The organism is Hymenobacter mellowenesis, assembly GCF_030581005.1.
Classification (GTDB): Bacteria; Bacteroidota; Bacteroidia; order Cytophagales; family Hymenobacteraceae; genus Hymenobacter; species Hymenobacter mellowenesis.
In genome coordinates this window covers 1-112,022 of record NZ_JAUQSX010000009.1, presented here as the reverse complement: position 1 = coordinate 112,022, position 112,022 = coordinate 1, and the positions used below count along the sequence as shown (strand labels likewise).

Sequence of the window (112,022 nt, the reverse complement as noted above, 5' to 3'; positions counted from 1 at the left end):
GCCTGGAGCAACTGCACGGCCTGGCTCACGGCTTCGGCCGTGCCGATGACCTGCACGGGGTCGGGCTGGCGGGCCAGCATATCGGCCAGGCGGCGGGCGGCGAGAGGTTCGTCTTCGACGATGAGGGCGCTTAATTTCATTTAACAATTATCATTTAACATTTAACAGTTGTTCTGCGGGCGCTTTAGTGGCAGTTGTGATTTTGGGACAATGGCCCGGCAAATAAGACATCTGCGTGTTAAATGATAAATGTTAATTGTTAAATGACTAAAAGCGGCAGCGTCACCACGAACTCGCCCGCTTCCTCCCCTATTGCCACCGGCTTATCGGTGAGGAAAGCGTAGCGGGCGGACAGGTTTTTCAGGCCCTGGCCCGACGACTCGCCCGGCGCGAGGCGGCGCGGGCGGCGGGTGTTGCGCACGGTGAGGGTGTGGGCAGCGGCGTCCAGCGTCACGGCCACGCGCAGCGGGTCGGCCTGGAAGGCGGTGTTGTGCTTGATGACGTTTTCGAGCAGCAGTTGCAGGGCCAATGGAGGCACGAAAAAGGCGTGCAGCGCGGCGGGGGGCAGCTGCATGTCCACGGCCAGGGCGTCGCCGAGGCGGGTTTTCTGCAGGGCCAGGTAGTTTTCGGCGAAGCGCACTTCGTCGGCCAGCGGCACCAGCTCCTGGCTTTCGCTGTCGAGCACGTAGCGATACACCTGCGAGAGCTGGCGGATGAAGCGCACGGCGCGCGGCGGGTCGTTTTCCTCCACCAGGCTGGTCAGGGCGTTCAGCGAATTGAACAGAAAATGCGGGTCCACCTGCCGGCGCAGGGAGTCGAGACGGGCCACGGCGGTTTCCTTTTCGAGGCGCTCGGCGCGCACGGCGGCCTCGCGCCACTGCAGAAAAAAGGCCCGGCTGTGGTTGAAGAGCGAGATGATGACGGTGATAATCAGCGGCACCAGAATCTGCCAGTACACATCGGCCGACCACAGCTGGGCCAGCGGCTTGTTCAGCAGCAGCAGCAGCACGGCGTTCATGAGCACAATCACCAGCACCGAGCCGCCCAGCGACACGGCCAGCGTGAGCAGCAGGCGGCGCAGGGGCTGCGTGGTCCAGGCGTAGCGGCGGTTCAGCCACTCCACCACGTAGCCGTTGGTGAGCCACAGGCCCGTGCTGTACATCACGGTGTAGGCATAGGTGATGGCAAACGCCTGGACGCTGTGCAGCGCCTGTGGGTTCACCAGCAGGCTGATGACCACGGCCATGAGCAGAATAATCCGCATGGCCCGGCCCAGCGAACGCAGCGTGTTGGGCGCGCGAAACACGGGAGCCATCGAAGGCAAAGGAGACTCGGGAACGGCCACGGCAGCAGGCAGGGAAGTTTGCATCAAAGTAAAGGCGAATAAGGCGGTAATTAATGGCAGAACGTCATGCCGTGGGGCGCGCTAGCCGTAGCGCGGACTTTGTAGTCCGCGTCCCCACGCCGTTTGCCCGATTGTGAAATGCGCGGGGGGCGCGGACTACAAAGTCCGCGCTACGGCTCTACTTGGCCGCCGTAGCGGCCGACGTGGCCGCCGCGTACTGTTTCAAACGGCCTTGCAACTGGCGCTGGCCCCAGTTAGGCAGCAGCGGGCTGGCAGGCGTGAAGGCGGCGTAGCGCACCTGGGCTTCTTCGTAAAGAGGCTTGGCCACGTCGGGGCCGCCGCCGAACATTTTGGGCGTGAAGTTCACGTTGTTGGCGCCCACCAGGTAGGCGCGGGGGTTGGCGGGGTTCAGCTTTTTGGCCTGGGCCACGGCCTCGTTCACCATGCCCGAGTATTTCATGGAGCGCAGCATGGGCGCGATGCCCAGGCGGGCCTGGTAGATGTAGGCCTGCAGCGTGAGCAGCTCCGATTCGTCGCCGTGCAGCTTGCGGGCCTGGGCCAGGGCGGCCTCGGCCTGGTCGAGGGTGCGGTCCTTGGCGTCGCCGTCTTCCTTGCTCTGGAACACGTTGATGAGCAGAGCGTAGGACTGGTAGTAGCGGGGCAGCCAGTCGGCGGGGCGGGCACTGGCGGCGCGTTCCAGCTTGGCGGCCACGGCCTGCAGGGCGGCGGGGTCGCCGGTGCTCATCAGGTCGTTGATGGTGGCCGTCATCATGGCGGTGTAGGCATCGGCCGGCGCGGCGGCAGCGACGGGCGCGGCGGCAGCGGGCTGCGACTGAGCGGCGGCGGCAAACGAAGCGGCGGCCAGGGCGAGGGTGAGCAGGGCGGTTTTCATGGAATTGGACGGGGGTTGAAGTGGCGCGGCGGGGTTGCCGTGGTTGATGATTCAAAGGTGGCCGCGCCTTGGGCCGGCCTTCAACTCCCCGTTGCCGAAGCGTCGGATGAGGCGGATGAACCGTCGGCTGGGGCGATGGCCCGTTTGGCCGGGCCCGGCAATATTCTGCGGCCCAATCCAGTTAGGCTAGGCCATCCGGCGCTTTGCTCCGATATTTAAATCATCTTTCCATCCCTTACCTCCTTTCCGTATGCTGCTGCCCTACCCCCACCTTACCGTTGGCGCCCTGCTGCTGGCCCTGCCCTTGCGGAGTTTCGCCCAGGAACCAACGGCCGCCCCCGCACCGGCCGGCCGCTTTTACGTAGGCCTGGCCGCCTTTCATAGCAACTACCAGAACGTGTGGGTGTGGCAGCCGAACTACACCGGCTTCCGGGTGCCGGTGCAGCTCACGGCCGGCTACCAGCTGCGCCCGCGCCTGGCCCTGGAGCTGGGCGTGGCCTACCGGGGCTTCACCTCGGACTATGACATTGACGAATACTACACGCACTCCGTGACTGGCATGCTCACTCATTACCAGTACCATAGTGCGGCCACGAACCGCACGGCCACGGTGACGGCCCTGGCCCGCTATGCCCTCAAGCGCCAGCCCACGCAGCGCTTTCAGGTTGATGTGTTGGGCGGGGCCACGCTGGTGCGCAGCAGCCATTCCTCCCACGGGTACCAGACCAACCTCGCGGCGGGCCCCGACCAGACCATCCCCTTTTCCAACCGCGTCGCCAGCAACTACCTGCTCCTGACGGCCGGCCTGGGCCTGCGCTACCACCTGACTCCCCGTCTCACACTCAATTTCGACGTCGCCACCAATCGCAACGTGACCTTTCCGGCCTACTACGGCAACTTCACCGGCAGTTCGGCGCTGGGGGTGCGCTACCGCCTCGGCCAGCCCTAGCGCAGTGGGCTAAAAAAAGTGTCTGGACCCCTCCTGGCGGCATTTCCAGCTGGGTTTTTGAAGGCGGTGGGCAGGGCCGGCGACGGGAATCTCGGTGGTCCGTGCAACGCATTCCGGGGCGAAGGCATCATCGATGCAAATCCTTCACTTCACCACTTCCTATCCTCATGCGTTACCCCCGCCTTGCCCTTGGCGCCCTGCTCGTGGCCGCCCCCCTGCTCAGCCCCGCCCAAACCGCCCCTTCTGCCCCCGACCCTGCCCCGACGCCCCGTTTCTACGTGGGCCTGGGCGCCTACAGCAGCTACTACCAGCGGCTCGGCCGAGAGTATATCGGGACTTCGGCTGAAAACGTGCGCGTGCCTTTGCAGCTCACGGCCGGCTACCAGCTACGCCCCCGGCTGGCCGTGCAGGTGGGCGTGGCCTACAGCGGCATTTCGCAGAACTACGCTTCGGCCTACTACGTGTACTACAGCCCCAATAACCCGGCGTCCTACGCCGAAGCCAGCGGCACTTACACCAACCGCCGGGCATCGGTTTCGGCCCTGGCCCGTTACACCCTCACGCGCAACCTGGCCCATCGCCTGCAGTTCGACGCGCTGGGCGGGCTAAGCCTGGAGCACAGCAGCAGCCGCAGCAAAGGCATTCGCTCCGACAGCCTGCAAAACACCTTCACCACTGCACCTTACGACTACCGCAGCTCCTTCAATAACCTGGTGCTCAGCGTGGGCGCCGGGGTGCGCTACCGCATTGCCCCGCGCTTCGAGTTGACCTACGACCTGCTGCTGAACGGTGGCGTCTGGTCCGACCAATCCTACCTCTACAAGGGCCTCAGCACCAGCAACGCGCTGGGCCTGCGCTACCGGTTCGGGGCCCGGTAGGCACGCCGCCGGGGCTGGCACCGCCGGCCCCGGCAGCCGCTTTAGCGGCTTTCAGGAAAAGCAGCGGGGCCGGGAGGGAACCCGCCGGTTTGGGCCGGCAACTTTGTGTCCGATTCCTCCGAATACTGACCAGCCGGGGCACGCCGCCGAGCAGCTGCCCGGCGCATATCTTCGGTTTCCCGGCCTGCTTTCCTTCTGAATGCCTGACTCTTTCTCTGCTGCCCCCCCGGCTGGCTTGCCGGCTTCCGACGGCCTGCTGCGCACCGTGCTCGATGTTTCGCTTTCGGCCATCACCCTGCTGCACCCCATCTACGCGGCCGATGGCGGCGAAATTGTCGACTTCGGGCTGGACTACCTCAGCCCCGCCGCCCAGCGCCTGATGGGCTTGTCCGAGCAGCCCGGCGGCTCCCTACGGACGCGCTTTCCCGACACGTTTGCCAACGGCGTATTTGGCATGTATCGGCAGGCGTTCGAAACCAAGGAGCCCGGCCAGCTGACCTTGCACTACCAGGCCGACGGCCTCGACAACTTTTTTCAGGTGGCCGCCCGGCGGCACGGCGCGCAGCTGGTGGTGAGTTTTCTCGACGCGGCCGAAGGACCCCGCACGGCCATGGAGGACATCCTGCGCGAAAGCCAGGCCCGCGAGCGGGACGCCCGCGCCGAGGCCGAGCGCCAGCGCGGCGAGCTGGAGCGGGTGTTTGAGCAGGCCCCGCTGGCCATTGCCGTGTACCGCGGCCCCGATTACGTCATCGAGCTGGCCAACTCTACCGTGGCCCGGCTTTGGGGCCGCACCCGGGCGCAGCTCATGGGCAAGGGCCTGTTCGAGGCGCTGCCCGAGGTGGCCGGCATGGGCTACGAAGAGCTGCTGGATGGTGTGATGGCCACCGGCGTGCCCCACGTGGCCCACGCCATGGAGGCCCAGCACGACCGCAACGGCCAGCGCGAAACCGTGTACTGGGACTTCGTGTACGTGCCCATGTACGAGGCCGACGGCAGCATCTACGGCGCCATGGTGGTGGCCACCGAAGTCACCGAGCAGGTGCGGGCCCGCCAGCAGATGCAACGCCTGAACGAGGAGCTGGAGCTGCGCGTGACGGCCCGCTCGGCCGAGGCCCGGGCCGCCCAGCACGAGGCCGAAGAGCAGCGCGAGCAGGCCCGGATGCAGCAGGCCCTGCTGGGCCAGATTCTGGGCCAGGTGCCGGCCGCCATTGCCACGCTCCACGGCCCCCGGCACCGGTTTTCGTTCATCAACGAGCGGTACCAGGCGCTTGTGGACGGCCGTGCCCAGCTGGGCCAGCCGGTGGCCGAGGTGCTGCCGGAAGTGGTGGCGCAGGGCTTCACCGACCTGCTCGACGGCGTGTATGCCACCGGCCAGCCCCACATCGGCCTCGAAACCCCGCTCGACCTGCTCCACCCTGCCACCCGCCAGCCCGAGCGCCGCTACCTGGATTTCATGTACCAGCCCCTGGCCGACGGCAAGGCCCAGGCGCAGGGCATCCTCGTGTTTGCCCACGACGTGACCGACAAGGTGCTGGCCCGCCAGGAGCGCGAAGCCCGGCAGGCCGAGCTGCAACGCATTTTTGAGCAGGCCCCGGTGGCCATTTTTGTGCTGCGCGGGCCCACCTACATTGTCGATGTGGTGAACTCCGCCATGAGCGAGCTGCTGGGCCCGTCGCTGGCCGAGCTGCTGGACCGGCCCTATTTTGAGGTGATGCCCGAGCTGGCCAGCCAGGGCTTCCCCGAGTTTTTGGCCGAGGTGTGGCGCACGGGCCGGCCCTACCGGGCGCTGGAGCAGCCCGCCCGCCTCCGGCGCCACCAGCCCCACGAAACCGGCTACTTCACCTTTGTGTACCAGCCGATGCGCGACGCGCGGGGCCGCATCACGGGCGTCATGTGCGTGGCCGTGGACGTGACCGAGCAGGTGCGCGCCCGCCAGCAGGTGCAGGACCTGAACGAGGAGCTGGCCGCCATCAACGCGGGGGTGAAGGCCACCAACGAGGAGCTGCAGGACACCAACACCCGCCTCACCCGCACCAACGCCGACCTCGACACCTTCGTGTACACGGCCTCGCACGACCTCAAAGCCCCCATTGCCAACATTGAGGGCTTGCTGCTGGCTCTGCGCTACGACTTGCCCCCCGCCGTGCTGCACGGCGGCCTGGTGCCCCGCCTGCTCGATATGATGCAGGGCTCGGTGACGCGCTTCCAGCAAACCATTGGCCACCTCACCAACATTTCGCAGCTGCAGCGCGCCGAAGCCACCGAAACCGTGGACCTGCCCGACCTCATCGGTGGCGTGCAGCTCGACCTGAACCCGCTCATCGAGGCCGCCGCGGCCACCCTCACCGTGGACGTAGCCGACTGCCACACCGTGCGCGTGGCTCCCAAAACCCTGCGCTCGGTGGTGTACAACCTGCTCTCGAACGCCCTCAAGTACCGCGCCCCCGACCGGCCCGCCCAGGTGGCGCTGCGCGCCCGCTGCACCCCCGGCCAGCTCGTGCTCGAAGTACAGGACAACGGCCTGGGCCTGAGCGAAGTCCAGCAGGGCCAGTTGTTTGGCATGTTTCGCCGCCTGCACACCCACGTCGAGGGCTCGGGCGTGGGCCTGTTCATGGTGAAGCGCCTGATTGAAAACGCCGGTGGCACCATTGAGGTGCAAAGTGTACCGGACGTGGGCAGCACCTTCCGGGTGGTGCTGCCGGCGTAGGGGCGGCAGTCTGCTCTTCAACAAGTTACATGTCACTGACTGAATTCGCTTTTTGGGGGTGGGCGCTGCTCCTAGGTGGCGCCGGGCAATCGGGCGGCCAAGCCCCGCCAACGCCGGCAGGCCAGCCCCGCCACCTATTAGCCGAGCCACCGCTGGGACGGCTGGACGCGGCCGAACAGGCCAGCCTGCTGGCGGCCGTGCAGGTGGCCATTTTGCTGCCCTGGGGCACACCCGTGCCCGCCGACACCAGCCACTTGGTGGTGCAGTTTGTGCCCGATAGGTCGGGTTACATAACCGAAGCCCGCGTGGTGCGCGGGCTGGGGCCGGCCGCAAACGAGGCCGTGCTGTCGGCCCTGCGCCAGCAACACCTCGCCCCCGAGCTGCGCAACGGCCGCTATGTTCGTGTGGCCTACCGGCTCGCCATTCGGGCGCCCGGGGTAGGCACGGCCGCCCAGCGCCGCGAGGCCATCACCCGCTGGCACCGCATGGCCACCCGCCGGCCGGGCGAGCCCGATTCGGCCTTCGTGCGGCGCGTGCTGCCGGTTGCTTACGCCGGGCACGACGGCCACCTGCTGGCCCATGCCTGGCGGCCCAGCCCCTACGGCCGGCAGCTGTTTTTCAGCCGCCGGAGCGAGGATGGAGACGGCACCGACGTGTTCGTGCTCGACCCCTACCGGCCCGCCACCTACGCCGTGCAGGTGCTGCCGCTGAACAACCGCGGCAGCCTGCCCAACTACCTGGCGGCCGTCTTCTTTGTCGATGCCACCGCCGATGGCCGCCCGGAGCTGCTGGCGCTGTTGAACAACTACGTGTACGAGCGCGACAAGGAAAGCGGCGCAGGCGGCCATGCCACCCACTATTATACCGATGTCTGGCAATACATTTCTCCCGGCCCCGACGGGCGGCCCCGCTACCGGCACGGTACCGCGCCGCGCTACCTCAAGGAGCTGCCCACAGCCGCCGCGGTGCGCCGGGCGCTGGCCCGGCACCAGCGGCATAAAGCAGCGTTGCGGAAGTAAGCAGGTCGGCACGCGTGTAGCCCCTCACCCCTGGTCCCTTTTCGGAGAGGGGCCAGGGGTGAGGGGCTCGCGTCAACGGAAGGACTCAGTCCGGCCGCTCGTTCAAATCCACCTTCGTCTTCTTATTAATGGAGATGAACACGCCCACGAACAGCATGCGCGGGGCGCCGGGCGTCACGGCGGCACTGCGGAGCTGGCCGCTGGCGTCGGGCTGGGCGGCGAAGGTATAGCCGTACACATTCTGGCGGCCCAGCACGTTGGAGGCCGACACGTAGACGATGGTGAACTGTCCGAACCAGTGCGTGAGGTAGCTCGCGTTCAAACTCAAATCCTGGTAGGCGGGCAGGCGGCTCTGGTTGTAGCCGGGTAAGTTGGGGTCGTTGTAAGCGCGGGGCGAGCCGTAGGCGTAGGTGAAGCCCAGCTGGGTGTGCAGCTGCTGAATCCAGTACTTGCCCACCACGCTCAGGTTGTGCCGGGCCACGAAGGTGGGCACGGCCACCACCGGGTCGGTGCGGAACTGGCGGCGCGTGTCCACAAAGCCGTAGCTCACCCAGTAATCGGCCTTTTTGAAGGTGGTGCGGTCCCGAAATATCACGTCCAGGCCCCGGGCGTAGCCGCTGCCGGCGTTTTGGTAGGTGGCGGGGTTGAAAGGCTGGGCGGCGCTGAAGGTGGTGAGCTGGGCGTAGTTCTTCTGGTAGATTTCGGCGCGCAGGGTGCGGTCCTGCACCTGTCGCTGGTAGGTGAGCATATAATGCTCGGCCCGCTCAAACTGCAGGGCGTGGCTGATGCGGAGCAGGTCGGTGGTGGGCGTTTGGTAGAAGTAGCCCCACGCGGCGGAGAGCTGGCTATTGGCGCCGGTTTTGTAGGCCAGCCCCAGGCGCGGCGCGGCATTGAAACGCCCCAGCAGCGCCGAATACTCGGTGCGCAGGCCGGCGCGGGCGGCCAGGTGGCGGCTCAGCACCAAGTCGCTTTCGGCGAAGGCGGCGCCGCGCTGCTCGTTCACGGCCAGTTCGCGGGTGGGCGCTTCGGCCGAGGCCTGGTACTGCTGGCGGTAGCGCTGGGCGTAGCCCTCGAAGCCCACTTTCAGGTTGAACCAGGTGCTGGCCGAGTCGTTGGTGAGCACCAGCCGGGCCACGGCGGAGCGGTCGAGGTCGCGCACGGTCTGCACGTCGGGCCGGATGCGGTTGTCGTCCTGCGTGAGGGCCAGTCCGGTGTTCAGGCTCCAGCCGCGGCGCAGCGGGGCGCGGTAGCTGGTGTTGAGGTAGAAGTTGTCGTTGGCCAGGTCCACGGGATGGCCGGCTTCGAAGCCGGGGTTGGCGTCGGGCTGGCGCAGGGCCAGGCGTTGGCTAGCGTAGGTGCCGTACACTTTCAGCATGCCGGCCTCCCCTACTTGGTGGGCCACTTTAAGGGTGCCGCCCAGGCTCTGCGGGGCCTTTTCCCAGCCAAAGGTTTGGGGCACGAGGTTGAAGTACGGGGCCAGGTTGGTGTAGTCGGCGCTCACGGCCAGGCTGGTGCGGTCCCAACGCCGGGTGCGGGCCAGGCTGCCGCCCACGCTCATCACCGACACGCTGGTCATGGTTTCGGGGGCCAGGTCGGTCGAATTCAGGGCCACCACGGCGCTCAGGGCCTGCCCGTACTCGGCCGAGTAGCCGCCGGTGGTGAACACGGTGCCTTTGAAGAGGAAGGGCGAAAACCGGCCCCGCGAGGCCACGTTGGGCACGGCGCTGCCGTAGGGCGTTTGCACGGGCAGGCCGTCGAGGTAAGTTTTGGTTTCCGAAGCGGCCCCGCCGCGCACGAAGAGCTGGCCGGTTTCGCCCACCCGCGTGGTGCCGGGCAGCGCGTTCAGGGCCCCGGCAATGTCGCCGAGCGCGCCGGCCGTCGTCACGATGTCCAGGGGCTTGAGCACGGCGCTGCGCTTCTCGTCGCTGGCTTCGAAGGCGCCGGCCGTCACCACCACGTCGCCGAGGGCGGCGCGGCTGGCTTTCAGCCGCAGGCTGGGCAGGCTCAAGGGGCCGGCGCCCAGCGTCACGGGCAGTTCCAGCGGCTCGTAGCCGATGAAGGTGGCCACCAGCACGGCAGGCCCGGCGGCGCGGTCGGTGCCGAAGGCGAAGCGGCCCAGCGAGTCGGTGCTGGCCCCGTCGAAGGTCGTTTTCAGAAATACGTTCACACCGGGCAGGGGCTGGCCGTCGGCGTCGCGGACCACGCCAGTGAGGTGGGTTGCCGGATTGGTGGGTTGGTGGGTTTCGGCGGGTGCGGTTTGGGCCTGCACGGCGGCGGAGGCGGTGCTCAGCAGCAAGAGCAACGGGAGGAGCGAAGTTTTCATGGGAGCCAGCGGCTAGTTGATGGCTCAAAGGTGCCGGGCCGGGCGGCGGGGCGAAAATGCCTGTTGCCGAAGCGTCGGATGCGGCGGATGAACCGTCGATGAGGCCGACGGAACGGGTGGGCCACTATATTTATAAGCAGGCACGCAACCAAATGCCCATGTCCGGCCTCTTCGCTACCGACCCTTCCCTGCCCTACCTCGCCATGCGCTTTCGAACCTTGCTCACCTACCTCAGCCTGCTCCCGCTGAGCGCCTGCACCAAGTCGTGCAACGACTACGACAACAACGAAGAATTTGCTCGCGCCCAACTGCCGGCCTACACCGAAACCGGGGCCAATACGCTGGGCTGCGTGCTGGGCGCGCAGAAGTGGACCGTGCTGGGCAGCCAAAACTCACCTAGCCCCCTCGGGAGTGGCTGGCGGCCCAACGTGCTGCAAGTATATGGGGGCTCCTCGGTGCCGCCGCTGCTCGAAGTACGCGGGACGATGAGCGGCGTGCGCAACAGCGAGGTGTTTTACGACCGTGAAATCGCCCTCACGTTTCTGCTTTCCGATACCCTGGGCGGCCTGCGCCTGCTGGGAGAAGACACCGTGCGAACCCGCCCCGGCCACTACCGCGAGTACATGGAAGCCCTCGACCTGATTCCGTACGTGGGCTACCACAGCAGCGCCCGCCGCCCAGTGCGCCTGCTCATCCGCAAGCTCGACCGGCAGCGACGCACCGTGAGCGGCACATTTGCCGGAATGCTCTACGGCGGCAGCCTCAGCGGCCACGATTCGCTGGCCGTCACCGACGGCCGGTTCGACGTGAAATATTAGCCACTGGCCCAGTTTATGCCCATGCCGGCACCTGCCCGTTGGCCGCACCGTGCCTTTCCTCCGTACTACTGTCCGGGTAACTCTGGCTTTGTTGCTGCGTTGCCCGTATTTGTTCGCTTCACACTCACCTCATTCGCCCGCTGCGTAGTTTACGGCACCCCGATACCTGCTTCATGACTGATTCTTCTGCGCCCATCGATTACCAGTCGCTATTCCGCCATTTGCCCGGCTCCTACCTGCTGCTGGCGCCCGATGGCACCGTGCTCGACAACTCCGACGAGCACGTGACTGTGTCGATGCTGCCGCGCGAGCAGGCCGTGGGCCGCAACCTCTTCGAAGCTTTTCCGTCGGCTCCCGAGAGCCAGCGCGACCTGGCCGCCTCGCACGAGCAGGTGCGCCGCACCCTGCGCCCCGACACCATGCCCCTGCTGCGCTACGACTTGGAGCGCCCTGCCGAACTGGGCGGCGGCACCGAGGAACGGTACTGGCAGCTCACCCACTACCCCATTCTTGATGCCAACGGCCAGTTGCAGTTCATCCTGCAGATTCCGCAGGACGTGACCGACCAGCACCGGGCCACCACCCAGGCCGCCGAGGCCCGGCAGGCCCTCGACGAATCACGCAACCGCACCCAGTTCATTCTCGAAAGCCTGCCCGTGCTGGTGTGGACCAACCGCCCCGACGGCACCCCCGACTACTTCAACCCCCGCTGGCTGGAATTCACGGGCAAGACCCAGGCCGAGATGCTGGCCGTCGACTGGAACTCCCTCACCCACCCCGACGACCGCCCCGGCCTGGTGGCAGGCTGGCAAAAAGCCCTGGCCGACGGCACGCTCTTTCAATACGAGTACCGCCTGCGCCGCCACGACGGCCAGTACCGCTGGCTGCTCATCCGCAGCTCGCCCCGGCGCGACGCCAGCGGCCGCATCACCATGTGGGTGGGCGCCGCCAACGACATCCACGAGCAGCGCCAGATGGTGCAGGAACTGCTGGGCGCCAACGAAACCCAGGCCGCCTTGGCCGAGCAGGCCTACCAAACCTACCAGCGGGCCGAAACCCAGCGCGCCACCTACCAGAACCTGTTCATGCAGGCGCCGGCCATGATTTGCATCCTGCGCGGCCCCGAGCACACCTACGAATTCGTGAACCCGCTCTACCAGCAGGTGTTTCCGCACCGCGAGCTGCTGGGCCGCACCGTGGCCGAGGCCTTGCCCGAAGTAAAAGACCAGGGCATCATCGAGCTGCTCGACAAGGTGTACCAGACCGGCGAAACTTTCCACGCCCACGAGCTGCCCCTGCAGCTGGAACGCGACGCCAGCCAGCAGCTTACCACTTCGTACTTTAACTTTACTTACCAGCAGTTTCAGGAGCAGGGCCAGCCGGCCGGCATCATGGTGTTTGCCTACGAAGTCACCGACTTCGTGCGCGCCCGCCAGGCCTTGGAACGGCTGCGCGAACAGGGTCCCGACTCCGGCGGGCTGCCGCTGGCGTAGCCGACCTATTTTTCCCTTTTGCTGGTTTCTACTTCGAATTTTTCTCTCTTCTAATGGCTCTTACTTCCTTCGACTTTCAGCAGGCCCGCGTAAAGCTGGTGTTGTTTAAGTCGCGGCTGCGCTCGGTGCTCTACGGGGTGCGCGAGGCCGAGCCAAGTCTTTTTTCGGTGGCCGACAACCCTGTGGGCCAGTGGGTGCGCACCTCGCTCCGCCCCGAGCTGGGCACCCGCCCCGAAGTGCGCGAGCTGGAGGTGGTGCTCCAGCACATGCTGAGCACCGGCGAAACCCTGGCCAACCGCTACCAGCGCGGCCAGATTGAGGAGGCCCGCGCCGGCCTCGACCAGGTGAACGCCTACGCCGACCAGATGGAGGCCCTACTCCAGGCCCTGGAGCGCGGCTACTCCGCCGCTGCTTAACTGCCCGGCGCCTTCGGACGGCGCTCCTTACTTTTACGCTTCGACCCGGTTTTGCTAACCGCTACTCTGCTTTATGCCTGCTTCGACTGCTTCCGATTCTTCCGTTGATTATCAGCGCCTGTTCCGCTCCCTACCGGACAATTTTCTGCTGATGAAGCCCGATGCCACCATCGTCGACAATACCGACGGCCACGTGGCCGTGTCGCTGAAATCGCGCGAGGAAGCCGTGGGCCGGTCCATGTTCGACGCCTACCCGTCCGTCGACCAGAACCAGGGCGACATCATTGCCGCCTCGCACGAGCACGTGCGCCAGCACCTGCAACCCCACGCCATGCCCGTCATCCGCTACGACCTGGCCCGGCCCGCTGAGCAGGGCGGCGGCTTCGAGGAATTGTACTGGCAGGCCACGCACTACCCCCTGCTCGACGAGCAGGGTCACCTCGAATACATCCTGCAGCGCACCCAGAACATCACGGAGCAATACCGCGCCGCTCAGGCCGCCGAGCGCGCCCAGGCCGCCCTGGCCGAGTCGCAGGACCGTACCCGCTTCGTGCTCGAAAACCTGCCCGTCCTTATCTGGACCGCCACGGCCGATGGCAACCGTGACTTCTTCAACTCGCGCTGGCTGGCCTTCACCGGCCGCACCGCCGAGGAGCAAACGGGCGAGCAGTGGAGCACCAGCATCCACCCCGACGACCGGGAGCGGGTGATGGCCACCTGGAGAAAATCCGTGGAAACCGGTGAGCTGTACCAGGTAGAATACCGCCTGCGCCGCCACGACGGCCAGTACCGCTGGATATTGGTGCGGGCCACGCCCCGGCGCGACGCCCAAGGCGCCATCAACCTGTGGGTGGGCGGGGCCACCGACATCCACGAGCAGCGCCAGATGGTGCAGGAGCTGCTGGAGGCCAACGAAACCCAGGCCGTGCTGGCCGAGCAGGCCTACCAGCTCTACCAAAAAGCCGAAGGCCAGCGCGAAACCTACTACCAGCTGTTCATGCAGGCGCCGGCCATGATTTGCATCCTGCGCGGTCCCGAGCACCGCTACGAGTTCGTGAACCCCAACTACCAACTGCTGTTTCCGCACCGCGAGCTGCTGGGCCACACCGTGGCCGAAGTGCTGCCCGAAGTAAAAGACCAGGGCATCATCGACATCCTCGACAACGTATACCAAACCGGCGAAACCTTCCGCGGCAACGAGATGCTGATGCAGCTCGAGCGCGACGCCAGCAAGGCCCTCAAAGACACCTACTTCAACTTCATCTACCAGCAGTTCCGCGAGAACGACCAGCCCGCTGGCATCCTGGTATTTGCCTACGAAGTCACGGATTTGGTACTGGCCCGGCAGGCCCTCGAGCGCCTCAGCGGCAGCATCGGCCACTAGGCCGGCGCTGCATTGTGGCCCAATTATGGCTTAGCCCGCCTGCTTCTCTCTTCCAGTTCTGCTTACCCCTCCCCGCATGGCCCTCACCTCATTCGACTTTCAGCAAGCCCGCGTCAAGCAGGTGTTGTTTAAGTCGCGGCTGCGCTCGGTGCTCTACGGGGTGCGTGAGGCCGAGCCGGCCCTCTTTTCGCTGCGCGAAAACCCGCTGGGCCAGTGGCTGCAAACCTCGGTGAAGCCCACCCTGGGCAGCCAGCCCGAAGTGCGCGAAATTGAGCGCGTGCTCCAGCAAATGCTTACCACCGGCCAGGATTTGGTGACGCGCTACACCCGCGGCCACATCGAAGAGTCGCGCGCCGGCCTCGACCAAATCAACACCTTCGCCGACCATATTGAAGTCCTGCTGACTCGTCTGGAAACGGGCGCGGCGCTGGCATAGCCGGTCATTTTTTCAGGTTTGCCAGCAAGAACTTCAGCCCCCAGCCAATTACGACGGTCATGCAGAGCGCAGCGAAGCATCTTTACCGCCGCCACTAATCATTTTTTGATTGCGTTGCGCGGTAAAGATGCTTCGCTGCGCTCTGCATGACGGGCCATTTGCTCCTGCTTCCCTTCTGTGCGTTCCTACAAATTGAACAGCGTCGCCGCGTTGCGCGTGGTGGCTTCTGCTACTTCGGCCACGTCCTTGCCCAGCAGCTCGGCCACGCGGCGCAGCACCAGCGGCAGGTAGGCGGGCTCGTTGCGCTTGCCGCGGTGCGGCACTGGCGCCAGGTAGGGGCAGTCGGTTTCCAGCAGCAGGTGTTCCATGCCAATGCCCGGCAGCACCTTATCGGCCCCGCCATTCTTGAACGTGGCCACGCCCCCAATGCCCAGCATGAAGCCTAACTTGATGGCCTGCTCGGCCTCGGCGGGCGTGCCCGAGAAGCAGTGAAACACGCCGCGCAGGGTGCCGTCCTGCGCCGCTTCCACCAGGGCCACGGTTTCGGCAAAGGCCTCGCGGGTGTGCAGCACGATGGGCAGCTTGTGCTTCTTGGCCATTTCGAGTTGGATTTTCAGCGCTTCCTGCTGCTCGGCCAGCAGCGTTTTATCCCAGTACAAATCGAGGCCGCACTCGCCCACAGCCGCGAAAGGCCGGCGCCCTAGCCAGGTTTCCACTTCGTACAGGTCCTGCTCGAAGCTGCGCGTGACGGAGCACGGGTGCAGGCCCATCATGGCGAAGCAGGTTTCGGGCGCCTGGGCTTCGAGCTCCATCATGGCGTCGATGCTGCTGTGGTCCACGTTGGGCATCACGATGGTGCGCACGCCGGCTTCCTGGGCCCGGCGCAGGGCGTCGAGACGGTCTGGCTTGAACTGTTCGGAGTAGAGATGGGCGTGCGAGTCGGTGATGTGCATTTCGTTGAGTTATCAGGAATCTGAAAATAGAGCACAAAAGAACGTCATGCTGAGCGCAGCCGAAGCATCTCTACCGCGCAACTAATCCAATCGACAGGAATTACTGCTGCGGTAGAGATGTCTCGGCTGCGCTCGACATGACGTTCTTTCTATTTCTTCATTTCACTCATACCGCCGCCCCTTCCACACCACCGCCCCGCCAAAAACCTGGAAGCCGATGATGCTAAAAGTGAGCGCCAGCGTGTAAAATTCGAACAGCGGCAGCAGCCACCAATGCAGCCGCAGCCCCGCCCGGCGGTGCCCCAGATACGCCAGCGTACCCTGCACCAGCACTTTGCCAGCCCAAACGGCTAGCGCTGGCCCCACTCCGGCCACCCACGCCAGCCCCACCAGTGCCGGCCAGAAACCGCTGAAGACCAGCAGTTGCAAACGCAGCCGCAGCGGCAGGGCCTCTACTCCGCGCAGCCAGCGGCGACGCTGCTTCAGCAAAGCGGCCCAGCTCGGCATGGGGAGGGAATCGGCCCGCGCTTCGGCGCTGAATACGTGCCGGAAGCCAAAACCGCGCGCCACGGCCGCCTGGAATAGGGCGAAATCCTCGGTCACGGAGAAGGGCAGCGCCTCGTAGCCGCCAGTGGCCTCGTAGGCGGCGCGGGTCACGAGCATATTGTTGCCCATGGCCGTTACGGGCCGGCCCTGCTCGCTCACCACCTGCACCAGACTCAGCGACAGTAGCCAGTCGATGCCCTGCAGCTGATGAAACAGCCGCGGCCCGCGCACCGCTGTGATGCCCGTGACGGTGCCCACGCCCGGCGCCGCATGCTCCAGCAACGCCTCTATCCAGCTGGCCGGCAGGTGGATGTCGGCGTCGGTGATGAAGAAATACTCCGTAGTGGCGTGGCGCGCCAAGTGGGCCAGCACGTTGGCTTTGCCCCGGGCCTCGCCTAGGTTGTCGGTGATGGGAATTACCCGAAAACTGCTCACAAAGCCCTGCATGGCGGCCTCGGCCACGGCGGCGGTGCGGTCGGTGCTGGCGTCGTCGCCCACTAGAATTTCGAGCAGCTCGGCGGGATAATTCAACTGCCGAAGGCTGGCCAGGCAGCGCGGCAGGGCCAGTTCCTCATCGCGAGCCGCAATGAGAATGCTCACGCGGGGCAACGGCTGGGGCAGCAGGCCGGCCAGCTGGGCGCCGCGCCGCGTGGCAAAGCGCCAGGTAGCATAGGCCAGACTGCCCAGCCACAGCAGCAAAAAAGCCAGCAGCAACCCACTCACGGCGCCAGAAACTGAAAGCCCCGCTCGGCAAAGTGGGCCAGCACCCGCGGCAGCACGAAGCGCAGCCGGGCACTGGCCTTGCGGCTGTCGTGAAACACGATTACATCGCCGGGCTGCACGGCCGCCAGCGTGTAGCGCAGGCAGTCCTCGGGGTGCAGGGTGGGGTCGTAATCGCGGGTGAGCACCGACCACATTATTACCCGGTAATCCTTTTGCAGCCGTGGCAAAAGGGGCCACGTCAGCCGGCCGTGGGGCGGGCGGAAGAGTGGCGCAACAGCCGCCTCCGATACTTTTGAAGTGGCAGGCAGCAACTGACCAAGGGTGTGCTGGCACTCGGCCACGTCCGCCAGGTAGTCGGCGCGCGACTGGCTCCAGGCGCTGCGGTGGCGCTGGGTGTGGTTGCCGAGGCGGTGGCCGGCAGCCAAGGCGGCTCGGGCAATGTCGGGGTGGCGGCCCAGGTTCTCGCCCACGCAGAAAAAGGCCGCCTGGGCGTTGTATTGCGCCAGTTGTTCCAGCACCCAGGGCGTTTCTTCGGGAATGGGGCCGTCGTCGAAGGTCAGGTACAGCGTGGTGGCGCCGGCGGGCGTGGCGGCCGGGCCGGTCCACTCGCAGCCGGGCAGCAGGGCGTGCAGCAGTTTAGGCGGCCGGGTCAGCAAAGCCGCTTCGAGCTGGGAACCCAGCCGCATCAGGAACGCACGATGTGCATGAAGGGCACTTCCGTATCGGGCAACGGGCCCAGCACGGCGGCCAGCACCGCCAGGAAAGCGGCGGCCGTATCGGACTGGCCGGCAGCCGGGCCGCGGCCCAGGTGGCGGTGCGTTTCGCCGGCCCACTCGCCTATCTGAGTGGGGGCACCGGCGGGGCAGCTCAGGCCCAGCGTGGCTTCCAGGGTGAAGTAACGGGGGCGTTTTTCCTCGGCTTCGGTTTCGGGCTCGTCATCTTCCTCGTACACCAGGGCCGAAAAATAAGCTTCCATCGTGGCCTGGGGCGCCGGCAGATGGAACAAAGCCGTGGCGCGGCCGGCCACTTCGTGCCAGCTCAGGCGCAGGCCTTTGGGCGCAATTTTATCGGCGGCCGGCAGGTTTTCGGCCGCTTTTTCCCACACGTATTGCAGCAGCTCCCGCGCCAGGTAAGGGTCGCTCAGCTCGCGGCGCACCGAAGCAGGGCGGCGCCAGGCCAGCTGCGGCAGCAGCACGTGGGTGAAGTTGTAGGAATGCAGACGCGCCATAAAGAGCTACAAAAGTAACCACGACGCTTCGCTTAATGAAGTCTTGTCATTGCTTCAGCTCCGCTCGCAATGGCAAGACTTTATTTGCCCCCAATCGCCTTTTCCACTGCCTCCCACAGCACCTCCGCGCTGCGGGCCCACGAGAAGCGCGCCAAGTTCTGCTGCCCCTGAACCACCAGCTGCTGGCGCACGCCGGCATTTTCCCACAGGCGGGCCAGCCCGACGGCAATGCTTTCCGGCGCGTGCGGGTCGACCAGTTCGGCACCGCCCTCTCCGGCCACTTCGGGCATGGAGCTTACCTGGGACGTAAGCACCGGACAGCCGCTGGCCTGCGCCTCCACAATAGGAATACCAAAACCCTCAAAATAAGGCACGTACACCGCAGCCAGCGCCGCTGCATACAGCCCTGCCAGCTCGGCATCGGCCACGCGGCCGGTGAAGTGCACGGCATTCTGGTGGCGCATTTGCTGATAGGCCTCCAGAATGGGACCAGCTTTCCAGGCCTTGCGACCTACGATGAGCAACTGCGCCGCCGAGGCTTCCGGGCCGCCCTGGGCTTTGAACAAGTCGAAGGCGCGCAACAGGTTGCCGAGGTTTTTACGCGGTTGAAGGGCGCCTACAAACAAAAAATATGGCTGCCCGTGGCTGAACCGGCGCCGGATTTCGCGCTGCGCTTCCTCGGACTGGGGCTGAAACAGCTCGGCGGGCGCATTGTAGGCCACGCTGATTTTATCGGGTTTGATGCTGTACGTCTGCACGATATCTGCCTTGGTGGCTTCCGACACCGCCACCAGTTGCGCCGAGGCCCGGGCGAAGCGGGGCATAAACCAGTGGTAGTATTTGCGTTGCAACAAACCCACATCGAGCGGAAAATGCTCGAACGCCAGGTCGTGAATGACCGTGACGCGCGGCACGCTGGTGGCCAGCGTGGTGAAGCCATCTAGGCTCAGAAACGCCGCTGGGCGGTGCCGGGCCAGCCACAGCGCTACGGCGCCCTCAAACCACGCCACGAACAGAAATGGGTGCCGCGCCGGCGGCAGCAGCACGTGCGGCACCACGTTGGGCCCGAACAAGTAACGCTTATCAAAAGCCCGGTCGAAGAGGAAGTGAAACGTCACGTCCGGGTGCTGGGCTATCAGCCGGCTCAGCGTTTCGTAGCTAAAGCGGCCGATGCCCTCCAGGTGCGCGCCCGGCAGCAGAAAACGGGTATTGACGGCGATGTGCAGCGGGGCGGTTGAGGTCATATTTTGGAATTACAAGAACGTCATGTCGAGCGCAGCCGAGACATCTCGCGTGCCGAAGTAATCAAATTGATGAAAAGAATTAGTGCTGGCACGCGAGATGTCTCGGCTGCGCTCGACATGACGTTCTTATCCCTCTAACTCTTTCCCGTCAAGCTCATAATTTCCTTCCTTCGCACCAGCCCCGTGCCCAGCACAATCAGCCCAAACACCACGGCCATCACGCCCGCTTCCAGCCACCAGCTGAGATAGAGGCCGTATTGCAGGCCGGCCCAGGCGCCGCAGAGCAGCCCAAACGCCAGCAGCAGCCGGGCCAGCAGCCGCCCGGGCACGCCCACGCCGGTGCGCCGCGCCACCAGCACCAGGTAGCCCACCGACACGGCCAAGGCGCACAGCAGCGTGTCGAGCGAGGCGGCAATGGCGCCGTAGCGCGGCAGCAAAAACAGGTTCAGGCCGATGTTGAGGAAGATGCTCAGGGCCACCAGCCAGCTCACGGCGCGCTCGTGGGTGGTGCTGGTGAGCAACGTGCTATAGATGGCAAAGAAGGCGTGCACCAGCACATTGACGAATAGAATTTTCAAACACAAGGTCATCCGGGCTACCTCGGCCGGGGTGCTGTGGCTGAACTGCCAGAACACTACTTCACCCCGAAACAGCACGAAGGCGACGATGAAAAGCATAGGCAGCGTGACGATGCGCTGCCCGAACATGAGTAGTTGGCGCTGGGCACTGGCATCCTTCGGCACGCTGGCGAATTTGGCAAAAAACAGCGGCAGCACCGTCCAGGCGTACATCATCACGGCATCGACCCAGCGGTAGGCACCGGCGTAGTAGCCGGCCTCGGTGGGCGAGGCCAAGCGTTCGAGCATCACCATGTCGATACGCTCATTCACGCCGTACAGCAGCGTCATGAGGGCGAAGGGCAGGCTGGCGCGCAGGGCCGTGCGGGCCACGGGGCCCTGCCAGCGGTAGCGCACGCGGCCAAACAGGCGCGTCATCAGCCCATAAGTGAGCACGGCGGTGAAGGCCGCCGCAGCCAGCCGGGCACCCACGTAGTTGGGCAGCGTGAGGCCGATGGGCAGCAGCACGAGCACGGCCCCCAGAAGCACAAATTTTTCGAGCACCGAGAGCACAGCGTCGGTGTTGAATTTCTGGTGGGCCTGCAGGGTGCCGCGCAAAAACTGCCCGTACTGGGCCAGCAGCAGGGCCCCGCCCACGGCTCCGAGCAGCAGCAGCTCGTTGCCGCGGTAGCCCAGCACCCAGCCCACGGCCAGCATGGCGGCCAGCGCCACAAAGTTGAGCGCCCCGCGCAGGGGCAGCAGCGTGGGAAAGGTTTCGGCCATGAAGCGGGGCTCGGCGGCCACGCGCTGCACGGCGTAGGGCGTGAGGCCGAGGTCGGACAGCGCGGCCACCACCAGCGTGAGCGCCGACAGGGCCGTGACCAGCCCGAACGTGGCGTGCCCGAGCCGGTCCTGCACCAGGTTTTCGACCACCACCCAGCCGGGTTTCACCAGCAGGTTGAGCAGGACGACGAAGCTAATATTACCAAAAAACCGTTTGATGCCGACGAGGTAACTAAGGGCGGGAAAGGATAACCGACGCGTTGCGCCGGGTTTGCAAATCTACGCAACGCACCGGCCCAACCGCATGGCGTGCCGGACGGGGCCATTTTCCGGCTATCTTTGCCTGCCGCCTTCCCGCCCCTTCCCTCCCATTTAAAAGAACGAGCGCAGGCGCCTTCTTTTCTGTATGTCTGCACCTTCTTTCTCGCTGGTGGGCCTGGGGCCCATTATCAACCGCTGGAAAAACCTCGTGGCCGGGGCCGTGGTCCTGGCCGCCGTCGTGAGCATTGTGGTGGCGCTGCTGCTGCCCAACATCTACCGCTCCACCGCCATTTTCATCCCCACCAACCCGCAAACGGCTGACCCTGACCGCCTGCTGGAAGAAAACGGCCAGTCGCGCAACAAGCTGGAGCTCGGCGGCCGGGCCGAAGACCTGGACCGCGCCATCACCATCGGCGAGTCGCAGCCGGTGGCCGAACTGCTCATCAAAAAATTTGGCCTCTACAAGCACTACGAGGCCGGCGCGCCCGGCGACGACGTGGCCGACAACTACGTGCTCAAGGAATTTACCGATAACCTGTCCATCGTGCACAACGAGCGCGACGCCATCGAGCTCACGTTCATGGACAAGGACAAAAACCTGGCCGCCCAGATTGCCAACACCCTAGTGCAGGTCATCGACTCGGTGAACCAGCAGCTCACCCTGGAAAACCGCCAGAAAGTGCGCGACCTCTACCGTAGCCGCTACGAATACCTGAGCACCAGCTTCGAGCGCAGCCGCCAGGAACTGGTGGGCGCCCGCAAGCACTACGGCATCTTCGGCCTCGAAATGCAGGGCCGCTACATGGTGAAGCAGCTCATCGAAACCGAGGCGGCCCTGCGCAAGGCCGAAGCCAGCGGCGGCGACGTGGCCGGCCTCCGGCGCGCCCTGCGCGGCCTCACCAAGGCCGACGGCGGCAACCTCATCAACCTGGAGCGCTACGTGCAGGGTACCGACTCGCTGAGCATGTTCACCACCCGCGTGGCCGATTTGCAGGCCCGCCTCATCTCGGCCCGCTCGGCTTTTGAAACGGCTGAGCTGAGCTTGAAAGGGCATCTTTCGAGCGTCTACCTGGTGCAGAAGGCCTACCCGGCCACCAAGAAAATCAAGCCCGTGCGCTGGCTTATTGTGGTGGGCTCGGTGGCGCTGACGTTTGTGCTGTCGGTGATTTTCATTGCCCTGCTGGAATTGTACCGCCGCAACCGGCCCAGTGCCGCCCGCCCGGCGTGAACCCGTCCGTAACCAACCTCTGGCAACGGCTCCGGCAGTCTTTCGACGGTCCGCAGCTGCTGTTTATGGCCTTTGTGGGCCTGCTGCTGGTGGGCGGCGCGGCGGCGGCGCTCACGCGCCTGCCGGCCCTGCTGCTGCCGGCGGCCCTGGCCGTGGCCCTGCTGGTGGTGCTGGTGGAATGGCGCTGGATTTATTACCTGCTGTTTTTCCTGCTGCCGTTTTCGGAAGAAATCAGCCTGTTTGGCGGCCTGAGCATGGACGTGCCTTCCGAGCCACTTATGCTGGCCCTCACGGGGTGCGTGGGGGCGGCGCTGCTGCTGGGCACCGGCCACATTCCGCGCCGCGAGTGGCTCCATCCGCTGCTCATCATCCTGGGCCTGATGCTGCTCTGGACGGCCGTCGATGCGTTTTTCTCGGTCGATACGCTCAAATCCTTTAAGTACCTGCTGGCCAAGGTGTGGTACCTCACGCCGTTTGTGCTGGGCACGCTGCTCATTGTGCGCCGACCGGCCGATTCCTGGCGTTTCGCGGCCTTTTACGCCACCGGGGCTTGCCTGAGCGTGGTGTACGTGGTGACCCGGCACGCCACCAAGGGCTTTGATTTCGAGCACATTAACTGGGCACTGCGGCCTTTTTTCCGCAACCACGTCATTTATGCCACCATGCTGGCGCTGCTTGTTCCGTTTTGCTGGTTTGCGATGCGGGCCGCCACCAAGGCCGGCCCCCGGCTGGCCTGGCGGGTGGCGTTGGGCCTGCTGCTGTTTGGGCTGGTCACGTCCTACACGCGGGCCTCGATGCTGTCGCTGCCCATTGCGGCCCTCTACTACGTGGTGATGCGCCTACGTTTCACCAAGGTGGTGCTGTTGGTCGTGGCCGTGGTCACGGCTTTTGGCGTGGTCCACATCACCACCGGCGACAACTACATGGAATTCGCGCCCAACTTCGAGCGCACCATTTTCAACGGCAAGAACTTCGAGAAACACCTCGAAGCCACCTACAAAATGCAGGACGTATCGGGCATGGAACGGGTGTACCGCTGGGTGGCCGCCGCTCGCATGATTGCCGATAAGCCCATTGTGGGCAGTGGTGCGGCCACGTTCTACCCCGAATACAAGCGCTACACTATCAAGAGCTTCCGTACGTACGTGAGCGATAATCCCGAGAAATCGACCACCCACAACTACTTCCTGCTGCAGCTGGCCGAGCAAGGCATTCCCGGCTTTTTGCTTTTCCTGGTCTTCATCGCCTCGGCACTTCTCAAGGCCGAAAGCCTCTACCACCGTTCCCGCCACCACCCCGAAGTGCGCCGCGTGATACTCGGGGCCACCATGTCGTTCGTCGTCATCGTCTTCCACCTCACCCTAAACGAGTTGGTGGAAGCCGACAAGATTGGGCCGGTGTTTTTCATCTGCCTAGCCTTGCTCATTCGCTGCGAAAGCTGGCTGGCGGACGCTTCGCTTAATGAGAGATAAGGGATAAGAAAAAGGGATTACCGGGCATTTACCTTATCCCCTACTTAAATCGGCAACTGAGAATCGTCACGTCGTCGGCAAACTGGGCATTGTGGGCGCTGAAGGCGTTGATGCTACGCAACAGTTCCTGGTGCAGCTTATGCAGGGGCAGGTAGCGGCTGCGGTGCAGCACCTGCAGCACACCCTCTTCGCCAAACTCATTGCCGGCGGCATCGAACACTTCGGTCAGGCCATCGGTGTAGAGCAGCAGAAGGGACTGACGCGGAATTTCGATTTCGCCCACGCGTATCATCGGCAGCTCTTCCATGATGCCGAGCATGACGGTGCCGTGTTTCAGCGGCTCCACGGTGCCGTTGTCGCGCAACAGCAGCGGGTCGTTGTGGCCGGCGTTCACGTACTGCAGACGGCGGGTGCGGCGGTCGTAGATGCCGAGGAAGGCCGTAATAAATTTCTCGCCGCCTGAGTTGCGGAATAGCAAGTGGTTGAGCTCGGGCACGATGGTGGCCAGCTCCACGCCCTGGCGCAGCAGCGTGCGCAGCCCGGCCTGGAAGTTCGACATCAGCAGCGAAGCTGGCACGCCCTTGCCGCTCACGTCGGCCACGCACAGCAGCAAGCGGTGCGGGTCGATTTCGACCACGTCGTAGTAGTCGCCGCCGATTTCGGTGTGGGGCACGTAGCTGCGCTCAATGGCCAGGTGCGCGTCGTTGGGCAGGCTGCGCGGGAAAAGCATGGCCTGCACTTCCTGGGCAATTTCGATTTCCTTGCGCACGGCGGCATCGGCCACGCGCTGGGCCTGCAGGCGGCGGTTTTCCACGGCTCCAATCAGGGTGTTGGCCAATGAGCCGAGGAAGGGAATGAGCTGCTGGCGGTCGAAATCGGTGCGCAGACCGCCCACAAACACATAGGCCGCCACCTGCTTCTGGCGCAGCACGGGTATCACCAGTTCGTACCGGTCCCAGGCCGGGCCGAGGTGCAGGTCTTCCACGGCTTGCAACTGCGTGACGCCACCCTCGCGCAGGTGTTGGCTGAGCACCAGCTTTTCGGCCTCGGCCAGGTCGCAGCCCAGGGCCACGCGGGCCTGAAAGCCGTGGTCTTCGCGGGCCAGCAGCAGCAGCTGCACCACGTTGCGCTGGCCTTGCAGGGTGAGGCGCAGCATATGGTAGAGCTCGTCGACGGTGTGGTCGCGGGCCGTCATGTCGTGGGCCACGCCGAGCACCGTATCCAGCTCGAACTGCTTGAGCAGCAGCTGGCGGCGCAGCTGTTTTATCTGGTCGTCGCGGTGCGCGACCTGGGCGGCGAGCGCATCGGCCAAGGGCTCAGCGGGAGAAAGTGGAACAGAAGCCATGCAGCAAGGTAAGCAGCCCGTATGAATCGCGCATGAAATGCGAACGGGGCTACAAACTTAAGCAGCCACCGGCGTTTTGGGGTCGTAGGCGTCGCGCAAGCCATTGCCCAGCAAATTAAAGCTGAGCACGAGCAGCGAAATGGCCGTTCCGGGCAGCAGCGTGAGCCACAGGCCGGCCTCGGTGCCCAGCAGGTCGTAGCCCTCCTTCACCATGAGTCCCCAGCTGGGCGCCGGCGGCTGCACGCCCAACCCGAGGAAGCTCAGGCCGGCTTCGAGCAGAATGGCCGCCGCAAAATTACTGGTGGCCAGCACAATGAGCGGCCCGCGCATATTGGGCAACAGATGTTTGGCAATGAGCCGCCAGGTGGGCAGCCCTAGCACCCGGCCGGCCTCCACAAAGGTGGCCGAGCGCAGGCTCAGCATCTGGCCGCGCACCACGCGGGCCACGTCCACCCACATGGTGAGGCCCACGGCCACGAAGCTGACCCACACGCCTTTGCTATCGAGCGCCAGCGAAATGGCAATAACCAGCATAATGCCCGGAATGCTCCACACCACCGTCATCAGCCCCAACAGCAGCGAATCGACCCAGCCGCCGAAGTAGCCGGCCACGGCGCCCACGGCCATGCCCAGCGCCAGCGAAATAAGCACCGCTACCAGCCCGATGCCCAGCGAAATGCGCGTGCCCAGCAGCAGCCGGCTCAGCTCGTCGCGCCCGGCTTTGTCGGTCCCCAGCACGTAGCTGCGCACAATGACGTGCTTGTCCTTTATTTCCTGCCGCAGCACGCCGGGCTCACCGGCGTGGCCCGTCACGGCTGAGAGCGCCAGGCGGCGCGGGCGGCCCGCTTCGGCGGAGTGCTGGCCCAAGGGTTTGAGGATGATGGAATCGCCTGAGAATTCGTAGCCGCCGATAGGGGTTTCCTGCACGTCAGGCTCGCGGCCGTGCAGCCAGGTGGCGAAGAGGTTATCGGCGCGCTCGTTGTTGCGGGCCGAATCGGGCAGGGGCTGGCGCAGCAGCTGCACGCGCAGGCCGGGCCGCTCCTTTTGGATTTGCACGAAGCCGTGGCTGGCGTTGGGCGAGTTGTCGGGCAGCACCCAGTAGCCCAGCAGCGCCACCAGCGTGCACAGCGCAATAAAGGCCAGGCCGGCCACGGCGGGCCGGTTTTGCCACAGGCGCTGGCGCACGTAATAGCCCGGCGGCCGGGCGGCGGCCGTCGTGACAGGAGGAGCTGCGGAAACTGCCGTGGCCACGGCTAGCGGGTATTGTGCTGCAGCAGGCCTTCCTTCGAGGCCAGGTAGGACGCATCGCGGGCAATGGCGCCGAAGGACGTGGTTTCGTAGGCCAGCTCGGTATCCACGTCGGGCCAGTAGCTGCGGATGAGGCCCTGCTCCAGCAGGCTGCGGAGCTGCTCTTCGAGTTCGGCGGCGGGCAGACCGGTTTTCTGGAGCAAGGTGCGGAACGGGGTGACGAAGTACAGCTCGTCGAGCAGGTCGAATTCGGGGTCAGTCACGGGCGGGCAATCAGGCGGGATGGGTTTGGGACAAATGTAAGCCCCGCAAAGGCTCTGCGCTCAGCCGGGGCGGACGGCCTTGGCGCCCACCCCGCCACGGCCGCCCCGCCCGCAAATTTAATCCGGCAGACGATGATTGAGCCCGTTGACGCGCGTAGCTTGCCGCCGAACAGCCGCTTGGGAATTCCCCTTTTTCACCGTCCATCATGCAACATTATCAGGCAAAATCGCTCGACACGAAACACTTCGAGCTAACGCAGGCCGACGCCCCCGTGGGCGCGCTGGAATACGAAAGCTGGTTTTCCTTCAAGGCCGAAATCATGTTGGCCAACCACCGCCACTACGCCGTGCGCCCCAAGGGCTTCTGGGGCACCACCATCGAAGTCAAAGACCAGCAGAAACAAGTGCTGCTCGATTTTAAGATGAACTGGAAAGGCCAAATCCTGATTCGCACCCACTTCGGAGGCACGGAGGATTTTTACATCCTCAAGCACAAAGGCTTGCTGAATAGCTCCTTCATTCTGCTGCACGGCGAAGAAACGGAGCTGCTGAGCATTGTGCCCGACTACAAATGGACCAAGCTCAGCATTGATTACCAGCTCGGGGCCTCGGAGGCGTTTGAGCGGCTGGCCCACAAAGAGCTACTGCTGCTGACAACCATTCATTGCGCCAACTACTACCTCACCATGTTGACCGCCGCCGCCGCTTAGCCGGAGGCGCGGGCGTTTGCGGCCGGCCGGGGCAGCGCCCCGTCGGCTTTTTTCTGCTTTGCCATGCGCAATTTCAAGGTTATCCTGCCTGCTGTTTTTCTACTGGTACTGCTCGGGCTGCTCCTGCCCCTGGCCCGCCAGTGGGCCGAGGGCGGGCCCTTCATCAGCTACCGCGCCGACTTGCGCCGGACGCCCCTCCGGCTGTACTGGAAAGATGACCACAACCAGCGGTTCAAAAGCCTGGAAGGCCTGAAAAAATGGCTGGATGCCCGCGGCCAAAAGCTGGTTTTTGCCATGAATGCGGGCATGTTCGACCCCGGCTTTGCGCCGCAGGGACTATACATCGAAGCCCGGAAAACCCTGGTGCCGCTGGACACCACTTCCGGCCCGGGCAACTTTTACCTGAAACCCAACGGCGTGTTTTACCTCACCGCCGACAGCAGCGCCCACATCTGCCAAACGGCCGATTTCCGCAACGATGGCCGCGTGACCTACGCCACCCAATCGGGCCCGATGCTGGTGATTGACGGCCGCCTGCCCCCCGCTTTCCGCGCTGGCTCGGCCAACGTGCAAATCCGCAACGGGGTGGGCATCCTGCCCGATGGCCGCGTGCTGCTGGCCATGTCGCGGAAGAAAATTAGCTTCTACGACTTCGCCAGCTACTTCAAAAAAGCCGGCTGCCGGCAGGCCCTCTACCTCGACGGCTTCGTATCGCGCAGCTACGAACCAGCCGCTGGCCGGCCTCAAACCGACGGCGATTTCGGCGTAATAATCGGCGTTACTGCGCCGAAGCAATAGCGTCAGCCGGCGGCATGGGCTCTGAACGCCCTTCCTCTGACTTGATGTAGGCCACGATGGCGGCAATTTCCTTATCCGAGAGCGAAAAGGACGGCATCTGCTGCTTGTTAAATTTATTGAACAGGGCCACGGCGTAGTCGTCGCCGCTGGCTACCACCTTGCTGGAGTTTTTCACCCAGGGCAGCAGCCAACTCAGGGGCCGGCGCTTGCTGATGCCGGCCAGGGCCGGGCCCACCACCTGCTCGTTCACGGCGTGGCACTGGGCGCAGTTGCCTTTGAAGAGGGCATCGCCGGCGGCAATGGCGGCGGCTTCTTCGGGCGAGGCGGCGGGGCTGGGTACGCTGGTTCTGGTGGCGGAAACCTGATGCGTCTTAGGTGCCTCGGGCTCATTGGCCCGGGCCACGTCCTCGGCCGCAAAGCCGGCCAGGCCGGCGGCACTAAGCAGGGTGAAACCAATCAGCACGACTATCAACGCCATGCCCACCGAAAGGGCGAAACCAACCGAATTGAACCGCATGAGTACCGGGGGTTGAGATGGAATATATATGCGGCAAATTTACCATCCAAGCCCGCCGAAGCGGTTTTTTGGATGGATTTTCGCCGTTCTGTTTTCCCTGTGGCCCTGTGCATTGCGCCGCCGCTTCGATTCAAAACCCGCCCGTTTGCGAGATGCCATTTCGCCCTACAATTTGCCCATCATGAGCCTGCTGCACGCCCTGCTCCTCATTCTGCCCACAGGATACATCCTGAGCTCCCTGCTGCTGCTCGTCGGCCTGGCCCTGCCGGCTTACCGCGCCACCTTCCAGCGGCAGCTCTGGGTAGCAAATCTGGTGATGCTATTGGTTTCGGTAGGCGTGGTGATGTCTACGGCCGCCGTCATTTTTTCCTCACTATCCACGCGCTCGGAAGCGGATAGTTTATTCCTGCTGAATCGGATGGCAGGGCCGTATTGGTTTTTCTATTGGGGGTCCTTTTTCTGCAAGGGCGTATTGCCTCAGCTGTTCTGGTTCGGCCGCCTCCGCCGCAGCCCGTTCGTCACCACACTGGTAGCCACCGGGCTGATGCTTGATTTCTGCTCCTTTCTTTTCCTGAACATCGGCCGTGACTACCTTCCTTCCAGCTGGTCGATGCGACCAAATTATCTGGCCTTGCTGACATGCGCCCTCGCGTATACGGGCCTGCTGGCCGCTATTGCCGCACTGCGATACTGGCGCACCAAAGCTGCAACAATGTTTTAAGCTGCGTTGCCCTTCACCGCACCGCCCGCCCTTTCCACTGGTACCCGCCGCGCAGGCCGGCCAGCCCCACGCCCAGCGCATACGGCGCATACAACACCTGCAGCAACGGCAGCAGCCCCAGCCACTTCCGCCGCCCCAGAAACCCCAGCACCGGCGCCATAAACCAGGCATCGGCGCCCAGCTTGAGCACCCAGGCCGCCAGCACCCAGGGCCAGAGGTCGGGCCACACCAGCCCCGCTCCTACCCCGGCGGCCAGCGCTACGTTGGCCCCCAGCACCAGCAGGGCCAGGCGGCGCGAGGCCGGGCTTTGGTAATGCCGCCACTTGCTGGCCCAGCGCACCCGTTGGCGCAGTAGCGCCAGCAGCGTGGGCGGCGCGGCCGTGCGCACAATGGCGTCGGCATGGGCCAGGAAATGGGTGGTACCGGGAAAGGCCGCGTGGATTTTGTGCAGCAGAAACTCGTCGTCGCCGCTGGCCAGGTGGGCGTTGTCGACAAAGCCGCCCACGGCCTCGAAGGCAGCGCGGCGGTAGGCCAGGTTGGCGCCGTTGCACATGGTGGGCTGCTGCCGGGCCAGGCAGGCGCCACCTACGCCCACCAGCCCGGCAAACTCCAGCCCCATGAGCTGGGCAAACAGAGTATCGGAGCCTGTGAGCAACACCGGGCCGCTGATGAAATTGGCCGCCAGCTTTTGGGCGATGAGCGTGGCGTAGGCCGCCAGCCAGCCGGGACCAAGGCGGCAGTCAGCATCGGTGCACACCAGCCAGGGAGCGCGGGCAACCTGCAGGGCGGCGTGCAAGGTGGCTTTCTTGCCGGTTTCGGCGGCGGGCAGCGTGATGAGCCGTAGCGAGAACAGTGTTTCCAGGGCGGCCTCCGCCACGATGGCGGCGGTGGCATCAGTGGAGTGGTCGTCGGCAATGAGAACTTCAAAATGGGCCGATGGCAGCGTCTGGGCCGCCAGGTCGCTGAGTAACTGGGGCAGGGTTTCTGCTTCGTTGCGGGCGGCAATGAGGATGGAGAAGGTTGGCGCTTCGCTTAATGAAGAACGAGGAATGAGGAATGAGGAATTACTGGATGTAGACCTCAATTCTTCATTCTTCATTCTTAATTCTTCATTCAGCGAAGCGGTACGCGAAGCGTGAAGCCCCGCACGCAGCCACACCATGAGCCCCGCGTACAGCGCCGGCAGCACCAGCAACGCCGCGCCCGCGCCCATCACCGGGCGTCGCGCTTCTCGCGCAGCACGCGCAGGCCCGGCACCAGCAGCAGGCCGGCCGCGCTGGGCAGGGCAATATTGATGACCCACAAGCTCAGGCTGGCCGAAAGCACCGGCAGCGCCGGCTGGCCCAGCAGCCCAAACAAGTGCGTGGCCGACAGCTCCCGCACGCCCACATCGGCCAGCGCATTAAGCGAGGGCACCAGCGACTTCAATAAAAAAGTGCCCGCCACCGCCGCCAGCCCAGGCCCCAGCGGGCTGCCCACGCCATAGGCCCCCAGCAGTAGCAGAAACTGCGCGCAAAACACCCCGTAGCGCAGTCCCGAAATGGCCAGCACCGCCGTGAGCGCCCGGGCCGGGTAGGTGGGCATGATGGCCAGCGCCGGCCGAAACCGCCGCAACGGCCGCCACAGCCCCAGCGCCGCCAGCAGCAGCCGCGACCGGTACAGCGGCACCAGCACCAAGGCGCTAATAAGCACCGCCGATACGCTCACGCCCAGCCCGGCCGCCGGGTAGCCATTCAAATAAAATTTCAGTAGGAAATAAAGCAGGCCCGCCACGCCGGCTAGCACCGTGGCCACCAGCTGGCAGTAGCGCCCCAGAAACACAGCCCCCAGCGCACTCACGCGGCGGCTTTTCAGCTCGATGATGCGGCCGGCGTAGTCGCCCACCCGATTAGGAGTGGCGAAGCCCAGCGTGAGGCCCACCAGCACCGCCCGGAAGCTGCGCCCAAACGTGACGGGCTCCAGGTGGCGGGCCAGGCGGTACCACTTCCAGGCCTCCAGGCCCCAGTTGAGGGGCACCAGGGCCAGGGCCAGCAGCACCGGCCCGCGCCCGGCTCCGCTGAGGGTAGTGGCTAGCAGCTGCCGCCAGGCCGCCGCCGTATCGGGCGCCGCGAAGATGCTGTTATAGAGCAGCCCCAGCGTGAGCAGCGTCACCCCGATTTTGCCCCAGAACACCACCCGGCGCCACTGCCGGGCGCGGCGGGTTTCGGGCTCGTTTGGCTTCGGGGCGGGCCCTGAGCAGGAAGAATCGGACGCCCTGGCTGCCCAAGCCGCGGCGGTTTCTGGTGCGGCGGGCTGGTTCGGGTCGTAACTTTGGGTGAGATGCCCGCCACCCAACGCCCCCGCCCCGCTCCCGCCGTCGAGCTGCTGCCCAAAATTATTCTGGGCGTCGACCCCGGCACCCAGATTATGGGCTACGCCCTGATTGAGGTGCGCGGCCAGCGCGTCGACGTGCTGTGCTACGACGTCATCAACATGAAAGCCCTGGGGTCGAACCATGCCGTAAAGCTAAAGCGGATTTTCGACCGCATGCTGGAGCTCATCGACGAGTACCTGCCCGACGAGCTGGCCATCGAAGCCCCTTTTTTTGGCGTCAACGTACAAAGTATGTTGAAGTTGGGCCGGGCCCAGGGCGTGGCCATTGCCGCCGCCCTCTCCCGCCAGATTCCCTACGTGGAGTACGCTCCCACCAAGGTGAAACAGTCCGTCACCGGCTCGGGCTCGGCCACCAAGGAGCAGGTGGCCCACATGCTGCGCCAGACGCTCACGCTGCCGCCCATCGCCGAAGCCAGCAAGTTCCTCGACGCCACCGACGCCCTGGCCGTGGCCCTCTGCCACCACTACATGAAGGGCAACAACACCACCGTGAGCGGCGGCAAAAGCTGGGGCAAGTTCCTGGCCGAGAACCCCGAGCGGCTGGGCGCTAGCACCGGCACGGGCAAGAAAAAGGCGCCGGCGAAATCGTAGCCGCAGGTAACGGAATTCCGATAAGTTTCTCGACAACTGCCACCCCATGGTCGCAGGACTGCCCGCTCTATTTGCTACTATCTATTACTAGTTCAGTAATGATTCCTTTCTCGAATTTAATGTCGTAGGAAAAACCGTAGCCCGAGCCAGATGCCATTCCGATATCGGCCGGCTGACCCAGCCCCTGACCAGTTAGTCCCGGAAGCTGACTTTCAAGGTCTGATATTTTATCCCCTACTTTATACTTGCCCATAACATAAAATATTGCTTTTTCTTTGATACTATCACCAAAGTACTTGTAAGCCAAAGTAGGAGTGATGTAAGGAAATAGCTGAAATAAAAAGACAAGAAATAAAGCCGGCGAAATAATTATTAGCGACTTTCTTAACCAAGTACTCGTGCTATCAAATGGCCAGAAAATTTGAAACATGGCATAAAACACGCCAAATACACACCCAATAATTCCTGCGTATCCAAAATAAAACCAACTAATTTCAAATGGCCGCAAATCAGTGAACGGCAGAAGCAAGAGAGCCAAAACCAGCTGTGAAGCCGCACCTGTAACTAGTGGAAACAATTTTGTCTGTCGGGTCAGAAACGTTTTATTGTAGCCTTTAATAATAATTGGAACGAAGACAAAGGCGCTAATGAGTGTGAATATGCCAGTCCAAGAAAGTATAAACGTAAAATCAGTTACATAGCCCCAATTACTGAAATGCACCATGTAAATGGCGAAGTAGATGTAGCCCGCAAACCAAGCAATAAACATGGCAATGAATGATTGCAGCTTATTGTAGACTAATTTCGTTCTCATCTGCTTGCTGATTTATCAAGCTGTCATATCCTAATAATCTAAGCGCAACTCCCCCGCCGCATACGTCACCGCGTAGCCGCTGATGTCCACCCTATCGCCGCGCAGGCGGCACCACAGGTCGCCGCCGCGCGGCGAAACCTGACGAGCGCGCAGTTCGGTTTTGCCCAGCTTTTCGGCCCAATAGGGAATGAGTGTGCTGTGGGCTGAGCCCGTTACGGGGTCTTCGGGCACGCCCACGCGGGGGGCGAAGAAGCGCGACACGAAATCGATGCCGTCGCGGCCGGGCGCGGTGGCGATGACGCCCACGTACTCCAGCGCCGCGATGCGGGCCATATCTGGCTTGAGGGCTCGCACTTCGGCTTCGGTGTTGAAGACGACCAACAGGTCGCGGGCGGCCAGCACGTGCAGCGGGGTGGCGCGCAGGCCGTCGGCCAGGCCGGTGGGGTGCGCGGGTAGCTCCTGTGGCGGGCGCGAAGGGAAGTCGAGCGTGAGGCGGCCGTCGGCTTCGCGGGCCACGCGCAACGGGCCGCTCTGGCTGTGGAAGGTGACCTGCGTTTCCGGGAAGCCCAGGTGCGTGAACAGCACGTGGGACGCGGCCAGCGTGGCGTGCCCGCACAAGTCAATTTCCACGGCGGGCGTGAACCAGCGGATGTCGTATTCGGCCGGGGTGCCGGCGCGGGGCACGATGAAGGCGGTTTCGGCTAGGTTGTTTTCGGCCGCGATTTGCTGCATGAGCGCGGCGGGCGGCCAGGTTTCGAGCGGGCACACGCCGGCGGGATTGCCAGTGAAGGGCGTTTGGGCGAAGGCGTCGACGTGGAAATAGCGCATTGGGAAGGAGTTTGGGCGGGACGGTGGGCTTCGCTGGAGCAAGAATACGACTTATGCAGCAACGACAACGCGTCGAAATAACGTCATGCAGAGCGCAGCGAAGCATCTTGCCTGCGCAACGCAATTCAATTGACAGAATCAGTGGTAGCGGGCAAGATGCTTCGCTGCGCTCTGCATGACCGCCTTGTGACGCTCTTTGTGCACCAGCCATCGGCCGCTGATTTCAAATTATCTTCGATACGAATGCAACCGCGCCGGCCGGCTGCCGGTCAAGCCCCCACAAAGCAGGTCCTGTACAGCCGGCTTTGCCATCTACTTTCTACATGCCGCCTTCCATTGTTCCCGTCGATGAAGCGCTGCTGGCAGCGTGCCGGCGCGGCGAATCGGCGGCGCAATACCTGCTATATAAGAAACTGTCATACAACCTAATGGGCGTATGCCTGCGCTACTGCCCCAACCGGGCCGAGGCGGAGGACGCGCTGCAAAACACGTTCGTCAAAATATTCACTCGCCTCGACCAGTACCGCGGCCAGGGCCCGTTTGAAGGCTGGGCGCGCCGCATTGCCGTCACCACGTCGCTGCACGCCGTGGAGCAGTACCGCCTGCGCCACCCCGGCCCCAGCGGCGACGCCCTCGACGAGCTGGCTGACGGACTGCCCTCGGCCGAACCCTCGGCCGTGGACCAGCTGGCCGCCGACGACCTGGTGGCGCTGCTGGCCACCCTACCGCCCGGCTACCGCACCGTGCTCAACCTCTACGCCGTTGAGGGCTACTCCCACCAAGAAATCGGCGAGCTGCTGGGCATTGCCGAAGGCACCAGCAAATCGCAGCTGGCCCGGGCCCGGCGGCTTCTCGAAACCCGCCTGGCGGGCCTAAAAACACCGAATTATCATGTCTGACCCCACACCCGAAGATTTGTACGAAGCCCTGCGCAAGCGCTTGGCCGACTACGGCCAGGAGCCGCCGCCCGACCTGTGGGCCGGTATCCGGCAGCAACTGCCGCCGCCGGTGGCCGTGCCGCGTCGGCGGCGCTGGCGGGCGGGCGTGGTGCTTTCGCTGGTGCTGGTGGTGGCTTCGCTGGCCACCTGGCAATGGCAGCGGGCGGGTACCGTGACCGGGCAATCGGACACGGTGGCGCAACGGACGGTGGCGAAAAAACAGGTGGCCGCTTCTGCAAATACCGCTTCGGAACACAGCGCTAACGAGCAAGGAGTGCGCATCGCCAGCGCTCCAGGAGCCGCGCCGGCCGGGCCGGGCCTGGGCGAGGCGGCGGGGAAGCAGGGCGCTTCGGGTTCCGCCTCGTCCGGCACTGCGCCGAATGCGACAACTCAGCACGAATCAGCTAACATAAATTTGAATGTCAGAGAATTAGCGTCATCCAATCCGGTAACCAAGCCCCAAAAGCTGGGTACAATTAATGGGGGCTCAACGGCTAAACCGGTTTCGCCAGCGGTGGCGCTGGCGACGAAACCAACCGGCCGCCCGACGCGACTCAAGCGTGCGCTGGCCCTGGCCGGCATCGAACGGAATGCCTCCGAGGCGCGGCAGCAGCGCCTGCTGCGCTCAACGCGAGGTGCGCGCTTCGGGCAGTCCGCCACGTCGCTGGCACAGCCAAGCCACGAATCGACTTTGAAATCAGCCGCTTCTCAGCACACAGCAGCAGCGCCCCGCTCGCAAGCAGCTTCAACTGCTGCTTCGGCAGCAAAGGTGGCAGAGGCAGCAGGAGTTGCATCATCAAGGGCGGCTGAAGCGCCGAAGGGTGCGCCAACTGCTGGGGTTTCGTCTTCATATTCTTCAGCTTCGCGCCGCATGGCTGGCACGGCCAACCAACCGGCCGAAGCGCGCCCGACAGCTCCTGTTTCAGCGCAAAGCCTTGTGGCGGTGCAGCCTGGCGCCGCACGGCCCGATGTGGCCCAACCCGGCGGCTGGGACTGGCTGGCCCTGCGGGTAGCGGGCCTGCAGCTGCCGGCCGCATTGGCCCCACCAACCGCGCCGCAGCCGGTGGCAGTGGCGTCCCTGCCGTCGGTGGTGCCCGCCGTGGTAGCACGCTGGGCGGTGCAGCTGGTGGCCGGGCCGGGCCTGACGTACCGGCACCTGGGCACTGCTTCCGGGCTCTCCTACTCGGCAACCAATTCGTTATCAACGCCATCGGCGGCGCCCGTTTTTTCGGCTGCCAACCCCATCCGCATTCCTACCACTAATACCACGACTACCAGCTCCGTGGCCGAGCTGGAACGCCCGGCCCTGGGCTACGGCGCGCAGCTGAGCATTCGCCGTACCCTCACGCCGCACTGGACGGTGAGCTCCGGCCTGGGCTACGCCGAATACGCCACCGCGCTGGCCCTGCGGCAGGTGAGCGCCGCCCAAATCACGCGGGCCAATTACAATTTCAACTTCCTCGACAGCTTGAGCCGGACCAGCGGCACCACCATTCGCCAGCGCGACACTTACCGTTTTCTGACGGTGCCGGTGCGGGCCGGCTACGTCTGGACCACCGGGCCGCGCTGGCAGGTAGGCCTGCTCGGGGGCGTCGATGCGGCGATTTATCTTGGGGGCACCAGCACCGAGGGCTCGGCCTGCGGCTGCCAGCCCCAAACCTGGGGCGCTTCGGGCAGCCCCTACCGCTCGCTGAGCCTGGCCGCCAGCCTGGGCGCGGAGGTGCGCTACCGCCTGGCCGGGCCCTGGCAGCTATTGGCCCAGCCCACGGCCAGCTATATGCTCACGCCGCTGGCCAAGCCTGTGAGCGGCTATTCGAGTCGCCACCTGCTCGGGGGCACGGCCCTGCTGGGCGTGTCGTACGACTTGCCGTAAGGGATTAGCAACCATTTATTTACTGGATTACGCAGGTGCTGAGCAATCGGCGCCCAGGGATTCCTTATGCCTGATTTTACCCGTTTTCTGATGAAAAGAATTAGCCTGTTAAGCGTTGCCACAGTCTTGCTGGCCAGCAGCTGCCGCCAGGAAGACCTGGTGATATATACCCCAACGGCTACGTCGCTGGCCGCCGCCAACGGCCGCTACGCCCCGCCGGTGCAGACGTTCACGCTGAATCTGGGCCAGGCCCAGACCCTCCGCACCAACGGCGGTGCTACTATTTCCTTTAAAGCCAATTCGCTGGTGCTGCCCAACAACGCGCTGGCGACGGGCACCGCCACGCTACGGGTGCGGGAGTTGCATTCGGTAGGCGACCTGCTGCTGGCCGGCATGCACACCGATGTTGCTTATTTCAACAATCAGCTGTTGGTTTCGGCGGGCGAATACAACGTGCAGGCCTGGCAGGGCAGCACCCGCCTGCGCTGGAGCAGCCAGTTTGTGGGCACCGCTGCTCCTGCTGCCGGGCTGACCACGCTCAGCGCCCCCGTGCCGACGGCCGGCCTCGATACCACCCGCATGTTTTTGTGGGCGCTGCCGCTGGCGCCCAATGCCGGCGTGCGGGCCGCGGCCGACTCCGTGGGCTGGCAGCCGGCCCTGCAGGGCGGCCAGAGCCAATGGGCGGCGGTGCGGGCCAACGGCGGCTACTACAACGTGAACTTTCCACTCGACACCATTAGCTGGCTGAATTTCGACCAGTACTGGCGTCCGGCAAACAACTCGAACTGGACCTGGGCCCAGGTGCGCGTGCCCGTCGGCGCCACCGAAACGCGGGTGTACCTTCGGCCCGTGGGCTACACCAGCCTCAGTCGCACCTTCGCCACCGCCGACCCCACGCTCTGGCGCAACCACCTGCCCGAAGGCACCGATACGCAAGTCATTGTGCAACAGCTGCGCGACGGCCAACTATACTTCGGCACGGCGCGCTACGTCTGGCGACAGAATTCCATTTACACGCCAGACCTGCAACTCCGCACAGCCGCCGAAATTGCGCAGCTGATGCAGCAGCTTTGACTTGGGGCAGGAAAGTTGTGCCTCCCAGAACGTGTCACGCTGAGCGCAGTCGAAGCATCTCTACCACGCAAGTAATTGGTTTTACTACTGCAGTAGAGATGCTTCGACTGCGCTCAGCATGACAGACGTAATTAATCCAAGCAAATACTACTCCCTCACTCAAACCTCTTCGCCGCCAATCACCACGTCGCGCACCGGGTTTTCGCCCAGCCAGTAGGGGATTTCAGCCACGCTGCCCAGGTTGAGCACCAAGAGGTCGGCGCGCTTGCCGGGGGCCAGGCTGCCGCAGTCGGCGGCGTGGCCGATGGCCCAAGCGGCGTTGAGGGTGGCGGCGGCCACGGCTTCCTTGGGCGTGAAGCCCATTTTGAGGCAGGCCACCGACAGGGCCAGCCACAGGTTTTTGCTGGGGCACGAGCCGGGGTTGAAATCGGTACTCAAAGCCACGGGCAGGCCATTATCGATGAATTCGCGGCCCGGCGCATACTTCTCCTGCCGCAGAAACAGCGGCACCAGCGGCAGCAGCACGGCCACGGTCTGGCCCTGGGTTTGCTGCGCGATGCGGGCGGCGGCGGCGGGCGTGAGGTAGTCGCAGTGGTCGATGCTGGTGGCGCCCAGCGCCGCGGCCATCTCGCAGCCGCCGAGGTCGTGCAGCTGCTCGGCGTGGATTTTCAGGCCGAAGCCCATTTTGTGGGCCTGCTCCAGGAAGTACCGCGCCACCTCCAGCGGAAACGCCCCCTGCTCGCAGAAAATATCCACGAAGGCCGCCTCCCCTTTCAGGTCCGACAGCACCTCGCGCAAAATGAAATCGACGTAGGCGCGCGGGCCAGCTTCCTTGAATTCGGGCGGCACCACGTGGGCACCCAGGAAGGTGGGCACCACGCGCACCGGCTGCCGACGCCCAGCCGCCCGCGCCACCCCCACGAGGCGCAGCTCGGTGTCGCGGTCGAGACCATAGCCGCTCTTGGCTTCCAGCGTGGTGATGCCGTAGCGGCGGAAGCCTTCCAAATGGTGCAGGGCGTTTTCCAGCAGCTCTTGCTCCGAGGCGGCGCGGGTGGCGCGCACAGTGCTCAGGATGCCGCCGCCGCTGGCCAGAATGTCGAGGTAGCTTTCGCCGCGCAGCTTGCGCTCGAACTCGTGGGCACGGTTGCCACCGAACACGAGGTGGGTGTGGCACTCCACCAGGCCCGGCATCACCACGCGGCCAGTGGCGTCAATCAGGCGGGTTTCGGGGGAAATGCGGGCCGGGTCCAGCTCGGCCATGGGGCCGACGGCTGCAATTTTATCGCCCTGGCAAGCCACGTAGCCGTTTTCGATGATGGTCCAGCTGCTGAGGTCGGGGCCGGCGAGCGGGCGGGCGGTGGGGCCGCCGGCCAGGGTGAGTACCTGCGCGGCGTGTTGGATGACGAGGGTGTAGGGAAACATGCGGCAAAGTAAGGCTTTGTCTTGGGGTAAGAACGAAGAACTGTCATTGCGAGGCCGCAGGCCGTGGCAATCCGTCCTGTCAACGCCACACATTTTCTTTTACCAGAACCAAATGTCAGCGAAGCCAAAGCCCCGGCACTGCGCAGTGCCGGGGCTTTGTCACATTAGTAGGTTGGTCGCTGAGAACAGGACGGATTGCTTCGCTGCGCTCGCAATGACAGAGCCGCCGCTTACGTCCAGTACTGCACGGGCGCGTGGGGGAAGCGGCGCTGCCACTCGGCGTAGAACCAGGCCTTCATCGCCTTCATCTGCTCGGGCTGGTACACGTATTTGAGGCCGCCGAACTTGTTGCGCTTCACGGCGCGGCCGTCCTCGGCTAGGTCGAGGCTGGTATTGGGGTACCATTGCAGCAGCACGTCTTTGGAGCCGGGCGTGAAGCGGTGGGTGATGAATTCTACGGTCAGGTCGCAGTCGAAATCTAGCGCCTGCCGCAGGCGGTCAAGGAGCTCGGTGTAGTGCTGCCAGTCGGGAATGGGCATGATGGGGGCCAGCACCACCCCCACCGGGTAGCCCCCGCCGCCCGCGCTGGCCGGCAGCGCCAGCCGGCGCAGGGCCTGTATCCGCGCCTCAACGGACGCGGTGCCGCCTTCGAGGCGGCGCACCACGGGCTCGGCATTGAGGGAAAAGCGGGCGCGGGTGCGGCCGTGGTGCGGCAGGCCGAGGAGCGGGCCAATGTGGTCGTACTTGCTCACGAAGCGCAATTGCGCACCTTCGCGCGGACCGAAGTAACGCACGGCCTCAGCCAAGCTGCCGGTGAGGTGCTCGATGCCCAGCACGTCGGTGTAGCAGCTGGCTTCGAAGCTGATGACGCGGCCGGGCTGCTCGTAGGCGGCGGTGTTGGCCAGCAGCTGGGGCAGGTTGGCGAAGGCTTTGACGACGGGCGGGCCGCTGAGCGAGCCGGCCAGGTAGCAGTACTGGCAGTGGGCGGGGCAGCCTTCGGCCAAGTTCAGCTGCCAGTCGGCCGAGGGCGGGGTGGGCTGCAGGCGCAGGGCCCCGGCGGGGGCCTTCACCACGGCCAGGGTGTTTTTGGCGGTGCGGTAGGTGGCGCGCACGTCGCCGCCGGGGTCGCGCAGGCCGGTGAGGCGGTTGCTTTTCAGCAGCTCCACTTCCAGGTTTTGAGCCGAGACGCGGGCCAGGATTTGCTGGCCGAACTCTTCGTCCAAGGCATCGGGCGTGAACACCACGCGCTGCGGCAGCCACAGCTTGGCCGAGTGCGTGCGCGGCGCCAGGGCGGGCGCGGGCACGTCGGTGAGCAAGGTATCGGAAAGGGCAACGAGCGAGCCAGAAGTCAGCATAAAACCGGGTTGGTGACGGATAACAGCTCAACGTTTTTGGCCGGGAATAAAGTCCGACAAAAGACCTTAAAACAGGTTTAAATCGGCCTTTTTACCTGGAATATTTCCCTGAAAAATTCACCCAAACAAGCCCATAACCCGGCGCCCGGCAGCGGCTTTGCGTAACCGTCGTGGCCTTCTCCTCAACCTTCACCGATGTCCCTCCCCGACGACGCCCCGCTCATCCTCACGCTCGCGCTTGACGACGCCGCGCAAACCTATTTCAACGACTTGCGGCGCCAGCATTTCCCCCCGAAAATCAACTACCTGGCGGCCCACCTCACGCTCTTCCACCACCTGCCCGGCCCGGAGCTGGCCGCCATGAGCGAGCAGCTGCGCCACCTCAGCCACGCGCAGAAACCGTTGCCGCTGCGCGTGGCGGGGCTGCGCTCCCTGGGCCGGGGCGTGGCCTTCACCCTCGAAAACGATGAGCTCCGCGCCCTGCACCGCCGCCTGCAAACGGCTTTTGCGCCCTACCTCACGCCCCAGGACCAGCAGAAGCTCCAGCCCCACGTCACCATTCAAAACAAGGTAGACCCCGCCGCCGCCCGGCAGCTGCTGGCCGAGTTGCAAGCCCCTTTCGCACCCTTCGAAGCCGTGGGCACCGGGCTCCACCTGTGGGCCTACCGCAACGGGCCCTGGGAAAGCCTGGCCGAATTCCTGTTCCAAGGCTAGCGCCGTGCCGAAACCAGTAATTTAGTTGATTTTTAAATTACTACACGTTTTGAACAATCGTTGGCCCGGTGGAAGCGGCAAGCGGCCCATTCCTTATTTCTCCTCCTGCCCCGGCTCGTAAGGAAATGGCAGGCTCACGCGGATTTCGTGGTCTTGCCCCGCCTCGTTTCGGTAGCGGGCCGCGCGCATGACGCGCAGGGCCTCCTCGTCGCAGCCGTAGCCGAGGCCGCGCACCACCGCCACGTCCTGCGGAACGCCGGCCGGGTCTATCCGCATTTGCAGCGTCACCTTGCCCCGCACCTGCCGGGCCTGCGCGGCGGCCGGGTACCGTAGCTGGGCCTTGAGCGCCTCGTAGTCCCCGATTAGTTCCACCGACGGCCGCTCGCTGGCCGCCGCAACCGGTGGAGCGGCCGACGGGGCGTAAAGCGTGGGCGCGTTGGGGTTGTGCGTGGCGGTGGGCACCTGGTAGGCAATGCCCCAGCGCTGCAAATACTCCTCCAGCGGGTCCAAGCCTACCCTGGCCCGGCGCACGTTCACGTTGGGCTCGTCTTCGATGGGTTGGAGCTGGTAGTGCCCGTCGACCTCGCCCTGGAACTGCGAGCCGTAGACCTGCGGCTCGCCCCGGCCTTTCTTGATGCGGTCGACGAAAATGGCCACCGACGACCACGCCAGCTCTTTTTTATCGGCGGCCGCCGTGAGCAAGGGCAGGTATTTTTCGTCGGGGTCGTGCTGGAGCACGAGGAACGCCGCGCTCTTTTGGTACTCGCCCACCAACGACCGGCCCGGGTACCCGTACCGGGTAATCAGGCTGTCGACCTGCCGGCCCAGCCGGACGTCTATGGGCGACTGCCGCCGCATTGCTTCGGCTATCTGTGGGGCGTTTATGCCGTATTTGCGCTCGGCTACCTCGGCCTCTAGTCGGTATTGCTGGTCCTGGAATTGAATCTTTCTCAGCAAGGCCACCAGGGCCGGGTCGAAGGGGGCCTCGTGCTGCTGCTGCCGGGTGCGGGCCTGGGCCAGCAGGCGCGGCCAGGCCGGCTGGGAAGCCAACGAAGCAAAATCCTCCTCGGCCTGCAGCTGCTCGGCGGAGAAATACCCTTTGGCGACGGCCTGGGTTAGCCAGGCCAGAGCGCGTTGCGGCTCGCGGTTGCGGGCAGCCGCCTGCGCCGCCTGGTAGTAGTCGCGCGGCTTGCCGCCGGCTTGCTTCAGGCCCTGCTGGTAGCCGGCGCTGGCCGCGGCGTATTCCTGGTGCAGCAGGTGGCGCCGGGCGGGCGCCAGCGCATCGGGGCCCGCCTGGGCGGCGGCGGCGGGCGGGTTGGTGTGACCAATGACCAGCGCCAGCAAGGTGGCGACAAGAGGGTGGCGCATACGAAGCAGATGGTTGCGGAAAGGAACGTCAGGCAGTTTTGAAGGGGAAAAATACCACCGCCCGTCAATAAATACCGCACTGTTCACCCCGGCCCGACCTAAACGACTACTTCGGTGCAGGCCCTTCCCAGGCGCTCAGCTCCGTCTGCCGCTCGCGCCGCACCAGGGCCAGCACCGCGCTGTCGGGCCGCAGGCCGATGATGATGGCTGTGCCCCGCTCGCGGGCGTAGGGGTCCGTGATGGCGGCGAAGCGGCGGTAAGAGGCGAAGCGCGGGGCCAGCTCGGGGTGCAGCCCGTCGTCGACGATGAGGACGGCCTGGCAGGAATCGAGCGGCGGGTACCAGTAGATGAAGCTGCCGTTGAGGCTGTTGGCAGCGGGCAGGCCCCGGCCCCGGTTGAAGTAGTTGATGGCGCTGGCCTGGCCGTAGTTGGCGCAGTGGATGAGGGTGTGGGCGCGAACGGGAGCCGGCAGGCTTTGGTAGGCGGCCCGGGTTTTGTCGGCCAGCTCGCGCCAGCCGCGCATGTCGGCGTAGTCCTGGGGCAGGGCGTGGTCCTGGCCGTCTTCCCAGCGGTAGAGGCCCAGCGGGGCGTATTTGGGGCGCAGAGCGGCCATGGTGGCCGGGCTGCGCAGGGGGTAAATGAAGGGCAGGATGGGCAGCATCAGCAACAAGGGCAGCGCTATCAGAAAGGACGCCAGCGCGGTTTTCCAGTCGAAACCGCGCTGTTCATCCGAACGCTCGATTCTACCAAAACGCTTGAGTCGCCCCAAACGCTTGAGTCGCGTTTCCCACCAAACCGCGCCGAAGCTGAACAGCACCGGGTAGTAGCCCAGGGCGTAGTAATCCTTGCCGTGCAGCCCGAATAGCAGCCCCACGCCCAGCACCGCCACCCAGCCCACGGCGCGGTAGGGCCGAAACGCCCGCCCCAGCAGCAGCGCCAGCAGCCCCGGCACCCACACCCACAGCGCCGTGACGCACATCAGCAGCTGCGGCCGCCAGAAATCCAGGACCGAAACGTGGACCAGTTGGCTTTCCTTGAGCAGGGCCATGTGGTGCCGAAACGGGATGCCGTGCCCGATTTGCCAGGCCAGATTGGGCCCCCACAGCAGCAAGGCCAGCCCCGCCGCGCCCCAGAAATGCCGGTGCAGCAGCAGCCGACGCCAGTTGGTGAGCAGCAGCGCCCCGCCCAGCGCGGCGATGAAAAACAGCGTGGTGTACTTGTTCAGCAAGCCCAGCCCCAGCGCCGCGCCCAGCAGGTAGAGGTGGCGCGGCCGCCGTTCCTGCTCGAAGCAGACCAGCGCGTACAGCGCCAGCACAAACCCGAAAACCTCGAAGGAATTGGGCTGAAACAGCAGGTTGAGCCGCGCAAACGCCGTGCCCAGGTAGCAGCTGCCCGCCAGCGCCTGCCCAAACCAGCCGCCGCCCAGCCGCCCAGCCAGCCGCACCACCAGGTAAATAGTGGCCGCCCCCCACAAAAACGGCCAGAAATGCACCCAGCCCGCGCCCCCGCCCAGCGCCAGCGTGACCCAGCCCTGCGCCGCCAGCAGGGGCGGCACCTCCAGGTAGCCCCAGGCCAGGTGCTGGCCCTGGTTGAGGTAGAGGTACTCGTCGCGCTGCAAGTCGTACTGTGGGCTGATGAGCAGGTAGCCCGACACGAACTTGACCAGGGCGAAGGCGAACGGCAGGAGGCGTTTCATGCGCGGCAAGGTAGCAAGAGGAGCCGTAGCGCGAACTTAACTTTACCCGCTCACCGCAAGCTACTTCATCCGCCGCTGGTCAAACCGCTACCCTTTCATGATTTTCTACGGAACCAACGGCACGCACGTCCGCACCGTGCCCCTGCCCGGCGTGGCCTGCCCTTTTTGCACCGCTTCCGACACGCTGCAGGTGAGCCTGTTCTGCCGCTACGCGCATATTTACTACGTTCCGCTGTTGCCATTCAGCAAACCGGTGGTAGCCACCTGCACCAATTGCAGCCTGAGTTGGGACAATAAGGCGTTGCCCCCGGCCCTGCGCGGGCCCATTCGCACCCTGAAACAGGACACCCGAACGCCCCTGTGGACCTGGTCGGGCACGGCGCTATTGGCCGTGGGCCTGGGCTGGGCCGCTGTAGCCGGCGCGCGCGACGACCGCGAAAACCAGGCTTACCTCGCGGCCCCGCGCGTGGGCGACATCTATACGGTGCGCGCCAACGAAGCCGACAACAACTACTCGCTGCTGAAAGTGGTGGGCGTGAAAGGCACCACCGTGGACGTGGTGGCCAACGAGTACGTCATCGACAACAGCCACCCCATCGACCAGCTCAACGCGCCCGCCAAATACAGCAAGGAGCCGTTCTCGCTGGGCCAGTTCGAGCTGAAAATCATGCAGAACAAGGGCCAGCTCACCGACGTTGACCGGCTGGGGGAATAGTCTCCGGCCACAGGCCCGCCCAGCGCAGAAAGTCCTCGCCCACCTGCTCCCAATAGAAGTCGTCGTAGTTGACTTGCCCGTTTTTCATGCCGAAGAAGTTGTGCTCGCGGCCGGGGTACTCGCGGAAGGTGAAATTGGTGCGGTGCTGCCGGATGGTTTCGAGGCGCAGGTGGTCGTCGCCGGCCACGCCGCTGTCGAGGGTGCCGAAGCCGATGAACATGGGCACTTTCGTGCGCAGCAGCGCGGGCATTTCGGAAGCGACGAAGCCGTAGGTGTTGCGCGGGTCGTCGCCCTTGCAGTCGGCAATAGTGGGGTCGGCCACCACCTGCTGCCAGCGGCGGAAAATCCAGCCCGCCGCCGCCGTGTCGGCCTCCTGCCGGGCCTGGGCCAGCATCGACATGAGGCGGCCCAGCGGGTTGCCGCTCAGGTACACGGCCCGGCTCACGAGGCCCGGCACGGCGGCCAGGTGCGCCACCACCGAGGTGCCCTGCGAATGCCCGCCGATAACGACGTGCGCCGCATCAACCCAGGACTGCTTTTTGAGGTAGCGCAGCACGACCTCGTCGCGCCGCACGTAGTAGTCGAGGTAGTTGCGGGCGCAGTAGTAGGCCGGCGGCTGGCGCTGCTGGAAAATAACGTTGGGGTTCTGGCCCGTCACGTCGAAGGAGAGCGGCAGGCCGGGCTTGCTGATGATGGCCAGGTGGCAGGTTTCGAGCACCTTTTTGGGCCGAAAGGGAAACACCGGGAAGGCCCCGCGCTCGTCGTAGAGCACCAGCGGCGTGGGCAGCGAGCCCTCTACCCAGAGGAGCAGCGGCTTCTTCCGCTGCTCCTCGCCGGGCTTCGACATGAGCAGCACCTGCACGCTGTCGCGCCCGAACATAACCGTAAGGCGGCGGTAGCCGAAGGCTTCGGGCGAGCGCGGGGCGGCGGGCGCGGCAGTTGCGGCGGCGGGCGCCGTTTGGGCGCGACTGGAGTGGCTCAGGCCCACCAGCAACACCAGAATCAACAACAGAAAGGGTTGGCGCATGCAGCCGCTTTTTCGCCGGACGGCGGGGTTGCCGGGGCGGCGCAAGGACTTTAAAGGCCGGCGGGCGGTTGCACCTTTAACAAAGCGCAACCGCCCGCCATGACGCAGCAGGAATTATTCCACCAGAAAATCCTGAATGAATTGGGTGTACGCCTCGCGCACGGGAAGCTCAAAATCGGTGTGCAGCTCCCGCCTCAGCGTTTGGGTTGCTTGTTGCGTCAGCGGATTGAAGCCCTCGCGCCCGGCCATTTGCCAATACAAGCCAAAGCCCCGCTTCTGCCAGGCGGGCAGGTCGTTGAAGTTGATGCCGCGCTCAAAAAGCAGCTCGTGCTTGTCGGCGGTGCGCAGGCCGCTTACGCGGCTGGTCGCCTCACGCTCCGTGGCGCCTTCCGTACGCAACAGCCAGTAGCAGTGGGCATTCAGGGAATTGCGCAAAGCATCTTCGGCGCGCCAGCGGAAGTAATCTACCACATCGGCAGGGCGCGGTAACTGCGCAATGCGGCAATCGAAAGTACCCAGGCTGCCCAGCAGCAGCGAAAACTTGGCCGACGCCTCGCCGGCCAGAATGCTCTGGTACTTGCGCAGCTTGCGGCCGAAGGTATTTTCGGCGGGGTCTAGCAGCAGGGATATTTCGTCGCTTTCGGAGTAGCCGTAGCGCACCCGGAAGCCGCACTGCATGAGGTGATGCACAGTGCCCACCATCAGGTCGCGAAACCGCTCGTCAAACGGGCGCTCAAAGGCGTGCGTTTCCTTGGTCAGACGGGTAAAATTGCGCCCGTCGAGCCGCGCCACCAGGTAGATGCCGGGCAGGGCGCAGTGGTCGTGGGCAGTTTCAAAAACCCGTAGGCGGGCGTCCAGTTCATCAAATCTCATAGCTGCCAGGGCTCGACGATAAATTGGCCGTCGTGGCCGATGCGCACAAAGTACAGCTCGTCGAAGCCTTCGGCGTAGCTGGGCAGTTCCAGTCGGGCCCGCGTGCCACGGACGCCCCGTTCCGGCACTTGTTCCACCGCGGGCCGCTGCTGGTTGCGCAGCAGCGCGGCTTCGGTGGCGGAGTTAAAGTAATAGCCGATAATCGCATAGCCAGCCGCTTTGGCGGGGCCAATGTAGCGTTGGCGCTCTGCGGCCGTGGGGTTGGTGTTGTCGACCGCAAAACGGGCTTGCGTATCGAGGCAAAGCTGGAGAAATAAGGCTTCGCGGTGGCGGGTGCGCAGCAAATCCATGCTGATGCGCACGTGCGAGTTCAAAAACCTCTGGCAGTAAAACGTGCTTTTCCCGCTGGCCTGAATGCCGCAGAAGATGATGGCCTGCATGGACTGATGATGACGAGAACGGACCCGACGTGCCCGTTTGCGCGACAAATTACGGCTCTATCCCAGTTCGTGCGGTTGTACTAGCCGCCCCCGACGCTCAGCGCCGCGTGCCCGCCATCCGGACGAAAATGCCCAGGCCCGCCTCAACATAGTAGACGCCACCCGCGGTGGGTGGCCCTTGCTGGGCTTGGGCCTGGCGCCAGCCGCTGCGTAGCCGCAGGGTCCAATTCGAATCGGAAAGCGGGCCGCGGCCGAAGCGGTGCTCCCGGTCCTTGTCCAGCTTTATTTCCAGGTTCAGGCCGGCGGTGAGCGGGCGCGCAAACCACAGCCGGTAATCGGCTTCGGGCCTGACGGGTTGGTTGTTCACTGTAGCGGGAGCAAACCAGAGCAAACTGGCCCCGGCGAAGGGCGTGAGGCGCAACCACTTATTTTCCAGCACGCAGTAGCCCGCCGAAAGCTCTACCTGCGAGTAATTCAGGCTTTGCTCGGGCTCCCACACGGCCTGGCCAAACGTGTAAGTGGCCCGGGGGCGGAGGTCGCCCGTCGTCAGGCGCGCGTACAGCAGATAGCGCTGCCAGCTGGCCTCGCCGCCCATGCCCAGGCGCACGGTATTGGTGAAGGCCTCGCTCAACTCGCCTTGAAAAAAGGTGCCGCCCAGAAAGAATTCGCCGCCCACCGTGAACGGCGACGGCACAAATTCATAGCGCACGTACCACTTGGCCACGCCCGCTAAGGGAGAAGCCGGATAACGCTGCACAAAGCGGCGCAGGCCGGCATCAAGCGAGTCGGAAACCTCTTCGCGGCCATTGGCCAACACGCGCAGGTAAAGCGGCAGAAAAGCCGAATCGGCCGCCGGCTGGCGCACGCGCCGGGCCGCTACCCGAATAAGGCTGTCGGCGCGGCGCGCCACAAACGCCTGGGCGGCCTCGGCCAGGCCGTCGGCGGGAAAGGTCCGGAAAGGCACCCGGCAGTCCCGGCCGAAATAGGCCCGGGCCGGCACTGCCTGCTTCAGCAAGGCCGCAAACCGGCCGGCGGCCGCCAGCAGCAGCGCCCGCTCATTCACGGAAAGCCGGGCCGAGGAATCGACTGCGGGCAGTTGCTGCAGGAGGTAGTCGAGCAGGCCCGGCAGCCGGCCGGCCCGGTTATGACGCAATTCCGCTACCAGCGCCTCACGGGCCTGCACCACGCGCAGCAACGGGCTCACTTCCAGCCGGCGCAGCTGGGCGTCGAGCTGGCGGCCGGCCGTGTCGGCCGGCGTCTGGGCGCAGGCGGGCCGGGCCGCACTCAATACGAGCCCTAAACATCCCATCCAGAACCAAAAGCTGCGCGGCGACACAAGGCGAATTTAGAGGTAGAAAGCGCCGCTAAGTTGCACAAAAATCGTTGTTTTATGGGCCGCACTGGTCGCCCAGGTAGCCGGGCAGCTGCACCAGCCGCAGGTAGTCGCCCAGGCCGGCGGGCTTCTGAAAAACGTGGATGAATAGGATGGAATCCTCGCCGCGGCTGCGCCAGATTTCGGCGTAGAAGCCCGCCACGGCATACAGCGTCAGGTCGAAGCTGTCTTCCTGGCGCTCGGCCAAGCGGGTGCCGTGCCGGGCGAGGTGCTCGGCCTGCAGGCGCTGGTGCAGGGCTTTGAAATCAACAACGTTCATGCGGGAAAACAGGCGGCGGTAGCAGCGGCGGAAGGCGGGCCGGTTGTCAGTTTTTCTGGTTAGGTTGCGCCAAAATACGACCCACCTAGCTTACCGTCCCATGGGCCTCTTCGACTTTATCCGCAACGAGCTGATTGAAATCATCGATTGGGTTGACAACTCAACCGATACCGTCATCTGGAAATTTCCGGACCACGAGAATAATATCAAAAACGGCGCGCAGCTCACCGTGCGCGAGTCGCAGGTGGCCATTCTGCTCGACCAGGGCCGCCTGGCCGACGTGTACGGCCCCGGCCGGCACGTGCTCACCACCGCCAACATGCCCGTGCTCACCACCCTGCGCGGCTGGAAATACGGCTTTGACTCGCCCTTCAAAGTCGACGTTTATTTCGTATCGACCAAGCAGTTCACCAACCTGAAGTGGGGCACGCCTAACCCGGTCATCCTGCGCGACCCGGAGTTCAAGCAGGTGCGGGTGCGGGCCTTCGGCACCTTCGCCCTGCGCGTGAGCGAGCCGGCCAAGTTCCTGACCGAATTTGCCGGCACCAACTCCGAAGTGCGCATCGCCGACGTGGAAGGGCAGCTGCGCTCGGCCATCGTCAACAAATTCTCCGATACTCTGGCCGAGGCCAACGTGTCGGTGCTCGACCTGGCCCGCAACTACCAGGAACTAGGCGAGCGGCTGCGCCCGCTGCTACAAGACGATTTCGGCGCCTACGGCTTGGAGCTCACGCGCTTCTACCTCGAAAACGCCAGCCTGCCGGCCGAAGTTGAAGCCTTCCTCGATAAGACCTCGCAAATGAACATGGCCGGCGACATGGCCCGCTTCCAGCAGTTCCAGGCCGGCCTGGCCGTCGAAAAAGCCGCCGGTCAGGAAGGCGGCATCGGCGGGGCCGCCGTGCTGCTGGGTGGCTTGGGCAACATGCTGGGCAACGCCACCGCGCCCGCCGCCCAACCCGCCCCCAGCCCAGCCGCCGCCCCCGCGCCCGACCGCGAGCAAGTGATGCAGCTGCTGCGCGACCTCGGCCAGCTGAAGGCCGACGGCATTCTGACCGAGGAGGAGTTCAACGCCAAAAAAGCGGAGTTGCTGGCGCGATTGTAACCGGTATTTTGAACATAACCAGAACGTCATGCAGAGCGCAGCGAAGCATCTCGCGTGCTTCGTCTGGCTCCCCTCTCCTTTGGGAGAGGGGCCGGGGGTGAGGCGCCACATTAGCGCCGCAACGAAGCGGTAGAGATGCTTCGACTTCGCTCAGCATGACGTTCTATTACCCACAATAAAAACACCCGCCCCCGCCCCCGCATGGACCCGGCCACCGAAAACGCCCTGCGCCAGCTGCGTGAAAACGACCTACTGCGCGCGCCCTGCCCCGGCTGCGGCTCCCAGCTGGCGTTCCGGGCCGATACCCAGCAGCTGGGCTGCGACCACTGCGGGGCCACCGAAGCACTGACCTTCAGCCACAACAAGCTCCGCGAGCACCCGCTCGACGGCCTGCTCATCAACCAGGAGCTGAACCCGGCCGTGCTGGTGGAGCAGCAGCTGTTCAGTTGCCCCAGCTGCGGCGCTCGCACCCGCGTGGCGGCCGATAACCCCACGCTGAACTGCGGCTTCTGCGGCAGCCGGGCCATCAACCCCGAAGCCCAGCGCACCCGCCTGATTGAGCCCGCCGGGGTACTGCCCTTTCGCCTCAGCCGGGCGGCGGCCACCGAGCGGTTTCGCGGCTGGATTGGCACCAGTTGGCTGGCCCCCAACGACTTGGCCAAAGCCGCCAACCTTGACAACCTACACGGCATGTATCTGCCGTTCTGGACGTTTGATGCGCAGGCGCACTCCGACTGGGACGGCGAGCGGGGCGACTATTATTACGTGACGGTGACCGACACCGATAGCAAGGGACGCACCGTGACCCGCCAGGAGCAGCGCACCCGCTGGACCTACCGCAGCGGCGACCACGACCATTTCTACGACGATGTGCTGACGCTGGCCTCGCGCAGCCTGACCAAGCAGCAAAAGCACGTGGACGAGGTGCTGAACTACGACCTCACCCAAGTGGTGGACTACGACCCGCGCGTGCTGCTGGGCTGGGAAGCCGAAGTCTACGGCATCGACTTGGCTGAGGGGCTGGCGCAGGGCCGCACCACCATCCGGGAGCACGAGGAAGCGGCCTGCTCCGAGCTGCTGGGCGGCGACACCCAGCGCGGCCTCAGCGTGAATACCCGCCTCAGCGACGAGTCGTTCAAGCACCTGCTGCTGCCGCTGTGGCTCTGCGCCTACACCTACCGCGGCAAGCTCTACCACTTTCTGGTGAACGGGCAAACCGGCAAGGTGAGCGGCTCGCGCCCGCTCTCGTTCTGGAAAGTGTTGCTATTGGTGCTGTTTGGCCTGCTGCTGGCGGGCGCGGCGTTCTATTTCTGGAACGAGGCGCAACATTCGCGCACGACTTCGACGAGTTATTTGGATTATTAGAGCCACCCGAACGACGTAGGGGCGGGGCTTGCCCCCGCCCGCCGTTGAACGGACTTGCTCGCAACGCAAACCCGCCGACGGGCGTGAACCGCGGGCGGGGGCAAGCCCCGCCCCTACGTCGTTCGGGTGAAAGCGGCCCTGGCCGCACGCACTACTTTTGCCAACGCTGACTGTCCCTTCTGTTTGTGGGGAGGGGGGCAAAAATCGGCTTCCTATTTAACCGCTAATCGATTTGAATACCTTTCGCTTTCCTCACCCGCTCGTCTTGCTGGTGGGTTTTATCATCTTGGCCGCGGCCTTGAGCTACGTGCTGCCCGCCGGCCAGTTTGCCCGCCAGAAAAACGAGGCCACCGGCCGCGAGGTCGTCGTGCCCGGCTCCTACCAGCGCGTGCCGGCCACGCCCGTGGGCCCGCTCGATATGCTCGTCGACATCCCCAAGGGCATGGCCGATGCGGCCGGTGTCATCTTCCTGATTTTCCTGGCCGGCGGGGCCTTCACCGTGCTCGACCAGACCGGCGCCCTGCGTCACGGCGTCGATTGGTTGCTGGCCCGCGCCTACGGCCGCGAGGTGCTCGTCATTCCCGTCGTGAGCCTGCTCTTCGCCACCATGGGTGCTCTGGAAAACATGGGCGAAGAAATCGTACCCCTCATTCCGGTGCTGCTGGTGCTGATGCGGCGGCTGGGCTACCCCGTGATGACGGCGGTAGCGGCCAGCATCGGTGCGGCCATCGTGGGCGCCGCGTTCAGCCCGATAAACCCGTTTCAGGTCGGCATTGCCCAGAAGCTGGCGCAACTGCCGCTGCTCTCGGGCGGGGGCTACCGGCTGGCGCTGCTGCTGCCCGCCGTGGCGCTGTGGATTGCGGGCACCATGCGCCACGCCATCCGCCACCGCGTGGCCCCCGACGTGACGGCCGAGGAAGTGGCCGCCGATGCCCGCGGCGCCGGCCGCCACGGCCTGGTATTGCTGTTGCTGCTGCTGTGCTTCAGCATCTTCGGCTACGGAGTGGTGAGTCTGGGCTGGGATTTCGACCAGATGGGCGCGCTGTTTTTCGTGCTGGGCGTGGGTGCCGGCCTGCTGGGCGGCTTGGGCCTCTCAGGCACGGCCGAGGGCTTCGTGACGGGCTTCCGCGACATTGCTTTTTCAGCGCTGCTCATTGGCTTTGCCCGCGCCATTTTCGTGGTGCTGGAGCAGGGCCACATCGTCGATACCATCGTGCAAGGGATGTCGGCGCCGCTGGCGCATTTGCCCGTCACGCTCTCGGCGCTGGGCATGATGGTGGTGCAAACCGCGCTGCACCTGCCCGTGCCCAGCGTGAGCGGACAGGCAACGCTCACCATGCCACTCTTCGCCCCGCTGGCCGATATTATCGGCCTGTCGCGCCAGGTGGTGGTGCTGTGCTTTCAATACGCCGCCGGCCTTTGCGAACTCATCACGCCCACCAACGGCTCGCTGCTGGCCATCCTGGCCATTTGCGGCATCCGGTTCGACCAGTGGCTACGCTTCGTGGCACCGCTCTACGGGCTGCTGCTGGCGCTGGGCGTGGCCGGCGTGGTGTCGGCCATCGCGCTGGGTGTGTGAGGCTTTGCGTATGTCATTGCGAGGAAGCACGACGAAGCAGTCCGTCCTCTTAAAACAGATAGGCCCTTTTACCAGAAAGCCCCGGCACTAAATAGCGTCGGGGCTTTTCACATTTTAGGGCCTTATTACATTTTAAGGCTTTGTCACCTTATCAGGCTAGTCGCCGAGAACAGTACGGATTGCCACGTCCTGCGGCCTCGCAATGACAGGCATTAGTCCGCGTTTAATCAGCCCGCAGCTCACTGGCCTGAAACACGCGCGGCAGCTTGCGCTTGCGCTCCACAATCTGGTAGGTCGCGGTGTCGGTGGCCTCGTTCCAGAACACGTCCGACACGTGGCCGAAGTGGCGGTACTGGCCCGGCTGGGGCGTGGTTTCCTCCACCGAGTCGCCGAAGCTGAACTTGGGCTTGTGATAGATTTCCTTGAAAAGCTCGGGGCGCACCAGAAACTGCTGCTCGTCGTAGCGAATGGTAATCCACTCGCCTTCTTCATCTTCGCTGATTTTTTCGAAGAGTTTGCCCACGGGCTCCAGCAGCTCGAAGGCGCGGCGGTTGGCGGGGTGAATGTAGCGGAAGCCATAATCGGGCGACCAGCCGTAGAGGCCAAAAATGACGGGTTTGGGACGTGGCATAGCAGGGAAAACGCGGGGCAAAGATTACCTCCAAAACCCCAAATAGCTCTCCGAAGTTGCCAAGGGCCGCCGCTTAATCCATCGGGGCGGGCGTGGCTAAATGCCCGGCTGCGTGTGCCAGCAGGCGGTCGCGGTGGGCGGCGCCGTCGTGGGTATTGGCAAACGAAATTTGTAGCTTCCGGCCATCGGCCCGGTGCACCAGCACATCGGCCGGGCCCACGGGCTCCAGGGCGGCTACTTCGGCCCAGGTCAGTTCGTGGGCCGGGCCCAGGCGGTGGGTGCGCACGGCAAAACCATCGGCGTGCAGGTGCAGGAACTGCCGGTCGGTCAGCTTATTGAGGCGGAAGGCCAGCACCACGTACATCAGGGCCACGGCGGCGTACAGCCAGGGCAGCACGTGCAGGCGATGCGGGGCGCCGGCCAGCTCGGCGGCGTGGTGGCGGTGCCAGATGTGGTAGCTTTCGAGGGCCAGAATGCCGGCCGCCGCCAGCTCCAGCCACGCCACGGGCTCGCGGTGAAAGGGGTTGTGGCGCAGGTGCCGCAGCTCGCGCACCATGAGGGCGAGGTAGGCGGCGCCCACGGCAATTTCCAGGGCGCCCAGGAAGGTAAAATGCTCTTCCCCCGTGAGAATGGGCACCACGCCGAAGAACAGCACCAGGGCCGGCGCGATGTGGCCCAGCGTTTTGGCCGCCTGCTGCTTGGCGTGGCGGCGATGATAGAGGGTGGTGCGGCCCTCGGCGGCAGGCGTGGCGACGTTCATGCCGGAAAAGGTCGGGAGAATATAGCAAAGCCGCAACTATCGGCTGCCGGGCTATGGCCCTGACCAGCAGCCCAAACAAGCCACCTTCCCGCTTGAGCTGGCCGAAAGTTGCTCAGATGCGTATTGCCCACCTACCTCTTGTTCCGCACCGGCCGCATTTTCGGCTTCCCGGGCAGAGGGCTTCGCTCTTTTCAATGCCAACCGTTTCCGACTCCAAACCCGCGCCCCGCGCCAAAACCCCTTCCAAAACCACCTCTACCAAGCCCGCCGCCCCAGCCAGCGCCCAGCCCACCGGGCCCGCGCCGCAGCCTGGCATGGGCGCCGTGCCCCACGAGGGCGGCACCACCTTCCGAGTGTGGGCGCCCCACGCCGACGCCGTTTCCGTGGTGGGCACCTTCAATGAGTGGAACGCCGAAACCAACCCACTGACCCACGAAACCGACGGCTACTGGGCCATCGACGTGCCCGGCGCCAAGCCCGGCGACGAGTACAAATACCACCTTACCAACGGCAAGCAGCAGTTCGACCGCAACGACCCCTACGCCCGCCAGGTCACCAATTCGGCCGGCTCGTCGGTGGTGCACGACCCGAATTTCGACTGGGCCGAGGACAACTTCCAGATGCCGGCCTGGAACGAGCTGGTGATTTACGAGTTGCACGTGGGCACCTTCAACGCCCCCGATGCCGACAAGGTGGGCACCTTCGCCGAAGTGGCCGAAAAGCTGCCTTACCTGCGCGATTTGGGCATCAACTGCATCGAGTTGCTGCCGGCCACCGAGTTTCCGGGCAGCCGCTCGTGGGGCTATAATCCCTCGAATCCGTTTGCGCTGGAAAGCGACTACGGTGGGCCCGTGGCCTTCAAGCAACTGGTGAAAGCGGCCCACCAGCACGGCATTGCCGTGGTGCTCGATGTGGTGTACAACCATTTCGGCCCCGGTGACCTCGACCTGTGGCAGTTCGATGGCTGGAGCGAAAACGACGGCGGCGGCATCTACTTCTACAACGACTGGAAGGCCGAAACGCCCTGGGGCCACAACCGCCCCGACTACGGCCGCCCCGAGGTGCGCCAGTACATCCGCGACAACGCCCTGATGTGGCTGCAGGAATACCGCGTCGACGGCCTGCGGGCCGATGCCATCGCCTTCATCCGCAACGTGAAGGGCGAGGACAACCCCGGCGACGACCTGCCCGAGGGCTGGAGCCTGATGCGCTGGATTAACGAGGAAATCGACCAGACCATGCCCTGGAAAATCACCATCGCCGAGGACATGCGCGGCAACGCCGGCATCACCGAGAGCGTGGCCAAGGGCGGGCAGGGCTTTGATTCGCAGTGGGACAGCTCGTTTGTGTACCCTATTGTAGAGGCCCTCACCACGCCCTTCGACGCCGACCGCAACATGCAGGCCGTGGCCAACGCCCTCTCGGAGAGCTACAACGACGACGCCTTCCGCCGCGTCATCTACACCGAAAGCCACGACGAGGTGGCCAACGGCAAGCACCGCGTGGCCGACGAAATCATGCCCGGCGCGGCCGACCATTATTTCGCCAAAAAGCGCACCACGCTGGGCGCCGCGCTGGTGCTCACGGCGCCGGGCATCCCGATGCTTTTTCAGGGGCAGGAATTCCTGGCCGATGGCGAGTTCAACGACGCTGAGCCGCTGGTGTGGGCCCACGCCACGGCCCGCGGCGGCCTGGTGCACCTCTACCGCGACCTGATTGCGCTGCGCCGCAACTTCCGGGGCTCGACGCGCGGCCTGGGCGGGCAGCATACCCACGTTTTCCATGTGAATAACACGGAAAAGCTGGTGGCTTACGCCCGCTGGGCCGAGGGTGAAAACAACCCTGGCGACACCACGGTGGTGCTGGCCAACTTCGCCAACCAGGCCCGCGAAAACTACACCATCGGCCTGCCCGGCCCCGGCCGCTGGACGGTGCGCTTCAACAGCGACTGGAGCGGCTATGACGGCGAGTTTGGTGATTTCAACAGCTTTGGCCTGGAGGCCGAGGCCGGCGAATACGACGGCTACGCCTGGCACGGCAGCATCGGGGTGGCGCCGTACGCGGTGCTCATTTTGTCGCAGGAAGGGTAACAATTGGCCCGCTTCCCGTATAGCAGAACGTCATGTGGCCCGCGCCGCATGGCGTTCTTGCATTTTGTACCACCCACGTTCTGAGGTTTCGTGCCTCTCCGCCCCTCCTGCTTATGACCCCAACTGACTCCCCTGCCGTTCAACTCAACAACGTCCCCAACTCCGAACTAAAAAACGCGCTGTTCATCATCATCGGCGTGATTTCGGCCGCGTTCGGGCTCAAATCCTTCCTGCTTTCCAGCCACTTCATCGACGGCGGCGTAACCGGCGTTTCGATGCTGCTGGCGGCGGCCTTCCGGCTGCCGCTCTCCATCCTGATTCTGGTTATCAACCTGCCATTCATTGCCTTGGGCTATAACCAGTTGGGCCGACGCTTTGCCTTACGCAGCGCCCTGGGCATTGGCGGGCTGGCGCTGGTGCTGGCCTTGGTGCCCTTCCCCGACGTCACGCACGACCTGCTGCTCACCGCCGTGTTCGGGGGCGTGTTCATCGGCGCCGGCATCGGCCTGGCCATGCGCGGCGGGGCCGTGCTCGACGGCACCGAAATTGCCGCCCTGCTCGTGAGCCGCTACCTGGTGCTGCTCAAAGTCAGCGACTTAATTCTGATTCTCAACGTCGTCATCTTCGGCGTGGCGGTGCTGGTGCTGGGTACCGAGCCGGCCCTCTATTCCATGCTCACCTACTTCGCCGCCGCCCGCGTGCTGGAATTCGTGCTCAACGGTATCGAGCAATACACGGGCGTCACCATCGTGTCGGAATACAGCGACGCCATCCGCAAGGTCATCACCGAAAAGCTGGGCCGGGGCGTCACGATGTACCAGGGAAAATCGGGCTACGGCAAGCGCGGCGAAATGGGCATCGAGCGCGACATCGTCTTCACCGTGGTAACGCGCCTGGAGCTGCCGGGCCTGCGCACGGCCGTGCAGGAAGTCGACCCCAAAGCCTTCATCGTCCAATACCGCATTGATGACGCGCAGGGCGGCATCATCAAGAAGCGGGCATTGCACTAGGGTAGCTTTTTGAGCAAAAAGAACGTCATCAGAGCGCAGCGAAGCATCTTGCTCGCAATAGTAATCCTGTTGATTGGATTGCGTTGCGCGGTAAAGATGCTTCGCTACGCTCTGCATGACGTTCTTGTTTTTCCCTACATCTATCCCAATTCCCAGGTTCTCCTCCTTGCTTCCCGCCCCCCACTTCACCGCCTCCCACTTCACCGCCCCCGCCGGCACCATCATCGGCCGGGCCGACGGGCCGGTGCTGCGCGCCACGGGCATCCGCTACGCCCGCGCCGCGCGCTTTCATCCACCCACCCCGGAGCCGCCCGCCACAGAGCCCATTGAGGCCACGGCGCCCGCCCCCGCCTGCCCGCAGTTGGCCGACCCGCGCGTGGACCAGGTGATGGGCGACCTGTTTGCCGCTCTCAGCTTTGACGAAGACTGCCTGCGCCTGTCCATTACCCTGCCCGCCGATTTTCGGACCGCTGAGGGCTTGCCCGTCATCGTGTGGGTGCACGGCGGCTCTTATGTATCTGGCGCGGGCGACTTGGCCATTTACGACCCCGCCACCTGGGTGGCCGAGCAGCGCGTGGTGTTCGTGGCCGTGACGTACCGGCTGGGCTTGTTTGGGTTTCTGGGCAGCGGCAGCACCCCGCCGAACCTGGGCTTGCTCGATTTGCTGGAAGCCTTGCGCTGGGTGCAGCGCAACATTACCGCCTTTGGCGGCGACCCGGCTTTGGTGACGATGTTCGGCCACTCATCGGGCGCCGATGCCATTGCCCAGCTGATGCTGACGGCAGGCGCGGCCAGCCTGTTCCGGCGTGTGATGCTGCACAGCGCGCCGCTGGGCCTCACCCGAGGCCGCCAGCGAATGCTGCGCGCCATGAGCCGGGCCGTGGGTCCGCTCTCACCTACCGCATCGGTGGCTGAGGTGCTGGCCCGCGAAGGCGCCGTGGTCAAAGCCGCCCGCTGGCAGGGCCTGAAAGGCGGGATGCCCTTCGGCCCGCAGTACGGCGCCGCGCCCCTTCCGCCCGAAACCGAAATTGACGCCACCTGGGCCGCCGTGGCCCCGCACATCGACGTGCTCATCGGCGCCACGGCCGAGGAAACCCGCTTTTTCGCCGTCATCGACCCAACGTTTAATTGGCTGCAACGCCTGCCGCTGGCGGGCGGCCGCGTGGTACGCTTGCTTACGGAGGTTACGTCGCGCCGCATTTACCTGGCGCCGGCGCGGGCATTTGCCGCGCGGCAGGCCCGGGCGGGCGGCCGCGCCTGGCGGTTCGTGCTCACCTACCAGCCACCCGGCAGCCCGTTCGGAGCCGCGCACGTGGTCGATTTGCCGCTGCTGCTGGGCAACCGTGCCGGCTGGGCCGCCACGCCGCTGCTGGGCACGGCCGATTGGGAAGAATTCGACGCCGTCGGCCGGCAGGTGCGGCAGCTCTGGGCCGATTTTGCCCGCACCGGCACGCTGCCGGACAAGGTAACTATTCCGGGCGTGCTGGAGGTGGAAAAGGCATAACGTCTGTCATCCTGAGCGTAGCGAAGGACCTTATAACCGCAGAACGACCGGTTCTAGCGCGATAAGGTCCTTCGCTGCGCTCAGGATGACAGGGGGCCTCCACTGTAAAAAATTGGCCAAAACCTCCAAAAAAAAGCCTCCTACAGTTGGCAGGAGCGGCTTAAATCGGCTTACCTTTCGCCACGTTCTTTCTCACGCTCTTCGCCGCTCAATTCCCGCCCTCCCCCATGCAGACCACTGCCCACGCCCCCGAAGCCCTGTTTCCCGATTCGCTGCTCGTTGAGGTAGCGTGGGAAGTCTGCAACCAGGTGGGCGGCATCTACACCGTTATTCGCTCGAAGGTGCCGGCCACCATGCCCGTGTGGGGCGACCGGTACTGCCTGCTCGGCCCCTACTTCCCCAACATGGCCCAGGGCGAGTTCGAGCCCTACGACGACCTCGAAATCCACACCGCCGCCGACCCATTCGGCGCGGCCGTGCGGACCATGCGCGCCCAGGGCTACGACGTGCAGATTGGTACCTGGCTGGTGACGGGCCGGCCCCGCGTGGTGCTCATCAACCCGTTTCAGGCCTACGGCCGGCTGGGCCAGCTGAAGTCGGACCTGTGGGCCCGCCACGGCATTCCAGCGCCGGACAACGACGATTTGCTGCACCAGGTCATTGCTTTCGGGCATCTCACCACGGTTTTCTTCCAGCACGTAGCAGCCCAGGTGAAGCCCGAGCAGCGCCTGCTGTGCCACTTCCACGAGTGGATGACCGGCGTGGCCATTCCGGAGCTGCGCCGCCTGCAAGTGCCCGCGCACTTCCTCTTCACCACCCACGCCACGCTGCTGGGCCGCTACCTGGCCATGAACGACCCGGCCTTCTACGACCACCTCATGTGGGTGAACTGGGAGGCCGAGGCCAAGCATTTCAACATCGAGTCGGCGGTGAAGATGGAGCGCGCCGCCGCCCACGGCAGCCACGTTTTCACCACCGTAAGCGAGCTGACGGTGCGCGAATGCATTTACTTGCTGGACCGGATTCCGGACGCGGTGCTGCCCAACGGCCTCAACATCGAGCGGTTCGTGGCCTTGCACGAGTTTCAGAACCTGCACCAGCAATACAAGGCCAAGATTCACGAATTCGTGATGGCGCACTTCTTCCAGTCGTACGCCTTCGACCTGGACAAGACGCTGTATTTCTTCACCTCGGGCCGCTACGAGTACCACAACAAGGGCTTCGACCTGACCCTGGAAGCCCTGGCGCGCCTCAATCACCGCCTGCAGCACAGCGGCCTGGAAGGCCAGGTGGTGATGTTTTTCATCACTAAACGCCCCTACACCAGCATCAACCCGCAGGTGCTGGAGCGTCGCGCCTTGCTGGATGAGGTGCACGAAACCTGCCAGGCCATTGAGCGGCAGGTAGGCGAGCGCCTGTTCTACGCCGCCGCCGCCAGCCAGGACCACAAGCTGCCCGACCTCAGCGCCATGGTGGACGACTACTGGAAGCTGCGCTACCGCCGCACCCTCCAAACCTGGAAGACCAACACCCTGCCGCCCGTCATCACCCACAACCTGGTGAACGACCAGGACGACGACATCCTGAACTTCATGCGCCGGGCCAACCTGCTCAACCACAAGCACGACCGGGTGAAAATGGTGTACCACCCCGACTTCGTGTCGCCGGCCTCGCCGCTGCTGGGGATGGAGTACGGGCAGTTTGTGCGCGGCTGCCACATGGGCGTGTTTCCGAGCTACTACGAGCCCTGGGGCTATACCCCGCTCGAATGCGTGGCCCGCGGCGTGCCCGCCATCACCTCCGACCTGTCGGGCTTCGGCGACTACGCCCTGCAAAACGTGCCCGACCCCGAAAGCAAAGGCATCTTCGTGGTGCATCGCCAGGAAAAATCCTTCGACGAATCGGCCGAGGAGCTCTGCAACATGCTCTGGGACTTCGTGCTGCTCAGCCGCCGCGAGCGCATCATGCAGCGCAACGCCGTGGAAAGCTCCGCCGAACTCTTCGACTGGAAAAACCTGCGCGTGTACTACGACCGGGCCTACGCGCTGGCGCTGGAACGGCGGTAGGCTAAGGCACTGGTTATGAAGCTACCCTTTGGCGATAAGCTCGAAATAATGTTGCGGGATGGCCGCCTTCCAATAGGCATCGGCATGTCACTCATAGCATCGGTAGGCCTAATAGACAAGCTGTCCGATTCAGACTATTCGCTACTGGAGATATTGCTCGCAGTCGCATTCATTATTTCTGGACTATTTCTAATCTACCAAAGCATAAACAAGCATAAGGCGCTTTGGGCACTTGCTGCCGACGCCAGCCGTGTTACCGGAAGCTTTGAACCATCCCGCACAACGAGCCAAGAGCTTGATGGAACGACTTATTATCGCGTGGTTTACAGTTACCCGTTTGATGGGCTAACTTATACTCACTCCGTGGAGACAAACTATTTAGAAAAATACAGCAGTCAAGAACTCATTTTCATTCAGCGCTCACGGCCAGCAAATGCTGTTTTTGCCGCCGACTTACCGGGCGTAGTACGAGAAAAACTACTGACCATAACATCCATCTGATTTTATGCGCAACAGCGTGAATACGTTGGCGGTAGTCAGCATTGCATCAATAACCACTGCCGCACTCGCCCACGAGTTCTGGCTCGAAGCCCCGCGCTTCCGCCTTTCGCCGGGCGCCACAGTTAATGTGCATACCTTCATCGGGGCCGACTTCAAGGGCGAACCCTGGACCACCAAAGCCACCAAAGTGCTGCGCCTGGTGCGCTACGGCCCCACCCCCGCCGATAGCACCAACCTCACGCCCCAAAACGCCACCGATACCGATACTTTCCGCACCAGCTTCACCTTTGCGCAGCCCGGCACCCACGTGGTGCTCATGCGCTCCACCAATTCCTTCATCGAATTGCCCGCCGCCGAGTTCACCGCCTACCTGCGCGAGGAAGGCCTCGACTACGCCCTGAAGCTGCGCCAGGAAAACGACGAAATGACCAAGCCCGGCCGCGAAACCTACCGCCGCTGCGCCAAAGCCCTGGTGCAGGTAGGCGAAGCCGCCGCCACCGCGCCCGCCACCGACAGCGCCTGCCGCCAAATCTACGGCCTGCCCCTGGAGCTGGTGCCCGAGCAAAACCCCTACCGCGTGACCTTGGATAAATCATTGACCGTTCGCGTATTGCGCAATGGCAAACCGGCTTTTGGGGCGGCCGTGCAGGTGTGGCAGCGCCAGCCGGGCGGGCTGCCCACCACTCATTTTACCATGCGCGCCAACCAAAACGGCCGGATTTTGTTACGGTTGTCAGGCCCTGGTCCCTACCTACTGGCGGCCGTGGATATGACGGCCGCGCCCGCCCGGCTGCGCGACCGCGCCGACTGGCAATCTACCTGGGCTTCGCTTACTTTTGCGGGGCCGGCCGGTGGGGCGTCGCGGCCCGGCACAAAATAGTAGTTGCTTCACCCACAATTTTGGGTTTTTTATTTACCTTCGCCGTTCCCTTACTCCCCTCGCTTACGCTGTATGAAGTACACGATTGATAAAAAAGATAGCTACACCATCATCACCATTGAGGAGAAGAAGCTCGACACCACCGTTGCGCCCGACCTCAAATCGGAGTTTGTGAAGCTGAACGCTGAAGGCATCAACAACCTGATTCTGGACCTCACCAATGTGAAGTATACGGATTCGTCGGGCCTGAGCTCCATCCTGATTGCCAACCGTTTGTGCAACTCCACGGGCGGCCTGTTGGTCCTCACCGGCCTGCAAGACCACGTGCTCAAGCTCATCACCATCAGCAAACTGGAGTCGGTGCTACACATCCTGCCCACCGTGGAAGAAGGCATCGACCGCGTGTTTCTGCACGCCATCGAGCGCGACCTGACGGACAAGGAGTAATTCTTCTAGCCGCAGGCTATAAGCTGCAAGCCGCAAGCTGCTGTTCTGCTTTTAGCCAGGACAATAGCTTGCGGCTTGCAGCTTATAGCCTGCGGCTTTCTCATACGTATGACTTTCGAGCTGAAGATATTAGGGTCGGCCTCGGCCACGCCCGTGGTGGGGCGCCACCCCACGGCCCAGGTGCTCACGGTAGGCGCGTGCACCTATCTGATTGACTGTGGCGAAGGCGCGCAGTGGCAGATGCTGGAGCACCGCGTGCGCCCCCACCACCTGCGCGCCATCTTCATCTCGCACCTGCACGGCGACCATTATTTCGGGCTCTTCGGCCTGCTGGGCACCATGCACCTGCAGGGCCGCACGCAGCCGTTGCGCATCATCGGCCCGCCGGGCCTCGATGAAGTGCTGGTGACCCAGGCCCGCGTCTCGAACATGCACCTGGCCTTCGTCATGGAGTTCACGGCCGTGGATACGGAAACCCACGCCGTGGTGTATGAGGACGAGCTGATTACGGTGGCCTCTTTGCCCATGCGCCACCGCATTCCGTGCGCGGGCTACCTGTTTGTGGAAAAGCCGCGCCGGGCCAACCTGCTGAAGGAAAAGCTGCCGCCCGGCCTGCGCCCCGAGCAGCTGGCCCGCTTGGCGCAGGGCGAAGACCTGCCCGCCGACGACCAGCACCCCGCCCTGCGCCACGCCGATGTTTCGGCGCCCGCACCGCCGCCGCGCCGCTACGCCTTCTTCTCCGATACGCTCTACACCCCGGCCCTGGCCCCCCTCATCCAGGGTGTCGACCTGCTCTACCACGAGGCCACCTTCCTGGAAGAACTGCGGGAGCGCGCCGCCCAAACCCACCACAGCACCGCCCGCCAGGCCGCCATGATGGCGGAGACTGCCGCGGTGAAGCGCTTGCTTATCGGCCACTTTTCCAGCCGCTACAAGGGCCTCGAACCGTTGCTGGAAGAAGCCCAGGCCGTGTACCCCGAGGCCGAGCTGGCCACAGAAGGGCTGACGGTGAGCTTGTAAGAACAATCCTCCTGTCATCCTGAGCATTCTGCGATTAAAGCAGAGACGAAGGACCTTATCAAGGTTGAATAGTTCGTTCGCCCGCGATAAGGTCCTTCGCTACGCTCAGGATGACAAAATTTTATATTCATGACTCCTTTCGCGCACAAGAAGCAGCAGCTTTACCTCGTACTCAGCGGCATTTTTCTGGTGAATGCGCTGCTGGCCGAAATCATCGGCGTCAAGATATTTTCGGCCGATAAGCTGATGGGCCTGCCCGGCAATCTTACGGCCGGCGTGCTCATCTGGCCGGTGGTGTTCGTGACGACGGATATCATCAACGAGTATTTCGGCAAGGCCGGGGTGCTGCGCATCAGCTACCTGACGGTGGTGCTTATCCTGTTTGCCTTTGGTGTTATCTACCTCACCACCAAGCTGCCACCGGCCGATTTCTGGCTCGATGTAAATAAGACCGATAACTTGGGCCGGCCGTTCAACATCGATTTTGCCTACCAGAGTATTTTCCGGCAGGGGCTGGGCATTATCACAGGCTCCATTGTGGCGTTTGGCGTGGGACAGGTAATGGATGCGACCATTTTTGCGGCCATTCGCAAGGCTACGGGCGGGCGCTTCGTGTGGCTGCGGGCCACGGGCTCGACACTGGTTTCGCAGCTGGTCGATTCGTTTGTGGTGCTGTACGTGGCGTTTTATGTGTTCGGTAACTGGTCGATGGACCAGGTGCTGAGCGTGGCCAATACCAATTACTGGTACAAGTTCGCGGCGGCCATTTTGCTCACGCCGGTGCTGTATCTGGCGCATTTCCTGATTGACCGCTACCTGGGCCCGGACGAAACAGCCGAGTTGCAGGAAGAAGCCGTGGTAAATGCGAGCGTGTAACTTTTTTCGGCTCGCCGGCCTTTCATCGCCATGCGACTTTCCTACTTCCTGCTGGCGGCCGGGGCCCTGCTGCCCGCCGCGGCCCGCGCCCAATACAACTTTGCGCCGGGCACTTACCAATTAGCCAACGGCTCGAAAGGAGAAGCCTCGCTGAAGCTGCAACTGGCCGAAAACGGCAGCCCGACCATGATGGTGGGCGTAAAAAACGGCAAGGAGCGCCGGTTTCGCGCCGCTGAAATCACGGCTTTCACGGTGGAAAGCCACCGGTTTGTGCGGGTGAATGACTTCCGTTTTCTGAGCGGCACCGATGCGGATTTCAAAGACCCTGCGTTGCTTGAAATCCTGGAAACCGGGCCGGTGGAGCTGTTTTGCTACCACTACCAGGTGGAAATGGGCCCCAACTTTAAGGCCCATGTGAAGCTGCCGGTGCTGCGCAAAGCCGGCACGAGTACGTTCTTTGCATACTGTCCCGGCCGCACGCCGGGGTTCGACCAAAAATTGGCGCCGGGCGGCTTCGTCGCGGCCCTGTTTCCGGCCGACCCCGTATTGCAACGCCAATTTGCCACCAACGCCGTCAGTCGGGCCCAGCTCGCTGCCGCCGTGCATGCCTACAACCAAGGCGTGCGCTTACCTTAATCTGGTTGTTAGTTGCTCGTTGTCAGTTGTTAGCCAAATGGCTGGCCTGACAACAAACAACTAACAACCGACAACTAAAACCCACGCATGTCCCGCATTCTTACTGGCATTCAAAGCACCGGCCGCCCGCACTTGGGCAACCTGCTCGGAGCCATCCTGCCCGCCATCGAGCTGTCGAAAAACCCGCAGAACGACACCCTCTACTTCATTGCCGACCTGCACTCGCTCACGACCGTGCGCGACCCGGCCGTGCTGCGCGCTAATACTTACGCCGTGGCCGCCGCGTGGTTGGCCTGCGGCTTCGACACCGAGAAAAACCTGTTTTACCGGCAGTCCGACGTGCCGCAGGTGACCGAGCTGACCTGGTACCTGAGCTGCTTCACGCCCTATCCGATGCTGGCCAACGCGCACTCGTTCAAGGATAAGAGTGACCGGTTATCGGACGTGAATGCGGGCCTCTTCACCTACCCGGTGCTCATGGCGGCTGATATTCTGCTCTACGACGCCGAGTTTGTGCCCGTGGGCAAAGACCAGATTCAGCACCTGGAAATTGCCCGCGACATTGCCCACGCTTTTAACTCCCGCTACGGCGACACGCTGGTGCCCCCGCAGGCCCGCGTCGATGCCGAGTTGATGACCATTCCCGGCACAGACGGCGCCAAAATGAGCAAAAGTTACGGCAACATCATCGACGTATTCGCACCCGAAAAAGAGCTGCTGAAGGCCGTGAAGAGCATCATTTCGGATAGTACGCCGCTGGAAGAGCCGAAGAATCCAGACACAGACGTGACGTTTAAGCTCTACTCGTTGCTGGCCTCGCCGGCTGAGGTTGAGACGATGCGCGCCAATTACCTGGCCGGCGGCTACGGCTACGGCCACGCCAAAAAAGAGCTTTACGAATTGATTCTGCGCCGTTTTGCCACGGAGCGCGAGCGGTTCGATTTCTACATGAATAACCTACCCGAATTGGATGCGGCTTTAGCCATTGGGGCGAAACGCGCGCAGGAATACGGCGCGGGCGTGTTGGCCAAAGTGCGCCAGAAGGTTGGCTACGGCCCGGCGTAGCGGCGCCGCTTGTCATTGCGAGGAGGCACGACGAAGCAATCCGTCCTGTTCTCAGCGACCAACCTGATAATGTGACGAGGCCTTTTTCTATTAAAAAGTCCCGGTACTGCATGGTGCCGGGGCTTTCTGGTTTAAAAACATGTCTGGTCTTGACAGGACGGATTGCCACGGCCTACGGCCTCGCAATGACAGACGGCGCTCCTACCCTTCGTGCTGCTGCTGGTGCGAGAAGCTGAAACCCACCTTGCTGCCACGGCTTACCTGCTGGTTTTCACTCTTCTGCTTCACGCTGATTTTCTGGATTTCGGGGAGTAGCGGGGCCACCAAGTCGTTGTTGACGGCGGCAATCATGGCGCTTTCCACGAAGAGGCGCATGGTTTCGGGCTTGATGAGGTTGTCGGACATGTCGTTGTCGGGCAGTTCCAACTGCTGCACGCCTTCGAGGAAATAATGGTATTCGATGTTGACCAGCAGGCGGCCTACCAGGTAGCCGGGGTCGTTGAGGCGCTGGTACTTGATGCTATCGGCCATGAAGTTATAGGCCATGATGTGGCCAAAGAAGCGCCGCCGAAAATCGGCTTCGACGTACTTACTGGGCATGGGGCCGTAATCGTCGGGGAAGGTGACGACGTTGGAGTGCATAACGAAGACCAGCAAATCGCCCGAAAACTTGATGTGAAACTCCATGTCGTTGATGGGGCGGTATTCGATGACGACGCTGGAATCAAGGGGCGTGAGCTTGCGGGTGAGCTCCACCACCAACTCCTGCGACACGAGGCGCAGGCAGTCGAACGCCGCCAACGTGTTGCGGTAGATGGCCTGCTTGGCCACGGATTTCTGCTTGAGGCCCTCGAAAATCTGGTCGAGGCGGTCGGCAGGCGCTTCGGTGGGCGAGCCCGCTTCGGCAGTGGGCTGGTTGTTGGTGGCGGTGGCACCGGTGTGAGCGGTTTCGGGCGCCGGGCCGGTGGCGGCGTCGCGGGCCGGGGTTTTGCGCGGGCGAGCGGGCTTTTTGCGGGGCGGCACGGCAGGCGGCAGCCCGGCGGGGACCGGCGGCACATCGGTGGAAAACAACTCGGGGGCGACGGATTTTTTGGTGGGTTTGGCCATGCGCGGAAAGGAAAAGCCCCCAGAAATGGCGGCGGAAGGAAAATAACGGCTCGGGCACCGGCACCGGCCGGCCCGGCAGCTCACTCAGGCTACAGGGGGGGTACGCAAGGAAGCCCGGCCGTAGTTGCATCATCGGCGGACAAGGGTTCAGAAAAACCTGCGTCGCCGGCTGTTGTCAAAGTTGGCGGCGCGCTGAGGGCAGCCGCAGCCGGCCACTGCGGGCTGCGAAAAGCCACCGTGCGCAGACCCAACCGCAGGCCGCCCGCCCCCGGCAGCAGCATGGGCTGCGCCGACGGCTGGGCCAGGGCCTCTCCCACGCTGCGCACGGCGCCGGCCGGCACGGCGCGGCGCTCCAGCTCGGCCAGCAGCTTCGTGCCCGATACTTCGGCAATGCGCTGCGTCAGCAGTTGCTCCAGCTCGGCGCGATGGGCCACGCGAGCGGAGTTGGTTTGATAGTCTGCATCAATAGACCAAGCCGAACGGGCCAGGGCAAAGCAGAGCTGCCGGAATTGCCCGTCGGTCCCCACGGCCAGCACCAGGCGCTGCCCGTCGGCGGCCTGGTACACGGTGCCGTAGGGCACAATGCTGGGGTGGCCCGAGCCCAAAGGCTGCGGGTCGTGGCCCGTGACCAGGTAGGTGGCGGCCTGATTGGCGAGGGCCGACAACGCGCTTTCCAGCAAACTCACCTGCACCAGCGTGCCACGCCCGGTGCGCTCGCGCTGAAATAGCGCCGTGAGCAAGCCTTCTTTCAATTGGTGCGCGGCCAGCAAATCAACCATGGCCACAGGCATTTTCTGGGGCGGCTGGCCGGGGCCAGCGGCGTTGAGATACATGAAGCCGGCTTCGGCTTGCAGCACGGCATCGTAGCCGGCACGGGCGTTGTCGGGACCGTAGCCGGTGAGGTGGCCGTAGATGAGGCGCGGATTTTCGGCGGAGAGTGTAGCGTAGTCAGCCCGCAATTTTTCTGCGTCGCCCGGCTTGTAGCTGGTGAGGATGATATCGGCATGCGCGGCCAGCTGGTGCAGACGGGCCTGGCCGGCGGGCGTAGTCAGGTCCAGCACCGTGGACTGCTTGCCCCAGTTGGAAGCGGCGAAATAGGCCGAAACGGAGGCATCGCCAGTTGCCGGGGCATCGGTTGTGGCAGACGTTTCGGCGCTGGTTTTCCAGGTGCGGGTAACGTCGCCGGCCGGGCTTTCTACCTTCAGCACTTCCGCGCCTAATTCGGCAAAAAACTGGCCCACCTGCGGGCCGGCCAGCACAGAGGCAAGTTCGAGGACGCGGAGGTGGGCGAAAGGCAGCTGTGATGACATACCGGGCAGGATGGAAAGCCGGCAAGCTACGCGCCACCGCCAACAATTGCCTCAGTTGGCCAGATAGCCGTAGTCGCGCAGCTGCTCGCGCACGTCGCCGTCAAGCCGCAGCAGCCGGCCCTGGTGCAGCAGGTACACCACGTCGCAGATGGGCAGCACCTCGGCGTAGCGGTGGTCGGTAATGAGCAGGCCTTTGCGTGATTTTAGGCGCTGCATTTCCTCGGCCAGGGTTTCGACGTGTACCGGCATCACGCCCGAAAACGGCTCATCGAACAGCGAAAACGCCGTGGGCTGATGCAGCAACAGCAGCGCCTGCACCAGCCGAGCCGACCCGCCCGACAGCTCGCCGATGCGCAAACCAAACTGCGAGCGCAGCTCCGGGAAGCGAGCCGTGGCTTTTTCAAGGTCGACGCCCAACATGCGGGCCGACCGGGCCAGCGACAGCGACGGCGGCAACAGCGGCTCCTGCGGCAGGTAATTCATCAGCCCCGGCTCCCGAAACGCGGGCACCACGCGCCGGCCATCCACCCGCACCGAGGCATCGGCCACGGCGCGGGCCCCGAAAATGGTTTGGAGCAGCACGGATTTGCCACTGCCGTTGCGGCCCAGCAGGCCCACAATCTGGCCGGTTTGCACGCGCAGGTAAATGTTGCCCAGCACCTGCCGCTCGCCAAATACGATGCGAATACCATCGGCTTCTAACACCTGCAATTTGGCTTGGTTATCAAAATATTGACTCATGACAGCAAGGCCCGCATGAGCAAAGCGCCGCCCAGAAACAGCAGCGCATCAAGCGCCACCACCCCGGCCCACAGCCGTCGCCGCGACACGTTCAGGTTGAAGTAAAACCAGTACTGGCCCGGCCGCAGCTGTTCCGAGAGGTACCACACCACCGGCGCGGTGGTCAGCTTGGTAAGCACCAACGCCGGCAACATACCCCCGCTCCAACCTTCCTGAATGGCCGGCAGCAGCACCGCCAGCAGTATCAGCGCCGACACGCCGAGCATAAACGGCGCAACGCTGCGGTAGAACAGGCCCACGGCCCGCAGTTGAGTAGCCAGAATGGTCATTGAAGTTGCTTGGTTCGGCGGGTGAACGCCGCGGCTGGTTGATTATTCTACCCGCCCGGTGCGGACGAAAACCGGGAACGTGGCCGGGCGCGCCTCCGGCCCCCACAGTTGCCGCAGCTCATCGGCTACCAGGGCCACCATGTCGGCCCCGGCGTGCTGCCGGGCGTAGTTGGCCGTGGCCGACCAGGTGCGCAGATAGTTCAGCATATCCCCTGCCGTCCAGTGCTTTACCACGGCGAAGCGGGCGTGCCGCACGTCGGCAAACGGGAAGGGCAGGTTGGCGTACTCGTTTTCGATGTGGCGGCGGTTGGCGTCCCAGTATGGGGCCGAGGTCACATCGTGAAACTCATCGAGCACGCGGTTCAACTCAGGCGTTTCGAGGCGGCACAGGTTGTAGCCCCACTCAGCCAGCACCGCGCCGGGGCGGGCCACGCGGCGCACTTCGCGGTGGTAGGCTTCGCTGTCGAACCAGTGCACGGCCTGGGCCACGGTAATGAGGTCGAAGCGCTGATTGGGGAAGGGCGTGTGCTCGGCCGTGGCGCGCTGGTACTGGATATTGGGCCGCGCGGGCGCCTGGGCCAGCTGGTTTTGGCTGAGGTCGGTAGCATCGACGCGCACGAAGGAATCGGCAAGTACGGCCGCCACCTGGCCGTTGCCGGTGGCGCAGTCCCAGGCCCGTTCGCGGCTTTCTACCTGCGGCAGCAGCCAATCGTAGAGCTCGGCGGGGTAGGCAATACGGTAGCGGGAATAATCGGCGGCCTGGGTGGAGAAACGGTCGAGGGTGGGCATGGGAGTGGTGGGGTTGTTAGGTTGGTGGACAGGTGGGCCAAAGGAACGTCATGCAGAGCGCAGTGAAGCATCTTGCCCGCCACCACTAATCCTATCTGTTGGTTTACTTGCTACGGGCAAGATGCTTCGCTGCGCTCTGCATGACGTTCTTTTTGCGCAGTTCCGTCCGTTGCCGCCTCAACCGCTGCCCGCCGTATCTTTACCTCAAATCAAGCGGTTTGCTGACCACGGCATCAAGGTCAGCCTTTTACAACTCTTACCAAGCTGAACCTTGACGTTTCACGAATTTAGCCTCCATGACGACCTGCTGGCCGGCATCGACGCCATGAATTACCAGCAGGCCACCCCCGTGCAGGAGCAGGCCATCCCCAAAATCCTCGAAGGCAAAGACCTGATTGCCTGCGCCCAAACCGGCACCGGCAAAACCGCCGCCTATTTGCTGCCGCTCCTCGACAAGATTTCGCACGCCAAGCACGGCCACACCACCACCCTCATTCTGGTGCCCACCCGCGAGCTGGCCACCCAGATTGACGAGCAGGTGATGGGCTTTGGCTACTACGTGGAAGCCAGCTCCATCGCCATCTACGGCGGCGGCAAATCGGAGAACTGGGAGCAGCAGAAACGCGCCCTCACCTCCGGCGCCGACATCATCATCGCCACGCCCGGCCGCCTCATCGCCCACCTGCAAATGGGCTACGTGAAGTTCGACCAAATCAAGTACCTGGTATTGGATGAGGCCGACAAGATGATGGACATGGGTTTCTCCGACGACATCTTCAACATCGTGCGCCAGCTGCCCAAGGAGCGCCAGACGCTGCTGTTCTCGGCCACCATGCCACAGAAAATCCGCGACTTCTCGCAGCAGATTCTCAAGAACCCGGATGAAATCCGGCTGGCCGTGTCCAAACCGGCCGCCGGCATCGACCAGCAGTTCTACATGGCGTACGACCGCCAGAAAATCTACATCCTCGAGCATCTTATCAAGACGCAGGATGTGCAGAGCATGGTACTCTTCACCAGCCAGAAAGCGGCCGTGGGCGGCATCGTGAAGGCCGTGAACAAGCTCGGCATCGAGGCCCGCGGCATCAGCTCCGACCGCACTCAGGAGGAGCGCGAGGAAATCATGCGCGCCTTCAAAAACAAGCAGTTCCCCATCCTGGTGGCCACCGACGTGCTCAGCCGCGGCATCGACATCGACTCGCTGAGCCACGTGGTGAACTACGACATCCCGCGCGCCGCCGAGGACTATGTGCACCGCATCGGCCGCACCGCCCGCGCCGCCACCAAAGGCACCGCCATCACCTTCATTTCCGACCAGGACCAGGACCGGGTAGTGAAAATCGAGCGCCTCATCGAGCGCGACATCGAGAAGCAGAAAATCACCGAAGCACTGGGCCTGGGCGAGGCGCCCGAGTTCGACCCCAAGCGCTTCGCCGGCCTGGGAGGTAAAATTGGTGGCCGCCCAACCCGTGGCGGCCACGGCGGCGGACATGGCGGCGGAGGCCGCGACCGTGGCCCCCGCTCTGAAGGTGACCGCGGCCCGCGCCGCGAAGGTGGCGGTGGTGGCCGCGATGGCGGCCGTGACGGCGGTAAACCCCGCCGCGACGCCCCCGACCCCAAAGACCCCAAGCACTTGGAGCGCCTCGCCGCCGCTAAAAACGCCTTGGCCGCCCTCGATGCCGGCCACGCGCCCGCCGTGCCCTACCAGCGCCCGCCCCGCCCCGAAGGCGAAGAGCGCCGCGACCGGGGCCCCCGCCCCGAGCGCGCCCCGCGCCCGGAAGGCGAAGCCCGGCCGCCGCGCGAGCCCCGAGCCCCACAGCCCGAGGGTGAGGCCCGCCCACCCCGTGAGCCCCGGCCCGAAGGCGAAGCCCGCGAGCCTCGGGCTGATGGCGAGCGCCGCCGCAGCCGTGGGGGCCGCAACCGCAAGCGCGGGCCCAAACCGGAGGGGACTGGCGAAACCAGTACACCCGTAGCCCCAGTGGCAGAGTAACGCAAAGACACAAAAAAGCCCCGCACTCGTAAGTAGCGGGGCTTTTTTTTGCTTGGCATTTGCGGGCTGCTCACGGATACACGCAGCCGTTGTTCATCACAGCCCACTCTCCAAATTTGTCCTTATAAACGGCCGCAGTCATAATTCGGCGCACGTCGTTGTTGCTGTTTGTGTAGTGCGTGGTAGCGGTGAAGTCAATTTTAGCCGCTGTAACCAAGGCGTCCCGCGGAATGCCGTTCACGATATCGGCCCCGTTGGCTTCTTCCGAATCACCGATGAGAATGTCATTTATGGCTACCGTGACGGCCGGGCTCATGTTGTTTCCCGGTACAACCCACACTTTTTTTAACGCCGCCGCGATGTCTTCCTTGGTCGGCTTGGCCCCAGAGCCAGATGAGCAAGCCGACAACAAGGCCAGCATAACGATAATGAAGACAGAGCCGCGCATTGGATTGGGAATTGGTTGAAAGCAAATATAAATAGCTGCTCAGCAGTATTTGATTTACTCCCAATAAATTCCTTTTGCACTGTCGAATTTCTCACACCACCGCCGAATTTCTGCCAAACCCGGCCTTAAAATCAAACATTATCTGTCTGGCTTACGCCACATTACCCCACCACTTGCCCCACCCCAAACAGCAGCGTGAAGACCAGCGTGCTCAGCGCCATCTGCTTCAGCAGCGGGTCAATCTGCATCGATTCCTGCCGCTGCCACACCTGAATGGCATTAAAGGCGAACAGCGGCACCGCCAGCGCAAACAGCCACTGCCACGGCGAATGGTAGGTGAGGGCCACGAACACCGTGGCGCAGCCTAGCCCGATGATGAGCAGCAGCCAGTGGTAGCGCCGCGCGTGCACCGCTCCCAGCCGCACCGGGATGGTGATTTTGCCGGCCAGCACGTCGGAATTGATGTCGCGGATGTTGTTCACGTTCAGCACGGCCGTGGCGAAGCAGCCGAGTGCGGCGGCCGGCAGTAGCACCTGCAACGGCAGGCTGCGGGCCTGCAGGAAGTAGGTGCCGCACACCCCCACCAGCCCGAAAAACAGGAACACCGAAATGTCGCCCAAACCTGCGTAGCCATACGGGTTCGAGCCCGCCGTGTAGTTCACCGCCGCCCAGATGGCCGCCAGCCCCAGCGCCAGAAACCCCAGGAACAAGCCCAGCCCGGCCGCGCCCAGCGCCACCCAGAGCAGCGCCAGCCCGCTGCCCAGCGCCAGCAGCCCGCAAATCCACATGCCGCGCTTCATCTGGGCCGGGGTGATGGCGCCGCTTTGCACAGCGCGCTGCGGGCCCTGGCGGTGCACGCTGTCGGCGCCGTTCTGGGAGTCGCCGTAGTCGTTGGCCAGGTTGCTGAGGATTTGGAGCAGGATGGTGGTCAGGGCCGCCAGGCCTACCACGAGGCCGTTGAACTGGCCATTGGCTTTGGCTAAAAACCCGCCCGTGAGGATGCTGGCCAGGGCCAGTGGCAGGGTGCGGGGGCGGAAAGCAGAAATCCAGGGCGACATGGGCAACGGGAGCAGCAACGGGAAACGAACAACACACAAAGAACGTCATGCTGAGCGCAGCCGAAGCATCTCTACCGCAGTAGTAATCCCTTTAATTGGATTGCTTTGTGCGGTAGAGATGCTTCGGCTGCGCTCAGCATGACGTTCTACGAAATCGAAAACGGCAAAAACTACTTCGTGATATCAGCCACCAGCTCGGGGCTCAGCGGCGTCACTTTGGAGTTGTAGAACTTCACAACGTGGCCCTTTTCGTCGACCAGATACTTGCAGAAATTCCAGGAAGGCGCGTCACTCACGGCACCGTTCACGGTTTTGTCCGACAAATATTTGTAAAGCGGAGCCGCGTCATCGCCCTTTACCGACACGGTTTCAAACAGCGGGAATGTCACGCCGTAGTTCTTCTCGCAGAAGGACGCTACTTCGAGGTTCGAGGCCAGCTCCTGCTTGAAGCTGTTGGACGGAAAACCGAGCACCACCACCTTGTTGCCGTATTTCTTCGAAAGCTCCTCCAGCTCCTTATACTGCGGAGTGAAGCCGCACTTGGAAGCCGTATTCACGATGAGCAGCTTCTTGCCCTTGTACTTGCTCAGCTTCACGTCTTTACCATCAATTGATTTCACCTTGAAATCATAAACGGAAGGCGCAGTTTTGGCGGTTTCGACGGGCGTGGTCATGGCGGTGGAGGCGGCGGGCTTGGCGGCGATGAAAACCACGGCCGTAGCGGCAGTGGCCAGTGTGAGAAACAGGGAATTTTTCATGAATGGGGTGATGCGGAGTTAATTAATTGAGTGCCTAACCATACGAGGGCCGGCAGGGTTTCGGACCTTGGCCTCCTGGTTATTTGCAGGGAAGCAGGCGCAAGTTATTTAAGCAGCCAGAAATGAGGTGATTTCACCTGAATACGTAAGCGTGAGCCGGTGCATGGCGCGCGTGCAGGCCACGTAAAGCATGCTCCGGTCCACGTCCGTTTGGTAATTGCGGGCCGACGCAAAGGGCACAATGACTTCATCAAACTCCAGACCCTTGGCCAGATGGGCCGTGGTGATGATGACGCCTTCTTTGAATAGTGTGGAGTCCTCCGTGAGCAGCTGAGCGCCTTGGTTTTCAAGCGCTTCGGCCACCTGCGCAGCTTGCCGGGACGTTTTGCAGATAATGCCCAACGAGTTGCTGCCGGAGCTTTTGAAAGCCGCGGCTAGCTGCTGAAGGGATTTCAACTCTTCGTCGGGGCTATTGTAACGCACGATGGCGGGCTCCTGGCCGTGCCGTTCCAGCGGAATGATGTTGGGGTTGGGCGTGATGCGCTGCGCGAAGGCCGTGATTTCCATCGTGGAGCGGTAGCTGCGGTAGAGCCGCACGATGTCGGCCTGCGGGAAGACGCGCTCAATGGTTTCGGCCGACGAGGCGCTGTAGGGGTTCACCGTCTGGTTGACATCGCCCAGAATGGTTTTGCGGCAGTTGAACACCCGCGACAGCACGGCATACTGCACCGGCGTGTAATCCTGCATCTCGTCCACTAGCAGGTGCTTCACGTGGTCGTAAGCCGAGATGCCTTCCAGGCGGATGCGCAGGTAAATCAGGGCGAAAACGTCGGCGTATTCCAGGGTCTGGCCGGGCTCGAAGCGGAACAGTTCGGGCCGGCCCAGCCAGCGGTAGAAGTCGCGGTAGAAATCCAGCACGTTATTGAACCGGAACATGCGCGTGAGCGCCTCGCCAATCGTGCTTTTCTCCCCGTTGGTCAGCTTGCGGTTGGCGGCGGTGCGCACGTAGGCGCGCACGTCATCGCTCACCAGCGGGAAGCGTTTGAGCAGCGGCACCCGGTGGTAGCCTTTGAATTTATCAAGCAGCAATTGGCGCGGCACCACGGTGCGGCCCACCCGCAGCTCACTCGCTGCGAAATAGTTATTCTCGACGTGCAGCAGGTATTTGTTGAGCTGGCTGAGGAAGTCGAATGAGGATTTGAACCGAATGCGCTCGATAAACGCGGGATTGTGCTGCTCCAGCAGCGCCGACACCTGCTCGAAAAAGGTCTGAAATTGGAATTGGTTGCCGAGCAAATCGGCGGCCAGCTCCTCCATCACGGTTTCGGGAATATGCTCTTCGCCTAACTCAGGCAGCACGTTCGAGATGTAGTCAGCAAAGACTTTGTTGGGCGAAAGAATGAGGATGTCTTTGGCCCCGATAGTGTCGCGGAAGCGGTAGAGCAGAAACGCAATGCGGTGCAGGGCAATGGACGTTTTGCCCGAGCCGGCCACCCCCTGAATCACCATCACTGTGGCCTCCTCGTTGCGGATAACGGCGTTCTGGTCGCGCTGAATGGTGGCGACGATGTTCTTCATCTTATCGTCCGAGGACTTGGCCAGCTCGCGCTGCAGCACCTCGTCGTGGATGTTCACGCCGTTTTCAATCATAAAATCCAGCCGCCCATCCTGGATTTTGTACTGCCGCTTCAGGTCGATGCGGCCGTGAATGAGACCGGACGGAGTGTTATACGATGCTTCGCCCAGCTCAAAATCGTAGAACATGGACGAGACGGGCGCCCGCCAGTCGTAGATGAGGCCGCGGCGCTGCCGCTCATCCACGAAGGAATGCACGCCGATGTACACCGGCATGGTGCCCCCCTTCGCGGTGGTGAAGTCGATGCGGCCGAAGTAGGGCGACTGCGCCAGCTTGATGAGCTTGCGCTTGCGGGCCACGGCGCCGGCGCCGGTGTAGGCCATGCGGTCGATGGACTGACCGGCGGCCACCATATCGGCCTCATCCATGCCCGACTGGTTTTCGTGAATGTACTCTTTCTTCTCCCGCAATTCGCTGGAAAACTGCCGCACGGAATCATCCACCCGCCGCACCGCCAGCGCCAGCTGCTCCTTAATTTCTTCGAGGTATTCCCGCTCTTCTTGTTCCGTTGCGTTCATCGCGGGCATTTCTTTAGTCTGCTGTAGCGTGGACTCTGCGAGTCCGCGCATCGTCCGGTTCACGCGCGGACTCGCAGAGTCCACGCAACAAATCAGGTTGTCGGCGGCGTTAGCCACTTCTCCAGCTGCACCGGCTGGTAGGTTGCCATTTGCTTCAACAACTCTTCCGGGTTAGCCGATTGCAGGAGCTGGGCGCGGTTTTCAGCGCGCAGCAACTGGTCGTCGCGCATGCGGTCGAGGGATTGCAGAAGCAGGTCGTAGTAGCCGTCCACGTTGAGCAAGGCCACGGGCTTGCGATGCAGGCCGAGCTGGCCCCAGGTCAGCACTTCGAACAGCTCTTCGAGGGTGCCGTAGCCGCCGGGCATGGCAATGAAGCCATCGGCGCGGTCGGCCATCATGAGCTTGCGCTCGTGCATGGACTTCACGACGTGCAATTCCGTGCATCCCTTGTGGGCCAGCTCTTTGGCATCCAGAAAATCGGGAATGACGCCAATGACCTGGCCGCCCTCCGCCAGCACGGCATCGGCAATGGTGCCCATGAGTCCCACGCGGCCGCCGCCGTATACCAGCGTGATGTTTTGGGCCACCATGGCGGCGGCCAGGGCCTGCGCCTGGGTGATGTAGTTCGGGTTGGTTCCGGCACTGGAACCGCAGTAAACGGCAATGCTTTTCATGACAATTCTATTTCGAGGAATAACAAGGAACGTCATGCCGAGCGCAGCGAAGCATCTCGCGTGCTGTCACTAAATCATTTTTCAACGATTGTGAATTACTACCACACGCGAGATGCTTCGCTGCGCTCGGCATGACGTTCCTTGTTATTCCGTTTTATACTACATGCGCTCGGGCACCTGCATCCCCAACAGCTTCAGCGACTGCTTAAGCTGCTCGCCTACGCGGGCCGACAGGGCCACCCGCAGGCTGCGCTTGGCCACGTCGGTTTCCTGAAAAATGGAGACTTCGGCGTAGAACCGATTGTAAGCCTTCGCCAAATCGTAGGCGTACTGCGCGATGACAGCGGGCGAGAGGTTGCGGGCCGCTTCAGCCACCACGGAATCGTAGCGGGCCAGCTCCTGCATCAGCTCGCGCTCGGTGCCTTCGAGGCTGGCAATCTGGCTCCAATCCGCCGATTCATCAATACCCAGCTCGGCGGCTTTGCGGCGGATGGCGGCAATGCGGGCGTGCGAATACTGAATGAACGGGCCGGTGTGGCCTTCGAGGCTGACGGACTCTTCGGGATTGAATAGCATGCGCTTCTTCGGGTCCACCTTCAGGAGGTAATATTTCAGTGCGCCCAAGCCCAGCATGTGGTAGAGCTCTTCCAGCTCATCGTCGCTGAGGCCTTCGGTTTTGCCTTTTTCGAGGGTGGCGGCTTTGGCGGCGGCCACCACGTCGCGCACCAGCTCGTCAGCATCCACTACGGTGCCTTCGCGCGATTTCATTTTGCCGGAGGGCAAATCCACCATGCCGTAGCTGAGGTGGTGGATGGCGTCGGCGTAGGGCTTGCCCAGCTTTTTGAGCGTGGCTTGCAGCACCTGCATGTGGTAGTTCTGCTCGTCGGCGATGACGTAGATGCTGCTGTCGTAGCCGAAATCCTGGTACTTGAGCTCGGCCGTGCCCAGGTCCTGGGTGATGTAGACGCTGGTGCCGTCGGCGCGGAGCAGGAGCTTTTCGTCGAGGCCTTCGGCTTGCAAATCGACCCAGACGGAGCCGTTTTCCTTTTTGAAGAAGACGCCTTTTTCGAGGCCTTCTTCCACCCGCTCCTTACCCAGCAGGTAGGTTTCGGACTCGTAGTAGTACTGGTCGAAATCGACGCCGATGTTCTTATAAGTCTCGTCGAAGCCTTCGTACACCCAGCCGTTCATCTGGCTCCAGAGGGCTTTCACCTCCGGGTCGCCGGCTTCCCAGGCTTGCAGCATTAGCTGGGCCTCGGTCATGAGCGGGGCGCTTTTCTTGGCGATGTCGGTGGCCACGCCTTCGGCTTCGAGCTGCCGGATTTCTTCACGGTAGTGCTTCTCAAACAGCACGTAGTACTTGCCGGCGAGGTGGTCGCCCTTCATGCCGGCCTGCTCGGGGGTTTCGCCGTGGCCGAAGTGCTGGTAGGCAATCATCGACTTGCAGATGTGGATGCCCCGGTCGTTCACCAGGTTGGCTTTGGTGACGGTGGCACCGGTGGCTTTCAGAATCTCGGCTACCGAGTAGCCCAGGAAGTTGTTGCGCAGGTGGCCCAGGTGCAGGGGCTTGTTGGTGTTGGGCGAGGAGTATTCGACCACCACGTTTTGCGGGCCGCCGGCCGTGCCCACGGGCGCAGTGGCGGGCTGGGCGCGCAGCTGATTGAACACGGCCAGCCACTCGGCATCGGCGATTTCGAGATTCAGAAAGCCTTTCACCACGTTGTAGCCGCTCACGCGGGGCTCGTGGGCTTTCAGCCACTCGCCCAGGGCCTGGCCGATTTGCTCCGGCCCCTTGCCAAAGGCCTTGGTGAGCGGGAACGTGACGAGGGTGAAGCTGCCGGCAAACTCCTTGCGCGTGGGCTGGAGCGTGAGGCTGGCGGCGGGGATTTCAAGGCCAAAAACTGCCTGGGCGGCGGTTTGCAGGGCGGTTTTGAGGGAGGATTCTAACTGTTGCACGGGGCAAAGGTACGGGCCGTTGCAGGTAGCACGAAGCTAAAGTTCGCGCTACTGCCCAGCGGCGTACCATCGTCACACCAATTACGTACAGTTACCAACCAGCTGCCCGGCGCACTCATCCGGTCAGCCGGCCCTGCCATGAAAGTTCTGCTTGTTCTCAGCTTGTTGGCCCTGAGCATCCCAAGGGCTCAGGCGCAGGTCGACCCCGCCGCGGTGGCCCAGGGCCAGGTGCTCTCCGGCATGATGCGCGGCCACGCCGAGCGCGACCGCAAAGCCCAGCTCTCCGGTAAACGCCCCATCAAGAAGCCCCTCACGCCCGCCGAGCAGCGGGCCGCCCATCGGCGTGAGGTGGAAGAAGCCATGCGCCGCCCGCCGGCCCGGCCGGGCTCCGTACGGTAAGCCGGCGACGCTTGCCCCCAAGCCAACCTGGCGCTGCTGAAAAGCGGCCCACTGCCTCCCGGCCCCGCCGACCGAATAACCTACCGAAGCCGGCAGCAACAGAAAGCCCCGTCAGTGTCTGGCGGGGCTTTCTGTTGTTTCCAAATGAAGTTCACGAAACTCATGCTCGAATACCGTTTCTTAAACTTTGATAAGTAGACGAGTTTCTCAAACTCGGCCTCATCTGTTAAGGTCCGTTTCTGCCCTTGTGAGTTTGGTTAACACTTTAGATTAAGGGTTTGCTGAAAGGAGGGTTACTTTGAGCGTAGCTAGGTATCAAGGAATTATCGCCCAAAGTATTGGTCAGGGATGCTTGCATGGTAGTGCGTCGGGTGGCATCGGCCGGAGAGGGCGACGACGCTTCGCCTCTTCATCCAACAGCGATAACATGAAAAATCAATGGCTGGTGCAAGCGGGCATCTTCTTCGTCTTAGCCGGCCTCGTGGTCTTGCCTGGTTGTACGCCCTCCGATAGCGGGTGGGACAAGTTGGAATGGGTCGTGGCCAACCACACGGCGGATACGGTGCGGGTGCAGGTGCGCTTTGCGCTGGACTCCGTGCGGCTCTCCGAGGAGGAGCAGGTCGCTTTCACGCAGGAACACTTAGTTAGCGATACCGTCGACGCCGAGCCCCGCGGTCCATTAACGTCGCCCTTGGACCGAATAGCGTGGCACCGCAACCACTGGTACCGCGTGTTTACGGCCGGCGGCTTTGTGAACGCCTATTTGGATGGCGATACGCGCCGCCAGGCGCAAGTGGTCAACCTGCCCGCCGGCGTGCTCCTTTACCCAGTGCCTCCGCACGGGACGCAGCGCTTATTCATGACCTTAACCAACAGCAGCGACCGCAGGTGGTGGCAGGCGGTGCCGGTGCCGCCGGTTGCCCCTGTCTCGGGTCTATGGCTCCAAGAGGGCACCCGCCACCGCACGGTGCAGCCGGGCCCTGACCTGCTCAATCTTTTTCGACCCGAACGGACGGGCCGGGAGTATGACTATTCAGCCCGTGCCCGACGGACCCTGACCGTGAGGCCGGGACTGGTGTTCAGTCCATGGGAGGGCCTAAAACGCACACTATCTGAGTAGCGCTTATTTTGGTAAAACCTGCAAAGCCGGTTCAGCCAAAGGGTCGAAATCTTCTGCCCACCCTTGCCAGGCGGCGGGGTGTGCTAGCTTTGCTTCATGCGTTTTTTTGAAACTGGTGACGGGATGGAGAAGGTGCCGGGCGTGGTGTGGGTAGTGGCCATCGGCGTGGTGACGTGCGTGGTGGTCGCGGTGGGCGTGGCCATCGTGGCGGGCGGCTGCTGGCTGGCCGACTGGCTCAGCAGCGGGACGTAAATGATTTCACCGAACCGGTGGCAAGGTAAACGAAGATTACCCTGTAGGAGGTGGCTTTCAGCCGGCGCTTCGACGGGCACGCTGACGTAACAGCACCGCTGTGCCCCCGGTAGAAGTGATGCCAACGCGGTAGCTGAGCGGGGCCCTTTCATCGAAAAAAATGCGCAGACTCGCGTGGGCCCGGTCGGTCGGGTAAACATACGAGCCCACCGTGACCATGCGGCCGCTCGCCCCATCGTAGCGGCGCACGACTAGCCGTTCGCGAAAGAGCCATTGGACGGTTGCCGGGGTCCGCGTGCCGGTTGTGTCTTTCGCCACCTGCAAGGCTAAGCGCTGCCCCAGCGGCAAGGCGCCGTATTCGCTGGCCGCCACGAGCCACGTGGTGGTAGGCAGCCGGTCAAAAAACAAGGTCTGAGCGACTCCTGGCAGAACGAAAAACAGCAGCAAGGCCAGAGGTGCCCCTGTTTTTATCAAGAACTTGACCATCGTGGTGAGCGGGATATGGCGCTCAGTAAAAAGGTGGAATTTATTGGTCTGTTAACTCTTCACAAGGTAGTTTGCCTAACGAAACCACCCACCAAAAAAGCCCCGCCAGCTATTGGCGGGGCTTTCTGTTTCTGCAGCGGCGGGGGCTTACGGCTTGGACGGGGTGGCTGCAACCCAAACCCTGCGCTAAAAGCCGCGCCAACCGGTTCGCGAACCGCGCCAACCGCTTCCCAGGCGCGGGCCTACTGGCTCCACCCCATCTCCGTCGGCCATAGTTGGCGTGCAATGGCATCGGTGGCTTTTTCCGGGATGCTGAGGGCCCGGGGACGCCGTCAGCCCGCAGCCCGCACCCGCTCCAGCTGGGCCTTGCGGCGCAGAAAGGGCCGTTCCAACCCATAGTACGAAGCCATAGCCAGCCCTACCGACAGCACCAGCGTGGCCAGCAGCGTGAGCAGCCAGCGCGGCGCGGCCGCCTGCGCGTCGAGCCACGGCCCCAGCTGCCGCAGCACCAGCGCTGCCGCTAGGTAGTGCAACATGTAAAGCCCGTATGACAGCTTGCCCAAGTAATTCAGCCAGCCCGCTTCCAGGCTGATAACTGGTTTTTCGGCGGCGGCCAAGTTCAGAATCAGCACCGCGAACAAGCTGGCGTACACCTCTTCATGCAACGGAAACCGCTGGCCCCAGGCCAACAGGCCGATTATGGCCGCCAGCGTCAGCCACTGCGTGGCCGGCGCCATCAGCCCGCGCAGCACGACGGTGCGCCGCTGAAACAGCAGCACGGCCGGCACCGCCCCCAGCACCAAGCAATCGAGCCGAAAATAGTATAGGAAATTGAAGGTAAAATTCAGCCAGGGCGCCGGCGTGGGCTGGGCCGCTTGAAACGCAACAACGATGCCCCGCTGCAACCCCAGCAACAGCAGGAATACACCCAGCACCACCGGCAGCACGTGCCCGCCCGCCCGCCGCAGCACCCACGGCCACAGCAAATAAAACTGCTCCTCGGTGCCAATAGACCAGGCCTGCGACAGGAACGGGATGCCGCCGAAAAGCACAAGCGCCACGTTGGGCAGCAGCAGGGCGTGCAACAAGGCCTGGCCGGGTAGCTGCGCGATGTCGGCGCTGAAGCCGTCGGTGCGCAGGTATTCCCAATGGGGCAGCACCAGCAGGGCCAGCCCCACCACCGCATAGTACAGCGGCCAGATGCGCAGCGCCCGCCGCCGGTAGAACCGGCCCACTGCAATCTGGCCAAATTGCTCCTGCTCCAGCAACAATAGATAGGTAATGAGAAACCCGCTGAGCACGAAAAACAGCGTCACCCCCTCGTCGCCGATGCGCTGCACCACCGGCACCGCGCTCCACGAGGGCCGCCCATGGAACAACCGCTGCTGCTCCACGTGGTTGACAATGACCAGCAAGGCTGCCACAAAGCGCAGCCCGTTGAGGTTGGGAAAGTACACCGGGCTGCCGGGACGGCGGTAGAAGGATGGAGCCGACATGGCGGCAAAGCTAGCGGCCGGGGATTTCGTGCAGCCGTAATGGATTGGCCGCATTGGGGCTTGTGCCCGTCCCGTTTCCGCCAGCCATATACCGCGCCGAAACCGGAGCAACGAACAGTCCCGTTAGTAGCTGGCGGGGCTTGCTGTTTCTGCAGCGGCTTAGGCAACGGACTGGGGGTTAGGGCGCCCTACCGGCTTACCACCTCTTCCAGCCGCAGCCGTTTTTCGATGGCATCGGTGGCCTTTTCCAGGATGTTGAAAGCATTCTTGGCCATTGTGTTGCCGTTGTCCAGCGTGGGGTTTATTTCGACCATCTCGAAGCACACAACCCGCTCGTTTTCCAGTAAATCCTGGCACAGGTTTTCGGCTTCGGAGAGGTAGAGGCCGTCCTCCACGGGCGTGCCCGTGCCGATGCTGAAGCTCGAATCGAGGCTGTCGACATCGAAGGAAATGTAGACCAGGTCGCAGAAGCGCAGGTGCTCGTAAATCTCGCGGGTGAGACGGCGCGAGCCCTTGGCCTTGATTTCGGGCAGCCGTATCCACTTGATGCCCAGCTCTTCGATGAGGGCATCTTCCTCCGCCTCGGTGTCGCGCACCACCACGTACACCAGGTGCTCGGGCTTGAGTTTGGGGCCGGGCTCGCCCAGGTTCTGGAGGCGGCGCCAGAAAAAGATGGTTTCGGCGTCGGGGATATTGCGCTGGTGCTTGAGGTTGTCGACGCCGAGCGAGGCGGCCAGGGGCATGCCGTGCACGTTGCCGCTGGGCGTGGTGTAGGGCGAGTGGATGTCGGCGTGGGCATCAATCCAGATGACGCCCAGCGTTTTGGCCGGGTAGGCGGCCTTGATGCCGGCAATGGTGGCGTTGGCCGAGCTGTGGTCGCCGGCCAGCACCAGCGGGAACTCGCCGAAGCGCAGCGTCTGCTCCACGGCGTTGGCAATGCCCTTTTGCACGGTGTAGATGCTGTCGATGTGCTTGGCGAAGGGGAAGTGGTTTTTCTCGAACAGCACGTGGTTCAAGTCGGGCAGCACCACGGAATTGAACCGGCGGAAATAATCGGAGCCTTTATTCAGGCAGGCCACGCGCAGGGCGTCGATGCCCATGCTGGAGCCGCGGGTGCCGGCCCCGAGCTCGGAGCGGACTTCCAGTAATTTGATGCGTTTCATCGGAGGGTGGGATTTGGGGATAGCAGGATGGCGGCATCGTTCCAAGGGGTTTCATTTAACAATTATCATTTAACAGCCATTAAACGGGCCCAAAGGCGCAGCTTGAACGACTGTTAAATGTTAAATGATAATTGTTAAATGAAAACGCTTCGAGCGCTGCCTTGCGGCAGAAGAATCTGCCGTAGCCAAGTCGCTAATATTCCATCGTCACGATGCGGGGCGTGCTAACGCAAGAACAACAAACGGTTCCCGGCCGTTAACCCGACCCCGGCGGTACTTTTGTACCACCCGCCGCAAAGGTCGGGCTTTTTCGCCGTTTTCAAAACCCGAATGGATACGTACCACGACCTCATTTCCCAAACTTTCGACTTCCCCACGGCCGATTTTACCGTGCAGGACCACGAGCTGCAATTCCACGGCATCGACCTTATGGGGCTCGTCGAGAAGTACGGCACCCCGTTGCGCCTCACCTACCTGCCCAAAATCAGTTCCCAGATTCAGCGGGCCAAGAAATGGTTTGCCGAAGGCATCGAAAAAACCGGCTACACCGGCTCGTATTCCTATGCCTACTGCACCAAGTCGTCGCACTTCCGCTTCGTGCTGGAGGAGGCGCTGAAAAACGACATCCACCTCGAAACCTCGTCGTGGTTCGACATCAGCATTATCCGTAACCTGCACGCCCAGGGCAAGGTCGACAAGCAGAAGCACATCATCTGCAACGGCTTCAAGCCCGAGGCCTACAAGAAGGAAATTGCCGACCTGATTAACGACGGGTTTGTGAACTGCATGCCCATCATCGATTCGCCCAACGAAATCGAGTACTACCACGACCACGTGCGCGAAAACGTGAACATGGGCATGCGCCTGGCCTCCGATGAGGAGCCGCGCTTCCAGTTCTACACCTCGCGGCTGGGCGTGCGCTACGCCGACGTGATTCCGCTCTACGAGCAGCGCATCAAGGACGACCCGCGCTTCACGCTCACCATGCTGCACTACTTCATCAACACCGGCATCAAGGACACGTCCTATTACTGGTCGGAGCTGAGCCGCTTCGTGCACAAGTACTGCGAGCTGCGCAAGGTGTGCCCCACCCTCACCACCATCGACATCGGCGGCGGCTTCCCCATCCAAACCAGCATCCAGCCCGAGTACGACTACCCTTACATGGTGTCGGAAATTCTGCGCACCATCCAGCGCATCTGCAAAGAGGAAGGCGTGCCCGAGCCCAACATTTTCACCGAGTTCGGCATCTTCACGGTGGGCGAAAGCGGCGCCATCATCTACAGCATTCTCGACGAGAAGCTGCAGAACGACAAGGAGCTCTGGTACATGATTGACGGCTCGTTTATCACCAATCTGCCCGACACCTGGGCCCTCAACCAGCGCTTTATTCTGCTGGCCGTCAACGGTTGGCAAAAAAGCTACAAGCGCCTGCAGCTCGGCGGCCTCACCTGCGACTCGCAGGACTACTACAACGCCGAGAAGCACATCTATCAGGTGTTCTTGCCCGAGCGCAAGCCCACCGATGCGCAGCCGCTCTACGTGGGCTTCTTCCACACCGGCGCCTACCAGGAGAGCCTGAGCGGCTACGGCGGCATCAAGCACTGCCTCATTCCCGCCCCGCAGCACGTCATTCTGGACCGCGCCGCCGACGGCACCCTCACCGATACCGTGTTTGCGCCCCAGCAGGAAGCCGGCAGCATGATGAAGATTCTTGGGTACGAATAATTCAATTTCGGCGTTGGCGGGTTGTGCCAAAATATTAGGCTCTTTGCTTATCTTTGAAGCCCAACCCCGCAACCCCTCACCCGTTTTTTATATAATTATGAAAAAGTTCGTATTGCTCGCCGCCGGCTTCGCGGCCCTCTCCCTGGGCGCCTGCAACCGCCAGAAGTGCCCCGCCTACAGCAGCACCAAGGAAGCCAACCGCGTGTCCTCGCCCATCATGGCCAGCACCGCTACGCCGGTTGCCCACCAGTAAGTTTATTGGTTTTGAAATAAAAAGGCCGGCTTCCCACGTGGGAGGCCGGCCTTTTTCTGAGGCATTGATTTTCGCTGATTTTAAAAAACCAGCAGGCGCCGGCAATCCGGCTACTCGGCGGTGATTTTCCGAATGCGGTCCCCGTATTCGGTGAGGTAAAGCACGCCCCTGGGGCCAGCGGCGATGCCCGACGGCGACTGGAACTGCGCCGTGCCGGCGGCGCCATCGACAAAACCCATCGCGCGGGTGCCGGCCACGGTGGTGACCACACCAGCCGGCGTCACTTTGCGGATGCAGTGATTACCGATTTCGGCCACGAGCAAGTCACCATGGGCGTCGATGGTGATGCCGGTGGGCGCGAAGAATTGCGCCATGTTTCCTGGGCCATCTGCAAAGCCTTTCGTGCCCGTGCCGGCCAGCGTGCTCACGGTGCCGTTGGGGGTGATTTTGCGGATGCGATGCCCGCCAAATTCGGACACGTATAGGTTGCCCTGGCCATCGAGGGCTAAGCCTTCCGGGTTAGCAATCTGGGCGCTGCTGCCCGGGCCATCGACCGAGCCGCGCCCGCCCGTGCCGGCCAGCGTGCTCACGGTGCCGTTGGGCAGCACCTTGCGTATCCGGTTGTTCTCGAAATCGGACACGTACACCACGCCCTGGCCATCCACGGCCAAGCCGTAGGGGCCATTGAAGTGCGCGGACGTGCCCGGGCCGTCGGCAAAACCGGTGGTGCCAGAGCCAGCCAACGTGCTCACGATACCACCGGGCGTGATTTTACGGATGCGCTGGTTGTCGTAATCTGCCACATAGAGGTTGCCCTGGCCATCGAAAGCCACATCACCGGGGCCGTAGAAACGCGCGGCAGCGAGCGGGCCATCGGCAAAGCCGCTGGTCCCGTTGCCGGCCAGGGTGGTCACCACGCCGGTGGGGGTAATCTTGCGAATGCTGGAGTTCGCATTGTCGGCCACGTACACGTTGCCTTGCCCGTCCACAGCCACGCCATCGGGGCCATTGAACTGCGCGGCGGTCCCGGCACCATCAACAAAGCCGAAAGTTCCGTTGCCGGCCAGGGTGCTGACTTTGGTGTACACGATTTCGGGGTCGGCGGGGGTTTCCTTTTCTTTTTTGCAGGCGTTGAGCCCAAGCAGAAGGAGTGCGCCAACGGCCAGCGCGGAAAGCTTTGTCATGTGCGTAGATAATTGGCTGTATTCAGGAAAAGAAGCGAGTCGAAATTACAGCGCCAAAGCTTGGGAATGCTTATTGGCCGGGCTTTCCCACGTAGGAGGCGAGCTTTTTTATGGCTTTTTGATTTGGTAGCGCCTGATGAGCCCGGTGTATTCGGCGGCTCCGGGCTTCTCAAGGCGCCCCGGACCGAAAACCGATACCTCCGTGTAGGCTGGAAAGGAGCGATAAACAGTAATATCCTCGCTGTCGGCTGCCTTCACCAGCGAATCACCGGCCTGCACGTAGCTCTGCGCCAAGCCGATTAGCGCCAGGCCTTTTGTTTCGCCGGTGGCCAGCTTCACCCGCTGAATGCCGTGCGAATAAGACAGTATTTTGGCCACGCGGCCCGCTAATTGCAGGTCTTTGTATCGCTCAGCTTCATTCTTTTTACTAGCCGTGGTGGTGAAGTAAAAAACCACTTGCCCCAGCACCACGCACGCCATCAGAAACAAGGTATTGCGGTTTTTTGCTACCCAGCCCGGCTTTTTATCAGTGCTTGTCATTGGCCCAAGATAACAGCCGTGGCCGCCCGCAAATCCGCCACGTGCGGCGCAAAACCAGCTTCCTCCTCCCCCACCAGAATGCCGCGCACGCCCACCGCGGCGCCGGCTTCCATGTCGCGCAGCCGGTCGCCCACCAGCCAGCACTGCGCCGCGTCGAGACGAAAGCGGGCAATGGCTTTTTCCAGCATGCCGGAGTTGGGTTTACGCAGGATGGACTCGCTCACGCTGGGGTGGGCATCGGCGAAATAGAGGGCGTCGATGAGGCCGCCGCAGGCACTTTGCAGCTTGGCGTGGCAGGCGCGCACGTCGGCGGCGGTGTAGAGTTTTTTGGCGATGCCGGCCTGGTTGGTGACGACGATGAGCAGGTAGCCGGCGGCTTTGAGGCGGGCCAGGCTTTCGGGCACGCCGGGGAGGATGTGAAATTGCTCGGGCTGCCACACGTAGGTGCCCATTTCCTGGTTCAGCACGCCGTCGCGGTCCAGAAAAACAGCTTTATTTTTGGTTATCATTGGAACAAAGAAAGTAGGACGACCTTTGTGGTTCGCATCCCCGCACGCCCCGTAACGTTGTCGGGGCGCTAACTACCACCGAAGGTCGGCGAAGCAGACGTTCGCGCTACAGCCATTTTATGAAAATTGCGATTATCGGCGGCGGCATCAGCGGCCTCACCCTGGCCTGGCACCTGCAAAAAGCGGGCGTTTCCTACGACCTGTTTGAGGCCGACGAGCGGCCCGGTGGCAACCTGCGCACCTGGGCCACGCCGGAAGGCTACCTGCTCGAAACCGGCCCCAACTCGCTGCATCTGAGCCCCGAGTTGGAAGAACTGCTGGCCGACCTCGGCCTCAGCGACCAGATTCAAGACGCTGCCGCCGTGAGCCAGCACCGCTACGTGCTGCGCGATGCCCGCTACCAGATATTGCCCAGCTCGCCCCCGGGCCTGCTCACCAACGGCTTTTTTAGTCTGAAGACCAAGCTGCGGCTTTTCAAAGAATTCCGCCAGCCCGCCGCGCCCCTCGACCTCACCGAAACCGTGGGCAGCTTTTTCCGCCGCCGCTTCGGCAGCGAAGTCGTGGACTTTGCCGTCAGCCCCTTCGTGGCCGGCATCTACGCCGGCGACCCCGACCAGCTGCTGCTGCACAAAACCTTTCCGCAACTCTCGGCCCTGGAGCAGCAACACGGCTCGGTGCTGCGCGGGCTGATGAAAACCGCCAAAGGCCAAGGCAAAGGCGTGGGCCGCCGCCGCATCGTCACGCTCAAAAACGGCATCCAAACCCTCACCGACACCCTGGCGGCCCGGCTCGCCCACTGCCAGACCAGCACGGCCGTGACGGCCCTTTCGCGCGCCACCGACGGCACCTACCAGCTGGAGCTGCGGGGGGCGCGCGGCCCGGAAGCGGCCCCCGGCTACTCGCATCTGGCCCTGGCCCTGCCCACCTACGCCGCCGCGCCGCTGCTGGAGCCCCTGTTTGCCGCGGCCGCGGCCGCGCTGGCCGCCGTGCACTACCCGCCCATGAGCGTGGTATTCACGGCCTACGACCGGGCGGCGGTGGCGCACCCGCTCAACGGTTTCGGGGCGCTGCACCCCAAGGTGGGGGGCACTTACACGGCCGGCTCCGTGTGGACCAGCAGCATTTACCCCAATCGGGTGCCGGCCGGGCAGGTGCTGTTCACCACGTTTGTGGGCGGCACCCAGCACGAAGAGGCCGCCGTGCAGCCCGAGGAGTGGCAAAAGCCCGCCGTCGACTCGGAGCTGGGCCGCTTTTACGGCATCACTGCGGGACCGCGCTGGCAGGGGCGCTACGTGTGGCCGCGCAGCATTCCGCAGTTCGACGCGCAGATAGTGGGCGCGCACGAAGCCGCGGCAATGCTGGAAGCCGATAAGATTGTAGCCGTGGCCAACTGGCGCGCCGGCGTGAGCGTGCCCGACTGCATTCGGCACGCCCGGCGCACGGCCGAAGCGCTGGCAGCTGAGCAATAGCCACTTGCTAGCAGCGTTGCATGATTAAGGGTATCTGAATATTTTTATTAGTCGGCAAAAAAGCCGCTCAGAGCGCTGTGTATGCGTGCAGCTTCGCACCGCGAAACCCTATCTTTGATGCAAGATTACCGTCCATGAGCGAAGGCCTCGTCCTAATTCCTACGTACAACGAACGCGAAAATGCGGAGCTGATAATCCGCAAGGTGATGTCGTTGCCGCGGGCTTTCGACGTGCTCATCATCGACGACGGCTCGCCCGACGGCACGGCCGCCATTGTGCGGGGCTTGCAGGCGACGTTTCCCGGGCGGCTGTTTTTGGAGGAGCGCGCGGGCAAGCAGGGCCTGGGCACCGCCTACATCCACGGCTTCCGGTGGGCGCTGGCCCACGGCTACGAGTACATCTTCGAGATGGACGCCGACTTCTCGCACAACCCCGACGACCTGCTGCGCCTGCACGACGCCTGCGCTCAGGAGGGCTACGACGTGGCCATTGGCTCGCGCTACATTCAGGGCGTGAACGTGGTGAACTGGCCCATGTCGCGGGTGCTGATGTCGTACTTCGCCTCGTGGTACGTGCGCCTGGTCACGGGCATGCCCATCCGCGACGCCACGGCGGGCTTCAAGTGCTACACGGCGCGGGTGCTGCGGGCCATCGAGCTGGAGAAAATCCACTTCGTGGGCTACGCCTTCCAGATTGAAATGAAGTGGCTGGCCTACCAACTGGGCTTTCGCATCAAGGAAGTGCCCATCATCTTCACCGACCGCACCCGGGGCACCTCCAAAATGTCGAAAGGCATTGTGCAGGAGGCTTTTATCGGCGTGCTGCAGATGAAGATAAGCAGCTGGGTACACCCGCTGAAACCGGCGGCCGGAAGCTAGCGCGGCGGCGGCCGACGCGTTTTGTGTTGCAGAATCGGCGGTTTGTGTAGCTTGGTTCTGGACTGAAGACCAGACTTTTGTGGGACAATGGCTGTTCTAATCGGCACAGCCTTATTTCCTCCAACATTCGACGCTTTATGTCCCTCACCGCATACCGCACCCTCGGCCGTTCCGGCCTGGTGGTCAGCCCCCTGGCCCTCGGCACCATGACCTTTGGCACCCCGCGCTGGGGCTCGCCCGACGATGTTTCGAAGGCCATTTTCAACGCTTACGTGGAAGCGGGCGGCAATTTTGTCGACACCGCCGACGTGTACGCCGGCGGGCGCAGCGAGGAGCTAGTGGGCCAGTACATTGCCGACCGCGGCCTGCGCGACCAGGTGGTGCTGGCCACCAAGTTCGGCTTCAACGGCGGCCCCGGCAATCCCAATGCGGGCGGCAATGGCCGCAAAAACATCTACCGGGCGCTCGAAGGCTCGTTGCGCCGGCTCCGCACCGACTACGTGGACCTCTACTGGCTGCACGCCTACGATATGGTGACGCCCGCCGAGGAAGTGCTCCAAACGCTGGGCGACCTGGTGCGCGCCGGCAAAATCCGCTACTTCGGCTTTTCCGACATGCCTGCCTGGTACACGGCCAAGGCTGCTACGCTGGCCGCGGCGCACGGCGTGCCGGGCCCCACTGCCATGCAGCTGGCCTACTCGCTGGTGGAGCGCAACATTGAGCACGAATACGTGCCGCTGGCCCGCGAATTCGGCCTGGGCATCACGCCCTGGAGCCCGCTGGCGGCCGGTTTCCTGGCCGGCAAGTACCAGCGCGCCGACGCCGGGGCTACCGGCGAAGGCCGCCTCAGCGGACCCAATCCGTTCGGCAACACGCTGTTCACGGACCGCAACTGGCGCATTCTGGAGGCTTTGCAAGCAGTGGCGGCGCAGGCTGGGCACCCGCTGGCGCAGGTAACGCTGGCCTGGGTGCTGGCGCAGCCCGGCATGAGCGCGCCCATTGTGGGCGCCAGCCGGGTGGCGCAGCTGCGCGACAGCCTGGCGGCGCTATCCCTCACGCTCAGCCCCGAGCACCTGCGGGCCTTGAGCGAGGCCAGCGCGCCGGAAGCGGTGTTTCCGTATCCCATTTTCACGCCGGCCGTGAACAAGGGGATTTTTGGGGGCCACTCGGTGCAGGGCTGGCAGTAGCAGCCGTTTGGGCAGGCGCTGGCAGGCGGCCGGGCCGGGGCCGGGGCATGCCCTCTACCGGCGTATCTTGCCCATTGGCATGGAAAACACTCCCCTCTTCTGGCTCGCCTTCGTGGCTTTCGTGGTCGGGCTGCTGCTGCTTGACTTGTTGGTATTCAACCGCAAGGCCCACGAAATCAGGCTGCGCGAGGCGCTGGGCTGGAGCGCTTTCTGGGTGGCGCTGTCGCTGGGCTTCAACCTGCTGGTGTACCGCACCATGGGCCACCAGGCAGGCCTGCAATGGCTGACTGGCTACCTGGTAGAAAAGGCGTTGAGCGTCGACAACCTATTTGTCTTCCTACTCATTTTCAATTACTTCAAAGTACCGGGCCAGTACCAGCATCGCATTCTGTTCTGGGGCGTGCTGGGCGCGCTCATTCTGCGGGCGGTATTTATTCTGATTGGGGGGGCGCTGCTGGCCAAATTCCACTTACTGCTCTACCTGCTGGGCGCGTTTCTGGTGTACACGGGCATTCGGATGGGGGTGGCGGGCGACACGCCCGAAATCGACCCCGAAAACAACCCCGTGGTGCGCTTCCTCAGCCGCCACCTCCCCATCACCCGGCAAATGGAGGGCGGTCGGTTTTTCATCAAGAAAGACGGCCTGCGCTTTGCCACGCCGCTTTTTGTGGTACTGGTGATGGTCGAAACCACCGACGTGGTGTTCGCGGCCGATTCTATTCCGGCCATTCTGGCCATCACGCGCGACACATTCATTGTGTTCACCTCCAACGTGTTTGCCCTGCTGGGCCTGCGGGCCATGTATTTTGCCCTGGCCAGCATGATGCGCCTGTTCCATTACCTGCACTACGGCCTGGCGCTGATTCTCGTGTTCATCGGGGCCAAAATTCTGCTGGAGGAAATCCTACCCATCCCCATGCCTTACGCGCTGGGAATTGTGGGCGGATTGCTGGCGCTGAGCGTGCTGGCCTCGGTGCTGTGGCCCAAGAAAAGTAGTTGAAACCCTTTTCTTTCTCCGCCAGTCGCAATTATTAAAGCTGGCCCGGACAACCTTTTCTATCTATCAGCCCTCATGCGCTCATGAAAACACTTCGACTCCTTGCCCTTGGCTTTCTACTAGTGGCCCCGGCCGTGAAGCCGGCCGCCGCCCAGGTTCTCGACCCCACCTTCACCTCCCCCCTTTCGCTCTACACCACCGGGCAGGTGTACTTCCTCGGGCCGCAGCAGGCCGACGGCAAGCGCGTGGTGGGCGGCTATTTCACCCGGGTCAACGGGGCGGCCACCGGCGCCAACTTTGCGCGGCTCGACGCGGCGGGCGTGGTCGACGCGGCTTTTTCGCAGAACACGGGCGCCGTCAGCGGCGTGTCGCAGGTGCTGGGCCTGCCCACCGGCCAATACCTGCTGGCCGGCGGCGGCGCCATTATCGCCGGCAGAACCACCCGCAACGAGTTGCTGCGCCTGAACGCCGACGGCACCGCCGATGCCACCTTCACGGCGGGCACGGGGGCGGCCCTCAACGGAAGCCCCGGCTTCGGGCAGCTCTATGCGGTGCAGCCCGATGGTAAAATCATCGTGGCCGGCTATTTCGACCATTACAACGGCGTGGCTGCCGCCGGGGTGGTGCGGCTGAATAACAACGGCAGCGTGGACAACTCCTTCAACGTGGGCACCGGGTTCGACCCGCTGGCCTTGCCGGGCTCCGTAGCGGTGCAGGTCGACGGCAAAATTCTGCTGGGTGGCGAGTTTGATGCCTTCAATGGCCAGCCCGCCGCCGGCCTGGTGCGGCTGAACGCCAACGGCAGCGTCGATGCCACGTTCACCTCGCCGCTGCTGGTTTCGTCCTACACCGAAGGCATTGTGGTGCAGCCCGATGGCAAGGTGCTCATCAACGGGTTCCTGAACCTGCCGAGCAGCACCTCGCGCTACGCGGGCCTAGCGCGCCTGCTTTCCAGCGGGGTCCTCGACCCGAACTTTGTGACGTCGAACTTCCTCGACGGCGACATTTCGACCAACACCGCGGAGCCGGCCGTGCTGCTGCAGCCCGACGGCAAAATCATCGTGAGCGGCTACTTCACCGGCGCCGTGGGCAACCGCGTGGCCCGCCTCAACACCGACGGCACGTCCGACGTCACCTTCCAGGTGGGCACGGGCCCCAGCACGGCGCCCTGGACCATGGGCCTGCAGGCCGACGGCACCCTGCTGGTGGGCGGCGGGTTTGGCGCGTTCAATGGCGTGGAGCAGCCGCTGGTGCGCCTCACGGCGGGCGGCGTGGTAGAGGCGCCGTTTGCGCCCCGCCTCCAGATTGGGGGCACCGCCGCGGCCCTGGCCCTGCAGCCCGACGGCAAGGTGCTGCTCGGGGGTGACTTCACGGAAATCAACGGCCAAGCGGTGCATCGGCTGGTGCGGCTGCAGCCCGGTGGCGCCCTCGATGCGGCCTTCGGGGCCGCCACCGGCGTGCTGCCCACCCCGGTGACCACCCTGGCGCTCCAGCCCAACGGCAAAGTGCTGGTGGGCACCGCCGAGAGCGTGCTGCGCTACGAAACCAGCGGCAGCCCCGACGCCACCTTCGCCCCGTTTGTGACCGGCCCCGGCTACTTCGTCAACAGCGTGGCGGGGCTGGCCCTGCAGGCCGATGGCCGGGTGCTGGTGGCCGGCAGCCTGAGCGGCACCGCCAACGGCACGCCGGTCAACGGCCTGGCCCGCCTCACCACCTCCGGCGCCGTAGACCCCAGCTTTGTGCGCGCCGTGAACGACCCGGTGCTGGGCACCGGCTCCGCCGCCGACGCGGTGCTGGTGCAGGCCGACGGCCGCGTGGTGCTGTCGGGCCGGTTTCGGGTGGGCAACGCTACGGTGTTCCGGGTGGTGCGCTACGAAAGCACCGGCGCGCTCGATGCGTCCTTCAACAACACGGCCGTCTACAACTTTACCGCGCCGGCGGCCGCTGGCCACGTGTTTGCCCTGGCCCAGCAGGCCGACGGCAAGCTGCTGGTGGGCGGCAGCTTTGGCCAGGTTGACGGGGTGCCACGCTACAACGTGGCCCGCCTGACCACCACCGGCGCCCTCGACCCCAGCTTTACGTCCCCCCTGGCCATGTCGGGCGCGGTGCGCGTGCTCACCATTCAGCCCAACGGCCGGGTGCTGGTGGGCGGCAACTTCAGCCAAGCCACCTCGCCCACCCACAACAACCTGACGCGGGTGCTCGACAACGGCTTGGTGGACGGCACGTTCGGCAGCACTGCCAATCCCAACGGCCAAGTGCGCAGCATTGCGGTGCAGCCCGACGGCGCGATTCTGCTCGCCGGCGCCTTCACCACCGTGAGTGGGCTGCCCCGGCTGGGCGTGGCCCGCATCACGGCCGCCAACGTGCTGCACGTGAAAGCGCCTGCCGCCGTGGCCGAGCGCACCGCCGCCTGGCCCGTACCGGCCCACGGCCGCCTGCACGTGGCCCCCGACGCCAGCGCCCAGCCGCAGGCCCTCGAACTGCTCGACGCGCTGGGCCGGCCGGTTCGCACCCAGCCCCTGGCCGGCGCCACCGAAACCACGCTGGACCTGGAAAACCTGCCCGTGGGCGTGTACCTGCTGCGCGTGCGCTATGCCGTGGGCACCGTCACGCGCCGCGTGGTGGTGGAGTAGAGTCTTCCACGAGAACAAGAAAAGGGGCAATGCCATTGGCATTGCCCCTTTTCTTGTTCTATGCCGCCCGGTTGGCCGACGGTGCTACTTTGGGTTTTTGGTTGGCTCGGCATCGGGCACGCCGGAGTTCACGCCCGCGTCGGGGGCAGCGCCGGTGTTGAGCAGGTCAATCAGGTTGAGGGGCTCAAACTGGCTGGAGTCGGCCGCCACGGTGGTGCGGGTGGTGTCGGGGCGGGCCGAGAAGTGCATGTATTGCTTGGCCGGGCCGTTGAGGGAGAGGCCGTAGGGCAGGTTTTCGCGGTCGTTGGCGGTGATGAGGCCGCGCGTGGCCATGATGTCGGCAATGAGGCGGAAGAAATAGCGGGTGCTGCGGCGCAGGTCGCCGTAGGCATCGAAGGAGTAGCGGGCAAACTTGGGCTTGGGGATGATGCTGGCCAGGTAGAGGCTTTCGGCCAGGTTCAGCTCGTCGGGGCGCTTGCCGTAGTAGAACAGGGCCGCATCCTTCACGCCGTACACGCCGCGCTTGCCGCTGGGCCAGCGGTACTTGCTGGGGCCCCACTCGATGATGTTGAGGTACACTTCCAGCATGCGCTGCTTGCTGGCCAGGCGGGTGTTTTCGATAAGCCAGACCATGAGGGCTTCCTCGATTTTACGGGCCACGGTTTTCTGACGGGTCAGAAACACGTTTTTCACCAGTTGCATCGAAATGGTGCTGCCACCCCGGGCAAAGCGCTTCTCCTTGATGTTCTGGATGGCCGACTTCACAAACGCCTTCTCCATGAAGCCCCGGTGCGAGAAAAAGCGCGGGTCCTCGGCCGTGGTGATGGCGTGGATGAGGTAGGGCGATACCTCGTTGTAGGGCACGAAATCGGGGTTGGGCGGGCCCACGGCGAAGGTGCGCACCGAGTCGCCCTTGTCGTTGTACACGGTTTGAAGAAAGGGCGTGTTCAGCTTATTCAGGTCTTCCTCGCCGAAGTTGGTGAGCCGGAAGTTCTTGCCCTTGAGGCCCGAATCGAACCGCAGGCTGTCAACGTTGGCCATGTCGAGGTCGGCACTGAGGTGGTAGCTGAGCGTGCCGGTGCCCTGGGTGCCGCGCACCTCGTCGAAGATGCCGGTGGGCAGCGAGGCAAAGAAGTCGTTGGCTTCCGTCTCGGCCGACGTCACGTTGATGCGCACGGCGCGGCTGGGCTTCATCCGCACGCTGATTTCGGGGTAGAGCACGATTTTATTGACCGTAATCTGGCTGCCTTTTTCCAGCGCGACCGTGCCGCGGCCCAGCGTGGCCACAAAATCCAGGGCGCCGCGCTTCACCTCAATCTCGTTGGCGGCCAGCTTGGGGTGGTAGAGGCTGAAGCCCCGGGCGGCCAGCGAGCCGCGCACCGTGAGTTTGCCGCCGGTGTCGTCGTTGTCGAAATCCTTGCCGGTGAGCTTCACGAGCACCGTGTCGAAGCTCACCAGTGCGCCGAAGCGGCGCGGCACGTAGGGCAGCTGCACCGAGCCGCCCACCCCGAACACCCGCGCCGTGAGGGCGTAGTCGCCGGGCTCGATGTGGCCGCTGATGCCCAGCTCGTTGGCCACCGAATCGAGCGTGGCCGTGAGGCGGCCCGAGATATCGCCGTCCTGGATTTTCAGCTCCGGCATGCGTAGCAGGGCCGTGTGGCGCGGGCTGGCGTAATCGACGGTGAAGTTTTGGAAGGTGGCCTCGCCGGGCACGTTGTCGAACACCGTTTCGAGGGCCTGGTTCAGCAGCAGGCCGTAGTTGGTGCCCTTGGTGGTATCGCGCGGAACGGTGCTGGCTTTCTGCTTTTTAATCAGGAAGCCGTAGTTGTCGTTGGTAGCCGTTTTGTGGGGCGTGAGGCGGGCCGTGATGATTTGCAGGTCGCTGAACACCGGCCGGCCGGCGAAGAGCGAGCGCACGCTCAGGCTGGCCTGCAGGCGCCTGGCGGTGAGGAGCGTATCGGTAGGCGCGGCGTTGGGCACGAGGCTCAGGCCGGCAATCTCCACGGTTTTGAAGCCGGCAAACCGGGCCGGGCCCAGGGTAAGCACCACCGGGTATTTGCGCTCGATTTTGGCTTTTACTTCTTTCAGGGCGTAGTCCAGCAGCTGCTGGCGCTTCCACTGAAACACGGCGAAGGCCACGAGCAGCAGAGCCGCCAGGCCGCCCAGGATGCCGAGAAGAAGTCGTTTGGTGGAAGGGGAAATTTGCACGGAACTCAATAAGGTGGGCGATTTCGCCAGCGCCAAAGGTAAGGAAAACGCAGGCGTAGCTGGAATACGGCATCGCCAGTGGAACGACTGTATCGGCTTACGCCTACGTTTCCTGGCGCAGGCGCAGCAAAACCGAAAGGTGTAAATGCAGGCCAGCCGGCTATGGTTCAATTCGCCGGCCTGAGCTCTGCCGGTGCTTTTTGTGGTCACCTTTTTCCGAATTAGTGGGCCAATTTGGTTCGGCTGCCTTGCCCCGGCCCGTACTTTTGCGCCATGCCCAGCCCCCTCCTCGCCCTCTCGCCCCTCGACGGGCGCTACGCCCGCGCCACCGCCTCCCTGGCCCCGCGCTTCTCCGAAATGGCCCTGATACGCTACCGCGTGCTGGTCGAAGTTGAGTACTTCATCGCCCTGGCCGAGCTGCCGCTGCCCCAACTAGCCGGCGTAGCGCGAGAAGCATTCCCGGCCCTGCGCGGCCTGTATGAGAACTTCACCGAAGCCAACGCCGAGGCCATCAAAGCCCACGAGGCCGTGACCAACCACGACGTGAAAGCCGTGGAATACTGGCTGCGCGACGAGTTTACGAAGCTCGGGCTGGGCGCTTTCGTGGAGTTCATTCACTTCGGCCTCACCTCGCAGGACGTCAACAACACGGCCATTCCGCTCAGCTTCCGCGATGCGCTGGTGGGCGAGGTGCTGCCCGCCTACGCCCAGGTGCGCAACGCCCTGGCCGCCCGCGCCCAGGAGTGGGCGCCCGTGCCCATGCTGGCCCGCACCCACGGCCAGCCGGCCTCGCCCACGCGGCTGGGCAAGGAAATCGGGGTGTTCGTGGCCCGGCTCGATGCGCAGGTGGCGCTGCTGGCCCAGGTGCCGTTCGGGGCCAAGTTTGGCGGCGCCACCGGCAACTTCAACGCCCACTTCGCAGCCTACCCGGAAATCAGCTGGCACGCCTTCGCCAACACGTTCGTGAACGACCGGCTGGGCCTCAGCCGCTCCTTCCCCACCACCCAGATTGAGCACTACGACCACCTCGCGGCCCACTGCGATGCCCTCAAGCGCCTCAACACCATTCTGATGGACCTGGCCCGCGACGTGTGGCAGTACATCTCACTGGGCTACTTCAAGCAAACCATCAAGGCCGGCGAAGTAGGCTCCTCGGCCATGCCGCACAAGGTGAACCCTATCGACTTCGAGAATGCTGAGGGCAACTTCGGCGTGGCCAACGCCCTGCTGGAGCACTTCGCCGCCAAGCTGCCCATCTCCCGCCTGCAGCGCGACCTCACCGACTCCACGGTGCTGCGCAACCTGGGCGTGCCGCTCGGCCACGTCCTCATCGCCCTCGGCGCCCTGCAGCGCGGCCTGGGCAAGCTGGCGCTCGATGAGTCAGCCCTGAAAAAAGACCTCGAAACCAACTGGGCCGTGGTGGCCGAGGGCATCCAAACCATCCTGCGCCGCGAGGCCTACCCCGACCCTTACAACGCTCTTAAAGCTCTCACGCGCACGGGAGAGGCCATTTCGGCCGCCAGCATCGGCGCGTTCATCGATGGGCTGGACGTGGACGACAGCGTGAAAGCGGAGCTGCGCAGCATCACGCCGCACAGCTACGTGGGGCGGTAGGGCGGCCACGGGTGTAGCTTTAGCCGCATTTTAGCATCCTGCATTTACCATCCCTTTATGCGCCTCTCTGCTACCGCTCTGTTCGTCCGGGTTATTTTATGCGTTGTTCCGGCGCTGCTCATTTCTAACCCGGGTGCTGCGCAGGCACCAGCTTGGGCGTGGGGCTTGCAAAGCACCAACCTTAATCCAACAGATGGGACGGGCGTTGGCGGAAACACGGTGGCCGCCGATGCAGCTGGCAACGTGTACGTTGGCGGCATATTGGGTTCTTCTACGCTGATGCCCCGTGCGACTCGCAGCTTTGGCAGCGCGGGCAGCTTGGGGCCAGGCGGTTTTGTGGCAGAGGCTTCTCCGAGCGGGAGTTGGATTTGGCGCACGGGAGTTGCGCCCGTTGGGGTTTCGTCTATCGGTGATTTGGATGCCAAGGTGACCGGAATAGCCGTAACTCCGGCCGGCGATGTTTATGCAACCGGCACGGCCATTGCCGACAGCCTGCGCGTGGGAGGAATAACGCAAGATTTGGCTAACGCAGGCTACGCCGTATGGGCGGCACGGCTCAACAGCGCGGGCGTTTGCCAGTGGCTGCGGACCGTGGATGTCAGGGGCGCAGCGCCCCGAATTGCCCTGGACCCCAGCACCGGCGGGGTGGTGGTAGCCGACGCCTACCAGGGCCAACCCACTTTCGGAACAACGACGCTGCCGGCGGTTAATACGGGCACCGGCAGGTCGGCGCTCTTCGTGGCCCGCCTGAGCGCGGCCGGGCAATGGACCGCCGTGGCCAGTTCGACTGGCAGTCCCGGCGTGGCTTCCAACCTGGCGCTGGCGGTTGGTGTCAATGGCCAGGTGGCAGTGGGTGGCCGGGAGTTGTCGGGAAGCATGACGTTTGGCACCCTCTCCACTGCGGTGCCCGCCAGTAACAACGCAGGTTTTGTTATTGCCCAGCTCAGCCCGGCCAATCAGTGGCAATGGGCCATTGCCAACGGCAGCAGCTTTGACAGCGAAGCATTTCGCCTGGCGTACACCGCAGCCGGCTCGTTGTGGGTGGCCGGGCGGGCCACCCTCGGCACCGTGGTTGGCGCCACCACCATCAGCAGCCCTTTAACCAGCATTCCGCTTGGCTACGGTTACCACTTTCTGGGGCAATTGTCGGCGGGTGGGCAATGGACCCTAACGCAGCAATTGCCGCTCAGCACTGCTTACGTTGTTGCTTTCTCGGCTTTTGTGGTCGATGGCAGCGGCAATGCGGTCGTGCTGGAGAAGCTGGGTAGCATTGGTGCCGGGCCCGCCCAACTCACCGTTGGAAACCAAACCATCACCGCGCCTGCTGCCGGCAACCAACCCTTTGCTGCGGCATTAAGTCCCGGCGGGCAATGGCGTTACATTGCCACCACGCCCCTGCCGGCCGTCGCCTTTGGGCTGGAAGTTGCCGATGCGACGCTGAATGACACTAATCTTTACATCACGGGCACGCTTCAAGGAGGTGTCGTTTTTGGCAATACCACGTTGGTAGGCAGCGACAATGGCAGCACCACTGGCTTCCGAGGGAGCGATGCTTTTCTGGCAAAACTGACCAATGCCACGGCGCTGGCAACTAAACCAGCTTCTCCAACAGACCAATTGGCGTTCTTTCCCAATCCCGCTCACGCGCAAGTCGTTCTAAGCCCCGCTGTGCCGGAAGCAACCAGTGCCACCTTGTTTGATGCTCAAGGCCGCGAGGTGCGCCGCCAACGCATTCCTGCTCACGCCACCGTTACTACCCTCGACCTCACCGGCCTCACGCCCGGCCTCTACGTGGTGCGTTGTGGCACAGCTTCGGGCAAATTGGTGGTAGAATAACCTTCTTACCGACTTTTATTCCTGCTTTGCAGATGCGTCTTTTCTATTTCTCCCTTGCCCGCGTGGCGGCCGTGTTAGCGCTGTCGTTTTTCGTTGCCTGTTCTTCTAAAAGGGACGACCCCGCCCCGGTTCCCGTCGCGTTTTCAGGCATGGCGTGGAAAGTCGATTACGTCAAGACAAAGGCTTTGTCTGCCCGAGTACAGCCTTCGGGCAATTACCTCACCATTTCCGGCGTGGGCTCTGTCGGCACCAGTAGCATGCTGCTCTACGTTCCTAACGCGGTGGGGACGTATGCGCTGGATGGTACCTCCCCTGCGTATGCCAGCTACTCCGCAGCAGCCAGCAACACTCAGGTATTTAGCTGCACGTCCGGCACTATTGTCGTTTCCAGCATCAGTGCTACCAACGTCACCGGCAGCTTTGCCTTCAAATCCGCGAACTATACCGGCGATAGCCGAGACGTAACTGAGGGCGTTTTTAATGTAAATTTTTAAGTCCACGCCGCAGTCGACCAACAGCCGGACGCTTTATTTACATCGAGGTGGCCCCATTCGCTACTTTTGCCTCTTCACCGGCCCCCTTCCCCTTGCCCCACCTGCTCGATTCCGTTCTGGTTCACCCCGACTGCCGCCATTTCCGCGGCGACCTCCCCTGCCGCCCCAACAAAACCGACGGCTACGTGTGCGACGGCTGCCCGGTGTACGCGCCCGTCACGAGCCGAATTCTGATTATCAAGCTCGGGGCCATTGGCGACGTCATCCGGACTACGCCGCTGCTGCGGCGCCTGCGCCAGGAGCGGCCCGGCTGCTCTATCACCTGGCTCACGCTCACGCCCGCCATCCTGCCCCAGGGCGAGATTGAGGAGATTCTGAAGTTCGACTTTGCCAGCGCCCTGCAGCTGCAGGGCCGCGAGTTCGACGTCGTCATCAACCTCGACAAGGAAAAAGAAGCCTGCGTGCTGCTCAACAGCATTGTGGCCAAGGAGAAATTCGGCTACGCCCTGCGCCCCTACGACGGCGTGGCCTGGCCCGTGAACCAGCTGGCCGAGCACAAGTTCCTCACCGGCGTATTCGACCAAACCAGCCTGGCCAACACCAAGCCCTACGTGCAGGAAATCTTCGAGCTCTGCGGCTTCGACTTCCGGGGCGAGGAATACGTGTTCGACACCCACGAAGACAAGGGCTTCGACTGGAGCGCCCTGCCCGCCGCCCGCCCCCGCATCGGCCTCAACACCGGCTGCGGCGACCGGTGGACCACCCGCCTCTGGAGCACCGAGAAATGGATTGAATTGATAACCGGCCTGCAAGCCGCTGGCTACACGCCCGTGCTGCTCGGCGGCGAGGCCGAAGACGCCCGCAACCGCGAGCTGCACGCCGCTACCGGCGCCGCCTACCTCGGCACCTTCCCCCTCCCCCAGTTCATCAACCTGATGCACCAGATGGACGGCATCGTGACGCAGGTCACCATGGGCATGCACATCAGCATCGCCCTCGGCAAGCCCACCATCTTGATGAACAACATCTTCAACCCGCACGAATTCGACCTCTACGGCCGCGGCCAGCTCGTGGGGCCCGACAAGCAGTGCGTGTGCTTCTACCGCGGCAGCTGCCGCCTCGGCACCAGCTGCATGGAAGACCTGCCGGCCGCCAAAGTGCTGCAGGCCGTGCGCGAGAGTGTGGCGGTTGGCCTGTCGGCCGGCTAGCTTTTCGGACGGGGCGCGTGCCGCACTGCCAGGTAATCGGCCGGGGGCGTGGCCCCAATCAGCTCGGTCAGCGCGGCCTGCGGCAGTTCGTCGGCCTGCGTGAAGTTCACGCAGCCCTTGCCCATTTTCAGTTTGGGCGCGGCGGCGGCCAGCTGCTCTTGCAGCACGGGCATCAGGTACATGGGCACCAAATGCAGGGTGAGGTAGCCCTTTTGGTTGGCCAGGCCAATGTACATGTCCTTGCCGGCCCGAAACTCCAGGAACTTCGGCCCGATGTGTTCGGTGTAGCCGGCCGGCACGGCCTGGCGCACCAGCTGCCACGCCTGCACGGCGGGCTGCTGCCGCTCGGCGGGCAGGGCCGCGATAAATTCGTCAAATGTGAGGGCGACAGGAGCGGGCATCGGGAGCAGGCAAATGGTTGAGAACTTGAAGGGACAAGATACAAACCGGCGCTATTCCCCGGCCGCCGTGGTCCAGTGCCCGCCGCGCAGCAGCGGCAGCCGGCGCCACGGCAGCGGCCGGGCCAGCCAGCGCACCGAATCGGGCCCGAGCCGGCCGCTCAAGTGCAGGCCCGCGCTATCGGCGCGGTAGCACAGCACGCCGGGCTGGCCCGCCGGCCCGCGCAGCAGCAGCCGGCCGGGCGCGTAGTGCAGCGCATAGTCCTGTAGGCGCCCATCGGCCGCCTGGGTGATGAAGTAGCCGCGCCGATGCACGAACACCCGCACCGGCGCCCCGCCCGCCGCGCCCGGCAGCGGCACCACGGCATACGCGCCGTGCAGCGGCGGCCGGGCGGCAGCGTCGTCGTTGAAATTGCCGCGCTGCACAAACGGCACAGCCGTTTCCAGCAGCAGCACGGCCAGCAGCAGGCCGCGCACCGCGCCCACCCAGCGGCCCCGCCACCGCGCCGCCCGCTGGGGCCCGGCCGGCCGCCATTCCCGCCCCACCAGCGCATAATATGCCGTGTAGAGCCCCGGCGCCGCCACCACGCCCGCCAGCAGCAGCAAAAACCCCGACCACAGCTTCACCGAAATATCAAACCCGAAGTTCAGCGCCACCACGTTGGCCAGCACCGCCAGCGCCAGCACGCCGCCTAGTAGCCGGGTGCGCCCCCACACCAGCAGCAGCCCCACCCCCACTTCCAGCAGCCCCGCAAACACACTGTAGCTGCGCGAGGCTCCCATCACGCTCCAGTAGGCCAGGTCGGGCGAGAGCTGGCCGAGCGGCGTGTACAGCGTATTCGGCTCGGGCAGGTAAAACTGGCTTTTGAAGATTTTATCAAAGCCATAAAGCAGCAAGTGCAGGGCCACAAACCACGCCGCCCCGGTGTGCAGCCCATACCACAGCCGCGCTTCGCCAGCGGAACTGCGCCGGGCCAACCATACCCACAAAGCCGCCGCCAGCGCCGTGCCCACTGCCAGCAGCCCCGCGTAGGCATACAGCCCGGGCGAATCAGAAAACAATGCCGCCGAGCGCCCCGGCAGCCAGCGCCCCACCAGCACGCTTACTCCCGTTTCCAACGCAGGCCGCAGCCACGGCCCCACACCGGGCAGCAACTGGTAGCGAAACGGGGAAGTGAGGGCAAAAAGTCCGGCAAATAGCAGCAGCCACCGGCGCGCAAAGGCTCCCGGCATTGGTCAGGCAGCCGGGGTTTGGGTGGGCCGGCGCTCGCCGAGCAACCAGCCAGCGCCGCTCAAAGCCAGGATGCCTGCCACGGCCAGCGTCACGCCATCAGGCCGAGCTGGAATCGTCGGAATAATAAAGGCCCCCGCTTTCCTGCGCTTGGTTTTTTGCTTGACTTTTGCGGGCGGCAATGCGTTGACCGGTACCTGGGTTGTATCAAAATCAATGAGTTTAATCTCCGGATGGTACCGCCGATAGTAGCGAACTATTTCACCCCTATTCTTAAAATCATAATGGCCCAGTCTCAGAGTATCCGTTTTTCGACTATAGTATGCCTTGCTTGCGGCTGAGTTGTCATGGAATTGAAAATCAACCCACTTTCCATACGCCAGGGCCACTGTATCAGAAAGCAGGCGAATACTGTCGGCGTTAAAATACGGCGAAGGAATACCAAAATTATCCGCGCCTTCTTCCGTCGCTAGCGTCGCCGCGCTGCCGCTGTGGCTGAAGTGGGCCATGCGCGCCGTTTGGGCGGCGGTGGGTAGTGCCGCAGTCCAAACCAGCAGGTGTGCGATGATGACCAGCTTCTTCATACCGGATAGTTACTTGTTGGCTTCCGCTCGCCCAGCAGCCAGCCGGCCCCCGCCAGCACCAAGATGGCCGCGATGGCCAGTGCCACGCCGGGGTGCTGGGGCGGGGCCGGCACGGTGGTGGGCAGAAGGGCGGATTTCTTGCGTTTGACTTTCTGCTTTTCCAAAACCGGTGTCGTCAGCTTTGGCGCTTCCTTGGCTGCCACCGAGTCTCGCCTGATAACCTTAAGGTGCGGATGATACTGCTGTTTGCTGGTAATGTATTGCCGGACCGATTTTCCGTAACCGTGCTTGGCATAGCCAAACTGCACAACGTTGGTTTTTCCAGCTTTGTGGTAGCCCGTCCAACGTCCGTATTCCCGCGCTGTACTGTCGGTTAGAATTTCAATACTGTCCGCCTCGAAGTGGCTGGGCGGTATCCCAAAATTATCGGCTGCTGCCTCCAGCGTCGCCATGCTGCCGCTGTGGCTGAGATGGGCGATGCGGGCCGTTTGGGCCACGGCCGTTTGGGCTAAGCTCCCCCACAATGCCAAAATAACCAGCGAATTAAATAACTGTATTTTCATGGAACAAGGAATTTCACGAATATACAAAGTCTGGAATTAGCCTACCTCCCCGCCACTTCCTTCAGCGCCGCCACCATCACCGGCCACGAGAACAGCTTTTTCTGTTCTCGCACGCCTGCGGCAAAGGCATTTTCCCGTTTCTGGGCATAAAAATCCACCACCGCATCGGCAATAGCCGTGGACGAAGGCGGTACCACGTAGCCCACCACGCCATCCGGAATTAGCTCGGCCAGGCCGCCCACGTCCGTCACCAGCATGGGCCGCTCAAAATGATACGCTATTTGCGACACGCCGCTTTGCGTAGCATTCTTGTAGGGCTGCACCACCAAATCGGCCGCGCAGAAATAATCTGCCACCTTTTCATTCGGAATAAAGTCCGTGGCCCGCACTATTCTGTCTTCCAACTTATAACGCTTAATTAAGGCCTCGTACGGCGCCGCGTCTTCATAAAATTCTCCCGCGATAATTAATTTGATTGGCAGTGCAGCAATTCGCGCATCGGCAAATGCTTCAAGCATGATATCGAGTCCCTTGTAGGCTCGAATAAATCCGAAGAATAATAAATAGCCCGCCGTATCCGGCAGTTTCAATGCGGCCAAAGCATCTGCCTTGGGCTTGATGGGCCCGAAATTATCGTACAGCGGATGCGGCCGGTACAGGGCTGGTTTCCGCCCAAAACCCAGCTGCTGCAAGTCCTTCAACACGCTCCGGCTCATGGTCACGAAACCGTCGCAGGCACTCAGGAAATAGCGCGTCAGCGGCCCGTCGCCCGGCCGCTTTTCGTGCGGAATCACGTTGTCGGTGATGGCCACCACGCGGGTGTGTTCATTGCCGCGCACCAGCCGCGCCACTGTGCCCAGCGCTGGCCCCATAAACGGCAGCCAAAACCGAAAAATCACTAAATCAGGCTTCTCCGCCCGCAGCTTCCGCCCCACACGCCACCACGACAGCGGGTTCACCGAATTCAGGCTAACCTCAATTTGCAAATCCGTCGGGCCGGGCTCGGTGCTGAACTGCGTCTGGCCCGGAAACAGAAAATCCGGGTATTGCAGCGAAAACGTCACAATGCGCACCGTGTCGCCCGCTTCCTGAAAAGCCCGCGCCAGCCGCTCATCGTACGTGGCTAGGCCGCCGCGCAACGGGTAAGCCGGCCCAATGATAACAACCTTCATTTCAGTCAACATTTATTAATTAACATCTAACAATTACATCAGCGCCCACGGCACTTGTTAAATGTCAATTGATAAATGTTAAATGAATTAATGAATGGTTTCCCGCACCAGATAATCGTTTCGGCGCGGGCCATTTAATTGAATCATTTCCCCCAAAAACCCAGATACAAATAGCAGCACGCCCACAATTACTGCCGTCAGGGCCAGAAAAAACAGTGGTTGTTCCGTCACCTGCCGGGCCTTCAGATTGTGCAGCGACAGCCACACCTTTTCGCCCGTCAGCCACAGCGTAATCAGCAACCCCACTAGGAAGGAGAGCGTGCCCAATGTCCCAAAAAAGTGCATGGGTGCGCGCCGGAAGCGTCCCACAAAGGTGATGCTCATCAAATCCAGGAAGCCGAAGATGAACCGTTCCAGCCCGAATTTGGTCACACCGTATTTCCGCTCCTGGTGCTGCACCACCTTCTCGCCAATCTTGCGAAAGCCGTTCCATTTCGCAATCACCGGAATGTAGCGGTGCATCTCGCCATACACCTCAATGCTTTTCACCACGCGCGAGTCGTAAGACTTCAGTCCACAGTTGAAATCGTGCAGCTGAATGCCCGACATCAGCCGCGTGGCCCCGTTAAATAGTTTGGTCGGAATGGTTTTCGACAAAGGGTCGTAGCGTTTCTGTTTCCAGCCGCTCACCAGGTCGTACTTGTCTTCCACAATCATACGGTACAACTCCGGCAGTTCCTCGGGCGAGTCCTGCAAATCGGCGTCCATGGTGCACACCACCCGCCCCCGCGCCGCCTCAAAGCCCACATTCAGCGCCGCCGATTTGCCATAGTTCCGATTGAAGCGAATGCCGCGTAGCGTCTCATCCGTCGCCGCCAGGCCCTCAATCACCTCCCACGAAGCATCCGTCGAGCCATCATCAATCAGAATCACCTCGTACGAAAGCCCACGCGCCCGCAATACCTGCGCAATCCAGCGCGTGAGCTCCGGCAGGGATTCTGCTTCGTTGAGTAGCGGAATCACGATGGAAATTTCCACCGGAAATTTAGCAGATGACTTATTCAAATTCGGGAGCACTACGCTTGGTGAAAGCCGATACAATAGCACCGAGTACAAGCCCAACACCCAAACCACGGGTAATGCCGTTGACCAATGTTTTGGGCAAACTCAGCTTCATTTCATCAAAGCGCGCAGTACTCTCGGCTATTTTATCGTCAGGCACATTATTACGCTCCATAAACTCTGTCATTCCAGTTTTCAGACGATTCACAAAGTCTGGGTCGATGAATTGAACATAAACATAATTGAATAAGCTTGTAACAACACTAATTATCAACATCATTACCATAGTAATGATAAGTCCTTGGCTGAATGTCATCAAACGATTATTCGCGTCCTTGAAAGCTTTGTGAGCGATGACAATCCACACAATTGTTACAACCACACCACCGAGAAAGGAAACTATCCCAAATGTCATAAAGCCAAAATCAGCGATACGAATCAGGAAATCGATAATTACTGCTGTCAAAGCTGCCAAAACGCCATAGCGCAAACCTATCGAAACAGGTGTTACAGACTTGGTAGTAGTTTCCATAATTTGTTGAGGTTGGTGAGTATAAAAGTGAGCTGCAAAGTAACCAGAATTATTCGCGCAAAAATATCCCCGCCGGTACGGCCAACACGAGCCCCAGCACCAGCACCTGCAGAAAATTGCTGCTCGCCATGCCACCCACCGTCAGGCCCTCAACTTGTTGGAGTTGCTGCTGTCGCATGGCCACAGATACGCCCTGCTTGGCGGCTTCCCGCTGCTGGGCCTGCACTATCTCTTTCACCTCGGCCCGGTGGCGGGCCACGGCCTTCTCGCCTGCGCCAGCCGCCAGCCCCAACACGCCAACGGCCGAAACCGCCGCCGCCAGCATTACCGTCAGTACACCAACACCTAACGACCGACCCAGGCCCGGTTTCTGTGGCTTCAACTGCCGCCGCAGTTTCCATTCGCTGGCCACTGCCACCAGCGGCACCAGCAGTTGAGCCAATAATTGCTTGGGACCAAAACCATTGTTGCCAGTCAATTGCAGCGCCACCATCCACAGCACACAAACCAACCCAACGCCCACGCCAAATTTCAACGCTAATTGCGTCACTACCGGCGCCGGTGTGCCGCCCCGCGTGGCAAGGGGTTCAACGGAAGATTCTGCCATAAGCCACTAATTGATTTAAGCCGCAAGTTACGCCCCAACCTCGCGTTGGCCGCTGCTTACCTGCCTAAACCGTCGCTTTGGCTGCCACACTTCCCGAGCCTACCGCCGCCCGAGGGCGCCCAAACCGAACCAGCAATGCTTCGGCCAGCAAAAAGACCAACGTCGCCGCCAGGAAGTATCGCCATAGCGGGGTGCCCGTTTGGTCGGCGCTGTCCGCGGCCAGTCCCGCGCCGTTGGCCCCGTTTTCTACCACCCGCACGTTGGGATGGCTATTGCCCAGCAATTGCCGCAAATCGTCGGCCGAATAAGCCTCTAACTCCGACTCGCGCTTGTTCGCATTAAAAGCCAGCGTAGTCAACGGCTGTTGCCCCTGGCGCACCTGATAAAATCCCGGTACATTCATTGCCTCTGGTAATTCCAAACGCACTTCCGAGCCCACCACTCGTTGCGCCGGAATTAGTATCAAACTATCCTTTACCATCCGAAACGCCGCTTCATCCTGCCGCCCCGCAGTGCCGGCTGCCGGTAATTTCAGGGTCACCACATCTTGGTTGAGGCGATAAGCCGGCAACTGCTCGTTCTGATAGCTCAGCATGGCCATTCGGTACATCACCGGCACAAACAGGGCATGCTCTACAAAGTCCGAATAGGCAGTTCCAAACGGGGCTGAGAAAACGTATACCTGCCCCGCTCCATTGGTAAAACCGGCTAGGTAGCTTTCGCCATCACGCAGCCGCATAATATCCGTTCCGGTACGCGACCAGCGCAACACCGGCGCCACGCGCGGCATTGTCACTGCCCGCTGCTGCGCGCCAAATACATCTCGAAAGAACGGCTCCTGCGCACTTGGCATGGCCACCTCGCGCAGTTCAGGCTTCGGCGCATTGTCTTCCCACTGCACACCACCCAGACCCAATTCCTTAAATAGCAGGTTGTAAGTTGTATGTGCACCACTAGCTGCTGATGGGACAATCACAACACTAGCCCCTTGCTTCACCGCAGAAACTAACGCCTCACGTAAGCCAGCATCCACATTTGCAATACCACTCACTAGTATCATGTTGGCTCGCCGTAGCAGCCCAAAGTCAACTCGCCCGCTTTTGGCAAAAGTATAGGCGAACAGTGGCTCGTTTCCATACAGCTGTTGCGTCACCGGCTCTTCACCAATCTCCAGAACTCGAATAGCCGCCGCCGGCTGCAACGTAAAATAATAGGTGTTATCAAAAGCTACTGGCAGGTCGTCCACCACCACTCGCCCCTCTACTGGCACACTATTGTCAATTTGTACCTGCACCACTGTCGTCACAGCTTTGCCGGGTGCTACTGTAACCCGCAAGGCAGCCGCCTGTTTAGCACCCAAAAGCACTTTGACCTGGCAATCAGTTACATCCGTTTGCCCACCATTGCGCAATCGGACGTGTAATCCAATGTTGGTATGAAGCCGCACAAAAGCATCATCAACCCACACACTATCTACATAAATATTTCCAACCCGTTTTCCTGCCAGTGGTACCAAAACAACCCGTTTACTGCTCCCAAACTTATCGAGCGAGCTAACAGTGAAAGCGCTTTTCTGAAAATCAGAGAATAAATAAACTAACGAATTCCTATCCGCAGAAATGCTTGCGAAAGCGCTATTACCTTGACCAAGTTTTAATGTATTTAAATCATTTTCATACTGAGTATAGCTTTCTATTTTTCTTCCAATATTAAGTAAACGGAATTTGTCAGCTTTATTGCCTTTCCCTAAAATAGCTGCTTGGTCCATACCTTCCTCCAACAAGCTTCTTCCCGATATTGCCCGCACTTGCATACTATTACTATTGTCCACCCACACATCCATCGTGCTACTCTGCGCCATAAGGTCATTATACCTTTCAGCCGGAATAAAAGGCTGGCAAAAGACAAATACCAAAGCAGCAATTGCTAACGCCCTAACTAGCAAAACAAACCAATGCTGAAGTTGCCGATGACGCACGGTCACCATTTCCACTTCCCGTATAAATGCTGTATTCGTAAAAAGAACTCGCTGTGGCCGTCGCAACTGCAGTAAATGAATCACAACAGGAACTATCACCGCAAAAAGCCCAAATAGAAACCACGGATAAGCCAACTGCATATAATCGCTCTATCTAATCAAAAAATAAACTCGCCTACTAACACAAACAATCATCAATTGGCGCTTGTCAAGTATACAGCAAAGATGACCATATAATTTCAAATTGTTTTTTGAAAATAACAAAAGCAAAAATCCCCTCTTGATTGCTGGTGAAAGCATCCAAGAGGGGGATTTCCTTGTGTAAGGTTGGCGGCGACCGACTCTCCCACCGGTGAAGGCAGTACCATAGGCGCACCGGGGC

General features: G+C 63.0%; 106 protein-coding genes (1 of these 106 running past the window's edge). 50 read left to right on the top strand and 56 right to left on the bottom strand.

What is annotated here, in order from left to right:
• From Q5H92_RS17145 to Q5H92_RS17135, 3 genes are all read right to left on the bottom strand, one after another.
• On the bottom strand, positions 1-140 hold the 5' end (the start) of the coding sequence (locus Q5H92_RS17145) for a LytR/AlgR family response regulator transcription factor (RefSeq protein WP_305012775.1). Its footprint begins 661 nt before the window's first position; 140 of the gene's 801 nt are visible here — the first part of the coding sequence; its start codon is at positions 138-140; its stop codon lies off the left edge, out of view.
• Between the two features lie 119 nt (positions 141-259).
• A complete protein-coding gene (locus tag Q5H92_RS17140) occupies positions 260-1,369 on the bottom strand; it encodes a sensor histidine kinase (RefSeq protein WP_305012774.1) in 1,110 nt (369 codons plus the stop codon).
• 154 nt (positions 1,370-1,523) lie between these two features.
• Positions 1,524-2,237: a hypothetical protein gene (locus Q5H92_RS17135; RefSeq protein ID WP_305012773.1), complete on the bottom strand. Its 714-nt coding sequence runs from the start codon at positions 2,235-2,237 to the stop codon at positions 1,524-1,526.
• Between the two features lie 250 nt (positions 2,238-2,487).
• Between Q5H92_RS17135 and Q5H92_RS17130 the strand changes: the two genes are divergently transcribed.
• The 4 genes from Q5H92_RS17130 (at position 2,488) to Q5H92_RS17115 (ending at position 7,790) form a co-directional block, all read left to right on the top strand.
• The gene (locus Q5H92_RS17130; RefSeq protein ID WP_305012772.1) at positions 2,488-3,186 is read left to right on the top strand and encodes an outer membrane beta-barrel protein; all 699 of its coding nucleotides are present in this window, start codon (positions 2,488-2,490) and stop codon (positions 3,184-3,186) included.
• Between the two features lie 167 nt (positions 3,187-3,353).
• Entirely contained in the window at positions 3,354-4,064 is a 711-nt protein-coding gene (locus Q5H92_RS17125; RefSeq protein ID WP_305012771.1) for an outer membrane beta-barrel protein, read from the top strand.
• Positions 4,065-4,263: 199 nt separating this feature from the next.
• A complete protein-coding gene (locus tag Q5H92_RS17120; RefSeq protein WP_305012770.1) occupies positions 4,264-6,771 on the top strand; it encodes a PAS domain-containing sensor histidine kinase in 2,508 nt (835 codons plus the stop codon).
• A 29-nt stretch (positions 6,772-6,800) separates the two neighbouring features.
• Entirely contained in the window at positions 6,801-7,790 is a 990-nt protein-coding gene (locus Q5H92_RS17115; RefSeq protein ID WP_305012769.1) for an energy transducer TonB, read from the top strand.
• An 85-nt stretch (positions 7,791-7,875) separates the two neighbouring features.
• Here Q5H92_RS17115 and Q5H92_RS17110 read toward each other — a convergent pair whose 3' ends face one another.
• Positions 7,876-10,113 (bottom strand): TonB-dependent receptor, encoded by a 2,238-nt coding sequence (locus Q5H92_RS17110; protein ID WP_305012768.1) that lies wholly within the window; start codon positions 10,111-10,113, stop codon positions 7,876-7,878.
• A gap of 158 nt (positions 10,114-10,271) precedes the next feature.
• Between Q5H92_RS17110 and Q5H92_RS17105 the strand changes: the two genes are divergently transcribed.
• The 5 genes from Q5H92_RS17105 (at position 10,272) to Q5H92_RS17085 (ending at position 14,660) form a co-directional block, all read left to right on the top strand.
• A complete protein-coding gene (locus Q5H92_RS17105) occupies positions 10,272-10,931 on the top strand; it encodes a Riean_0653 family protein (protein ID WP_305012767.1) in 660 nt (219 codons plus the stop codon).
• Between the two features lie 173 nt (positions 10,932-11,104).
• The gene (locus Q5H92_RS17100) at positions 11,105-12,424 is read left to right on the top strand and encodes a PAS domain-containing protein (protein WP_305012766.1); all 1,320 of its coding nucleotides are present in this window, start codon (positions 11,105-11,107) and stop codon (positions 12,422-12,424) included.
• 53 nt (positions 12,425-12,477) lie between these two features.
• Complete coding sequence (locus Q5H92_RS17095) at positions 12,478-12,840, top strand: hypothetical protein (RefSeq protein ID WP_305012765.1); 363 nt, start codon at positions 12,478-12,480, stop codon at positions 12,838-12,840.
• 73 nt (positions 12,841-12,913) lie between these two features.
• Positions 12,914-14,224 carry a PAS domain-containing protein gene (locus Q5H92_RS17090; RefSeq protein WP_305012764.1) on the top strand — a complete coding sequence of 437 codons (1,311 nt, stop codon included), beginning with the start codon at positions 12,914-12,916 and terminating at the stop codon, positions 14,222-14,224.
• Between the two features lie 76 nt (positions 14,225-14,300).
• Complete coding sequence (locus tag Q5H92_RS17085) at positions 14,301-14,660, top strand: hypothetical protein (protein WP_305012763.1); 360 nt, start codon at positions 14,301-14,303, stop codon at positions 14,658-14,660.
• Between the two features lie 185 nt (positions 14,661-14,845).
• On the opposite strand, the gene Q5H92_RS17080 is transcribed toward Q5H92_RS17085, so the two are convergent.
• The 6 genes from Q5H92_RS17080 to Q5H92_RS17055 form a co-directional block, all read right to left on the bottom strand.
• On the bottom strand, positions 14,846-15,613 hold the full coding sequence (locus Q5H92_RS17080) for a TatD family hydrolase (protein WP_305012762.1): 768 nt from the start codon (positions 15,611-15,613) through the stop codon (positions 14,846-14,848).
• A gap of 162 nt (positions 15,614-15,775) precedes the next feature.
• On the bottom strand, positions 15,776-16,882 hold the full coding sequence (locus Q5H92_RS17075; RefSeq protein WP_305012761.1) for a glycosyltransferase: 1,107 nt from the start codon (positions 16,880-16,882) through the stop codon (positions 15,776-15,778).
• Entirely contained in the window at positions 16,879-17,568 is a 690-nt protein-coding gene (locus Q5H92_RS17070; protein ID WP_305012760.1) for a polysaccharide deacetylase family protein, read from the bottom strand. The genes Q5H92_RS17075 and Q5H92_RS17070 overlap by 4 nt, the downstream gene beginning before the upstream one ends.
• A complete protein-coding gene (locus Q5H92_RS17065) occupies positions 17,568-18,110 on the bottom strand; it encodes a hypothetical protein (protein ID WP_305012759.1) in 543 nt (180 codons plus the stop codon). The genes Q5H92_RS17070 and Q5H92_RS17065 overlap by 1 nt, the downstream gene beginning before the upstream one ends.
• An 80-nt stretch (positions 18,111-18,190) precedes the next feature.
• Complete coding sequence (locus tag Q5H92_RS17060; protein ID WP_305012758.1) at positions 18,191-19,354, bottom strand: glycosyltransferase family 4 protein; 1,164 nt, start codon at positions 19,352-19,354, stop codon at positions 18,191-18,193.
• 134 nt (positions 19,355-19,488) lie between these two features.
• Positions 19,489-20,892, bottom strand: a complete 1,404-nt coding sequence (locus tag Q5H92_RS17055; RefSeq protein WP_305012932.1) for an oligosaccharide flippase family protein — start codon at positions 20,890-20,892, stop codon at positions 19,489-19,491.
• 208 nt (positions 20,893-21,100) lie between these two features.
• Between Q5H92_RS17055 and Q5H92_RS17050 the strand changes: the two genes are divergently transcribed.
• Both Q5H92_RS17050 and Q5H92_RS17045 read left to right on the top strand, forming a co-directional pair.
• On the top strand, positions 21,101-22,183 hold the full coding sequence (locus tag Q5H92_RS17050; protein WP_305012757.1) for a GumC domain-containing protein: 1,083 nt from the start codon (positions 21,101-21,103) through the stop codon (positions 22,181-22,183).
• A complete protein-coding gene (locus tag Q5H92_RS17045; protein ID WP_305012756.1) occupies positions 22,180-23,655 on the top strand; it encodes an O-antigen ligase family protein in 1,476 nt (491 codons plus the stop codon). Before Q5H92_RS17050 ends, Q5H92_RS17045 begins: the two co-directional genes overlap by 4 nt.
• A gap of 40 nt (positions 23,656-23,695) precedes the next feature.
• On the opposite strand, the gene Q5H92_RS17040 is transcribed toward Q5H92_RS17045, so the two are convergent.
• The 3 genes from Q5H92_RS17040 to Q5H92_RS17030 are packed head-to-tail and all read right to left on the bottom strand — an operon-like array spanning position 23,696 to position 26,511.
• Complete coding sequence (locus Q5H92_RS17040; protein WP_305012755.1) at positions 23,696-25,000, bottom strand: PP2C family protein-serine/threonine phosphatase; 1,305 nt, start codon at positions 24,998-25,000, stop codon at positions 23,696-23,698.
• A 57-nt stretch (positions 25,001-25,057) separates the two neighbouring features.
• Positions 25,058-26,251 carry an ABC transporter permease gene (locus Q5H92_RS17035; protein WP_305012754.1) on the bottom strand — a complete coding sequence of 398 codons (1,194 nt, stop codon included), beginning with the start codon at positions 26,249-26,251 and terminating at the stop codon, positions 25,058-25,060.
• Positions 26,252-26,253: 2 nt separating this feature from the next.
• Positions 26,254-26,511, bottom strand: coding sequence for a hypothetical protein (locus Q5H92_RS17030; protein WP_305012753.1), 258 nt, complete (start codon positions 26,509-26,511; stop codon positions 26,254-26,256).
• Positions 26,512-26,717: 206 nt separating this feature from the next.
• Here Q5H92_RS17030 and Q5H92_RS17025 point away from each other — a divergent pair, with 206 nt between their 5' ends.
• Both Q5H92_RS17025 and Q5H92_RS17020 read left to right on the top strand, forming a co-directional pair.
• Entirely contained in the window at positions 26,718-27,221 is a 504-nt protein-coding gene (locus tag Q5H92_RS17025; RefSeq protein WP_305012752.1) for a hypothetical protein, read from the top strand.
• 63 nt (positions 27,222-27,284) lie between these two features.
• A complete protein-coding gene (locus tag Q5H92_RS17020) occupies positions 27,285-28,019 on the top strand; it encodes a phosphodiester glycosidase family protein (RefSeq protein ID WP_305012751.1) in 735 nt (244 codons plus the stop codon).
• Here Q5H92_RS17020 and Q5H92_RS17015 read toward each other — a convergent pair.
• Positions 28,000-28,536 (bottom strand): cytochrome c, encoded by a 537-nt coding sequence (locus tag Q5H92_RS17015; RefSeq protein ID WP_305012750.1) that lies wholly within the window; start codon positions 28,534-28,536, stop codon positions 28,000-28,002. The two genes, Q5H92_RS17020 and Q5H92_RS17015, sit on opposite strands and share 20 nt — an antisense overlap.
• 28 nt (positions 28,537-28,564) lie before the next feature.
• Here Q5H92_RS17015 and Q5H92_RS17010 point away from each other — a divergent pair, with 28 nt between their 5' ends.
• A complete protein-coding gene (locus Q5H92_RS17010; protein ID WP_305012749.1) occupies positions 28,565-29,257 on the top strand; it encodes a hypothetical protein in 693 nt (230 codons plus the stop codon).
• A gap of 13 nt (positions 29,258-29,270) precedes the next feature.
• Here Q5H92_RS17010 and Q5H92_RS17005 read toward each other — a convergent pair whose 3' ends face one another.
• Both Q5H92_RS17005 and Q5H92_RS17000 read right to left on the bottom strand, forming a co-directional pair.
• Positions 29,271-30,356: a glycosyltransferase gene (locus tag Q5H92_RS17005; protein WP_305012748.1), complete on the bottom strand. Its 1,086-nt coding sequence runs from the start codon at positions 30,354-30,356 to the stop codon at positions 29,271-29,273.
• A gap of 113 nt (positions 30,357-30,469) precedes the next feature.
• On the bottom strand, positions 30,470-31,408 hold the full coding sequence (locus Q5H92_RS17000) for a lysylphosphatidylglycerol synthase domain-containing protein (protein WP_305012747.1): 939 nt from the start codon (positions 31,406-31,408) through the stop codon (positions 30,470-30,472).
• Between the two features lie 7 nt (positions 31,409-31,415).
• Here Q5H92_RS17000 and Q5H92_RS16995 point away from each other — a divergent pair, with 7 nt between their 5' ends.
• Positions 31,416-31,565 carry a hypothetical protein gene (locus Q5H92_RS16995; RefSeq protein WP_305012746.1) on the top strand — a complete coding sequence of 50 codons (150 nt, stop codon included), beginning with the start codon at positions 31,416-31,418 and terminating at the stop codon, positions 31,563-31,565.
• An 11-nt stretch (positions 31,566-31,576) separates the two neighbouring features.
• The gene (ruvC, locus tag Q5H92_RS16990) at positions 31,577-32,221 is read left to right on the top strand and encodes a crossover junction endodeoxyribonuclease RuvC (RefSeq protein WP_305012745.1); all 645 of its coding nucleotides are present in this window, start codon (positions 31,577-31,579) and stop codon (positions 32,219-32,221) included.
• Between the two features lie 67 nt (positions 32,222-32,288).
• On the opposite strand, the gene Q5H92_RS16985 is transcribed toward ruvC, so the two are convergent.
• On the bottom strand, positions 32,289-33,035 hold the full coding sequence (locus tag Q5H92_RS16985; RefSeq protein ID WP_305012744.1) for a hypothetical protein: 747 nt from the start codon (positions 33,033-33,035) through the stop codon (positions 32,289-32,291).
• Between the two features lie 30 nt (positions 33,036-33,065).
• Positions 33,066-33,863 (bottom strand): PhzF family phenazine biosynthesis protein, encoded by a 798-nt coding sequence (locus Q5H92_RS16980; RefSeq protein WP_305012743.1) that lies wholly within the window; start codon positions 33,861-33,863, stop codon positions 33,066-33,068.
• Positions 33,864-34,186: 323 nt separating this feature from the next.
• Here Q5H92_RS16980 and Q5H92_RS16975 point away from each other — a divergent pair, with 323 nt between their 5' ends.
• The 3 genes from Q5H92_RS16975 (at position 34,187) to Q5H92_RS16965 (ending at position 37,748) form a co-directional block, all read left to right on the top strand.
• On the top strand, positions 34,187-34,762 hold the full coding sequence (locus Q5H92_RS16975; protein ID WP_305012742.1) for an RNA polymerase sigma factor: 576 nt from the start codon (positions 34,187-34,189) through the stop codon (positions 34,760-34,762).
• Complete coding sequence (locus Q5H92_RS16970) at positions 34,755-36,674, top strand: porin family protein (RefSeq protein WP_305012741.1); 1,920 nt, start codon at positions 34,755-34,757, stop codon at positions 36,672-36,674. The genes Q5H92_RS16975 and Q5H92_RS16970 overlap by 8 nt, the downstream gene beginning before the upstream one ends.
• Before the next feature lie 90 nt (positions 36,675-36,764).
• The gene (locus Q5H92_RS16965) at positions 36,765-37,748 is read left to right on the top strand and encodes a hypothetical protein (protein ID WP_305012740.1); all 984 of its coding nucleotides are present in this window, start codon (positions 36,765-36,767) and stop codon (positions 37,746-37,748) included.
• A 159-nt stretch (positions 37,749-37,907) separates the two neighbouring features.
• On the opposite strand, the gene hutI is transcribed toward Q5H92_RS16965, so the two are convergent.
• Together hutI and Q5H92_RS16955 are read right to left on the bottom strand one after the other, a co-directional pair.
• Positions 37,908-39,170, bottom strand: coding sequence for an imidazolonepropionase (hutI, locus tag Q5H92_RS16960; RefSeq protein WP_305012739.1), 1,263 nt, complete (start codon positions 39,168-39,170; stop codon positions 37,908-37,910).
• Positions 39,171-39,400: 230 nt separating this feature from the next.
• A complete protein-coding gene (locus tag Q5H92_RS16955; protein ID WP_305012738.1) occupies positions 39,401-40,525 on the bottom strand; it encodes a spore photoproduct lyase family protein in 1,125 nt (374 codons plus the stop codon).
• 195 nt (positions 40,526-40,720) lie between these two features.
• On the opposite strand from Q5H92_RS16955, the gene Q5H92_RS16950 reads away from it, so the two are divergent.
• Entirely contained in the window at positions 40,721-41,239 is a 519-nt protein-coding gene (locus Q5H92_RS16950; RefSeq protein ID WP_305012737.1) for a 2'-5' RNA ligase family protein, read from the top strand.
• Between the two features lie 93 nt (positions 41,240-41,332).
• Here the strand turns inward: Q5H92_RS16950 and Q5H92_RS16945 are convergent, their stop codons facing one another.
• Both Q5H92_RS16945 and Q5H92_RS16940 read right to left on the bottom strand, forming a co-directional pair.
• Positions 41,333-42,607 (bottom strand): energy transducer TonB, encoded by a 1,275-nt coding sequence (locus Q5H92_RS16945; RefSeq protein WP_305012736.1) that lies wholly within the window; start codon positions 42,605-42,607, stop codon positions 41,333-41,335.
• A gap of 106 nt (positions 42,608-42,713) precedes the next feature.
• A complete protein-coding gene (locus tag Q5H92_RS16940; protein WP_305012735.1) occupies positions 42,714-44,303 on the bottom strand; it encodes a glycosyltransferase family 39 protein in 1,590 nt (529 codons plus the stop codon).
• A 97-nt stretch (positions 44,304-44,400) separates the two neighbouring features.
• Here Q5H92_RS16940 and Q5H92_RS16935 point away from each other — a divergent pair, with 97 nt between their 5' ends.
• On the top strand, positions 44,401-45,018 hold the full coding sequence (locus Q5H92_RS16935) for a hypothetical protein (RefSeq protein WP_305012734.1): 618 nt from the start codon (positions 44,401-44,403) through the stop codon (positions 45,016-45,018).
• Here Q5H92_RS16935 and Q5H92_RS16930 read toward each other — a convergent pair.
• From Q5H92_RS16930 to Q5H92_RS16910, 5 genes are all read right to left on the bottom strand, one after another.
• A complete protein-coding gene (locus Q5H92_RS16930; RefSeq protein WP_305012733.1) occupies positions 44,990-46,045 on the bottom strand; it encodes an alpha/beta hydrolase family protein in 1,056 nt (351 codons plus the stop codon). The genes Q5H92_RS16935 and Q5H92_RS16930 overlap by 29 nt on opposite strands.
• A gap of 114 nt (positions 46,046-46,159) precedes the next feature.
• Complete coding sequence (locus Q5H92_RS16925) at positions 46,160-46,918, bottom strand: tRNA(His) guanylyltransferase Thg1 family protein (RefSeq protein WP_305012732.1); 759 nt, start codon at positions 46,916-46,918, stop codon at positions 46,160-46,162.
• Complete coding sequence (locus Q5H92_RS16920; protein ID WP_305012731.1) at positions 46,915-47,358, bottom strand: bifunctional polynucleotide phosphatase/kinase family protein; 444 nt, start codon at positions 47,356-47,358, stop codon at positions 46,915-46,917. The genes Q5H92_RS16925 and Q5H92_RS16920 overlap by 4 nt, the downstream gene beginning before the upstream one ends.
• 97 nt (positions 47,359-47,455) lie before the next feature.
• Positions 47,456-48,667 (bottom strand): hypothetical protein, encoded by a 1,212-nt coding sequence (locus Q5H92_RS16915; RefSeq protein ID WP_305012730.1) that lies wholly within the window; start codon positions 48,665-48,667, stop codon positions 47,456-47,458.
• Between the two features lie 79 nt (positions 48,668-48,746).
• Positions 48,747-49,010, bottom strand: coding sequence for a hypothetical protein (locus Q5H92_RS16910; protein ID WP_305012729.1), 264 nt, complete (start codon positions 49,008-49,010; stop codon positions 48,747-48,749).
• 100 nt (positions 49,011-49,110) lie between these two features.
• Here Q5H92_RS16910 and Q5H92_RS16905 point away from each other — a divergent pair, with 100 nt between their 5' ends.
• From Q5H92_RS16905 to Q5H92_RS16895, 3 genes are all read left to right on the top strand, one after another.
• Positions 49,111-50,112, top strand: a complete 1,002-nt coding sequence (locus Q5H92_RS16905) for an SPFH domain-containing protein (RefSeq protein WP_305012728.1) — start codon at positions 49,111-49,113, stop codon at positions 50,110-50,112.
• A 201-nt stretch (positions 50,113-50,313) separates the two neighbouring features.
• A complete protein-coding gene (locus Q5H92_RS16900; protein ID WP_305012727.1) occupies positions 50,314-51,477 on the top strand; it encodes a TFIIB-type zinc ribbon-containing protein in 1,164 nt (387 codons plus the stop codon).
• A 232-nt stretch (positions 51,478-51,709) separates the two neighbouring features.
• Positions 51,710-53,056: a YfcC family protein gene (locus tag Q5H92_RS16895; RefSeq protein ID WP_305012726.1), complete on the top strand. Its 1,347-nt coding sequence runs from the start codon at positions 51,710-51,712 to the stop codon at positions 53,054-53,056.
• A gap of 223 nt (positions 53,057-53,279) precedes the next feature.
• Here the strand turns inward: Q5H92_RS16895 and Q5H92_RS16890 are convergent, their stop codons facing one another.
• Together Q5H92_RS16890 and Q5H92_RS16885 are read right to left on the bottom strand one after the other, a co-directional pair.
• Positions 53,280-53,687 carry a DUF6960 family protein gene (locus tag Q5H92_RS16890; protein ID WP_305012725.1) on the bottom strand — a complete coding sequence of 136 codons (408 nt, stop codon included), beginning with the start codon at positions 53,685-53,687 and terminating at the stop codon, positions 53,280-53,282.
• 73 nt (positions 53,688-53,760) lie between these two features.
• Positions 53,761-54,447 carry a hypothetical protein gene (locus Q5H92_RS16885; RefSeq protein WP_305012724.1) on the bottom strand — a complete coding sequence of 229 codons (687 nt, stop codon included), beginning with the start codon at positions 54,445-54,447 and terminating at the stop codon, positions 53,761-53,763.
• 194 nt (positions 54,448-54,641) lie between these two features.
• On the opposite strand from Q5H92_RS16885, the gene Q5H92_RS16880 reads away from it, so the two are divergent.
• The 11 genes from Q5H92_RS16880 to trpS all read left to right on the top strand — a co-directional run bounded on the left by Q5H92_RS16880 (position 54,642) and on the right by trpS (position 66,542).
• Positions 54,642-56,537: an alpha-amylase family glycosyl hydrolase gene (locus Q5H92_RS16880; RefSeq protein ID WP_305012723.1), complete on the top strand. Its 1,896-nt coding sequence runs from the start codon at positions 54,642-54,644 to the stop codon at positions 56,535-56,537.
• Between the two features lie 113 nt (positions 56,538-56,650).
• Positions 56,651-57,547: a YitT family protein gene (locus Q5H92_RS16875; RefSeq protein WP_305012722.1), complete on the top strand. Its 897-nt coding sequence runs from the start codon at positions 56,651-56,653 to the stop codon at positions 57,545-57,547.
• 166 nt (positions 57,548-57,713) lie between these two features.
• On the top strand, positions 57,714-59,051 hold the full coding sequence (locus Q5H92_RS16870; RefSeq protein ID WP_305012721.1) for a carboxylesterase family protein: 1,338 nt from the start codon (positions 57,714-57,716) through the stop codon (positions 59,049-59,051).
• Between the two features lie 227 nt (positions 59,052-59,278).
• Positions 59,279-61,117 (top strand): glycosyltransferase, encoded by a 1,839-nt coding sequence (locus Q5H92_RS16865; RefSeq protein WP_305012720.1) that lies wholly within the window; start codon positions 59,279-59,281, stop codon positions 61,115-61,117.
• Between the two features lie 15 nt (positions 61,118-61,132).
• On the top strand, positions 61,133-61,618 hold the full coding sequence (locus Q5H92_RS16860; protein WP_305012719.1) for a hypothetical protein: 486 nt from the start codon (positions 61,133-61,135) through the stop codon (positions 61,616-61,618).
• 4 nt (positions 61,619-61,622) lie between these two features.
• A complete protein-coding gene (locus tag Q5H92_RS16855; RefSeq protein WP_305012718.1) occupies positions 61,623-62,498 on the top strand; it encodes a DUF4198 domain-containing protein in 876 nt (291 codons plus the stop codon).
• 72 nt (positions 62,499-62,570) lie between these two features.
• A complete protein-coding gene (locus Q5H92_RS16850; protein WP_168675310.1) occupies positions 62,571-62,945 on the top strand; it encodes an STAS domain-containing protein in 375 nt (124 codons plus the stop codon).
• A gap of 108 nt (positions 62,946-63,053) precedes the next feature.
• Entirely contained in the window at positions 63,054-63,965 is a 912-nt protein-coding gene (locus Q5H92_RS16845; RefSeq protein WP_305012717.1) for a ribonuclease Z, read from the top strand.
• Between the two features lie 129 nt (positions 63,966-64,094).
• The gene (locus tag Q5H92_RS16840; protein WP_305012716.1) at positions 64,095-64,841 is read left to right on the top strand and encodes a queuosine precursor transporter; all 747 of its coding nucleotides are present in this window, start codon (positions 64,095-64,097) and stop codon (positions 64,839-64,841) included.
• Between the two features lie 30 nt (positions 64,842-64,871).
• A complete protein-coding gene (locus Q5H92_RS16835) occupies positions 64,872-65,477 on the top strand; it encodes a hypothetical protein (RefSeq protein ID WP_305012715.1) in 606 nt (201 codons plus the stop codon).
• Between the two features lie 87 nt (positions 65,478-65,564).
• The gene (gene trpS / locus Q5H92_RS16830; RefSeq protein WP_305012714.1) at positions 65,565-66,542 is read left to right on the top strand and encodes a tryptophan--tRNA ligase; all 978 of its coding nucleotides are present in this window, start codon (positions 65,565-65,567) and stop codon (positions 66,540-66,542) included.
• A gap of 201 nt (positions 66,543-66,743) precedes the next feature.
• Here the strand turns inward: trpS and Q5H92_RS16825 are convergent, their stop codons facing one another.
• The 5 genes from Q5H92_RS16825 to Q5H92_RS16805 all read right to left on the bottom strand — a co-directional run bounded on the left by Q5H92_RS16825 (position 66,744) and on the right by Q5H92_RS16805 (position 70,818).
• Entirely contained in the window at positions 66,744-67,649 is a 906-nt protein-coding gene (locus Q5H92_RS16825) for a hypothetical protein (protein ID WP_305012713.1), read from the bottom strand.
• Positions 67,650-67,738: 89 nt separating this feature from the next.
• Positions 67,739-68,959: a CaiB/BaiF CoA transferase family protein gene (locus Q5H92_RS16820; protein WP_305012712.1), complete on the bottom strand. Its 1,221-nt coding sequence runs from the start codon at positions 68,957-68,959 to the stop codon at positions 67,739-67,741.
• 51 nt (positions 68,960-69,010) lie between these two features.
• A complete protein-coding gene (locus Q5H92_RS16815) occupies positions 69,011-69,700 on the bottom strand; it encodes an ATP-binding cassette domain-containing protein (RefSeq protein WP_305012711.1) in 690 nt (229 codons plus the stop codon).
• Positions 69,697-70,029, bottom strand: coding sequence for a hypothetical protein (locus Q5H92_RS16810; protein ID WP_305012710.1), 333 nt, complete (start codon positions 70,027-70,029; stop codon positions 69,697-69,699). Before Q5H92_RS16810 ends, Q5H92_RS16815 begins: the two co-directional genes overlap by 4 nt.
• A gap of 42 nt (positions 70,030-70,071) precedes the next feature.
• Entirely contained in the window at positions 70,072-70,818 is a 747-nt protein-coding gene (locus tag Q5H92_RS16805) for a class I SAM-dependent methyltransferase (RefSeq protein WP_305012709.1), read from the bottom strand.
• 271 nt (positions 70,819-71,089) lie between these two features.
• On the opposite strand from Q5H92_RS16805, the gene Q5H92_RS16800 reads away from it, so the two are divergent.
• A complete protein-coding gene (locus Q5H92_RS16800; protein ID WP_369811161.1) occupies positions 71,090-72,808 on the top strand; it encodes a DEAD/DEAH box helicase in 1,719 nt (572 codons plus the stop codon).
• Between the two features lie 70 nt (positions 72,809-72,878).
• Here Q5H92_RS16800 and Q5H92_RS16795 read toward each other — a convergent pair whose 3' ends face one another.
• The 6 genes from Q5H92_RS16795 to argS all read right to left on the bottom strand — a co-directional run bounded on the left by Q5H92_RS16795 (position 72,879) and on the right by argS (position 79,856).
• Positions 72,879-73,256 (bottom strand): hypothetical protein, encoded by a 378-nt coding sequence (locus tag Q5H92_RS16795; RefSeq protein WP_305012708.1) that lies wholly within the window; start codon positions 73,254-73,256, stop codon positions 72,879-72,881.
• 161 nt (positions 73,257-73,417) lie between these two features.
• Complete coding sequence (locus Q5H92_RS16790; RefSeq protein WP_305012707.1) at positions 73,418-74,314, bottom strand: 1,4-dihydroxy-2-naphthoate polyprenyltransferase; 897 nt, start codon at positions 74,312-74,314, stop codon at positions 73,418-73,420.
• A gap of 170 nt (positions 74,315-74,484) precedes the next feature.
• Positions 74,485-75,072: a glutathione peroxidase gene (locus tag Q5H92_RS16785; RefSeq protein WP_305012706.1), complete on the bottom strand. Its 588-nt coding sequence runs from the start codon at positions 75,070-75,072 to the stop codon at positions 74,485-74,487.
• A gap of 108 nt (positions 75,073-75,180) precedes the next feature.
• A complete protein-coding gene (locus Q5H92_RS16780) occupies positions 75,181-77,226 on the bottom strand; it encodes a HelD family protein (RefSeq protein WP_305012705.1) in 2,046 nt (681 codons plus the stop codon).
• 92 nt (positions 77,227-77,318) lie between these two features.
• The gene (locus Q5H92_RS16775) at positions 77,319-77,900 is read right to left on the bottom strand and encodes an LOG family protein (protein ID WP_305012704.1); all 582 of its coding nucleotides are present in this window, start codon (positions 77,898-77,900) and stop codon (positions 77,319-77,321) included.
• A gap of 159 nt (positions 77,901-78,059) precedes the next feature.
• Positions 78,060-79,856 (bottom strand): arginine--tRNA ligase, encoded by a 1,797-nt coding sequence (gene argS / locus Q5H92_RS16770; protein WP_305012703.1) that lies wholly within the window; start codon positions 79,854-79,856, stop codon positions 78,060-78,062.
• Between the two features lie 138 nt (positions 79,857-79,994).
• Between argS and Q5H92_RS16765 the strand changes: the two genes are divergently transcribed.
• The 3 genes from Q5H92_RS16765 to Q5H92_RS16755 all read left to right on the top strand — a co-directional run bounded on the left by Q5H92_RS16765 (position 79,995) and on the right by Q5H92_RS16755 (position 81,627).
• Positions 79,995-80,255: a hypothetical protein gene (locus tag Q5H92_RS16765; RefSeq protein WP_305012702.1), complete on the top strand. Its 261-nt coding sequence runs from the start codon at positions 79,995-79,997 to the stop codon at positions 80,253-80,255.
• A gap of 427 nt (positions 80,256-80,682) precedes the next feature.
• Positions 80,683-81,375 carry a hypothetical protein gene (locus Q5H92_RS16760; protein WP_305012701.1) on the top strand — a complete coding sequence of 231 codons (693 nt, stop codon included), beginning with the start codon at positions 80,683-80,685 and terminating at the stop codon, positions 81,373-81,375.
• 96 nt (positions 81,376-81,471) lie between these two features.
• On the top strand, positions 81,472-81,627 hold the full coding sequence (locus Q5H92_RS16755; RefSeq protein WP_305012700.1) for a hypothetical protein: 156 nt from the start codon (positions 81,472-81,474) through the stop codon (positions 81,625-81,627).
• Positions 81,628-81,684: 57 nt separating this feature from the next.
• Here the strand turns inward: Q5H92_RS16755 and Q5H92_RS16750 are convergent, their stop codons facing one another.
• From Q5H92_RS16750 to Q5H92_RS16740, 3 genes are all read right to left on the bottom strand, one after another.
• The gene (locus tag Q5H92_RS16750; RefSeq protein ID WP_305012699.1) at positions 81,685-82,113 is read right to left on the bottom strand and encodes a hypothetical protein; all 429 of its coding nucleotides are present in this window, start codon (positions 82,111-82,113) and stop codon (positions 81,685-81,687) included.
• Between the two features lie 332 nt (positions 82,114-82,445).
• Positions 82,446-83,609: an acyltransferase family protein gene (locus Q5H92_RS16745; RefSeq protein WP_305012698.1), complete on the bottom strand. Its 1,164-nt coding sequence runs from the start codon at positions 83,607-83,609 to the stop codon at positions 82,446-82,448.
• A 188-nt stretch (positions 83,610-83,797) separates the two neighbouring features.
• A complete protein-coding gene (locus Q5H92_RS16740; protein ID WP_305012697.1) occupies positions 83,798-84,772 on the bottom strand; it encodes an arginase in 975 nt (324 codons plus the stop codon).
• A 330-nt stretch (positions 84,773-85,102) separates the two neighbouring features.
• Here Q5H92_RS16740 and Q5H92_RS16735 point away from each other — a divergent pair, with 330 nt between their 5' ends.
• Complete coding sequence (locus Q5H92_RS16735) at positions 85,103-86,500, top strand: type III PLP-dependent enzyme domain-containing protein (RefSeq protein ID WP_305012696.1); 1,398 nt, start codon at positions 85,103-85,105, stop codon at positions 86,498-86,500.
• Between the two features lie 97 nt (positions 86,501-86,597).
• Entirely contained in the window at positions 86,598-86,753 is a 156-nt protein-coding gene (locus Q5H92_RS16730; RefSeq protein ID WP_305012695.1) for a hypothetical protein, read from the top strand.
• A 110-nt stretch (positions 86,754-86,863) separates the two neighbouring features.
• Here Q5H92_RS16730 and Q5H92_RS16725 read toward each other — a convergent pair whose 3' ends face one another.
• From Q5H92_RS16725 to Q5H92_RS16715, 3 genes are all read right to left on the bottom strand, one after another.
• On the bottom strand, positions 86,864-87,937 hold the full coding sequence (locus Q5H92_RS16725) for an NHL repeat-containing protein (protein ID WP_305012694.1): 1,074 nt from the start codon (positions 87,935-87,937) through the stop codon (positions 86,864-86,866).
• A gap of 108 nt (positions 87,938-88,045) precedes the next feature.
• Positions 88,046-88,477 (bottom strand): hypothetical protein, encoded by a 432-nt coding sequence (locus Q5H92_RS16720; RefSeq protein ID WP_305012693.1) that lies wholly within the window; start codon positions 88,475-88,477, stop codon positions 88,046-88,048.
• Positions 88,474-88,986: a D-glycero-alpha-D-manno-heptose-1,7-bisphosphate 7-phosphatase gene (locus Q5H92_RS16715; protein WP_369811160.1), complete on the bottom strand. Its 513-nt coding sequence runs from the start codon at positions 88,984-88,986 to the stop codon at positions 88,474-88,476. The genes Q5H92_RS16720 and Q5H92_RS16715 overlap by 4 nt, the downstream gene beginning before the upstream one ends.
• 119 nt (positions 88,987-89,105) lie before the next feature.
• On the opposite strand from Q5H92_RS16715, the gene hemG reads away from it, so the two are divergent.
• The 5 genes from hemG to Q5H92_RS16690 all read left to right on the top strand — a co-directional run bounded on the left by hemG (position 89,106) and on the right by Q5H92_RS16690 (position 96,153).
• Complete coding sequence (gene hemG, locus Q5H92_RS16710; protein ID WP_305012692.1) at positions 89,106-90,455, top strand: protoporphyrinogen oxidase; 1,350 nt, start codon at positions 89,106-89,108, stop codon at positions 90,453-90,455.
• Positions 90,456-90,589: 134 nt separating this feature from the next.
• Entirely contained in the window at positions 90,590-91,333 is a 744-nt protein-coding gene (locus Q5H92_RS16705) for a polyprenol monophosphomannose synthase (protein ID WP_305012691.1), read from the top strand.
• 137 nt (positions 91,334-91,470) lie between these two features.
• Positions 91,471-92,520, top strand: coding sequence for an aldo/keto reductase (locus Q5H92_RS16700; RefSeq protein WP_305012690.1), 1,050 nt, complete (start codon positions 91,471-91,473; stop codon positions 92,518-92,520).
• A gap of 79 nt (positions 92,521-92,599) precedes the next feature.
• Positions 92,600-93,520: a TerC family protein gene (locus tag Q5H92_RS16695; protein ID WP_305012689.1), complete on the top strand. Its 921-nt coding sequence runs from the start codon at positions 92,600-92,602 to the stop codon at positions 93,518-93,520.
• 80 nt (positions 93,521-93,600) lie between these two features.
• Complete coding sequence (locus Q5H92_RS16690) at positions 93,601-96,153, top strand: T9SS type A sorting domain-containing protein (RefSeq protein ID WP_305012688.1); 2,553 nt, start codon at positions 93,601-93,603, stop codon at positions 96,151-96,153.
• An 84-nt stretch (positions 96,154-96,237) separates the two neighbouring features.
• On the opposite strand, the gene Q5H92_RS16685 is transcribed toward Q5H92_RS16690, so the two are convergent.
• The gene (locus Q5H92_RS16685) at positions 96,238-98,361 is read right to left on the bottom strand and encodes a transglycosylase domain-containing protein (protein ID WP_305012687.1); all 2,124 of its coding nucleotides are present in this window, start codon (positions 98,359-98,361) and stop codon (positions 96,238-96,240) included.
• 273 nt (positions 98,362-98,634) lie between these two features.
• On the opposite strand from Q5H92_RS16685, the gene purB reads away from it, so the two are divergent.
• From purB to Q5H92_RS16665, 4 genes are all read left to right on the top strand, one after another.
• Complete coding sequence (purB, locus tag Q5H92_RS16680) at positions 98,635-99,975, top strand: adenylosuccinate lyase (RefSeq protein WP_305012686.1); 1,341 nt, start codon at positions 98,635-98,637, stop codon at positions 99,973-99,975.
• 414 nt (positions 99,976-100,389) lie between these two features.
• On the top strand, positions 100,390-101,811 hold the full coding sequence (locus Q5H92_RS16675; protein WP_305012685.1) for a T9SS type A sorting domain-containing protein: 1,422 nt from the start codon (positions 100,390-100,392) through the stop codon (positions 101,809-101,811).
• Positions 101,812-101,843: 32 nt separating this feature from the next.
• Positions 101,844-102,305, top strand: coding sequence for a DUF6252 domain-containing protein (locus tag Q5H92_RS16670; protein ID WP_305012684.1), 462 nt, complete (start codon positions 101,844-101,846; stop codon positions 102,303-102,305).
• A 92-nt stretch (positions 102,306-102,397) separates the two neighbouring features.
• Positions 102,398-103,513 carry a glycosyltransferase family 9 protein gene (locus tag Q5H92_RS16665; RefSeq protein ID WP_305012683.1) on the top strand — a complete coding sequence of 372 codons (1,116 nt, stop codon included), beginning with the start codon at positions 102,398-102,400 and terminating at the stop codon, positions 103,511-103,513.
• On the opposite strand, the gene Q5H92_RS16660 is transcribed toward Q5H92_RS16665, so the two are convergent.
• The 9 genes from Q5H92_RS16660 to Q5H92_RS16620 all read right to left on the bottom strand — a co-directional run bounded on the left by Q5H92_RS16660 (position 103,510) and on the right by Q5H92_RS16620 (position 111,781).
• Complete coding sequence (locus Q5H92_RS16660) at positions 103,510-103,914, bottom strand: DUF1801 domain-containing protein (protein WP_305012682.1); 405 nt, start codon at positions 103,912-103,914, stop codon at positions 103,510-103,512. The two genes, Q5H92_RS16665 and Q5H92_RS16660, sit on opposite strands and share 4 nt — an antisense overlap.
• Before the next feature lie 51 nt (positions 103,915-103,965).
• Positions 103,966-105,144 (bottom strand): hypothetical protein, encoded by a 1,179-nt coding sequence (locus tag Q5H92_RS16655; RefSeq protein WP_305012681.1) that lies wholly within the window; start codon positions 105,142-105,144, stop codon positions 103,966-103,968.
• A gap of 3 nt (positions 105,145-105,147) precedes the next feature.
• The gene (locus Q5H92_RS16650) at positions 105,148-105,726 is read right to left on the bottom strand and encodes a hypothetical protein (protein WP_305012680.1); all 579 of its coding nucleotides are present in this window, start codon (positions 105,724-105,726) and stop codon (positions 105,148-105,150) included.
• Positions 105,723-106,289 (bottom strand): hypothetical protein, encoded by a 567-nt coding sequence (locus tag Q5H92_RS16645; protein WP_305012679.1) that lies wholly within the window; start codon positions 106,287-106,289, stop codon positions 105,723-105,725. The genes Q5H92_RS16650 and Q5H92_RS16645 overlap by 4 nt, the downstream gene beginning before the upstream one ends.
• 41 nt (positions 106,290-106,330) lie before the next feature.
• Positions 106,331-107,461: a glycosyltransferase gene (locus Q5H92_RS16640; protein ID WP_305012678.1), complete on the bottom strand. Its 1,131-nt coding sequence runs from the start codon at positions 107,459-107,461 to the stop codon at positions 106,331-106,333.
• Positions 107,462-107,548: 87 nt separating this feature from the next.
• A complete protein-coding gene (locus Q5H92_RS16635) occupies positions 107,549-108,499 on the bottom strand; it encodes a glycosyltransferase family 2 protein (protein ID WP_305012677.1) in 951 nt (316 codons plus the stop codon).
• 19 nt (positions 108,500-108,518) lie between these two features.
• Entirely contained in the window at positions 108,519-109,055 is a 537-nt protein-coding gene (locus Q5H92_RS16630) for a DUF4199 domain-containing protein (protein ID WP_305012676.1), read from the bottom strand.
• 49 nt (positions 109,056-109,104) lie between these two features.
• Positions 109,105-109,662: a DUF4199 domain-containing protein gene (locus Q5H92_RS16625; RefSeq protein ID WP_305012675.1), complete on the bottom strand. Its 558-nt coding sequence runs from the start codon at positions 109,660-109,662 to the stop codon at positions 109,105-109,107.
• Between the two features lie 64 nt (positions 109,663-109,726).
• Positions 109,727-111,781 carry a BatA domain-containing protein gene (locus Q5H92_RS16620; protein ID WP_305012674.1) on the bottom strand — a complete coding sequence of 685 codons (2,055 nt, stop codon included), beginning with the start codon at positions 111,779-111,781 and terminating at the stop codon, positions 109,727-109,729.
• Positions 111,782-112,022 lie beyond the last annotated feature (241 nt).

Excerpts from the sequence above, each read along its gene's own strand:
- Q5H92_RS17140 (WP_305012774.1), bottom strand. The coding sequence starts at position 1,369 with ATGCAAACTTCCCTGCCTGCTGCCGTGGCCGTTCCCGAGTCTCCTTTG.
- Q5H92_RS17135 (WP_305012773.1), bottom strand. The coding sequence starts at position 2,237 with ATGAAAACCGCCCTGCTCACCCTCGCCCTGGCCGCCGCTTCGTTTGCC.
- Q5H92_RS17130 (WP_305012772.1), top strand. The coding sequence starts at position 2,488 with ATGCTGCTGCCCTACCCCCACCTTACCGTTGGCGCCCTGCTGCTGGCC.
- Q5H92_RS17125 (WP_305012771.1), top strand. The coding sequence starts at position 3,354 with ATGCGTTACCCCCGCCTTGCCCTTGGCGCCCTGCTCGTGGCCGCCCCC.
- Q5H92_RS17120 (WP_305012770.1), top strand. The coding sequence starts at position 4,264 with ATGCCTGACTCTTTCTCTGCTGCCCCCCCGGCTGGCTTGCCGGCTTCC.
- Q5H92_RS17115 (WP_305012769.1), top strand. The coding sequence starts at position 6,801 with ATGTCACTGACTGAATTCGCTTTTTGGGGGTGGGCGCTGCTCCTAGGT.
- Q5H92_RS17110 (WP_305012768.1), bottom strand. The coding sequence starts at position 10,113 with ATGAAAACTTCGCTCCTCCCGTTGCTCTTGCTGCTGAGCACCGCCTCC.
- Q5H92_RS17105 (WP_305012767.1), top strand. The coding sequence starts at position 10,272 with ATGTCCGGCCTCTTCGCTACCGACCCTTCCCTGCCCTACCTCGCCATG.
- Q5H92_RS17100 (WP_305012766.1), top strand. The coding sequence starts at position 11,105 with ATGACTGATTCTTCTGCGCCCATCGATTACCAGTCGCTATTCCGCCAT.
- Q5H92_RS17095 (WP_305012765.1), top strand. The coding sequence starts at position 12,478 with ATGGCTCTTACTTCCTTCGACTTTCAGCAGGCCCGCGTAAAGCTGGTG.
- Q5H92_RS17090 (WP_305012764.1), top strand. The coding sequence starts at position 12,914 with ATGCCTGCTTCGACTGCTTCCGATTCTTCCGTTGATTATCAGCGCCTG.
- Q5H92_RS17085 (WP_305012763.1), top strand. The coding sequence starts at position 14,301 with ATGGCCCTCACCTCATTCGACTTTCAGCAAGCCCGCGTCAAGCAGGTG.
- Q5H92_RS17080 (WP_305012762.1), bottom strand. The coding sequence starts at position 15,613 with ATGCACATCACCGACTCGCACGCCCATCTCTACTCCGAACAGTTCAAG.
- Q5H92_RS17070 (WP_305012760.1), bottom strand. The coding sequence starts at position 17,568 with ATGCGGCTGGGTTCCCAGCTCGAAGCGGCTTTGCTGACCCGGCCGCCT.
- Q5H92_RS17065 (WP_305012759.1), bottom strand. The coding sequence starts at position 18,110 with ATGGCGCGTCTGCATTCCTACAACTTCACCCACGTGCTGCTGCCGCAG.
- Q5H92_RS17060 (WP_305012758.1), bottom strand. The coding sequence starts at position 19,354 with ATGACCTCAACCGCCCCGCTGCACATCGCCGTCAATACCCGTTTTCTG.
- Q5H92_RS17050 (WP_305012757.1), top strand. The coding sequence starts at position 21,101 with ATGTCTGCACCTTCTTTCTCGCTGGTGGGCCTGGGGCCCATTATCAAC.
- Q5H92_RS17040 (WP_305012755.1), bottom strand. The coding sequence starts at position 25,000 with ATGGCTTCTGTTCCACTTTCTCCCGCTGAGCCCTTGGCCGATGCGCTC.
- Q5H92_RS17025 (WP_305012752.1), top strand. The coding sequence starts at position 26,718 with ATGCAACATTATCAGGCAAAATCGCTCGACACGAAACACTTCGAGCTA.
- Q5H92_RS17020 (WP_305012751.1), top strand. The coding sequence starts at position 27,285 with ATGCGCAATTTCAAGGTTATCCTGCCTGCTGTTTTTCTACTGGTACTG.
- Q5H92_RS17015 (WP_305012750.1), bottom strand. The coding sequence starts at position 28,536 with ATGCGGTTCAATTCGGTTGGTTTCGCCCTTTCGGTGGGCATGGCGTTG.
- Q5H92_RS17010 (WP_305012749.1), top strand. The coding sequence starts at position 28,565 with ATGCGGCAAATTTACCATCCAAGCCCGCCGAAGCGGTTTTTTGGATGG.
- Q5H92_RS17005 (WP_305012748.1), bottom strand. The coding sequence starts at position 30,356 with ATGAAGAATGAAGAATTGAGGTCTACATCCAGTAATTCCTCATTCCTC.
- ruvC (WP_305012745.1), top strand. The coding sequence starts at position 31,577 with ATGCCCGCCACCCAACGCCCCCGCCCCGCTCCCGCCGTCGAGCTGCTG.
- Q5H92_RS16985 (WP_305012744.1), bottom strand. The coding sequence starts at position 33,035 with ATGAGAACGAAATTAGTCTACAATAAGCTGCAATCATTCATTGCCATG.
- Q5H92_RS16980 (WP_305012743.1), bottom strand. The coding sequence starts at position 33,863 with ATGCGCTATTTCCACGTCGACGCCTTCGCCCAAACGCCCTTCACTGGC.
- Q5H92_RS16975 (WP_305012742.1), top strand. The coding sequence starts at position 34,187 with ATGCCGCCTTCCATTGTTCCCGTCGATGAAGCGCTGCTGGCAGCGTGC.
- Q5H92_RS16970 (WP_305012741.1), top strand. The coding sequence starts at position 34,755 with ATGTCTGACCCCACACCCGAAGATTTGTACGAAGCCCTGCGCAAGCGC.
- Q5H92_RS16965 (WP_305012740.1), top strand. The coding sequence starts at position 36,765 with ATGAAAAGAATTAGCCTGTTAAGCGTTGCCACAGTCTTGCTGGCCAGC.
- hutI (WP_305012739.1), bottom strand. The coding sequence starts at position 39,170 with ATGTTTCCCTACACCCTCGTCATCCAACACGCCGCGCAGGTACTCACC.
- Q5H92_RS16955 (WP_305012738.1), bottom strand. The coding sequence starts at position 40,525 with ATGCTGACTTCTGGCTCGCTCGTTGCCCTTTCCGATACCTTGCTCACC.
- Q5H92_RS16950 (WP_305012737.1), top strand. The coding sequence starts at position 40,721 with ATGTCCCTCCCCGACGACGCCCCGCTCATCCTCACGCTCGCGCTTGAC.
- Q5H92_RS16945 (WP_305012736.1), bottom strand. The coding sequence starts at position 42,607 with ATGCGCCACCCTCTTGTCGCCACCTTGCTGGCGCTGGTCATTGGTCAC.
- Q5H92_RS16940 (WP_305012735.1), bottom strand. The coding sequence starts at position 44,303 with ATGAAACGCCTCCTGCCGTTCGCCTTCGCCCTGGTCAAGTTCGTGTCG.
- Q5H92_RS16935 (WP_305012734.1), top strand. The coding sequence starts at position 44,401 with ATGATTTTCTACGGAACCAACGGCACGCACGTCCGCACCGTGCCCCTG.
- Q5H92_RS16930 (WP_305012733.1), bottom strand. The coding sequence starts at position 46,045 with ATGCGCCAACCCTTTCTGTTGTTGATTCTGGTGTTGCTGGTGGGCCTG.
- Q5H92_RS16925 (WP_305012732.1), bottom strand. The coding sequence starts at position 46,918 with ATGAGATTTGATGAACTGGACGCCCGCCTACGGGTTTTTGAAACTGCC.
- Q5H92_RS16920 (WP_305012731.1), bottom strand. The coding sequence starts at position 47,358 with ATGCAGGCCATCATCTTCTGCGGCATTCAGGCCAGCGGGAAAAGCACG.
- Q5H92_RS16915 (WP_305012730.1), bottom strand. The coding sequence starts at position 48,667 with ATGGGATGTTTAGGGCTCGTATTGAGTGCGGCCCGGCCCGCCTGCGCC.
- Q5H92_RS16910 (WP_305012729.1), bottom strand. The coding sequence starts at position 49,010 with ATGAACGTTGTTGATTTCAAAGCCCTGCACCAGCGCCTGCAGGCCGAG.
- Q5H92_RS16905 (WP_305012728.1), top strand. The coding sequence starts at position 49,111 with ATGGGCCTCTTCGACTTTATCCGCAACGAGCTGATTGAAATCATCGAT.
- Q5H92_RS16900 (WP_305012727.1), top strand. The coding sequence starts at position 50,314 with ATGGACCCGGCCACCGAAAACGCCCTGCGCCAGCTGCGTGAAAACGAC.
- Q5H92_RS16890 (WP_305012725.1), bottom strand. The coding sequence starts at position 53,687 with ATGCCACGTCCCAAACCCGTCATTTTTGGCCTCTACGGCTGGTCGCCC.
- Q5H92_RS16885 (WP_305012724.1), bottom strand. The coding sequence starts at position 54,447 with ATGAACGTCGCCACGCCTGCCGCCGAGGGCCGCACCACCCTCTATCAT.
- Q5H92_RS16880 (WP_305012723.1), top strand. The coding sequence starts at position 54,642 with ATGCCAACCGTTTCCGACTCCAAACCCGCGCCCCGCGCCAAAACCCCT.
- Q5H92_RS16875 (WP_305012722.1), top strand. The coding sequence starts at position 56,651 with ATGACCCCAACTGACTCCCCTGCCGTTCAACTCAACAACGTCCCCAAC.
- Q5H92_RS16865 (WP_305012720.1), top strand. The coding sequence starts at position 59,279 with ATGCAGACCACTGCCCACGCCCCCGAAGCCCTGTTTCCCGATTCGCTG.
- Q5H92_RS16860 (WP_305012719.1), top strand. The coding sequence starts at position 61,133 with ATGAAGCTACCCTTTGGCGATAAGCTCGAAATAATGTTGCGGGATGGC.
- Q5H92_RS16855 (WP_305012718.1), top strand. The coding sequence starts at position 61,623 with ATGCGCAACAGCGTGAATACGTTGGCGGTAGTCAGCATTGCATCAATA.
- Q5H92_RS16850 (WP_168675310.1), top strand. The coding sequence starts at position 62,571 with ATGAAGTACACGATTGATAAAAAAGATAGCTACACCATCATCACCATT.
- Q5H92_RS16845 (WP_305012717.1), top strand. The coding sequence starts at position 63,054 with ATGACTTTCGAGCTGAAGATATTAGGGTCGGCCTCGGCCACGCCCGTG.
- Q5H92_RS16840 (WP_305012716.1), top strand. The coding sequence starts at position 64,095 with ATGACTCCTTTCGCGCACAAGAAGCAGCAGCTTTACCTCGTACTCAGC.
- Q5H92_RS16835 (WP_305012715.1), top strand. The coding sequence starts at position 64,872 with ATGCGACTTTCCTACTTCCTGCTGGCGGCCGGGGCCCTGCTGCCCGCC.
- trpS (WP_305012714.1), top strand. The coding sequence starts at position 65,565 with ATGTCCCGCATTCTTACTGGCATTCAAAGCACCGGCCGCCCGCACTTG.
- Q5H92_RS16825 (WP_305012713.1), bottom strand. The coding sequence starts at position 67,649 with ATGGCCAAACCCACCAAAAAATCCGTCGCCCCCGAGTTGTTTTCCACC.
- Q5H92_RS16820 (WP_305012712.1), bottom strand. The coding sequence starts at position 68,959 with ATGTCATCACAGCTGCCTTTCGCCCACCTCCGCGTCCTCGAACTTGCC.
- Q5H92_RS16815 (WP_305012711.1), bottom strand. The coding sequence starts at position 69,700 with ATGAGTCAATATTTTGATAACCAAGCCAAATTGCAGGTGTTAGAAGCC.
- Q5H92_RS16810 (WP_305012710.1), bottom strand. The coding sequence starts at position 70,029 with ATGACCATTCTGGCTACTCAACTGCGGGCCGTGGGCCTGTTCTACCGC.
- Q5H92_RS16805 (WP_305012709.1), bottom strand. The coding sequence starts at position 70,818 with ATGCCCACCCTCGACCGTTTCTCCACCCAGGCCGCCGATTATTCCCGC.
- Q5H92_RS16795 (WP_305012708.1), bottom strand. The coding sequence starts at position 73,256 with ATGCGCGGCTCTGTCTTCATTATCGTTATGCTGGCCTTGTTGTCGGCT.
- Q5H92_RS16790 (WP_305012707.1), bottom strand. The coding sequence starts at position 74,314 with ATGTCGCCCTGGATTTCTGCTTTCCGCCCCCGCACCCTGCCACTGGCC.
- Q5H92_RS16785 (WP_305012706.1), bottom strand. The coding sequence starts at position 75,072 with ATGAAAAATTCCCTGTTTCTCACACTGGCCACTGCCGCTACGGCCGTG.
- Q5H92_RS16780 (WP_305012705.1), bottom strand. The coding sequence starts at position 77,226 with ATGAACGCAACGGAACAAGAAGAGCGGGAATACCTCGAAGAAATTAAG.
- Q5H92_RS16775 (WP_305012704.1), bottom strand. The coding sequence starts at position 77,900 with ATGAAAAGCATTGCCGTTTACTGCGGTTCCAGTGCCGGAACCAACCCG.
- Q5H92_RS16765 (WP_305012702.1), top strand. The coding sequence starts at position 79,995 with ATGAAAGTTCTGCTTGTTCTCAGCTTGTTGGCCCTGAGCATCCCAAGG.
- Q5H92_RS16760 (WP_305012701.1), top strand. The coding sequence starts at position 80,683 with ATGAAAAATCAATGGCTGGTGCAAGCGGGCATCTTCTTCGTCTTAGCC.
- Q5H92_RS16755 (WP_305012700.1), top strand. The coding sequence starts at position 81,472 with ATGCGTTTTTTTGAAACTGGTGACGGGATGGAGAAGGTGCCGGGCGTG.
- Q5H92_RS16750 (WP_305012699.1), bottom strand. The coding sequence starts at position 82,113 with ATGGTCAAGTTCTTGATAAAAACAGGGGCACCTCTGGCCTTGCTGCTG.
- Q5H92_RS16745 (WP_305012698.1), bottom strand. The coding sequence starts at position 83,609 with ATGTCGGCTCCATCCTTCTACCGCCGTCCCGGCAGCCCGGTGTACTTT.
- Q5H92_RS16740 (WP_305012697.1), bottom strand. The coding sequence starts at position 84,772 with ATGAAACGCATCAAATTACTGGAAGTCCGCTCCGAGCTCGGGGCCGGC.
- Q5H92_RS16735 (WP_305012696.1), top strand. The coding sequence starts at position 85,103 with ATGGATACGTACCACGACCTCATTTCCCAAACTTTCGACTTCCCCACG.
- Q5H92_RS16730 (WP_305012695.1), top strand. The coding sequence starts at position 86,598 with ATGAAAAAGTTCGTATTGCTCGCCGCCGGCTTCGCGGCCCTCTCCCTG.
- Q5H92_RS16725 (WP_305012694.1), bottom strand. The coding sequence starts at position 87,937 with ATGACAAAGCTTTCCGCGCTGGCCGTTGGCGCACTCCTTCTGCTTGGG.
- Q5H92_RS16720 (WP_305012693.1), bottom strand. The coding sequence starts at position 88,477 with ATGACAAGCACTGATAAAAAGCCGGGCTGGGTAGCAAAAAACCGCAAT.
- Q5H92_RS16715 (WP_369811160.1), bottom strand. The coding sequence starts at position 88,986 with ATGATAACCAAAAATAAAGCTGTTTTTCTGGACCGCGACGGCGTGCTG.
- hemG (WP_305012692.1), top strand. The coding sequence starts at position 89,106 with ATGAAAATTGCGATTATCGGCGGCGGCATCAGCGGCCTCACCCTGGCC.
- Q5H92_RS16705 (WP_305012691.1), top strand. The coding sequence starts at position 90,590 with ATGAGCGAAGGCCTCGTCCTAATTCCTACGTACAACGAACGCGAAAAT.
- Q5H92_RS16700 (WP_305012690.1), top strand. The coding sequence starts at position 91,471 with ATGTCCCTCACCGCATACCGCACCCTCGGCCGTTCCGGCCTGGTGGTC.
- Q5H92_RS16695 (WP_305012689.1), top strand. The coding sequence starts at position 92,600 with ATGGAAAACACTCCCCTCTTCTGGCTCGCCTTCGTGGCTTTCGTGGTC.
- Q5H92_RS16690 (WP_305012688.1), top strand. The coding sequence starts at position 93,601 with ATGAAAACACTTCGACTCCTTGCCCTTGGCTTTCTACTAGTGGCCCCG.
- purB (WP_305012686.1), top strand. The coding sequence starts at position 98,635 with ATGCCCAGCCCCCTCCTCGCCCTCTCGCCCCTCGACGGGCGCTACGCC.
- Q5H92_RS16670 (WP_305012684.1), top strand. The coding sequence starts at position 101,844 with ATGCGTCTTTTCTATTTCTCCCTTGCCCGCGTGGCGGCCGTGTTAGCG.
- Q5H92_RS16660 (WP_305012682.1), bottom strand. The coding sequence starts at position 103,914 with ATGCCCGCTCCTGTCGCCCTCACATTTGACGAATTTATCGCGGCCCTG.
- Q5H92_RS16655 (WP_305012681.1), bottom strand. The coding sequence starts at position 105,144 with ATGCCGGGAGCCTTTGCGCGCCGGTGGCTGCTGCTATTTGCCGGACTT.
- Q5H92_RS16650 (WP_305012680.1), bottom strand. The coding sequence starts at position 105,726 with ATGAAGAAGCTGGTCATCATCGCACACCTGCTGGTTTGGACTGCGGCA.
- Q5H92_RS16645 (WP_305012679.1), bottom strand. The coding sequence starts at position 106,289 with ATGAAAATACAGTTATTTAATTCGCTGGTTATTTTGGCATTGTGGGGG.
- Q5H92_RS16640 (WP_305012678.1), bottom strand. The coding sequence starts at position 107,461 with ATGAAGGTTGTTATCATTGGGCCGGCTTACCCGTTGCGCGGCGGCCTA.
- Q5H92_RS16630 (WP_305012676.1), bottom strand. The coding sequence starts at position 109,055 with ATGGAAACTACTACCAAGTCTGTAACACCTGTTTCGATAGGTTTGCGC.
- Q5H92_RS16625 (WP_305012675.1), bottom strand. The coding sequence starts at position 109,662 with ATGGCAGAATCTTCCGTTGAACCCCTTGCCACGCGGGGCGGCACACCG.
- Q5H92_RS16620 (WP_305012674.1), bottom strand. The coding sequence starts at position 111,781 with ATGCAGTTGGCTTATCCGTGGTTTCTATTTGGGCTTTTTGCGGTGATA.